The organism is Streptomyces sp. SDT5-1 (assembly GCF_052245995.1).
Lineage (GTDB): Bacteria > Actinomycetota > Actinomycetes > Streptomycetales > Streptomycetaceae > Streptomyces.
Map to the genome: position 1 here is coordinate 6,416,799 of NZ_CM125963.1, position 113,075 is coordinate 6,529,873.

At 72.5% G+C, this 113,075-nt stretch carries 95 protein-coding genes and 1 pseudogene (2 of these 96 cut by a window edge); 54 read left to right on the forward strand and 42 right to left on the reverse strand.

The genetic code is table 11. The features are described from left to right. Together ACTWJ8_RS29460 and ACTWJ8_RS29465 are read left to right on the forward strand one after the other, a co-directional pair. On the forward strand, window positions 1–177 hold the 3' end of the coding sequence (locus ACTWJ8_RS29460; RefSeq protein ID WP_443260714.1) for a cupin domain-containing protein. The gene continues 756 nt to the left of window position 1, outside the view; the window shows 177 of its 933 coding nt (coding positions 757–933); its start codon lies beyond the left edge, outside the window; the stop codon is at window positions 175–177. Beyond that, window positions 174–875, forward strand: coding sequence for a helix-turn-helix domain-containing protein (locus ACTWJ8_RS29465; RefSeq protein ID WP_443260715.1), 702 nt, complete (start codon window positions 174–176; stop codon window positions 873–875). The genes ACTWJ8_RS29460 and ACTWJ8_RS29465 overlap by 4 nt, the downstream gene beginning before the upstream one ends. Here the strand turns inward: ACTWJ8_RS29465 and ACTWJ8_RS29470 are convergent. After that, window positions 868–1,245 (reverse strand): VOC family protein, encoded by a 378-nt coding sequence (locus tag ACTWJ8_RS29470; RefSeq protein WP_443260716.1) that lies wholly within the window; start codon window positions 1,243–1,245, stop codon window positions 868–870. The two genes, ACTWJ8_RS29465 and ACTWJ8_RS29470, sit on opposite strands and share 8 nt — an antisense overlap. 98 nt (window positions 1,246–1,343) lie before the next feature. Between ACTWJ8_RS29470 and ACTWJ8_RS29475 the strand changes: the two genes are divergently transcribed. Continuing rightward, on the forward strand, window positions 1,344–2,000 hold the full coding sequence (locus ACTWJ8_RS29475) for a DUF4389 domain-containing protein (protein ID WP_356378796.1): 657 nt from the start codon (window positions 1,344–1,346) through the stop codon (window positions 1,998–2,000). Here the strand turns inward: ACTWJ8_RS29475 and mmuM are convergent. Both mmuM and ACTWJ8_RS29485 read right to left on the reverse strand, forming a co-directional pair. Next, window positions 1,997–2,896, reverse strand: a complete 900-nt coding sequence (gene mmuM / locus ACTWJ8_RS29480; RefSeq protein WP_443260717.1) for a homocysteine S-methyltransferase — start codon at window positions 2,894–2,896, stop codon at window positions 1,997–1,999. The two genes, ACTWJ8_RS29475 and mmuM, sit on opposite strands and share 4 nt — an antisense overlap. A 39-nt stretch (window positions 2,897–2,935) precedes the next feature. Then, a complete protein-coding gene (locus ACTWJ8_RS29485) occupies window positions 2,936–3,889 on the reverse strand; it encodes an NADP-dependent oxidoreductase (RefSeq protein WP_443260718.1) in 954 nt (317 codons plus the stop codon). A gap of 70 nt (window positions 3,890–3,959) precedes the next feature. Here ACTWJ8_RS29485 and ACTWJ8_RS29490 point away from each other — a divergent pair, with 70 nt between their 5' ends. Further along, on the forward strand, window positions 3,960–4,964 hold the full coding sequence (locus tag ACTWJ8_RS29490) for a GlxA family transcriptional regulator (protein WP_356378804.1): 1,005 nt from the start codon (window positions 3,960–3,962) through the stop codon (window positions 4,962–4,964). Between the two features lie 8 nt (window positions 4,965–4,972). Here ACTWJ8_RS29490 and ACTWJ8_RS29495 read toward each other — a convergent pair whose 3' ends face one another. The 4 genes from ACTWJ8_RS29495 to ACTWJ8_RS29510 form a co-directional block, all read right to left on the reverse strand. Beyond that, on the reverse strand, window positions 4,973–7,018 hold the full coding sequence (locus tag ACTWJ8_RS29495; RefSeq protein WP_443260719.1) for an NAD(+) synthase: 2,046 nt from the start codon (window positions 7,016–7,018) through the stop codon (window positions 4,973–4,975). Next, window positions 7,015–9,873 (reverse strand): glycoside hydrolase family 2 TIM barrel-domain containing protein, encoded by a 2,859-nt coding sequence (locus tag ACTWJ8_RS29500; RefSeq protein WP_443260720.1) that lies wholly within the window; start codon window positions 9,871–9,873, stop codon window positions 7,015–7,017. The genes ACTWJ8_RS29495 and ACTWJ8_RS29500 overlap by 4 nt, the downstream gene beginning before the upstream one ends. 15 nt (window positions 9,874–9,888) lie before the next feature. Then, window positions 9,889–11,094 carry an ROK family transcriptional regulator gene (locus ACTWJ8_RS29505; protein WP_356378813.1) on the reverse strand — a complete coding sequence of 402 codons (1,206 nt, stop codon included), beginning with the start codon at window positions 11,092–11,094 and terminating at the stop codon, window positions 9,889–9,891. Between the two features lie 68 nt (window positions 11,095–11,162). After that, window positions 11,163–12,449 (reverse strand): FAD-binding protein, encoded by a 1,287-nt coding sequence (locus tag ACTWJ8_RS29510; protein ID WP_443260721.1) that lies wholly within the window; start codon window positions 12,447–12,449, stop codon window positions 11,163–11,165. Window positions 12,450–12,506: 57 nt separating this feature from the next. On the opposite strand from ACTWJ8_RS29510, the gene ACTWJ8_RS29515 reads away from it, so the two are divergent. Both ACTWJ8_RS29515 and ACTWJ8_RS29520 read left to right on the forward strand, forming a co-directional pair. Continuing rightward, window positions 12,507–13,187: a pyridoxamine 5'-phosphate oxidase family protein gene (locus ACTWJ8_RS29515; RefSeq protein WP_443260722.1), complete on the forward strand. Its 681-nt coding sequence runs from the start codon at window positions 12,507–12,509 to the stop codon at window positions 13,185–13,187. A 65-nt stretch (window positions 13,188–13,252) separates the two neighbouring features. Beyond that, window positions 13,253–14,575: a radical SAM protein gene (locus tag ACTWJ8_RS29520; RefSeq protein ID WP_443260723.1), complete on the forward strand. Its 1,323-nt coding sequence runs from the start codon at window positions 13,253–13,255 to the stop codon at window positions 14,573–14,575. A gap of 1 nt (window position 14,576) precedes the next feature. Here ACTWJ8_RS29520 and ACTWJ8_RS29525 read toward each other — a convergent pair whose 3' ends face one another. Then, window positions 14,577–15,602 (reverse strand): asparaginase, encoded by a 1,026-nt coding sequence (locus ACTWJ8_RS29525; RefSeq protein WP_443260724.1) that lies wholly within the window; start codon window positions 15,600–15,602, stop codon window positions 14,577–14,579. A 143-nt stretch (window positions 15,603–15,745) separates the two neighbouring features. Here ACTWJ8_RS29525 and ACTWJ8_RS29530 point away from each other — a divergent pair, with 143 nt between their 5' ends. Further along, a complete protein-coding gene (locus ACTWJ8_RS29530; protein WP_356378826.1) occupies window positions 15,746–16,195 on the forward strand; it encodes an Lrp/AsnC family transcriptional regulator in 450 nt (149 codons plus the stop codon). A gap of 22 nt (window positions 16,196–16,217) precedes the next feature. On the opposite strand, the gene ACTWJ8_RS29535 is transcribed toward ACTWJ8_RS29530, so the two are convergent. Both ACTWJ8_RS29535 and ACTWJ8_RS29540 read right to left on the reverse strand, forming a co-directional pair. After that, window positions 16,218–17,384: an alanine--tRNA ligase-related protein gene (locus ACTWJ8_RS29535; protein ID WP_443260725.1), complete on the reverse strand. Its 1,167-nt coding sequence runs from the start codon at window positions 17,382–17,384 to the stop codon at window positions 16,218–16,220. Between the two features lie 252 nt (window positions 17,385–17,636). Continuing rightward, entirely contained in the window at window positions 17,637–18,218 is a 582-nt protein-coding gene (locus tag ACTWJ8_RS29540) for a DUF6069 family protein (RefSeq protein WP_443260726.1), read from the reverse strand. Between the two features lie 231 nt (window positions 18,219–18,449). Between ACTWJ8_RS29540 and ACTWJ8_RS29545 the strand changes: the two genes are divergently transcribed. Together ACTWJ8_RS29545 and ACTWJ8_RS29550 are read left to right on the forward strand one after the other, a co-directional pair. Continuing rightward, the gene (locus ACTWJ8_RS29545) at window positions 18,450–19,739 is read left to right on the forward strand and encodes a hypothetical protein (RefSeq protein ID WP_443260727.1); all 1,290 of its coding nucleotides are present in this window, start codon (window positions 18,450–18,452) and stop codon (window positions 19,737–19,739) included. 29 nt (window positions 19,740–19,768) lie between these two features. Then, a complete protein-coding gene (locus ACTWJ8_RS29550) occupies window positions 19,769–20,755 on the forward strand; it encodes a DUF389 domain-containing protein (RefSeq protein ID WP_443260728.1) in 987 nt (328 codons plus the stop codon). Between the two features lie 315 nt (window positions 20,756–21,070). Here the strand turns inward: ACTWJ8_RS29550 and ACTWJ8_RS29555 are convergent, their stop codons facing one another. Next, the gene (locus ACTWJ8_RS29555; protein ID WP_443260729.1) at window positions 21,071–22,690 is read right to left on the reverse strand and encodes an acyl-CoA dehydrogenase family protein; all 1,620 of its coding nucleotides are present in this window, start codon (window positions 22,688–22,690) and stop codon (window positions 21,071–21,073) included. A gap of 47 nt (window positions 22,691–22,737) precedes the next feature. After that, a complete protein-coding gene (locus tag ACTWJ8_RS29560; RefSeq protein WP_356378844.1) occupies window positions 22,738–23,349 on the reverse strand; it encodes a TetR/AcrR family transcriptional regulator in 612 nt (203 codons plus the stop codon). A 74-nt stretch (window positions 23,350–23,423) separates the two neighbouring features. Between ACTWJ8_RS29560 and ACTWJ8_RS29565 the strand changes: the two genes are divergently transcribed. From ACTWJ8_RS29565 to ACTWJ8_RS29585, 5 genes are all read left to right on the forward strand, one after another. Then, window positions 23,424–24,947, forward strand: a complete 1,524-nt coding sequence (locus ACTWJ8_RS29565; protein WP_443260730.1) for a class I adenylate-forming enzyme family protein — start codon at window positions 23,424–23,426, stop codon at window positions 24,945–24,947. Between the two features lie 24 nt (window positions 24,948–24,971). Further along, window positions 24,972–25,574 carry a TetR/AcrR family transcriptional regulator gene (locus ACTWJ8_RS29570; RefSeq protein WP_443260731.1) on the forward strand — a complete coding sequence of 201 codons (603 nt, stop codon included), beginning with the start codon at window positions 24,972–24,974 and terminating at the stop codon, window positions 25,572–25,574. Between the two features lie 120 nt (window positions 25,575–25,694). After that, window positions 25,695–26,630: a TauD/TfdA dioxygenase family protein gene (locus ACTWJ8_RS29575; RefSeq protein WP_356378852.1), complete on the forward strand. Its 936-nt coding sequence runs from the start codon at window positions 25,695–25,697 to the stop codon at window positions 26,628–26,630. Continuing rightward, the gene (locus ACTWJ8_RS29580) at window positions 26,627–27,913 is read left to right on the forward strand and encodes an MFS transporter (RefSeq protein ID WP_443260732.1); all 1,287 of its coding nucleotides are present in this window, start codon (window positions 26,627–26,629) and stop codon (window positions 27,911–27,913) included. The genes ACTWJ8_RS29575 and ACTWJ8_RS29580 overlap by 4 nt, the downstream gene beginning before the upstream one ends. A gap of 183 nt (window positions 27,914–28,096) precedes the next feature. Continuing rightward, on the forward strand, window positions 28,097–29,812 hold the full coding sequence (locus ACTWJ8_RS29585) for an aldehyde dehydrogenase family protein (protein WP_443260733.1): 1,716 nt from the start codon (window positions 28,097–28,099) through the stop codon (window positions 29,810–29,812). Window positions 29,813–29,894: 82 nt separating this feature from the next. On the opposite strand, the gene ACTWJ8_RS29590 is transcribed toward ACTWJ8_RS29585, so the two are convergent. From ACTWJ8_RS29590 to ACTWJ8_RS29600, 3 genes are all read right to left on the reverse strand, one after another. Next, the gene (locus tag ACTWJ8_RS29590) at window positions 29,895–30,200 is read right to left on the reverse strand and encodes an SHOCT domain-containing protein (RefSeq protein WP_443260734.1); all 306 of its coding nucleotides are present in this window, start codon (window positions 30,198–30,200) and stop codon (window positions 29,895–29,897) included. A 31-nt stretch (window positions 30,201–30,231) separates the two neighbouring features. Beyond that, window positions 30,232–30,672, reverse strand: coding sequence for a DUF6325 family protein (locus ACTWJ8_RS29595; protein WP_443260735.1), 441 nt, complete (start codon window positions 30,670–30,672; stop codon window positions 30,232–30,234). Window positions 30,673–30,785: 113 nt separating this feature from the next. Further along, entirely contained in the window at window positions 30,786–32,705 is a 1,920-nt protein-coding gene (locus ACTWJ8_RS29600) for an NAD-binding protein (protein WP_356379687.1), read from the reverse strand. Between the two features lie 373 nt (window positions 32,706–33,078). Between ACTWJ8_RS29600 and rsgA the strand changes: the two genes are divergently transcribed. The 3 genes from rsgA (at window position 33,079) to ACTWJ8_RS29615 (ending at window position 36,353) form a co-directional block, all read left to right on the forward strand. Further along, on the forward strand, window positions 33,079–34,179 hold the full coding sequence (gene rsgA, locus ACTWJ8_RS29605) for a ribosome small subunit-dependent GTPase A (protein WP_356378865.1): 1,101 nt from the start codon (window positions 33,079–33,081) through the stop codon (window positions 34,177–34,179). Between the two features lie 270 nt (window positions 34,180–34,449). Beyond that, window positions 34,450–35,835 carry a DNA-3-methyladenine glycosylase 2 family protein gene (locus ACTWJ8_RS29610; RefSeq protein ID WP_443260736.1) on the forward strand — a complete coding sequence of 462 codons (1,386 nt, stop codon included), beginning with the start codon at window positions 34,450–34,452 and terminating at the stop codon, window positions 35,833–35,835. Beyond that, the gene (locus ACTWJ8_RS29615) at window positions 35,832–36,353 is read left to right on the forward strand and encodes a methylated-DNA--[protein]-cysteine S-methyltransferase (protein WP_443260737.1); all 522 of its coding nucleotides are present in this window, start codon (window positions 35,832–35,834) and stop codon (window positions 36,351–36,353) included. The genes ACTWJ8_RS29610 and ACTWJ8_RS29615 overlap by 4 nt, the downstream gene beginning before the upstream one ends. Before the next feature lie 32 nt (window positions 36,354–36,385). Here ACTWJ8_RS29615 and ACTWJ8_RS29620 read toward each other — a convergent pair whose 3' ends face one another. The 4 genes from ACTWJ8_RS29620 to ACTWJ8_RS29635 form a co-directional block, all read right to left on the reverse strand. After that, the gene (locus tag ACTWJ8_RS29620) at window positions 36,386–37,051 is read right to left on the reverse strand and encodes a 4'-phosphopantetheinyl transferase family protein (protein WP_443260738.1); all 666 of its coding nucleotides are present in this window, start codon (window positions 37,049–37,051) and stop codon (window positions 36,386–36,388) included. Window positions 37,052–37,060: 9 nt separating this feature from the next. Beyond that, on the reverse strand, window positions 37,061–37,720 hold the full coding sequence (locus tag ACTWJ8_RS29625; RefSeq protein WP_443260739.1) for a DedA family protein: 660 nt from the start codon (window positions 37,718–37,720) through the stop codon (window positions 37,061–37,063). Between the two features lie 80 nt (window positions 37,721–37,800). Next, the gene (locus ACTWJ8_RS29630; RefSeq protein ID WP_356378876.1) at window positions 37,801–38,283 is read right to left on the reverse strand and encodes a DUF456 domain-containing protein; all 483 of its coding nucleotides are present in this window, start codon (window positions 38,281–38,283) and stop codon (window positions 37,801–37,803) included. A gap of 79 nt (window positions 38,284–38,362) precedes the next feature. Then, window positions 38,363–39,343 (reverse strand): helix-turn-helix transcriptional regulator, encoded by a 981-nt coding sequence (locus ACTWJ8_RS29635; RefSeq protein WP_356378879.1) that lies wholly within the window; start codon window positions 39,341–39,343, stop codon window positions 38,363–38,365. Between the two features lie 192 nt (window positions 39,344–39,535). Here ACTWJ8_RS29635 and ACTWJ8_RS29640 point away from each other — a divergent pair, with 192 nt between their 5' ends. The 3 genes from ACTWJ8_RS29640 (at window position 39,536) to ACTWJ8_RS29650 (ending at window position 47,123) form a co-directional block, all read left to right on the forward strand. Further along, window positions 39,536–43,288 carry a S8 family peptidase gene (locus tag ACTWJ8_RS29640; RefSeq protein WP_443260740.1) on the forward strand — a complete coding sequence of 1,251 codons (3,753 nt, stop codon included), beginning with the start codon at window positions 39,536–39,538 and terminating at the stop codon, window positions 43,286–43,288. Between the two features lie 419 nt (window positions 43,289–43,707). After that, window positions 43,708–45,288 carry a protein phosphatase 2C domain-containing protein gene (locus ACTWJ8_RS29645; protein ID WP_443265020.1) on the forward strand — a complete coding sequence of 527 codons (1,581 nt, stop codon included), beginning with the start codon at window positions 43,708–43,710 and terminating at the stop codon, window positions 45,286–45,288. Between the two features lie 89 nt (window positions 45,289–45,377). After that, entirely contained in the window at window positions 45,378–47,123 is a 1,746-nt protein-coding gene (locus ACTWJ8_RS29650) for a pyruvate dehydrogenase (protein ID WP_443260741.1), read from the forward strand. Here the strand turns inward: ACTWJ8_RS29650 and ACTWJ8_RS29655 are convergent, their stop codons facing one another. Then, a complete protein-coding gene (locus ACTWJ8_RS29655; protein WP_443260742.1) occupies window positions 47,124–50,186 on the reverse strand; it encodes an alpha-mannosidase in 3,063 nt (1,020 codons plus the stop codon). Window positions 50,187–50,470: 284 nt separating this feature from the next. Here ACTWJ8_RS29655 and ACTWJ8_RS29660 point away from each other — a divergent pair, with 284 nt between their 5' ends. Continuing rightward, complete coding sequence (locus ACTWJ8_RS29660; protein ID WP_356378893.1) at window positions 50,471–50,926, forward strand: ATP-binding protein; 456 nt, start codon at window positions 50,471–50,473, stop codon at window positions 50,924–50,926. Window positions 50,927–50,956: 30 nt separating this feature from the next. Here the strand turns inward: ACTWJ8_RS29660 and ACTWJ8_RS29665 are convergent, their stop codons facing one another. Both ACTWJ8_RS29665 and ACTWJ8_RS29670 read right to left on the reverse strand, forming a co-directional pair. Next, complete coding sequence (locus ACTWJ8_RS29665; RefSeq protein ID WP_356378896.1) at window positions 50,957–52,045, reverse strand: DUF2637 domain-containing protein; 1,089 nt, start codon at window positions 52,043–52,045, stop codon at window positions 50,957–50,959. Window positions 52,046–52,233: 188 nt separating this feature from the next. Beyond that, window positions 52,234–53,088, reverse strand: coding sequence for a (2Fe-2S)-binding protein (locus ACTWJ8_RS29670; protein WP_356378899.1), 855 nt, complete (start codon window positions 53,086–53,088; stop codon window positions 52,234–52,236). A gap of 137 nt (window positions 53,089–53,225) precedes the next feature. Here ACTWJ8_RS29670 and ACTWJ8_RS29675 point away from each other — a divergent pair, with 137 nt between their 5' ends. Continuing rightward, window positions 53,226–53,999, forward strand: a complete 774-nt coding sequence (locus ACTWJ8_RS29675) for a GntR family transcriptional regulator (protein ID WP_356378902.1) — start codon at window positions 53,226–53,228, stop codon at window positions 53,997–53,999. Between the two features lie 328 nt (window positions 54,000–54,327). Here the strand turns inward: ACTWJ8_RS29675 and ACTWJ8_RS29680 are convergent, their stop codons facing one another. Next, window positions 54,328–55,089 carry a hypothetical protein gene (locus ACTWJ8_RS29680; protein WP_443260743.1) on the reverse strand — a complete coding sequence of 254 codons (762 nt, stop codon included), beginning with the start codon at window positions 55,087–55,089 and terminating at the stop codon, window positions 54,328–54,330. A gap of 188 nt (window positions 55,090–55,277) precedes the next feature. Then, on the reverse strand, window positions 55,278–56,972 hold the full coding sequence (locus ACTWJ8_RS29685; RefSeq protein WP_443265022.1) for a PucR family transcriptional regulator: 1,695 nt from the start codon (window positions 56,970–56,972) through the stop codon (window positions 55,278–55,280). A gap of 393 nt (window positions 56,973–57,365) precedes the next feature. Here ACTWJ8_RS29685 and ACTWJ8_RS29690 point away from each other — a divergent pair, with 393 nt between their 5' ends. From ACTWJ8_RS29690 to ACTWJ8_RS29715, 6 genes are all read left to right on the forward strand, one after another. Beyond that, on the forward strand, window positions 57,366–58,256 hold the full coding sequence (locus ACTWJ8_RS29690; RefSeq protein WP_443260744.1) for an FAD binding domain-containing protein: 891 nt from the start codon (window positions 57,366–57,368) through the stop codon (window positions 58,254–58,256). Continuing rightward, window positions 58,256–58,846: a (2Fe-2S)-binding protein gene (locus tag ACTWJ8_RS29695; protein ID WP_356378909.1), complete on the forward strand. Its 591-nt coding sequence runs from the start codon at window positions 58,256–58,258 to the stop codon at window positions 58,844–58,846. The genes ACTWJ8_RS29690 and ACTWJ8_RS29695 overlap by 1 nt, the downstream gene beginning before the upstream one ends. Before the next feature lie 5 nt (window positions 58,847–58,851). Then, window positions 58,852–61,242, forward strand: coding sequence for a xanthine dehydrogenase family protein molybdopterin-binding subunit (locus ACTWJ8_RS29700; protein ID WP_443260745.1), 2,391 nt, complete (start codon window positions 58,852–58,854; stop codon window positions 61,240–61,242). Window positions 61,243–61,392: 150 nt separating this feature from the next. Further along, window positions 61,393–62,844, forward strand: a complete 1,452-nt coding sequence (locus ACTWJ8_RS29705; RefSeq protein ID WP_356378915.1) for an NCS2 family permease — start codon at window positions 61,393–61,395, stop codon at window positions 62,842–62,844. Between the two features lie 35 nt (window positions 62,845–62,879). Next, window positions 62,880–64,034, forward strand: a complete 1,155-nt coding sequence (locus tag ACTWJ8_RS29710; protein WP_443260746.1) for an XdhC family protein — start codon at window positions 62,880–62,882, stop codon at window positions 64,032–64,034. A gap of 445 nt (window positions 64,035–64,479) precedes the next feature. Then, window positions 64,480–65,673 (forward strand): glycoside hydrolase family 6 protein, encoded by a 1,194-nt coding sequence (locus ACTWJ8_RS29715; protein ID WP_443260747.1) that lies wholly within the window; start codon window positions 64,480–64,482, stop codon window positions 65,671–65,673. On the opposite strand, the gene ACTWJ8_RS29720 is transcribed toward ACTWJ8_RS29715, so the two are convergent. Beyond that, on the reverse strand, window positions 65,656–66,126 hold the full coding sequence (locus tag ACTWJ8_RS29720) for an SRPBCC family protein (RefSeq protein ID WP_356378924.1): 471 nt from the start codon (window positions 66,124–66,126) through the stop codon (window positions 65,656–65,658). The genes ACTWJ8_RS29715 and ACTWJ8_RS29720 overlap by 18 nt on opposite strands. Window positions 66,127–66,317: 191 nt before the next feature. Here ACTWJ8_RS29720 and ACTWJ8_RS29725 point away from each other — a divergent pair, with 191 nt between their 5' ends. From ACTWJ8_RS29725 to ACTWJ8_RS29735, 3 genes are all read left to right on the forward strand, one after another. After that, complete coding sequence (locus ACTWJ8_RS29725) at window positions 66,318–67,919, forward strand: hypothetical protein (protein WP_443260748.1); 1,602 nt, start codon at window positions 66,318–66,320, stop codon at window positions 67,917–67,919. 179 nt (window positions 67,920–68,098) lie between these two features. Beyond that, window positions 68,099–68,650, forward strand: coding sequence for a MarR family winged helix-turn-helix transcriptional regulator (locus ACTWJ8_RS29730; RefSeq protein WP_443260749.1), 552 nt, complete (start codon window positions 68,099–68,101; stop codon window positions 68,648–68,650). Then, window positions 68,647–71,187 carry an MFS transporter gene (locus ACTWJ8_RS29735; RefSeq protein WP_443260750.1) on the forward strand — a complete coding sequence of 847 codons (2,541 nt, stop codon included), beginning with the start codon at window positions 68,647–68,649 and terminating at the stop codon, window positions 71,185–71,187. Before ACTWJ8_RS29730 ends, ACTWJ8_RS29735 begins: the two co-directional genes overlap by 4 nt. 81 nt (window positions 71,188–71,268) lie before the next feature. On the opposite strand, the gene gcl is transcribed toward ACTWJ8_RS29735, so the two are convergent. Continuing rightward, a complete protein-coding gene (gene gcl, locus ACTWJ8_RS29740) occupies window positions 71,269–73,056 on the reverse strand; it encodes a glyoxylate carboligase (protein WP_443260751.1) in 1,788 nt (595 codons plus the stop codon). Between the two features lie 232 nt (window positions 73,057–73,288). Between gcl and ACTWJ8_RS29745 the strand changes: the two genes are divergently transcribed. Next, entirely contained in the window at window positions 73,289–73,981 is a 693-nt protein-coding gene (locus tag ACTWJ8_RS29745; RefSeq protein WP_443260752.1) for a hypothetical protein, read from the forward strand. A 59-nt stretch (window positions 73,982–74,040) separates the two neighbouring features. After that, window positions 74,041–74,544: a GNAT family N-acetyltransferase gene (locus tag ACTWJ8_RS29750; protein WP_443260753.1), complete on the forward strand. Its 504-nt coding sequence runs from the start codon at window positions 74,041–74,043 to the stop codon at window positions 74,542–74,544. A gap of 23 nt (window positions 74,545–74,567) precedes the next feature. On the opposite strand, the gene ACTWJ8_RS29755 is transcribed toward ACTWJ8_RS29750, so the two are convergent. After that, on the reverse strand, window positions 74,568–76,181 hold the full coding sequence (locus ACTWJ8_RS29755) for an AMP-binding protein (protein WP_443265024.1): 1,614 nt from the start codon (window positions 76,179–76,181) through the stop codon (window positions 74,568–74,570). Between the two features lie 5 nt (window positions 76,182–76,186). Further along, the gene (locus ACTWJ8_RS29760; protein WP_443260754.1) at window positions 76,187–77,872 is read right to left on the reverse strand and encodes an AMP-binding protein; all 1,686 of its coding nucleotides are present in this window, start codon (window positions 77,870–77,872) and stop codon (window positions 76,187–76,189) included. A gap of 175 nt (window positions 77,873–78,047) precedes the next feature. On the opposite strand from ACTWJ8_RS29760, the gene ACTWJ8_RS29765 reads away from it, so the two are divergent. Together ACTWJ8_RS29765 and ACTWJ8_RS29770 are read left to right on the forward strand one after the other, a co-directional pair. Further along, window positions 78,048–78,869, forward strand: coding sequence for a response regulator transcription factor (locus ACTWJ8_RS29765; RefSeq protein WP_443265026.1), 822 nt, complete (start codon window positions 78,048–78,050; stop codon window positions 78,867–78,869). Window positions 78,870–78,991: 122 nt separating this feature from the next. After that, window positions 78,992–79,629, forward strand: a pseudogene (locus tag ACTWJ8_RS29770) (LysE family translocator). Window positions 79,630–79,641: 12 nt separating this feature from the next. On the opposite strand, the gene ACTWJ8_RS29775 reads toward ACTWJ8_RS29770, so the two are convergent. Continuing rightward, on the reverse strand, window positions 79,642–80,745 hold the full coding sequence (locus ACTWJ8_RS29775) for a winged helix DNA-binding domain-containing protein (RefSeq protein WP_443260755.1): 1,104 nt from the start codon (window positions 80,743–80,745) through the stop codon (window positions 79,642–79,644). 154 nt (window positions 80,746–80,899) lie between these two features. Here ACTWJ8_RS29775 and ACTWJ8_RS29780 point away from each other — a divergent pair, with 154 nt between their 5' ends. Further along, complete coding sequence (locus ACTWJ8_RS29780; RefSeq protein ID WP_443260756.1) at window positions 80,900–82,063, forward strand: magnesium and cobalt transport protein CorA; 1,164 nt, start codon at window positions 80,900–80,902, stop codon at window positions 82,061–82,063. 379 nt (window positions 82,064–82,442) lie between these two features. Here ACTWJ8_RS29780 and ACTWJ8_RS29785 read toward each other — a convergent pair whose 3' ends face one another. The 3 genes from ACTWJ8_RS29785 to ACTWJ8_RS29795 form a co-directional block, all read right to left on the reverse strand. Further along, window positions 82,443–83,900, reverse strand: a complete 1,458-nt coding sequence (locus tag ACTWJ8_RS29785) for a catalase (RefSeq protein ID WP_443260757.1) — start codon at window positions 83,898–83,900, stop codon at window positions 82,443–82,445. A gap of 206 nt (window positions 83,901–84,106) precedes the next feature. Beyond that, window positions 84,107–85,003, reverse strand: a complete 897-nt coding sequence (locus ACTWJ8_RS29790; RefSeq protein ID WP_356378978.1) for a 2-hydroxy-3-oxopropionate reductase — start codon at window positions 85,001–85,003, stop codon at window positions 84,107–84,109. Window positions 85,004–85,066: 63 nt separating this feature from the next. Continuing rightward, complete coding sequence (locus ACTWJ8_RS29795) at window positions 85,067–85,903, reverse strand: TIM barrel protein (RefSeq protein WP_356378980.1); 837 nt, start codon at window positions 85,901–85,903, stop codon at window positions 85,067–85,069. Between the two features lie 170 nt (window positions 85,904–86,073). On the opposite strand from ACTWJ8_RS29795, the gene ACTWJ8_RS29800 reads away from it, so the two are divergent. The 8 genes from ACTWJ8_RS29800 to ACTWJ8_RS29835 all read left to right on the forward strand — a co-directional run bounded on the left by ACTWJ8_RS29800 (window position 86,074) and on the right by ACTWJ8_RS29835 (window position 93,377). Then, complete coding sequence (locus ACTWJ8_RS29800; RefSeq protein ID WP_443260758.1) at window positions 86,074–86,340, forward strand: hypothetical protein; 267 nt, start codon at window positions 86,074–86,076, stop codon at window positions 86,338–86,340. Beyond that, window positions 86,337–86,702 carry a helix-turn-helix domain-containing protein gene (locus tag ACTWJ8_RS29805; RefSeq protein ID WP_443260759.1) on the forward strand — a complete coding sequence of 122 codons (366 nt, stop codon included), beginning with the start codon at window positions 86,337–86,339 and terminating at the stop codon, window positions 86,700–86,702. The genes ACTWJ8_RS29800 and ACTWJ8_RS29805 overlap by 4 nt, the downstream gene beginning before the upstream one ends. Before the next feature lie 100 nt (window positions 86,703–86,802). Continuing rightward, a complete protein-coding gene (gene uraD, locus ACTWJ8_RS29810) occupies window positions 86,803–87,378 on the forward strand; it encodes a 2-oxo-4-hydroxy-4-carboxy-5-ureidoimidazoline decarboxylase (RefSeq protein WP_443265028.1) in 576 nt (191 codons plus the stop codon). A 16-nt stretch (window positions 87,379–87,394) separates the two neighbouring features. Further along, the gene (uraH, locus tag ACTWJ8_RS29815; RefSeq protein ID WP_443260760.1) at window positions 87,395–87,793 is read left to right on the forward strand and encodes a hydroxyisourate hydrolase; all 399 of its coding nucleotides are present in this window, start codon (window positions 87,395–87,397) and stop codon (window positions 87,791–87,793) included. 5 nt (window positions 87,794–87,798) lie between these two features. Continuing rightward, window positions 87,799–88,734, forward strand: coding sequence for a factor-independent urate hydroxylase (gene pucL, locus ACTWJ8_RS29820; protein WP_356378991.1), 936 nt, complete (start codon window positions 87,799–87,801; stop codon window positions 88,732–88,734). Window positions 88,735–88,815: 81 nt separating this feature from the next. Continuing rightward, on the forward strand, window positions 88,816–90,237 hold the full coding sequence (locus tag ACTWJ8_RS29825) for a nucleobase:cation symporter-2 family protein (protein WP_356378993.1): 1,422 nt from the start codon (window positions 88,816–88,818) through the stop codon (window positions 90,235–90,237). Window positions 90,238–90,280: 43 nt separating this feature from the next. After that, the gene (locus ACTWJ8_RS29830) at window positions 90,281–91,666 is read left to right on the forward strand and encodes an 8-oxoguanine deaminase (RefSeq protein WP_356378996.1); all 1,386 of its coding nucleotides are present in this window, start codon (window positions 90,281–90,283) and stop codon (window positions 91,664–91,666) included. 358 nt (window positions 91,667–92,024) lie between these two features. Then, window positions 92,025–93,377 carry a nucleobase:cation symporter-2 family protein gene (locus ACTWJ8_RS29835; RefSeq protein WP_356379704.1) on the forward strand — a complete coding sequence of 451 codons (1,353 nt, stop codon included), beginning with the start codon at window positions 92,025–92,027 and terminating at the stop codon, window positions 93,375–93,377. A gap of 80 nt (window positions 93,378–93,457) precedes the next feature. Here ACTWJ8_RS29835 and ACTWJ8_RS29840 read toward each other — a convergent pair whose 3' ends face one another. After that, window positions 93,458–94,408: a hypothetical protein gene (locus ACTWJ8_RS29840; protein WP_443260761.1), complete on the reverse strand. Its 951-nt coding sequence runs from the start codon at window positions 94,406–94,408 to the stop codon at window positions 93,458–93,460. 195 nt (window positions 94,409–94,603) lie between these two features. Here ACTWJ8_RS29840 and ACTWJ8_RS29845 point away from each other — a divergent pair, with 195 nt between their 5' ends. Then, on the forward strand, window positions 94,604–95,251 hold the full coding sequence (locus ACTWJ8_RS29845) for a TMEM175 family protein (RefSeq protein ID WP_356379002.1): 648 nt from the start codon (window positions 94,604–94,606) through the stop codon (window positions 95,249–95,251). Here the strand turns inward: ACTWJ8_RS29845 and ACTWJ8_RS29850 are convergent. The 4 genes from ACTWJ8_RS29850 to ACTWJ8_RS29865 form a co-directional block, all read right to left on the reverse strand. Then, a complete protein-coding gene (locus ACTWJ8_RS29850; RefSeq protein ID WP_443260762.1) occupies window positions 95,230–95,724 on the reverse strand; it encodes a GNAT family N-acetyltransferase in 495 nt (164 codons plus the stop codon). The two genes, ACTWJ8_RS29845 and ACTWJ8_RS29850, sit on opposite strands and share 22 nt — an antisense overlap. Window positions 95,725–95,737: 13 nt before the next feature. Continuing rightward, window positions 95,738–96,160: an acyl-CoA thioesterase gene (locus tag ACTWJ8_RS29855; RefSeq protein WP_356379007.1), complete on the reverse strand. Its 423-nt coding sequence runs from the start codon at window positions 96,158–96,160 to the stop codon at window positions 95,738–95,740. An 82-nt stretch (window positions 96,161–96,242) separates the two neighbouring features. Beyond that, entirely contained in the window at window positions 96,243–96,872 is a 630-nt protein-coding gene (locus ACTWJ8_RS29860) for a hypothetical protein (RefSeq protein ID WP_356379010.1), read from the reverse strand. A 98-nt stretch (window positions 96,873–96,970) separates the two neighbouring features. Beyond that, window positions 96,971–97,564 carry a histidine phosphatase family protein gene (locus ACTWJ8_RS29865; RefSeq protein WP_356379013.1) on the reverse strand — a complete coding sequence of 198 codons (594 nt, stop codon included), beginning with the start codon at window positions 97,562–97,564 and terminating at the stop codon, window positions 96,971–96,973. 198 nt (window positions 97,565–97,762) lie between these two features. Here ACTWJ8_RS29865 and ACTWJ8_RS29870 point away from each other — a divergent pair, with 198 nt between their 5' ends. Together ACTWJ8_RS29870 and ACTWJ8_RS29875 are read left to right on the forward strand one after the other, a co-directional pair. Beyond that, on the forward strand, window positions 97,763–100,651 hold the full coding sequence (locus ACTWJ8_RS29870) for a DEAD/DEAH box helicase (protein ID WP_443260763.1): 2,889 nt from the start codon (window positions 97,763–97,765) through the stop codon (window positions 100,649–100,651). Continuing rightward, window positions 100,648–101,961 (forward strand): SWIM zinc finger family protein, encoded by a 1,314-nt coding sequence (locus tag ACTWJ8_RS29875; protein ID WP_443260764.1) that lies wholly within the window; start codon window positions 100,648–100,650, stop codon window positions 101,959–101,961. Before ACTWJ8_RS29870 ends, ACTWJ8_RS29875 begins: the two co-directional genes overlap by 4 nt. 225 nt (window positions 101,962–102,186) lie before the next feature. Here ACTWJ8_RS29875 and ACTWJ8_RS29880 read toward each other — a convergent pair whose 3' ends face one another. Genes ACTWJ8_RS29880 through ACTWJ8_RS29890 form a run of 3 tightly spaced genes read right to left on the reverse strand, consistent with a single transcriptional unit; the run spans window position 102,187 to window position 104,490 of the window. After that, the gene (locus ACTWJ8_RS29880) at window positions 102,187–102,645 is read right to left on the reverse strand and encodes a hypothetical protein (protein WP_356379022.1); all 459 of its coding nucleotides are present in this window, start codon (window positions 102,643–102,645) and stop codon (window positions 102,187–102,189) included. After that, on the reverse strand, window positions 102,642–103,280 hold the full coding sequence (locus ACTWJ8_RS29885) for a peptidase (protein ID WP_356379025.1): 639 nt from the start codon (window positions 103,278–103,280) through the stop codon (window positions 102,642–102,644). Before ACTWJ8_RS29885 ends, ACTWJ8_RS29880 begins: the two co-directional genes overlap by 4 nt. 1 nt (window position 103,281) lies before the next feature. Then, window positions 103,282–104,490 carry a pyridoxal phosphate-dependent aminotransferase gene (locus ACTWJ8_RS29890; RefSeq protein ID WP_356379028.1) on the reverse strand — a complete coding sequence of 403 codons (1,209 nt, stop codon included), beginning with the start codon at window positions 104,488–104,490 and terminating at the stop codon, window positions 103,282–103,284. A 91-nt stretch (window positions 104,491–104,581) separates the two neighbouring features. On the opposite strand from ACTWJ8_RS29890, the gene ACTWJ8_RS29895 reads away from it, so the two are divergent. The 7 genes from ACTWJ8_RS29895 to ACTWJ8_RS29925 all read left to right on the forward strand — a co-directional run bounded on the left by ACTWJ8_RS29895 (window position 104,582) and on the right by ACTWJ8_RS29925 (window position 110,889). Next, the gene (locus ACTWJ8_RS29895) at window positions 104,582–105,241 is read left to right on the forward strand and encodes a winged helix-turn-helix transcriptional regulator (RefSeq protein ID WP_443260765.1); all 660 of its coding nucleotides are present in this window, start codon (window positions 104,582–104,584) and stop codon (window positions 105,239–105,241) included. A 257-nt stretch (window positions 105,242–105,498) separates the two neighbouring features. Next, entirely contained in the window at window positions 105,499–106,281 is a 783-nt protein-coding gene (locus tag ACTWJ8_RS29900; RefSeq protein ID WP_443260766.1) for an MHYT domain-containing protein, read from the forward strand. Window positions 106,282–106,355: 74 nt separating this feature from the next. Next, the gene (locus ACTWJ8_RS29905; RefSeq protein WP_443260767.1) at window positions 106,356–108,536 is read left to right on the forward strand and encodes a sensor histidine kinase; all 2,181 of its coding nucleotides are present in this window, start codon (window positions 106,356–106,358) and stop codon (window positions 108,534–108,536) included. Beyond that, window positions 108,533–108,976 carry a roadblock/LC7 domain-containing protein gene (locus ACTWJ8_RS29910; RefSeq protein WP_443260768.1) on the forward strand — a complete coding sequence of 148 codons (444 nt, stop codon included), beginning with the start codon at window positions 108,533–108,535 and terminating at the stop codon, window positions 108,974–108,976. The genes ACTWJ8_RS29905 and ACTWJ8_RS29910 overlap by 4 nt, the downstream gene beginning before the upstream one ends. Continuing rightward, entirely contained in the window at window positions 108,973–109,392 is a 420-nt protein-coding gene (locus ACTWJ8_RS29915) for a DUF742 domain-containing protein (RefSeq protein WP_356379042.1), read from the forward strand. Before ACTWJ8_RS29910 ends, ACTWJ8_RS29915 begins: the two co-directional genes overlap by 4 nt. Continuing rightward, window positions 109,373–109,951: a GTP-binding protein gene (locus ACTWJ8_RS29920; protein ID WP_443260769.1), complete on the forward strand. Its 579-nt coding sequence runs from the start codon at window positions 109,373–109,375 to the stop codon at window positions 109,949–109,951. The genes ACTWJ8_RS29915 and ACTWJ8_RS29920 overlap by 20 nt, the downstream gene beginning before the upstream one ends. A 20-nt stretch (window positions 109,952–109,971) precedes the next feature. Beyond that, entirely contained in the window at window positions 109,972–110,889 is a 918-nt protein-coding gene (locus ACTWJ8_RS29925; protein WP_443260770.1) for a HipA family kinase, read from the forward strand. A gap of 68 nt (window positions 110,890–110,957) precedes the next feature. On the opposite strand, the gene aceB is transcribed toward ACTWJ8_RS29925, so the two are convergent. Both aceB and ACTWJ8_RS29935 read right to left on the reverse strand, forming a co-directional pair. Beyond that, window positions 110,958–112,580: a malate synthase A gene (gene aceB, locus ACTWJ8_RS29930; protein WP_443260771.1), complete on the reverse strand. Its 1,623-nt coding sequence runs from the start codon at window positions 112,578–112,580 to the stop codon at window positions 110,958–110,960. A gap of 229 nt (window positions 112,581–112,809) precedes the next feature. Then, window positions 112,810–113,075: the end of a nucleotidyltransferase family protein gene (locus ACTWJ8_RS29935; RefSeq protein WP_356379052.1), read on the reverse strand. It continues 337 nt past the right edge of the window; only the last 266 of its 603 coding nucleotides appear in the window; the start codon falls outside the window, past its right edge; the stop codon is at window positions 112,810–112,812.

The window sequence follows — 113,075 nt, forward strand, 5'->3', positions numbered from 1 at the left end:
GAGCCCCCGATGACGTATCTGACCGGCTGGCGGCTCGCGCTCGCCGCCGATCTGCTGCGCGAGGGGGAGGCCACGGTCGCGGCGATCGCCCGGCGCGTCGGCTACGGCAGCGCGTTCGCCCTGTCCACCGCGTTCAAGCGGGAGTACGGGGTGAGCCCGCAGGAGTACCGGAAATGAGCGGCGCGTACGAGGAACGGGCGGCGCGGGTACCCGGGGCGACGGTGTGGACCAGGACCGTCGCGGACGCCACCGACGCGGCGGCACTTGTGCTGCCCGACGGCTGCATGGACCTGATCTGGAGCGAGGGCCGGCTGTTCGTCGCGGGCCCCGACACCCGGGCCCATCCCGGCGGCGCGGGCGAGGACCGCCGGTACGCGGGCATCCGCTTCGCCCCGGGCACCGCGCCCGGCTACCTCGGCGTCCCCGCGCACGAACTGCGGGACACCCGCGCCGAGCTGGCCGACCTGTGGTCGGGCGCCGAGGCGCGGCGGCTGACCGAGCGGATCGACGCCGCGGCGGACCCGGCCGCCGCTCTGGAGGCCCTGGCCGCGCGACTCGCGGGCGCCGCGGGCCCGCCCGACCCGCTGCTCGGCCACGTGGCGCGGGCGCTCGGCGCGGGCCGCACCGTCACCGAGGTCGCCGCCGAGACCGGGCTCGGCGCCCGCACCCTGCACCGCCGCTCGCTCGCCGCGTTCGGCTACGGCCCCAAGACCCTCGCCCGCGTGCTGCGTCTGCAACGCGCCCTGGCGCTGGCCCGCGCCGCCGTCCCGTTCGCGGAGGCCGCGGCCCGCGCCGGATACACCGACCAGGCCCATCTGGCGCGCGACGTCAGGGACCTGACCGGCAGCACGCTCGGCCGGCTGCTGCTCAGGTGAGGGGCGCGAACAGGTCCACCTGATTGCCGTCCGGGTCGAGCACCACGGCGTACCGCTGCCCCCACGGTGCGTCCCACGGCTTCGCCTCGCCATGGTGCCCGGCCCCCGTCAGGTCCTCGTACGTCGCGTCGACCCCCGCGGCGTCCCCGCAGTGGAAGGCGAGCCCGATCCGGCCGCGCCCGCGCTCGCCCGCTTCCGGTACCGGATCGAACATCAAGCGGATGCCGCCCGCCAACTCCGCTTCCACGTGGGGGAGTTGCTCGGCGCCGTCCGGGAAGGTGAGGCCGAGGCGGCGGTAGAAGGCGAGCGTCGCGGTCAGATCGCTGGTGGCGACGCCGATGGCGTCCATGTGGATACGGATCTCGTTCATGCGGCCCACCGTAGGCAGCGCCACCGTGACCGGTCTTGTACGAAACGGACACCGCCCGTCTCCTTGTGCGCGGGCCGAAATCGCCGTACACGACGGACATGACCGAAACCGAGACGCTATTGGCGGCCGCGGAGCCCGCGAGCCCGGTCACGCTGGAAGCCGACTACGACCCGGCGCCGTCACGCTGGCTGTGGCTCGTCAAGTGGCTCCTCGCGCTGCCGCACTTCCTCGTGCTGGCCCTGCTGTTCGTCGGCTTCGCCGTCGGCACCGTGATCGCCTGGTTCGCGATCCTCATCACCGCGCGCTACCCGCGCGCCCTCTTCGACTTCAACCTCGGTGTGCTGCGCTGGAGTTGGCGCGTCACCTACTACTCGTACGGAACGCTCGGCACCGACCGCTACCCGCCCTTCACGCTCGGCCCGGCGCCCGACTACCCGGCCCGCCTCGACGTCGCCCGCCCCGAACGGCTCTCGCGCGGGCTCGTCCTCGTCAAGGGCTGGCTGCTCGTGCTGCCCCAACTGCTCCTCGTGTCCCTGCTCGTGGGCGGCTCCAGCACGGCGGGCGGCGTCGTCGGACTCCTCACCTTCTACGCCGCCGTGGCCCTGCTCTTCACGGGCGGCTACCCGCGCGGCATGTACGACCTCAACATCGGCCTGCACCGCTGGGCGGCGCGCGTGACCGCGTACGCGGCGCTGATGACCGACACGTACCCGCCGTTCCGCCTCGACCAGGGCGAACGCGAACCGCTCGGCTAGCGCTCCAGCGCCGTCGCGATGCCGGCCACCGCGCCGGGGCCCACCCGGCAGCAGCCGCCGACGAGGCGGGCGCCCGCGTCGCGCCAGCCGGTCACCTGCTCCGGTGCGAACGTGGAGCGGCCCGCCCAGGCCCGCGCGCCCGCGTCCCACTCCTCGCCGCTGTTCGGATAGACGACCACCGGCTTGCCCGTGACGCGGGCCGCGATCCGCACCGCGGGCTCGACGTCGGCGGGAGCGCAGCAGTTGACGCCGACCGCCACGACCTCGTCGGCCTCGGAGGCCACCGCGAACGCCTCCTCCAGCGGCTGCCCGGCCCGGGTGGACGCCCCGTCCACGCTGTACGAGAGCCAGGCGGGGACGCCGAGCCCGCGCACCGCCCGCACCAGGGCCCGCGCCTCGTCCGCGTCCGGCACGGTCTCCAGGGCGAACGCGTCGGGCGCCGCACCCGCGAGCACCTCCAGGCGCGGCCGGTGGAACGCGTACAGCTCCGCCTCGCCCAGCCCGTACCTGCCCCGGTACTCGGACCCGTCGGCGAGCATCGCCCCGTACGGTCCTACGGAGGCCGCCACCCACAGCGGCCGGTCGAAGCCACCGGCCGCCCGGCGCGCCAACTCGACGCTGGAGGCGATGAGTTCACCGGCCTCCTCGCGCCCGATGCCGCGCCGCGCGAAGCCCTCGAACGTGGCCTGGTAGCTCGCCGTGATCGCGACGTCGGCGCCCGCCGCGTAGTACGCGCGGTGCGCCGCGACGATCGCCTCCGGCTCCTCCGCGAGCAGCCGCGCCGACCACAGCTCGTCGCTCAGGTCGTGCCCGGCGGCCTCCAGCTGGTTGGAGAGGCCGCCGTCGAGCACGAGCACCCCGTCGGCGAGGGCGCGGAGGAAGGAGTCGCTGGTCATGACGTCGACGCTAACCGACCGGCGGCCCCGGCGTGCGGCCTACCGCACCGTCAGCACGAGCTTGCCCTGCACCCGCCCCGTGTCGCCCTCCGCGTGCGCCTTCGCGGCCTCGGCCAGCGGATACGTACCGGACACGTGCACCTTCAGCTTCCCGGAGCCGACGAGGTCCAGGATCGCGCGCATCCCCGCCTGGTCGTGCTCGACGAGCATCTCGGTGGCCCGCACGCCCAGCTCGGCGGCGCGCGCGGCGGTGTCGGCGAAGTCCCCCGGCAGCAGCGACACCAGGATGCCGCCCGGCTTCAGCACCTCCAGGGCGCGCAGCCGGTCCTGGCCGCCGAGCGTGTCGAGGACGACGTCGATGTCCCCGGTCTCGGCCACGACGTCGGCGGTCCGGTAGTCGATCACCTCGTCGGCGCCGAGGCCCCGCACGAAGTCGTGCTTGGCGGCCGACGCCGTCCCGATCACGTACGCGCCGCGCGCCTTCGCGATCTGCACCGCCACGTGCCCCACGCCGCCGGCCGCGGCCTGCACGAGCACCCGCTGCCCCGGCCGGACGTCGGCGATGTCGACGAGCGCCTGCCAGGCCGTGAGACCGACCAGCGGCAGCGCGCCCGCCTCCACATGCCCGAGCTCCGCGGGCTTGGGCACGAACGCGCGGGCGGGCCCGGCCACGTACTCGGCGTGCGAACCGGCCCCGTACGGGTACGGCAGCATGCCCAACACCTCGTCGCCCGGCTTGAACAGGGCGACGCCGAGACCGACCGCCTCGACGACGCCCGACACGTCCCAGCCGAGCACGAACGGCGGCTCACCGAGGAAGAGGCCCATGGAGCGGTGCTTGTAGTCCGTGGGGTTGAGGCCCGCCGCGTGCACGGCGACCACGATCTGCCCGATGCCGGGCTTCGGCCGCGGCGCCTCGACCTCGCGCAGCACGTCGGGGCCGCCGAGGGTGTCCTGGTTGATGGTCTTCATGGTGGTGGTGTCGTCACTCATGTGATCAAGCCTGCGGCACCGCTCCCGCCGCGGCAATGGCAAGATGGCCATCCGGCGATAGGATCGTGCCATGACGTCCCTCGGCCCCATGAGTCCCGCGAGCGCCGCCCCGGCAGGCCCGCCGCACCGCGTCGTCGTGCTCGCGCTCGACGGCGTCTACCCCTTCGAGCTCGGCATCCCCAAGCGCGTCTTCGGCTCGGCCGGCGGCGTCTACGAGGTCCTGACCTGCGCCGCGACGGAGCAGCGCACGGTCCGCACGGACGCCGACTTCACCATCACCGTCGCGCACGGACCCGAGGCCCTGGAGCGCGCCGACACCGTGATCGTCCCGCCGTACGACATGTCCCGCGTCGGCGAGCCGCTGCCCGAGGCCGAGCGGGCCGCGCTCGCCCGCATCAGGCCCGGCGCCCGCATCGTCTCCATCTGCACCGGCGCCTTCACGCTCGCCGCCGCCGGGATGCTCGACGGGCGGCGCGCCACCACGCACTGGGCGCTCGCCGACCGCTTCCGCCGGATGTTCCCGCACGTCGCCCTCGACCCGGACGTGCTGTTCGTCGAGGACGGGCCCGTGCTGACCTCGGCGGGCGCCGCATCCGGCGTCGACGCCTGCCTGCACGTGGTGCGCTCCGACCACGGCGCCGCGCTCGCCAACTGGGTCGCCAAGTGCTGCGTCGTCCCGCCGTGGCGCGAGGGCGGCCAGGCCCAGTACATCGAGCAGCCGGTGCCCGAGGAGGGCGACAGCGGCACCGCGCCGGCCCGCGCCTGGGCCCTGGAGCACCTCGACCGGCCGCTCGCCCTGCGCGAATGGGCCGCGCACGCCCGGATGAGCCCGCGCACCTTCGCCCGCCGCTTCCAGGAGGAGACCGGTACGAGCCCGGGGCGCTGGCTGATCCGCCAGCGCGTGCACCGGGCCCGCCACCTCCTGGAGTCCACCGACCTGTCGGTCGACCGGATCGCGGCGGAGGTCGGCTTCGCCACCGGAACGTCGCTGCGCCAGCACCTGCACGCCACGATCGGCGTCACCCCGCAGGCGTACCGCCGCACGTTCCGCGCGAACCCGGTGCCGACCTCCTGATCGGCGGGTCAGGCGTCCGCGGGCCACTCCCAGCGCTCCAGGTCCCGCAGCCACACCCGCGCGTTGCTGTCGGAGGGCGCGCGCCAGTCGCCGCGCGGCGAGAGCGAGCCGCCGGCCGACACCTTCGGCCCGTTCGGCATCGCGGACCGCTTGAACTGGGCGAACTGGAAGAAGCGGCGGCAGAAGTACTCCAGCCAGTGCCTGATCTCCGCCAGCGTGTACGCCGTGCGCTCCGACTCCGGGAAGCCGGGCGGCCACGCGCCCGCGTCCACGTCCCGCCAGGCGTGCCAGGCCAGGAACGCGATCTTCGAGGGCCGGAAACCGCGCCGCAGCACGTGGTACAGCGTGAAGTCGTGCAGCGCGTACGGGCCGATCTTGTCCTCGGTCGACTGCAGCTCCTCGCCGGGCACCAGCTCGGGGCTGATCTCCGTGTCGAGGATCGCCGTGAGGATCCGCCCCGCGTCGTCGCCGAACTGGTCGCTGCTCACGACCCAGCGGATCAGGTGCTGGATCAGTGTCTTCGGCACGCCGCCGTTGACGTTGTAGTGGCTCATCTGGTCGCCGACGCCGTACGTGCACCAGCCGAGCGCCAGCTCGGACAGGTCGCCGGTGCCGAGCACGATGCCGCCGCGCTGGTTGGCGAGCCGGAACAGGTAGTCGGTGCGCAGTCCCGCCTGGACGTTCTCGAAGGTGACGTCGTAGACCGGCTCGCCCTGGCCGAACGGGTGGCCCATCTCCTTGAGCATCAGCTCGGCGGTGCCGGTGATGTCGAGCTCGGCCGCCGTGACACCGAGGGCGTTCATCAGCGCGTGCGCGTTGGACTTGGTGTGGTCGCCGGTCGCGAAGCCCGGCATCGTGAACGCCAGGATGTCGGTGCGGGGCCGGTCCATCCGGTCCATCGCGCGGGCCGCGACGATCAGCGCGTGCGTGGAGTCGAGGCCGCCGGAGACACCGATGACGACCTTCGGGTTCCCGATCGCGCCGAGCCGCTGCACAAGGCCCGACACCTGGATGTTGTACGCCTCGTAGCAGTCCTGGGCGAGCCGCTCCGCGTCCGCCGGGACGAACGGGAAGCGCTCCACGCGCCGCTTGAGCCCGAGGTCGCTGCTGGTGGGCGGGTCGAGGCGGAACTCGACGCGCCGGAAGTCGCCGGTGCGGGCGGCGTGCGTGCGCCGGTTGTCGTCGAACGTGCCCATCCGCTGGCGCTCCTGGCGCAGCAGGTCGAGGTCGATGTCGGCGACGGCGTGCTGGTCGCCGAGCGGGAAGCGCTCCGTCTCGGCGAGCAGGTTCCCGTTCTCGTAGATCATCGTCTGGCCGTCCCACGAGAGATCCGTGGTGGACTCTCCCGCACCGGCCGCCGCGTACACGTACGCCGCGAGGCAGCGCGCCGACGCCGAGCGGCACAGCAGCTTGCGGTCCTCGGCGCGGCCCACGGTGATGGGGCTGCCGGACAGGTTGAGGAGGACGGTCGCGCCCGCGAGTGCGGCCTCCGCGCTCGGCGGCACCGGCACCCACATGTCCTCGCACACCTCGGCGTGCACGACGAGCCCCGGCACGTCCTCGGCGGCGAACAGCAGGTCCGTGCCGAAGGGGACGTCGGCGCCGCCGATCCGGATCGTGCCGCCGCGCTCGTCGTCGCCCGCCGCGATCTGCCGCTTCTCGTAGAACTCGCGGTACGTCGGCAGGTACGACTTGGGTGCCACGCCGAGGATCCGGCCGCGGTGCACCACGACCGCGCAGTTGTAGATGCGGTTGCGGTGCCGCAGCGGCGCGCCGACCACGAGCACCGGCAGCAGGTCGGCGGAGCCCGCGACGATGTCGGCGACCGCCTCCTCCACGTCGTCGAGGACCGGGTCCTGGAGGAGCAGGTCCTCGATGGAGTAGCCGCACAGGCCCATTTCGGGGAAGAGCGCGACGGCGACTCCGTCCTCGGCGCAGCGGCGGCCCTGGCGCAGGACGGCCTCCGCGTTGGTGCGCGGGTCGGCGATGGCGGCGTGGCCGGTGCACGCGGCGACCCGCGCGAAACCGTGACTGTAGATCGACCGGAAGTTCACCCGCCCATGATGTCAACCGGGCCGGGGGCGTGCGCGGCGGGGCCCGTGCGCGCGAAGACGAACGTGAACTCCGCGGGCTCCGGCGTCAGGCGGTACCGCGGGAGCACGCCGGGGCCGCAGGACTGGGAGCCGATGCCCTGCTGGGCGTGGTCGAGGTGGAGCCACAGCGTGCCGCCCGGCATCAGGTCCGTGCGGTGCCGGGCCGCGTCGAGCTCCTCCGTCGTCCAGCGCCGCGCGGTGAGGGAGTACACGGGCTCGCCCTCGACGCGCAGCCCGCCGAGCTCGGCCCAGCGGACGTCGGCCCGCGCCCCGTTCTCCTGCGGCCGTACGTACGGGGTGTGCAGGGCCGCCACGTCCGTCTCCCACAGGCCGAGCCGCGCCGCCTCGCGCGTGTCCGGGTACGCCTCGCCCGGCCCCGCGCCGAACCAGCGCACACCCACGTCCCCGACGGGCAGCCCGAGCAGGACGCCGAGCCGGGGCAGCGGCAGCCGCCAGTCGCCCTCCGGCACGACGGACACCGTGAGCCGCAGTCGCCGCTCGTCGGCCGTCCACCGGTAGTCGGCGCGCAGCCCGATGTCACGGGCGGCCGGAGCCACCCGCGTCCGCACGGTCAGCGCGTCGTCGCTCCGCTCGACGCCGTCCACGCGGTGCCGCATGCGGTGCAGGCCGAACTCCCGCCAGCGCGGGCCGAGCCGCTCGTCGGGCTGCCAGCTCGCGCCGTCGTCGTTGTCCGTGGGCGCGCGCCACACGTCGAGCCGGGGCGCGGCGGCGAGCTCCAGACCGCCGATGGCGCGCAGGGCGCCGGTGCGGGCGTCGAAGGTGCCGGGGCCGAGCGTGAGCACACCGTCGGCGACGGCGGGGCGGGCGCCGACCGGTGTGTCCCGGGCGGCCGTCGCGGCGGCCGGGGCGCTCTGGCCCCACGCCACCTCGTGCCCGGCTTCCATGGCGCGGACGGTCCAGTAGCCGTCGCGGCGCCCCGGATCGGGGAGCTTCACGTCGGCGGACCCGCCGGGCGTGAGCGGCGGAACGGTCAGCGTGCCGCGCTCGACGGCCTCGCCCTCCACCTCGTACGTCCAGTCGAAGGCGAGGTGGGACAGATCGCGGAAGTCGTAGCGGTTGGTGACACGGGCCGCGCCCGAGCCGCCGTCGACGGCGATCCGCACGGGCTCGATCACCTTCTTGAACTCGACGAGCCCCGGCGACGGCGTCCGGTCGGGGAACAGCAGCCCGTCGCAGACGAAGTTCCCGTCGTGCAGCTCCTCGCCGAAGTCGCCGCCGTACGCGTACCCGTACCGCTCGTCGGCGATGCCGTGGTCGATCCACTCCCAGACGAACGCGCCCTGGAGCCGGTCGTACGTCTCGAACAGCCGCTGGTAGTCGGCGAGTCCACCGGGCCCGTTGCCCATGGCGTGCGCGTACTCGCACTGGATGAACGGAAGACCGCGCCGCCGCTCGGGGCCGCCGTCGAGGCCGCGCCCGATCCGCTCGACCTCGGCGTGGTCGGCGTACATCCGCGAATAGACGTCGGTGTCACGGCAGTTGATGTCGCCCTCGTAGTGCACGAGGCGCTCGGGGTCGCGGGCGTGGATCCACTCGGCCATGGCGGTGAGGCCGCGCCCGGTGCCCGCCTCGTTGCCGAGCGACCACAGCACGACGGACGGGTGGTTCTTGTCGCGCTCGACCATGCGGGCGGCGCGGTCGAGCAGCGCGGGCGTCCAGCGCTCGTCGTCGACCGGGTTGTCGCGCCAGCCCTGTTCGCAGAAGCCGTGGGTCTCCAGGTCGCACTCGTCGATCACCCACAGCCCGTACGCGTCGCAGAGGGCGAGGAAGGCGGGGTGCGGCGGGTAGTGGGAGGTGCGGACGGCGTTGATGTTGTGGGCCTTCATCAGCTCGACGTCGCGGCGCATGGTGTCGAGGTCGAGAGCGCGGCCGCGCTCGGGGTGCCACTCGTGCCGGTTGACGCCCTTGAACAGGATCGGCGTCCCGTTGACCTTGATCAGCCCGTCGGCGAGCTCCACGGTCCTGAACCCGATGCGCAGCGGCACCCGCTCACCGGCCGTCGCCAGCTCCCCGTCGTACAGGCGCGGCGTCTCGGCGGTCCACGGCTCGACGGCGACGGTCACGGACTCCCCGGTGGCCACGTCCACGCCCAGTTCGGGCACGGTGACCCGCCCGGCCACGTCGCTGTCGACGCGGAGTGTGCCGAGGCCGCTGGTGTGGTCGTACGAGGCGTGCGTGAAGAAGTCACCGACGCCGCCCACCGGCCGGTGCAGCAGGGTGACGTCGCGGAAGATGCCGGGCAGCCACCACTGGTCCTGGTCCTCCAGGTACGAGCCCGCGGACCACTGGTGCACGCGCACGGCCAGCACGTTCCCCGTGGGCGCCAGGAGGTGGCCGACCTCGAACTCGTGGGGCAGCCGGCTCCCCTTGAACTCGCCGAGCTCGGTCCCGTTCAGCCACACCCTGGCGCAGGACTCGACCCCGTCGAAGCGGACCACGGCGGAGCCGTCGCCCGGCCAGTCGCCGGGCAGATCGAAGACGCGCAGGTGATCGCCGGTCGGGTTCTCGTCGGGGACGTGGGGCGGGTCGACGGGGAAGGGGTAGAGCACGTTCGTGTAGGCGGGCGCGCCGTGCCCCTGCAGCACCCAGTGCCCGGGAACGGCCACCTCGCCCCAGCCGCCGGAGTCGTACGCCGGGTCGGCGAAGGTGTCGTCGTGCGCGTCGGCCCGCTCGGCCGACCGGAACCGCCAACTGCCGTTGAGCGACAGGGACTTCGCGGAGGATTCGGCGTACCAGGCGCGGGGCGGGAGCGCGCCGTGGCCGGGGGAGGGGTCGGACACGTAGGCGAGGGACATGGGCCTCCTTGGTGATCAGGTCCTGCGGAGGGCGGGTGGGCAGGAACCCACGAAGCCTTCGAGCGCGAACGTCGCCGCGCCGAGGCTCACGGGGTCCGTCGGAACGGGCGAAAGTACGATCTCGGTCGCGGCGAACGAGCCGGCGAGCGCGTGCCGCCCCACGGCCGCCCGCACCTCGTCGAGCAGGGGCCCGCCCAGCGCCCCCGCCACCCAACTGCTGAGCACGACCACCTCAGGGTTGAGCAGATTGACCAAGTCGGCGACGGCCGGCCCGAGGTACCGCGCGGTCTCCCGCACGACGTCGAGCGCCTCCGCCGAGCCCTCGGAGGCCGCCCGCCCGATCGCCGCGATCGTGGCGGTCTGGTCGTCGGGACTGAGCAGCGCCGACCCGGGATGCAGCTCCCGCAGGCTCCGCATGATGCCCGGCGCCCCGACGTACGCCTCGACGCACCCCCGGTCACCGCAATGGCACGGCCGCCCGTCGAGCACGAGCGTGGTGTGGCCCCACTCGCCGGCGCCGTTGGTGACACCCCGGTGCAGCGCCCCGCCGAGCGCGAGCCCCGCGCCGACGCCGGTGCCGAGGTTGACGACGACCGCGTCGTCCCGCCCGCGCGCCGCGCCGAACCACAGCTCGGCGACGGTGGAGGCGCGCAGCGGATTGTCCACGTACAGCGGTACGTCGAGGTGTGCGGCGAGAAGTGCGCGCAGCGGCACCGCCTGCCGCCACCCCCAGTTCGGTGCGTAGACGCTGATGCCGCCCTCGCGGTCGACGAGCCCCGGCATGCAGACCCCGGCGCCGAGCACGGGCCCGCCGGTGTTCGTGTCGAGCACCGCGCGGACGGCGTCGGCGATCACGGCGGCGACGTGCTCGGGCGCGTGCGCGCCGGGCCGCAGCTCGCGGTCGGCGCGGGCGACGGACCGCAGGTTCAGGTCGAACAGCTCGGCGTGCACATACGTCTCCGCGACGTCCACGCCGACGAGCGCGCCGCGCCCCGCGTCGACGGAGACGAGGCCGCGGGGCCGCCCGCCCGCCGAGTCCACGAAGCCGCCCGTGACCAGGATCCCGAGGTCGAGCAGTTCCCCGACGAGCGTGGCGACGGTCGCCGAGCTGAGCCCTGTCGCGGCGGCGAGCTCCTGCCGGGAGACGGCGGGCCCGGCGAGGCAGTGGCGCAGCACCTCGTACCGGTTGGCCGTCCGGATGTCGCGGGACGTGCGCTTCATGCCGTCAGGCTAGGAGCGGTCCGAGGACTTCGACAAGGGGTTGGAGAAAGGGCTTTCAAAAGGGTCCGTCAGGCCCCGCGCGCCAGCGTCTCCCGCACGAACGCGTTGCTGAACTTCCCCTCCGGGTCGAGCCGTTCGGCCAGCGCCACGAAGTCCGCCGCGTGCGGATACCGCTCGGCGATCCGCGCCGGAGGCGTCGTGAAGACCTTGCCCCAGTGCGGCCTCGGCGCGAACTCCCGCAGCCGGTCCTCGACCAGCGAGACGACCGGGAGCACACGGGCGGTGTCCGCCACCCACGTGAAGTGGAAGGCGACCGTGTCCCGCCCGTACGCCGGGCTCAGCCACTGCGTGTCGGCGGCGACCGTGCGCACCTCGCAGACCTGGACCACAGGGGCGAGGCGGTCCCGCACCGCGTCGAGGGCGGCGAGCGCGGCCACGGCGTGCTCGCGCGGCAGCAGATACTCCGACTGGAGCTCGTCACCGCTGCTCGGCGTGAACCCGGCCCGGAAGTGCGGCAGCCGCTCGTGCCAGGGGCCCGGCGCCCCGAACTGCTCCGTGCAGTGCACGGCGTCCATGCCCGGCACCGGATGCCGCGCCTCCTCGGCGGGCTCGGCCCACGGGAACCGCACCGGCTCCGGCACCCGCTGCTTCACCCACACCTGGTCGAAGCGCGGCCCGCCCCACCCGGTGAACAGGCTCACGCTGTACGCCGCCGACGACACGGCGTCGAAGTCGAGCCCCTCGAAGGGCAGTTCACGGAACACGTGCTGCGCCACGTCGAAGGAGGGCTCCGCGTCGAGCGTCAGCGACAGCACGACACCGAGCGCGCCGAGCGACACCACGGCCCCCTCGAAACCGGCGTCGCCGCGCGCGAGCGTGACCAGCTCCCCGTCCCCGGTCAGCAGCTCCACGGCCCGCACGGACTCCGCGAGCGAGCGGTTCCCGTTGCCCGAGCCGTGCGTGCCCGTGGCCACCGAACCGGCCACGGAGATGTGCGGAAGCGACGCCATGTTCGGCAGCGCGAGACCGTGCGCGTGCAGCTCCGCCGCCAGCTCGGCGTAGCGGACGCCGCCGCCGACCCGGACGGTGCGCGCCGCGGTGTCGACGTCGATCCGGTGCGGCAGGTCCACGAGCGAGACGAGCGCGCCGCCCCGCTCGGCGTCCACGTCGGCGATCCGGTTGAACGAGTGGCCGCTGCCGAGCACCCGTATGTGCCCGCTCTCGGCGACGACCGCCCGCAGTGCGTCGAGACCGGCCGGCCGGTGCAGCCGGTCGGCGGAGAAGGTGATGTTGCGAGCCCAGTTGGTGATGGCAGCCACGGCAGGCCCTTTCTTAGGGATCGGATCGCCGAGCATTTGACCACGGCCACCTGGTGAACTCCGCCCGGCCCCACGGGAGTACCGTGCCTGCGCATGACGTACACCGACCTGCCCCGCACCCTGCCGCGGACCGAGCGGACCACGCACCGTCGACTGCGCGAGCAGGGCAGCACCGACCGCGCCGACCTGGAGGCGATCCTGGACGCCGGTTTCGTGTGCCACCTCGGCGTGGTCGTCGACGGCGCCCCCGTCGTCGTACCGACCGTGTACGGGCGCGACGAGCGGTGGCTGTACGTGCACGGGTCCGTCGCGAGCCGCAGCCTGGCCGCCGACCCGGACGCGGCGATCTGCGTCACGGTGACCCACGTCGACGGACTCGTTCTCGCCCGCTCCGTCTTCGAGCACGGGGTGAACTACCGCAGCGCCATGGTGCACGGCGTGCCGCGCCGGATCACCGACGAGGACGAGAAGTACGAGGGTCTGCGCCGCCTCACCGAGCACGCGACGCCGGGCCAGTGGACGTACGCGCGCCGTCCCAACCGCAAGGAGCTGGCCGCGACCACCCTCCTCGCGCTCTCCCTGGAGGAGGCCTCCGTCAAGATCCGCTCCGGCGCGCCCGACGACGGCGATTCGCCCGACGCCGCCCTCGGCCTGTGGGCCGGCACCCTTTCGCTGAGCGCCCGCTGGGGCGCCCCCACCGCCGATCCGCTGCTGCCCACGGGCATCACCGCGCCCGCCCACATCGTCGCCCGAGCGGGGACCCGGCAAGGCTGACCAGCGGCCAAGGCGTACCGTGAGGAGTCGAACCGTAGAACAGCAGAAGGTCGAGGAGTAACGGGATGCAGAGCCGCACGGCGCTGGTAGAGGACCTGATGGAGCGCTTCCCGCACGTTCCGAAGGAAGCGGTCTTCAAGGAGGACCTGCTGCGCGGCGGCGTGGCCTTCGACGCGTCCGCGCTCAGCGACAACGAGGACGGCGAGGTCAAGCCGAAGTCGTACTTCATCTTCTCCTTCGACCACGGCACGCTCCCCGAGCTGGGCGAGGCCGCGCTGCGCCGCCCGCCCGAGGAGATCGTCCTCACGGGCGGCCCCTACGAGCTGCGCCGCACGGTCGTCTCGGTCCGCGTGAACCCGAACTCGCCGTACCGCGTCGCGGCCAACGAGGACGGCATGCTCGGCCTCTACCTCGACGGCAAGCGGATCTCCGACGTGGGCGTGCCGCCGATGCCGGAGTACTACCGGCACAAGCTCTCCAACGGGAAGTCGGTCATGGAGGTGGCCCCGACGATCCAGTGGGGCTACCTGATCTACCTGACGGCGTTCCGCGTCTGCCAGTACTTCGGCGCCAAGGAGGAGTGCCAGTACTGCGACATCAACCACAACTGGCGCCAGCACAAGGCGGCGGGCCGCCCGTACACGGGCGTGAAGGACGTCGACGAGGTGCTCGAGGCCCTCGACATCATCAACCAGTACGACACCGCGAAGGCCTCCACCGCGTACACCCTCACCGGCGGCGCCATCACGTCGAAGGTCCAGGGCCTCGACGAGGCGGACTTCTACGGCCGGTACGCCAAGGCCATCGAGGAGCACTTCCCGGGCCGCTGGATCGGCAAGGTCGTCGCCCAGGCGCTGCCCAAGGACGACGTGCAGCGCTTCAAGGACTACGGCGTCCAGATCTACCACCCGAACTTCGAGGTGTGGGACGAGTACCTGTTCAAGATGTACTGCCCCGGCAAGGAGCGCTACGTCGGCCGCGACGAGTGGCACAAGCGGATCCTGGAGTCGCGCGACGTCTTCGGCGCGCGCAACGTGATCCCGAACTTCGTGGCGGGCGTCGAGATGGCCGAGCCGTTCGGCTTCAAGACGGTCGACGAGGCCATCGCCTCCACCACCGAGGGCCTGAACTTCTTCATGTCGAACGGCATCACGCCGCGCTTCACCACGTGGTGCCCCGAGCCGACGACGCCGCTCGGCAAGGAGAACCCGAACGGCGCGCCGCTGGAGTACCACATCCGGCTGCTCGACGCGTACCGCAACGCCATGGACGAGCACGGGCTCTCGTCCCCGCCCGGATACGGTCCGGCGGGCGCGGGCCGGGCCGTGTTCTCCGTCAGCTCGTTCATGGACAGCCTCGCGCCCAACGAAGAGGCCGTGGAGTTCTGAGCTAGGCGGCTTGCTGCTCGGCCGGCTCCTCGTGGTCGCCGGGCAGCGGGGCCGGCGCGTCGATGAGCCGGCGCAGCAGGTCGGGCCGCTCGGCGGGGGAGACGTCCGCGAGCAGCGCGGCGAGGACCGCGATCCGGGTCTGGCCCGCGCGCAGCGTGCCGCTGAGCACGGCGCCCGCCGCGACCAGGTCCACGGCGCCGCCGCCCGTGTAGATCTCGGCGAGCGGGCCCGCGGGAACGCGCGTGGAAACGGCGACGAGGATCCCGCGGCGTACGGCTTCCGACACCGCGTCGACCAGCTCCGGCGTCGCGTTCCCGGCGCCCGTGGCGACCAGTACGATGCCGCGCGCGCCCGCGGCGACGGCGGCCTCGAAGAGCGTGGCGTCGGCGTCGCTGTGGTGCATGACGATGTCGACGCGGGGTGTCTCCGTGCCGGCCGGCTGCGGCAGCGGGGCCGGGCGGGCCGGCTTGTGGCGCAGGTCGACGCGGCCGAAGCCGAGGCGGCCGAGCGGTCCCGCGGACGGGTCGGAGAAGGCGTCGGCCGCAAGCGTCTGGGTCTTCACGGTGCCGCGCGCGGCGTGCACCTTGCCGTCGAAGGCGATGAGCACTCCGGCGTCCCGCACGTGCGCGGCGACCTGGAGCGCGTCGTACATGTTCCCCGGGCCGTCGCCCTCGGTCGCGCCGAGCGGTTTCTGGGCGCCGGTGAAGACGACCGGACGCGGGTCGTCGTGGTGCAGGTCGAGCAGGAACGCGGACTCCTCCAGGGTGTCCGTGCCGTGCGTGACCACGATGCCGTCGACGGCCGGGTCGGCGAGCACCTCGCGCACGGTGCGCAGCAGCGTCAGCTGAAGCTCCGTCGTCATCCGGGAGCTGTTCACGTTGAACAGGTCGACGACGTCCACCTCGACACCCTCCGGCAGCGCGGCCGTCGCCAGGACGGTGTCCCCGCCCGCGTCGGCGGCGTAACCGGTGCCCTGCCAGCGGCTGGCGATCGTGCCGCCGGTGCTGATGAGGGTGATGCGTGCCATGTGACCTGCCTCGCCAAGAGTCGGCGCTCCCGCGCGCATGGGGGAGCGTATGTTCGATCTACAGCAAGGATAAATCCTGATCTGCGCAATCGGATTGCGAATCCTGGCCCATGATCGGCGAAACCGTGGTGCATGATTGCGCCATGGACCGGATCGACCTGCATATCTTGCGCGAGCTCCAGGCGGACGGCCGCCTGAGCAACCAGGACCTCGCCGCCCGCGTGGGCCTCAGCCCGTCCCCGTGCATGCGCCGCGTGCGCCAGCTGGAGAAGGACGGCGTCATCCAGGGCTACCGGGCGATCGTCGACCCGGAGGCCGTCGGCCGCGGCTTCGAGGTCCTGGTCTCCATCGAGGTGCGCCGCGACCGCGCGTCCGTCGAGGCCTTCGAGCACGCCCTCCAGGACATCCCCGACGTCATCGAGGCGTACCGGCTGTTCGGCAGCCCCGGCTGCCTGCTGCGCATCGCGGTCGCCGACCTCGCCGCGTACGAGCGGCTGTGGATCGAGGAGCTGACCGCGCTCGACGGGGTCACCGAGGTGAACTCGCAGATCATCATGAAGCGCGTCAAGGAGCCGAAGGGGCTGCCGGTGTAGCCCGACAGCCCCCACCGGCGGGCTACCGCTCCCGCAGGCTCAGCACCAGCTCGCGCGGCAGCCCGTGCGTGTCGTGCAGATAGTGCAGGTCCTCCTCGCTCAGCGAGCCCTGGAACCGCGGCCGTGACAGCAGCTTCCTGCCGCGCTCCAGCAGTCGGTCGAAGCTCAGCTCCTCGTCGAGCAGCACCTGACGGACGTACGACGGGTCGACGTCCTGGCGGAAGTGGTCGAGCGTGTGCCGGAGCAGCTCGACCGGCAGATCGCCGAGCGTACGGGTCGGGTCCTCGCGGCGCAGGAGCGTGAGCACCCGTCGCAGCAGGCGGCGCAGCACGTACCCGCGCCCGGTGTTCGAGGGCCGCACGCCGTCGCCGATCACCACGACGGACGAGCGCAGATGGTCGCTCACCACTCGGAACGTCGGCTCGTCCAGCGGCCACAGGCCAGGCAGCAGCCGCCGCCACGGATCGAAGACGTCGCACTCGAACACCGACCGTTTGCCCTGGAGCAGCGACGACAGTCGCTCCACGCCGAGGCCCGTGTCGACATTGCGCTGGGGGAGCGGCACCAATGAGCCGTCGTCGAGCCGCCGGTAACGCATCGTCACGTGATTCCACACCTCCACCCAGCGCTCGTCCTTCGTCGGGCACGACTCCGGCGGGGTGTCGCCTGTCCACAGGAAGATCTCCGAGTCGGGGCCGCACGGGCCGGTCGGCCCGTTGTCCCACCAGTTGTCCTCGACGGTCTCCTCGACCGGCACCCCGCGCCGCTCCCACACCTCCCGCGAACCGGTGTCGGGGCCCACCTGCCCGTCGCCGCCGAACACGGTTCCGTGCAGCAGTCCGGGGTCGACGCCGAAGCCGTCGGTGAGCAGCTCGTACCCCCACTCCAGGCTCCGCGGCCCCTCGTAGTCGCCGAGCGACCACGTGCCGAGCATCTCGAACACCGTCAGATGCGTCGGATCGCCGACCTCCTCCAGGTCCGTGGTCCGCAGACAGCGCTGTACGTTGACGAGCCGCCGGCCCAGCGGATGCGGGCGGCCCTCCAGGTACGGGGTGAGCGGGTGCATGCCCGACGTGGTGAACAGGACCGGGTCGCCGGGCGGCGGCAGTAGCGTCGAACCGGTGATCGGGCGGTGGCCGCGGTCCTCGTAGAACTCGGTGAACGTACGGATGACGTCCTCGGTGCGCATCGGTGTCTCCTTCGCGTGGCTTCGCGTGGTGGATCGGGAGGCACCGGAAGCGGCCGGACGGAAGGCGGAGTCACGACGTTGTCGGGACACGAAGAACCGGCGGCCGTTTCCGGTCGCCGGTGGAAAGGGTGACTACGTCAGGCGGCGGCAACCGGCGAGCTGGTCGCTCGCGCGGCTGCGGTGCTGAAACTGCGGCCCATGACGTTCATACGTCGACGATAACGCGGCCCTTCCGCAGCGGGCCAGTGAATTTCAGTAGCGGCGCACCGCGCCCCGCGCCACCGAGGACAGCAGGGAGCCGATGGCGATGCCGATGACGAGATACACGCCCGCCGTGCCCAGCTTCGCCTGCCACGTCAGGCCCGTCGTGAACGGCAGCAGCACCATCACCGCCGTCGCGAGCCCGACGATCCACGCGAAGAACCGCTCGGGCCGGGGCGTCGCCACGATCAGCAGGTTGAGCAGCGCCGTCGCGACGAGCGCCGCCACCGCCGAGCCGGCCGCGAGCGTGCCCGTCGTCGCGTTGCCCATCAGGCCCGCGCCCTCGGGGGCGAACACCGGGACGCCCAGCACGCCGCGGACGAGGAGCAGCGCCACCACCGCGGTGAGCGCGGCGATCACGGCGGTCATCAGGCCGCCCGCCCACAGCTTTCCCGCGTCGAGCCGGGGGCCGGGCCGCTGTTCGTAGGAACGCTGCTCGTACGCGTTCGGGTCGTAGGAATTCTCGTAGGACTGCTGACCGTAAGGCTGCTCGTAGGACGGGTCGTAGGACTGCTGCCCATAGGACTGCCGGCCATAGGGCTGACGGCCGTAGGGCGAGTTCTGTTGTTCCACGATGAGGCTTTCCGATCGGGGTTTCCGGGGCGGCCTGCCAGGCCCTTTGCTGTCGGTGCAGTATCACCCGCCTTTTCCGGTCCCGCATTTCGGCCGAATTCACCGGAGCGGAAAGGGAATTCGTCGCCCGTGGTCACCCGTACGGCCGCGCCCGTGTCGCCCGACGGGGTTCCGCCGGTTCCCCTTGCTTTCACCACACGGCGCGCGCGGCGTGCCGAGAAGGAGGCGAAGGTGGCCCACGAATCGGTGCCGGCGGGACCCGACGAGGGGGCCGAACTCGCGCGGCTGCGGGAGCGGGTGGCCGAGCTGGAGGCCACGGGCGGGCGGCGAAGGCACCGGGGGAGATCCTTCCTCGCGGTCGTGCTCATCGTGATCGGCTGCGTCCTCGCGCCGCTCGGCATCGTCGCGTCCTGGGCGGCCGACGAGGTCGGCGACACCGACCGCTACGTCGCCACCGTCGGGCCGCTCGCCTCCGACCCCGACGTCCAGGACGCCGTCGCGAACCGGGCCACCGACGCGATCATGCGGCGGATCGACCTGCAATCCCTTCTCGCCGACGTCCCCGTCGACGACCGGCCGCTCGTGCAGCGGTCGCTGGGCAGGCTGGGTGACTCCCTCGAAGGCGCCGTCCGCAGCTTCGTCCGGGACAAGGCGCAGGCGTTCGTCTCCTCCGACGCCTTCGAGAACGTCTGGAAGCAGGCCAACCGCAAGGCCCACGGCGCCCTCGACAAGGCGCTCACCGGCAGCGGCGGCGGCGCCCTCGAGGTCGAGGGCGGCACGGTGACCCTCGACCTCGGGCCCGTCGTCGACCAGGTCAAGCAGCGGCTCGTCGACTCCGGGCTCGGCGTCGCCGCGAAGATCCCCGAGACGCACACCGAGTTCACGCTCGTCACGAACGAGAACATCGGCAAGGCCAGGACGTACGTGCGGCTGCTCCAGGTGATGGGCAACTGGCTGCCGGTGCTCGCGCTCGTCCTCGTCGCCGCCGGTGTGCTGATCTCCGTACGCCGCCGCAGGGCGCTCGTCGCGGCGGCGCTCGCGGTCGCCGTCTCCTGCGGAGTGCTCGGCATCGGCCTTCGGGTCTTCCGCGTGCTCTACCTCGACCGGCTGCCCGAGGGCGTATCGCCGGACGCGGCGGCCGCCGTCTACGACACGATGACGCACTTCCTCTTCACGATGGTCCGCATGGTGGTCGCGCTCGGGGTGGTGATCGCACTCGCGGCATGGCTGACCGGCCACGGGAAACGGGCGGCCCTGGTACGCGGCCTGTGGACCTCCGGGATCGACGCGACCCGCCGCACCGCGGACCGCGCAGGCTTCCGCACGGGTCCTGTGGGCCCCTTCGTGCGCACCCACCGCCGCTGGATCGTAGGAATCCTGGTCGTCGCCGCACTCATCGCCTACGTCCTGTGGCCGCACCCCACCGGCTGGGTGGTCGTCGCCATCACCCTGTGCCTCCTCTTCCTCCTGGCCGTGGTGGACTTCCTGTCGGAGCCGACCGACCGGAGTGCGGCGCCGTGAACACGGCGGACGCGGCGACGGTCCGCCGCATGACGGACACCCTCTTCATCGAACGCCCGCTGAAGAGCCCCAGCTCGACCCGGTTCTGGGGGCTGCTCGTGCTGGCGGCGGTGATCGCGGGCGCGGGAGTGGTGGGCGACTCCACGGCCACGGTCATCGGGGCGATGATCGTCGCGCCGCTGATGACGCCGATCCTCGGCAGCGCGCTCGCGCTGGTCCTCGCGGACCGGGCGCAGGTCGTCCGCTGCGTGCTGCTCGTGCTCGGCGGGGCGCTCGCGGTCGTGGCGATCGGGATGCTGCTCGGGTGGGTCGCGGCGCCGCCGGACGCCTTCGCGTCGAACTCGCAGGTGTCGTCCCGGATCAGCCCGCGCCTCATCGACCTGCTCGCGGCGCTGGCGACGGGGACGGTCGGGGCGTTCGCGCTGGTCCGCGCGGACATCTCGGACACGCTGCCGGGGGTGGCGATCGCGATCTCGCTGGTGCCGCCGCTGGCCGTGACGGGCCTGCTGATCACGGTCGGCCGCTACCACGACGCGTTCGAGTCCGGCCTCCTGTTCGCCACGAACGTCGCGGCGATCGTGGCGACCGGAACGGTCGTCTTCCTCGTCTACGGGGTGCGGGGCGCGGCGCGGGAATCCGGGCGGTACGTGGGGGAGTTCCACGGCCGTACGTTGGTGGCGGTGGGCGGGGTGCTGGTGCTGATCGCGGTGCCGCTGACCACCGGGACGGTGTCCGTGTGGCGGGACCGGGTGCTGGCGGCGGACGCGCGGCCGGTGGCGGAGGAGTGGGCGGCGGGCCGCAAGTGGGAGATCGCGTCGGTGGAGGCGCGGCAGGGCGTGGTGGTGATCGGCGTCCTCGGCCTCCCACCCCAACCGGCCCCCACGGCCCTCCGCGCGGCCCTCGACACCCACGGCATGTCCTCGGCGGACCTGGAACTCCACCTGGTCGGCGGCCGCACCCACTGGTGCGCCGCGGGCGAACCAACGTGCACGGTCCGGGGCTCAACCCGCGAGTGACGCCCTCCCGGGGAGCCGGGGGCGCCCCCGCCGCGGTGCCCAGCCTGCCCCGCTCTGGTACCCCGGAGCTACGCCACGATGCCCGCCCACCTCCCACCCACCCGCCCCCTCCGGGGCCTTCGGCCCCCGTGGGCGAGACACACGGGTGCGGCCCTCGGCTCCCCGCACGGAACCCGCTGCGCGGAGCGCCACCAAGGCCACCGCCCGCCACGCGCGGCGTTGTGGCCCGCGGCTCCGAGTGCGGAAAGCCGCTGGCGCTGAGCGGCACCGGCGGTGACGGCCGCCTCGTGGCCACTCGTCGACCGGCCGCTACGGCTACGCCGGCAGCCGCTCCAGGATTCCCTCGAAGTCCACCCCCACCGGCAGCGTGCCGAAGGCGAGGCCGTGGGAGGGGGTGAGGCGGGTGGTGCAGAAGGCGTCGGAGACGGCGGGTGGGGCGTGGCGGACGAGGAGGGAGGCCTGGAGGATCAGGGCGGCGCGTTCGATGAGGTGGCGGGCGCGGAGTTCGGCGTCGTCGGGGGAGGCCAGGTCGCGTTGCAGCGCGCGCCACGCCGTGTCCAGGCGGGAGTCCGCGCCGGATGCCGCCTCGACCTCGGCCCGGAACGCCTCGAGCGACTCCGGTTCGCGGGCCAGCGCGCGCAGCATGTCGAGCGCGTTGATGTTTCCTGAGCCCTCCCAGATGCCGTTCAGGGGCGCCTCGCGGTAGAGGCGCGGCATGCCGGACGCCTCGTCGTAGCCGTTGCCGCCGAGGCATTCGAGGGCCTCCGCCACCGCCGTCGGCTGCCGCTTGCACACCCAGTACTTGCCGACCGCCGTCGCGAGCCGCAGGAAGGCACGCTCGCCGCGGTCCGCCGCTCCCGCGAGCCGCAGGCCGAGCGTCGTCGCCGCCTCCGACTCGAGCGCCAGGTCCGCGAGGACGTTCCGCATCAGCGGCTGGTCGATGAGCTTCGCGCCGAAGACGGAGCGGTGGCGCGTGTGATGCGCCGCCTGGGCGAGGGACTCGCGGACGTGGGCCGCGGAGCCGAGGACGCAGTCGAGGCGCGTCATCGTCACCATGTCGATGATCGTGCGCACCCCCTTGCCCTCGTCGCCGACGAGCCACGCCACCGTGTCGTCGAACTCCGGCTCGCTGGACGCGTTCGAGCGGTTGCCGAGCTTGTCCTTGAGGCGCTGGATGCGGAAGGTGTTGCGGCTGCCGTCGGGCAGCACACGCGGGACCAGGAAGCACGAGAGGCCCCCGGGTGCCTGGGCCAGGACCAGGAACACGTCGTTCATCGGCGCCGACGTGAACCACTTGTGGCCGCGCAACCGCCACGACCCGTCCGCCTGCTCCACCGCCACGGTGGTGTTCGCGCGGACGTCCGTCCCGCCCTGCTTCTCCGTCATGCCCATCCCGGCGAGCAGCCCGCGCTTCCCCAACGGCGCCCGCAGCCCCGGGTCGTACTCGGTGCTGGTCAGCAACGGCTCGTAGGCCTTGGCGAGTTCGGGCGCGCGGCGCAGCGCGGGCACCACCGCGTACGTCATGGAGACCGGGCACATGTGGCCCTGCTCCAGCATCGTGGCGAGCATGAACGTGCCCGCGCGGGCGACGTGGGCACCGGGGCGCTCGTCCGCCCACGCGGAACCGGCCGCGCCCGCGGCGACCGTCGCGCGCATCAGGGAGTGGTACGAGGGGTGGAAGTCCACCTCGTCGATCCGGTTGCCGTACCGGTCGTGGGTGCGCAGCTCGGGCTCGTACCGGTTGGCCTGGTCGGCCCAGAGGCGGGCCTCCTCGCTTCCGACGTAGCGGCCGAAACGGTGCAGCTCGTCGATGTGCCACTCGGCGCCCTCCCGGCGGACGCCCTCCAGGAGCACCGGGTCGTCGGCCGCGTCGTGCCCGGTCAACGGCGGGGCCTGGTTGGTCACTTCATGCGTCACCGAGGGGTTCGAGTGCATGGGGCGGCTCCTTCAATGAGTCCGGTCGAACAACCGTTGAGTGCGGGTCACGCCGTCGGTGGCGCGCCCGCGCAGCGCAGTGCCATGGCGGTCAGTTCGGCGATCAACTCGCCGCCCGCCGCCTCGTCGTGAGCCGCCAGCGGGTCCGCGAGCACCTCGCCGATCGCGCCGGTGAGCGCGGCGGCGGTGATCTCGCCGTTCTGCCGCGGCAGCAGGCCCGCCGCCATGCCCTCGTGCACGACCTCGGCGAACAGCGTGTGGTAGCGGCGCCGGTAGTCGATGCGCTCGGCGCCCACCTTGGGGTCGGCGGGCGCGACGAGCAGCGCGTGGGCGAGGCCGCGGTTCTCCAGGGCGCGCCGGGCGAACACCTCGACGCCGCGCCGCAGGCGGAGCACGGGGTCGCCGTCTCCGTGCAGCACCTCCCCGATCACCGTCACCTCCCGGGCCGCCGCGCGCCGGAACACCTCGACCGCAAGCGCGGCCTTCGACGGAAAGTGCTGGTAGACGGAGCCGGCCGCGATCCCGGCTGCGTCGGCGACCGCCGTCACGGACGCCTGCGCCCAGCCGACCTCGGCGACGACGGAGGTGGCGCAGGCGACGAGGTGCTCGCGGGCTGCTTCGAGCCGGCGAATTTCGGCGGGGGTCTTGCGGTAGGCCATGCAAGCAGTGAACCATCATTCAGACTTTCCCGCCATGGTCGGTTTCCCACCGGCCAGGCCGTCAGGAGAACGTGATGCACCTCAGTGCCCTGCTGGACAGCGCCGTCCGCTCGGGCGGCACGAAGGAAGCCGTCGTCCACCGCGAACAGCGCTGGACCTACCGGGAGTTCGGCGCCGCCACCCGCCGCGCCGCCACCGTGCTGCACGACGCGGGCGTGCGGGCGGGCGACCGGCTCGCCGTGATGACGTACAACACGCCGGCCTTCCTCTTCGCCGCGTTCGGCGCCTGGCACCTGGGCGCGACCCTGGTGCCGGTCAACCACAAGCTCCAGACCGACGAGGTGGCCCGCCAGCTGGCGCACTGCGGGGCGCGCGTCGCGCTCGTCGACGCGGAGATCGGCGGGCGCGCCACCGCGGCCGACCCCGGCGTGCGCTGGCTGATCAGCCATCCCGACACCCCGGCGGAGGCGCTTCCCGCCGACTCCTTCGAGGCCCTCCTCGCCACCGTCGCCCCCTGGACCGGCGAGGCGGAAGGCCGCCCCGACACCGACGTCGCCGAGATCCTCTACACGTCCGGCACCTCGGGCACCCCCAAGGGCTGCGTCCACTCCCACCGCACGGCCGCGCTCACGGCCGCGTACTCCGCCGCGACGATGTCGATGCGCGCCGACGACCGCTTCCTGATCTGCATGCCGATCTGGCACGCGGCGCCCCTCAACAACATGACGCTCGGCACCCTCTTCGCGGGCGGCACGGTCGTGCTCCAGCGCGAGTACGAGCCCCGGGGCATGCTCGAGATCATCCAGCGCGAGCGCGTCACCGCTCTCTTCGGAGCGCCCATCGCCCTCATCGCCCCGACGCAGGCCGTCCCGGACTTCGCCGACTACGACGTGTCGTCCGTCCGCGCCTGGCTCTACGGCGCGGGCCCGCTCGACGCCGACACCGTGCGCCGCCTGATGAAGGCGTACGGCACCGAGAACTTCCAGCAGGTGTACGGGATGAGCGAGACCGGGCCCGCGGGCGCCTCGCTGCTCCCGGCCGAGCACGCCGACAAGGCGGGCGCGATCGGGCGCGGCGGCATGCCGGGCGTCGACCTGCGCGTCGTACGTCCCGACGGGAGCGACGCCGAGGCGGGCGAGAGCGGCGAGATCTGGCTGCGCACCGACACCCGGATGCTCGGCTACCTGGGCGACGAGGCCGCGACCGCCGAGGTGTTCGCGGGGGACTGGTACCGCAGCGGCGACCTCGGCCGGGTCGACGAGGACGGCTATGTCACGCTCGTCGACCGGATGAAGGACGTGATCATCACCGGCGGCGAGAACGTCGCCTCGCAGGAGGTCGAGGGCGCGTTGCGGGGCCACCCGGACGTGCTCGACGTCGCCGTCGTCGGCCGCCCGCACCCGCAGTGGGGCGAGACGGTGGTGGCGTACGTCGTGCCGCGCGAGGGCGCGGGGCTCGATCTCGCCGGGATGCGCGGATGGCTGGAGGAGCGGATCGCCCGGTACAAGGTGCCGCGCGAGCTGATCCTGCGCGACGCCCTGCCGCGCACGCCCTCGGGCAAGATCACCAAGCATGTGCTGCGGGCCGAACTGGCCTGAGGTGCCCCGCTGTAGGGTCTCGGCATGGCCGATGAGCAGGTACAGCAGGCGCGCAGGGGCCCCGGGCGGCCGCGTCAGGAGCACGTGACCCGGGCCGTCCTCGAGGCCGTCGTGGAGCTGGTGGCCGAGGAGGGCATGGGCGCGCTGACCATGGACGCCGTCGCGGCCCGCGCGGGCGTCAGCAAACCGGCCATGTACCGGCGCTGGCCGACCAAGCAGGACCTGATCATCGCCGCCGCCGAGTCCCGCGTCGGGGCGCTGACGGTGTCCGACATGGGGGACTTCAGGGCGGAGCTGCGCGCGGTCCTCATGGAGCGCGTGCGCGCCTACCGGCAGCCGGGCGTGGGCCGGCTGCTCGCGGGGGTGATCGCGGCGGCGGCAGAGGCGGGCGCAGGGCGCGAGGCGTTCCAGGCGTACGTGACGCGGGTGACCAGCGAGACGCGGCATCTGCTGGAGCGCGGCATCGCGCGCGGCGACGTGCGCCCCGACGTGCCGATCGTCGACGTCACGACCCTCATCGCCTCGTCGCTCGTGTTCCGGCTCGTCGCGGAGCAGCGGGTGCCGGAGAAGGAGCTGGTCGACTCGGTGGTGGACCTGATCGGCAGGGCGGTCGAGACCCGGGCCTGAGCGTCGGGCGGGCCCGCGTCGGGCCTCTCGAAATCCATGGCGTCAGAACCCTTGCCCCGCTGCGATCCAATATCGATACTGCCGGTTACGTAATAGCGTTCGCTGTTGGGAGGACCACCCATGCACGACGTCGCGACGGCCCCCGTCGAGAACCCCACGCCCGTACTGGACAAGCCCCTGATGCGCTACGGGCGGCGCACCCTCGACCGGCTCGCGCCGGGCGCGGAGCAGGTGGACTACCAGCTCTTCGAGGTCGACCCGCTCACCCCGCACTTCGGCGCCGTGCTCGGCGGCGTCGACCTCACGAAGCCGATCACCGACGAGCTCGCCGACGAACTCCGCGCGGCCCTCCTCGAATGGAAGGTGATCTTCTTCCGCGGCCAGACCGGCTTCACCCCCGAGAACCACCTGGCTCTCTCGGCCGTGTGGGGCGAGCCCGAGCCCAACCCGTTCTTCCCGAAGACCGGCACCGCGGGCCTGTCCCGGCTCGCCAAGGACGCCAAGGCCGCGGGCAACAAGAACATCTGGCACAGCGACCACTCGTTCATGGTCAACCCCTCGCTCGGCGCCGTGCTGCGCGCCGTCGAGGTGCCCGCCGCGGGCGGCGACACCATGTGGTGCGACATGGGCGCCGCCTACGACAACCTGCCCGACGACCTCAAGGAGCGGATCGAGAACCTCGTAGCGGTCCACGACTGGGAGGCCAGCTGGGGCGCGCTCATGAACGACGAGCAGAAGGCCGCCTTCCGCGCGAACTGGCCGCAGGTCGAGCACCCCGTCGTCGTCCGCCACCCGCGCACCGGCCGGAAGACCCTGTACGTGAACGAGCCGTTCACCCGGTACATCAAGGGCCTGTCCGAGGCGGAGAACCGCGAACTCCTCGACATCCTCGTGCTCCAGGCGCGCATCCCCGAGTTCCAGATCCGCTTCCACTGGGAGCCGGACTCCATCGCGATCTGGGACAACATCGCCGTCCAGCACTACGCGGTGAACGACTACTTCCCGGCCAAGCGCGTCATGGAGCGCATCGCCATCGCAGGGGTCCCGCTCTCGTGACCACCGCACCCGCCGTGCGCGGCACGGACGTCGGCCGGGACCCGCGGGGGAGCCGCCGCGCCTGGACGGTGACCGCGCTCCTCGTGGTCTTCATGATGGTCAACTTCGCGGACAAGTCCGTGCTCGGTCTCGCCGCCGACGAGATCCGCGCCGATCTGCACCTGAGCGCCACCGAGTTCGGGCTCGCCAACAGTGCGTTCTTCCTGCTGTTCTCCGTCGCCGCGATCGTGGTGGGGATGGCGGCGGACCGGGTGTCGCCGAAGCTGCTGCTCCTGGTGATGGCGGTGCTCTGGTCCGTGGCGCAGGTGCCCGCGGCCGTCGGCGGCGGACTCGCGGTCCTCATCGGCTCGCGGATCTTCCTCGGCGCCGCCGAGGGGCCGGCCTTCCCGGTCGCCCAACAGGCCACGCTCGCCTGGTTCCCGAACGACAGGCGGAACCTGCCGGGCGCCCTCATCACCATCGGCATCACGCTCGGCGTGATCGTCTCCTCGCCCGGCCTGTCCTGGGTGATCCAGCACCACGGCTGGCGCTCCGCGCTGTGGGTGCTCGCCGCGATCGGCGTCGTCTGGGCCCTGCTGTGGGCCGCGTTCGGCGCCGACAGCCCGCGGGCCCGCGCCGCGACGGGCCTCAAAGCGGACGACGGCGCGCCCCCGGCCCCGTACCGGAGGATCTTCGCCAGCCGTACGTGGATCGGCAGCACCCTCGCGTACTTCATGAGCTACTGGTCCGTCGCGCTGATGCTGGTGTGGATGCCGTCCTACCTGCGCAACGCGCTGGACTACTCGGCGGCCACCGCCGGGAGACTGGTCGTCCTGCCCTGGGCCGTCGGCGCCGTCGTGCTGCTCGGGCAGGCCGCGCTCACCGGCCGGCTCATGCGGCGCGGCGTCGGCAGCCGCAGGGCGCGCGGCCGGGTCGGCGGGTTCATGCTCGCGATCGGCGCCGTGTGCTGCCTGCTGGCGCCGTTCGTCGACTCCGTGCCCGCGCAGACCGTGCTCGTCTCCCTCGGCTTCGGCTTCAGCGGCTCCTACGCGACGGTGGCCGCGACCACCGTCGCCGAACTCGCCCCGGCGTCCCGGAGCGGCGGCGCCCTCGGGCTCATGAACGCGCTCGTCACCGTGTCGGGGCTGCTCGCGCCCGCCGTCGTCGGCGCACTCGTCGACGCCCAGGGCGACGCGGGCTACCAGCACGCCGTGCTCGTCACCGGGGCGCTCGTCGCGGTCGGCGCCGTGCTTGCCTTCGTCCTCATCGACCCCGAGCGCGACCGCGCCCGGTTGACCTCCTGACCGCCCGTCACTCAGGCTTGCCTTCGTCCTCATCGACCCCGAGCGCGACCGCGCCCGGTTGACCTCCTGACCGCCCGTCACTCAGCCTGCCCTTACCGGGGGTTACCCCGGATGGCATGATCGGGCGGCACACACCGCTGCACCATCCCCCCCCATCTCACCCGCGTTTCCAAGGAGTTGACCGTGAGCGCCGCAGCAGCACTCGACACCGCACCGATGGACCAGGCCGTCCACGACCTGCGCGAGCACGCGTCGTCCTGGACCGCGACCCCGCTCGCCGAGCGCATCGCCCTCCTGGAGCGGACGCTGCCGCGGATCGCCGATGGCGCCGCCGCGATGGTCGCCGACGCCGCGGCGGCCAAGGGCTACCCCGAGACCTCCGAGTGGGCCGCCGAGGACTGGATCACCGCGCCGTGGGCCCTCGCCCAGCCGATCCAGGCGTATCTGCACGTGCTGCGCCGCATCGCCGCGGGCAAGGAACCGGTCGCCCCCGGTTCGGTGCGCGAGCGCGACGGCCGCACCGTCGTCGACGTCTTCCCCATGCTCGCCTCCGACCGGCTGCTGCTCAACGGGTTCAGCGCCCAGGTGTGGACACTGCCCGGCACCACCCGCGAGCAGGTCCTGGCCCGCGCGGCGGGGGAGTACCGGGGACGCCCCGGCGAGCCGACCGTCGCGCTCGTCCTCGGCGCCGGAAACGTCGCCGCGATCACCCCGCTCGACATCCTCCAGAAGCTGTACGCGGAGGGCCAGGTCGTCCTCGCCAAGATGAACCCGGTCAACGCGTACCTGCGGCCCCACTTCGAGAAGGTCTTCGCCGAGTACGTCGACCGGGGCTGGGTCCGCTTCGTCGACGGCGGCGCCGCCGAGGGCGCCTACCTCACCCAGCACGAGGACATCGACACCATCCACGTCACCGGCAGCGAGCGCACCCACGACGCGATCGTGTGGGGCACCGACGAGAAGGCCGAGCAGCGCCGCGCGGCCGACACACCGCTCAACGACAAGCCGTTCACCAGCGAACTCGGCGGCGTCAGCCCCTGCATCGTGACGCCGGGACCGTGGAGCGACGCCGACTTCCGCTTCCAGGCCGAGCACATCGTGACCAGCAAGCTCAACAACTCCGGCCACAACTGCATCGCCACGCAGGTCCTCGTCGTGCCCCGCGAATGGGACGGCACCGAGAAGCTGCTCACCGAGATCCGGCGCGTGCTGCGCGAACTGCCGCCGCGGCCCGACTACTACCCGGGCGCCGCCGACCGCGTCGCCAAGGTGACCGACGCGCACCCCGCCGCCGAGCGACTCGGCATCGACGACTCCTGCCGCGTCCTCGTACCCGAGATCGAGGGCATGGACGACGTCCTGCTCACGGACGAGGTGTTCGCGAGCGCGCTCGGCGTGATCCGGCTGCCGGGCGCCGACGCGGCCCGCTTCCTGGCGGCGGCCACCGAGTTCGCCAACGACAAGCTGCCCGGCACCCTCGGCGCCACGCTGCTCGTGCATCCGAAGACCGAGCGCGCGCACGCCGCGGCGGTCAAGGACGCGATCGCCGCGCTGCGCTACGGCACGCTCGGCGTCAACGTCTGGTCGGCCTTCGGCTTCCTGCTCGGCTACACGCCGTGGGGCGCGTTCCCCGGCAACACCCGGCAGGACATCGGCAGCGGCGTCGGGTTCGTGCACAACGCGTTCATGCTGGAGGACATCGAGAAGACGGTGGTCCGCGCCCCGTTCGCGCCGTCCCCGCGCGGACTGTTCACGGGCTCCCCCTCGCTCTCCCCGCGTCCCCCGTTCTACGTGACGAACCGGACCGGCCTCACCACGATGAAGCGCCTCACGGCCTACACGACGGCCCCCTCTGCGGCGAAGCTCCCGGCCATCTTCGCGTCGGCCCTGCGCGGCTGACCCCACCACTCCGGCCGGTTCGTCGCGTGGGGGCGACGGGCCGGCCGGTGCCGTTCGGTTCGGGCATGGAGTGCAGGCGTTCTCAGCCGTTGAGGACGCGCGCCTTCTCGCGGGCGAACTCCTCGTCCGTGAGCAGCCCCTGCGCCTTCAGCTCGGCGAGCCCCTGGAGCTGGGCGACGCGGTCCGTGCCACCGCCCGCAGGGGGCGCCTGCGGGGCGGGCGCGGGCATCGGCGCCTGGTAGGGCGCCTCCGCCGCCATCTGGCGCTGCATGTCCCGCTCCGACATCCGCCGGTTCACCCCGCGCGACACCGCCGTGTGGGTGGCGGAGATCGCCGCGGTGCGGGCGATGGTGCCGAGGAGTCCGGGCCGTCCGAATCGTTGCGGCATGCTGACCGTCCCTTCGTGTGTGCCGTTGCCTTCAGGCCGTGGCGAGCGCCTCGATGGCCTCGTCGACGGTCTCCCGCGGGATCCGCTCGAGCATCAGCACCTGGCCGTTCGAGTCACGGACCGCCGCGCCGAACCGCGCGGCCCACGTGTTCTCCCAGGCCAGCACGAGCGCGGACGACTCGGGCGCCAGGCTGTCGGAGACCGACTTCAGGTCCTCGTCGCTGAGCAGGTCGAAGCGCACGTCGGCGACCTGCTGGAACAGCTCGGTCACCTCCGGGTCGCCGAGCTCGACGACGTCCACCGAGCCGTCCGCCGCCTTGCGGATGAAGCACAGGTCGAGGACGCGCACGGTGCCGTCCCTCTGGAGCTCCCGCAGCGCGGGCGCGATCTCGCCGTTGAACCGGTTGCCGTCGAAGGCGAGCACGGCGACGTCCACCGGACCGACGGTGTCGGCGTTGAGGCCACTGGACACGGGCGAGCCCCTTCCCTGGGTTCCGTATCAGCAAAGTGAATGAATGGCACAAAGCGGATGAAACGGATACTAGGGGGAGGTCGTCGGCGCAGCGACCGCTGGGAGGACAGGCCCTAGGGGCGGAGCACGTGCGTCGAGTACGTGGGCTGCGCGTCGAGCAATTCGGCCATGCCCTGCCGGGTGGCGGCGAGGACGACCCGGTCCGTGGGCCGCAGCACGTAGTCCGGCTGCATCTCCCACGTCAGGCCCGGCTGCCGCTCCCGCTCGTCCTCCTCCGGGTCGGCCGCCGCCTCCGCGCGCCGCACCTCCGGCAGCGTCGAGTCGACCGCGAGGACCCGCCAGCGCCCCGCCCGGAACGAGCCCGCGACCGTCCGCCCCTCCAGGTGCGGATGCCCCGCGACGTCCAGCTCCGCGAAGAGCAGCACCCGGCGCTCGACCGGGATCGCGCCCAGGATCTGCCGGCCCATCATCGCCCCGGCGAAGGCCGGCGCAGACAGGCTCGTGACGCTGCGGCTGCGGGTCAGCGCGAGCGGATGGGCGGCGCGCAGCGTGCGGTACACGGCGGTGGCGAACGCGTCGTCGTACAGGCGCAGGCTCACCTGGAGGTCGGGCTTGACCGAGCGGGCGTACAGCGCGGCCTCCAGATTCGTGGTGTCGAGGCTGGTCAGGGCGAGGAACGCGTGCGACCTGTGCACCTTGGCGGCCTCCAGCACCCCCTCGTCCCGTACGTCGCCGATCACCGTCGGCACCCGGAGCCTGCGGGCCAGCGGCACGCCACGGGCCTCCGGGTTCTCCTCCACGCACACCACCGGCACACCCATCTCGTGCAGCCGCGCGAGGACCCGGGTGCCGATCTTGCCGAGGCCGAGCAGCACGATGTGCCCCGACAGGCCGCGCGGCGGGCGGCGCAGCGCCGACGCCGAGCGGAACGTGCCGAGCGCCTCAAGAGCTGCCGCCATCAGGACGGGCAGCAGCAACAACCCGACGAAACCGGTGAGGAGCTGGATGATCTGCCGCGCCGCGGGCTCGCCGATCGCCGGCTCGTCGATGGCGAACAGGTCGAGCATCGTCAGATACCCGGCCCGCAGCGGACGCGACTCGGTCGTCGCCCATGTCGCGAGCGCCAGACCGAGCACGCACACCGCGAGCGTGGCGAGCGTCCAGCGCACCTGCCGGGAGAACAGGGAGCCGAGCGGCAGCGTGCGCGCGGCGAGGCGGCGCCGGGGCAGCGCCGGCTCCGACGGCGTCACGTTGTCGAGGACCACGCTGCCCCGGCCGACGGCCGCGCGGACGTCCGCGTCGTCCGGCAGCAGCAGCGGCTCCTCCTGCCCCGAGGTGTCCGAACCCTCCGTGTCCGACGGGTCGTTGTTCGACGACGAGAGGATCGCGAGCGTGCACAGACCGGGGTCCGCGGACCGGTCGCGGCCGCGCGGCCGGCGCTCCACCGCGCGCAGCAGCAGCCCGTCGGTCTGCACGACCTTGCTGGTGCCCGCCACGGCCGTCGCGGCGAGCGCGGGCGCCGCGGTGTCGGCGTCGGACAGGATGGTCGTGGAACTGTCGAGGCCCTCAGCGGCGAGCCCCGGCTGCGCCAACGCGGCCGCCTGGTCCAGGAGTTGGGCCAGGTGTTGGCCGAGCTTGCGGTCGAAGAGCCGGATGACGAGGCGCAGGCGCGGGTTGAGGCGACGGGCCGCGAGCGCGGCACGGATGTTGGTCTCGTCGTCGTCATGGACGAGGGCGAGCGCGTCCGCCCGTGCCACGCCCGCCTCCGTCAACGTCTCCTCGTTGAGCACCGCCGCCTCCAGGACGCGCGGCGCCTGCCCGGCGAGCGAGTCGTCGTCGGACGGCGCGAACCTGCCCATCGCGGCCTGCACCCGGCCGAGCAGCGCGGCGGCCCGCATCCGGCCGCCGCCCTCCCGCGCGGGCTCGTCCGCGGTGCGCGTCGCCGGTACGACGATGGTGACCTGGGCGCGGTACAGCTCGCGCAGTTCGGTGCCGAGCCGCTCGGCCAGGGCGTCGTCGCCGCAGACGACCATGTGCCGCGGCAGGGGCGTCTGTTGGGGCTCCGCGGACCGGTCGGGGCGGGGTGGCTGCTGGGGCTCGTGAGGCTGGTGGGGAAGTGACACCGTGTCATGGTGCGTGTTCGATGTGTGTGGCGTCCACCTGCTCCGGCGGGCGGTGAGTGAAAAACCGGTGGCGGAGCGATGAGGGCGGTGGCTATCGTCGTCGACGCAGGTGACCGCGAAGGATTGTGATCGAGGAGGTGTCGACCGATGGCTGTCGTTGAGATGGGCGCTGCCCGCATCCGGAAGTTCATCACGTCCACCTCCGTGGCCACCGGCTGACGCCACTTCCGCCGTCCTTCACCGCCGGGGCCACCCTTCGAAGGGTCACCCCTTGTCTTCTCCGTTGTCTTCTTCTTTCGCCGGTTCCGCCACTTCGCTTCTTCCCTACGGGTGGGACGAAGGCTGGGCCGCCGAGTTCGCCCCGTACGCCGAGCGCGGGCTCGTGCCGGGGCGCGTGCTGCGCGTCGACCGCGGGCAGTGCGACCTCGTCACCCCGTACGGGGTGGTGCGCGCCGACACCGAGTACGTCGTGCCGCGCGACCCCATGAAGGTCATCTGCACCGGGGACTGGGCCGCCGTCGACGCGGACGGCGCCGATCCCCGCTACGTACAGGCGTATCTGCCGCGCCGCACGGCGTTCGTGCGGTCCACGTCGTCCAAGCGGTCCGAGGGGCAGATCCTCGCCGCGAACGTCGACCACGCGATCATCGCCGTGTCGCTCGCGGTCGAGCTCGACCTCGGGCGGATCGAACGGTTCCTGGCGCTCGCGTGGGAATCCGGGGCGCAGCCGCTCGTCGTCCTCACCAAGGCCGACCTCGTGCCGGATCCGGTCGGCCTGTCCTACCTCGTGTCCGACGTCGAGACGACGGCGCCGGGCGTGCAGGTGCTGCCCGTCAGCGCGCTCGACGGGAGCGGTACGGAGGTGCTGCGGGCGGTCGTCGCCGGCGGGACGTCCGTGCTGCTCGGGCAGTCGGGCGCGGGGAAGTCGACGCTGGCCAACGCGTTGCTGGGGGACGACGTTATGGGCGTCAACGCCGTCCGTGACGTCGACGGCAAGGGGCGGCACACCACGACGACCCGGAACCTGTTCGCCCTGCCGGGCGGGGGCGTGCTCATCGATACGCCGGGGCTGCGGGGGGTCGGCCTGTACGACGCCGAGGGCGGGGTCGGGCAGGTGTTCGCGGAGATCGCGGAGCTGGCGGGGGAGTGCCGGTTCCACGACTGCGCGCACACCGTGGAGCCGGGGTGTGCGGTGCTCGCGGCGGTCGACGACGGGACGTTGCAGGTGCGGCGGCTCGAGAGCTACCGGAAGCTGCTGCGGGAGAACGAGCGGCTCGCGGCGCGGACGGATGCGAGGCTGCGGGCGGATCTGCGCAAGGTGTGGAAGCAGCGGGGGGCGGAGGGCCGTGCCGCCCTCCGCGCCAAGCGGGACGGCCTCCGCTAGGCCCTCCGGGCGGGACCGGATTCACCTGTCTGCACCGGGAGTGCGGGCCCTGCGGTCCTACGCCGCGGGGCTCTGCCCCGGACCCCGCTGCTCAATCGCCGCAGGGGCTTGAATTGCCTGCCTGCGCCGGCCCTCGGGCCCGTTGCCGCCGCCCAAGATCCCACCCACCCGCCCCCTCCGGTGCCGCGCAACAGGTGCTGTGGCCTCCCGGAGTGTGACGTCCGAATTCCGCTAGGGACCGGGCGCGGCCCGAGGGACACTGGGGGCGTGATGAGCGATGAAGAGACGCGGTACGAGGCCGTGCGGAGCCGGGACGCCCGGTTCGACGGGGAGTTCTTCTTCGCCGTCGAGACGACCGGGATCTACTGCCGGCCGAGCTGCCCCGCGGTCACCCCGAAGCGGCACAACGTCCGGTACTACCCCACTGCGGCGGCAGCCCAGGGCTCCGGCTTCCGCGCCTGCCGCCGCTGCCGCCCCGACGCCGCCCCCGGCTCGGCCGAGTGGAACGTCCGCGCGGACGTCGTGGGCCGCGCCATGCGCCTCATCGGCGACGGCATCGTCGACCGCGAGGGCGTCGGCGGCCTCGCCACCCGCCTCGGCTACAGCGCCCGCCAGGTCCAGCGCCAGCTCACCGCCGAACTGGGCGCGGGCCCCGTCGCCCTCGCCCGCGCCCAGCGCGCCCACACGGCGCGCGTCCTCCTCCAGACCACCCCGCTCCCGATCACGGAGATCGCCTTCGCGTCCGGTTTCGCGAGCGTGCGCCAGTTCAACGACACGATCCGCGAGGTCTACGCCCGCACCCCTTCGCAACTGCGCGCCGACGCCCCCGACCGCCGCCGGGCCGCCGCCCCCGCCACCGGCATACCGCTCCGCCTCGCCCACCGCGGCGCCTACCGGGCCGACGCCGTCTTCGACCTGCTGGAGCGGGAGGCGCTCGGCGGGGTGGAGGAAGTGATCGCGGGCCCGGCCGGCGCCCGGACCTTCCGGCGCGCCCTGCGGCTGCCGTACGGCACGGGCGTCGTCGACGTCGACGAGGCGGGCCACGAGCAGCCCGGTACGCAGGCCGAGCATCGCGGCGGCTGGCTCGACGCACGGCTCCACCTCACCGACCCCCGCGACCTCACCACCGCCGTAGGCCGCCTGCGCCGCCTGTTCGACCTGGACGCCGACCCGTACGCGATCGACGAGCGCCTCTCCCTCGACCCGCGGCTCGCCCCGCTGGTCGCCGCCCGGCCCGGTCTGCGCTCGCCGGGCGCCGCCGACCCCGACGAACTCGCCCTGCGCCTCGTCGCCGGGCCCGACGAGTCCGTCCGCCTCGTCGAGCGGTACGGCAAGCGGCTCGACGCGCCCAGCGGCACCGTCGACCGCCTGTTCCCCGCCCCGGCCGAACTGGCCGACGAACCCGGCACCCTCGGCGCGCTCGCCCGCGCCCTGCACACCGGCGCCCTCCGCCTCGACCCGGGCGCCGACCGCGACCACTCCGAAGCGGCGCTGCGCGCGCTGCCCGGCATGGATCCCCGTACCGCCGCCCTGATCCGCCTGCGCGCCCTGGGTGACCCGGACGTCGGCGTGCCCGGCGAACCCCCGACCGACGACGCGTGGCGCCCCTGGCGCTCGTACGCCCGTCAACACCTCATCGTAGAAGGACAGTTGTGAACATCAGCGCTGCCGGATCCGAAGCCCTCACCGATCCCCTCACCCACTACGCCGTCCTGGACAGTCCCGTCGGGGAGTTGCTCGTCGCGGGAGACGCGGGCGGGCGGATCACCTCCGTCTCCGTACCCGGGCAGAAGGGCGGCCGGGTCGTCGGGGACGGGTGGGTGCGGGATCCCGGGCGGTTCACCGAGGCCGCGCGGCAGTTCGCCGCCTACTTCGCCGGTGAACTCAAGGAGTTCGAGCTGGAGTTGAAGCCGGAGGGCACCGAGTTCCGGCGGCGCGTCTGGGACGCGCTCGACGACGTGCCGTACGGGGCCACCGTCACGTACGGGGAGATCGCCGCCCGGATCGGGGCCTCGCGGGCCGCCGTGCGGGCCGTCGGCGGCGCGATCGGCGCGAACCCGCTGCTCATCGTGCGGCCCTGCCACCGCGTGATCGGCGCCGACGGCTCCCTCACCGGCTACGCGGGCGGCCTGGAGCGCAAGGTGGAGCTGCTGACCCTCGAGGGCGCGCTCTGAGACCGGCCCGCCCGAGACGCCGGGACGTCGGCCTACGTGCCCGGCCCGAGCGCGACCGCCGCCGCGTAACCCTCGGGCACCGGCACGTCGTGCAGCGACCAGCCGTCCGGGGTGCCGGAGGACTCGGAGCGTACGCCGACGTAGTCGCGGTCCGTGCCGCGGGCGAGGCCCGTGCCGATGCCCTTCAGGTACGCCTCCTTGCGGACCCACGCGCGGGCCACCGCGAGCCGTCGCTCCCGCGCGTCGTCGAGTTCCGCGAGCTCGGCGCGCTCCCGCGGGTGCAGGGCCGCCGCGAGCTGCTCCGCGACCTCCGCCGACGGCAGCTCCTCCACGTCGGCGCCGACCGGCGCGGGCGCCAGCGCCACCAGGGCGAGGTCGCCGCTGTGCGAGAGCGAGAAGTGCGGGCCCGCCGCGTCCGCGAGCGCCGGGCGGCCGTGCGGGCCTCCGCAGCCGGGGCAGGGCAGCCGCGTGAACCGTACGTCGCCGGGGGCGCGGCCGAGCCGCTCGCCGAGGATGCCGCGCAGCGCCACGTGCGCGGCGACGTACCGCACCCGGTGCCGGTCGAAGTGGAAGGAGGCCGCTCGCCGTGTCTCGTCCGCGTCGAGTGTTCTCCGTTCGTTCGCGGGCGTGTCCCGTGTCGTGTCGATCAGCCACAGACGCATCGGGCCCGCGGCGGGCAGCTCCCTGACCCCGTTCACGCCTTCCCCTCAGCCGTTCCTGGACGCCGACTTCCGGCGGCCCCGCCAGCGCACCACCACGTACGCGACGAGCGCGGTCACCGCGACGCCGAGGACCACCTTGGACAGCACGCCGACGTAGCGTTCCACGAGGTCCCAGCGGTCGCCCAGCCAGTATCCGGCGAGGATCAGCGCCGCGTTCCACACCAGTGAACCGGCCGCCGTCAGGGCGAGGAACACCGGGAGCCGCATCCGCTCCACGCCCGCGGGGACCGAGATCAGGCTGCGGAAGATCGGCACCATCCGGCCGAGCAGCACCGCCTTCGTCCCGTGCCGCCCGAACCACGCCTCCGTGCGCTCCAGGTCCGCCACCTTCACCAGCGGAACCCGCTCCCACAGCGCGTACATCCGCTCCCGCCCGATCGCGCGGCCGACCCAGTACAGGACCGCCGCGCCCACCACCGAGCCGAGCGTCGTCCACACCAGGGCCGAGACCAGGGTGATCGAGCCGAGGCCCGCGGCGAAGCCGGTCAGCGGCAGCACGACCTCGCTGGGCAGCGGCGGGAACAGGTTCTCCAGCGCGATCAGGAGTCCGGCGCCGGGGCCGCCGAGCGCCCCGATGAGGTCGGCGGCCCACCCGGCCAGGCCGCCGGTGGGCTCGGCCGTGGCGGCCTGGGTCAGGGAATGCATACGAGGCGTGTCTCCAGCGTGGACGGTTCCCCGAATGGTAATGGTTCGGCAAAGTTCGCCGCTCAGCCGCCTCGGTGGCCTCAGCCCCAGATCACCGCGCCCAGCCAGGCCCCGACGATGAGCAGGCACGCGAACAGCTCCACCAGTACGTTCGAACCGCCCGCCCGCATCGCCGTCCGCGTCGACGCGAGCGCGTCCCCGTGACCGCCGAGCCGCAGCCGCTCCGACACGTAGATCCCCGCCATGAACCCCGGGATCGCCCCGATCACCGGCAGCACGCAGAACCCGACCACCGCGCCCGCGCCCGCCCAGATCTCCAGGCGCCGCGTCGCGCCCGCCTGCCGCAGCCGGCGCGGCGGCAGCTGCCAGCGCAGCACCTGGGAGGCGAGGAGCACGACGGTGGCGCCGACGAGGACACCCCACGCGAGGCCGTTCGGCTCCCGCAGCGCCCACACGGCGACGGCGGCCCACACGAGCCACGACCCGGGCACGCCCGGCACCAGCACCCCGCACAGGCCGAGCGCCAGCACGGCGCCGACCAGCAGGAGTTCCCACGCTCCCATGGGGACAGGGTCCCCCAGCCGCGACGAAAGCGCAGGTCATCGGAGTCCCAATGAGGTCACGGCGGGCTCGCCCGCGGGGTCAGCGCGCCACCCAGCCCCGCTCGTAGGCGTGCCAGCCGAGCTGGAGCCGCGTCGTCACGCCCGCCAGCTCCATCAGCCGCTTCACCCGCCGCTGCACCGTCCTGAGCCCCAGATCGAGCTGCTTGGCCACGCTCGCGTCGGTGAGCCCGGCGAGCAGCAGCGACAGGATCTCCAGGTCGAGCCCGTCCGGCGCCTCCGCCGCGACCTCCTCCACCTCGCCGCCCGCCCCGAGCCGCAGCGGCAGCGCCTGCCGCCACACCGCCTCGAACAGCCCGCTCAGCGTCTCCAGGAGGCCGCTCGCGTGCACCACGAGCGCCGCGGGCTCGGCGGCCTGCCGGGTCAGCGGCACCATCGCGAGCGCCCCGTCGGCGATCACCAGCTTCGTCGGGACCCGGTCCACGACCCGCACCTGCTCGTCCCTGCCGATCGCCGCCGTCAGCTCGCCGAGCCCCGCGGGCGTGGACAGCACCTCGCGCTCGATGACGACGCGGTAGCCGACGCCCCGCCTGACGGCCTGCTCCTCCGCGTCGTTCTCCGTCGCGGGCACCGCGATCGGCGTGCCGGTGACCAGCGCGCACACCTCTTCGGCCGCCCCGAGCTGGATCTGCAGAAACCGCTGCGCCGCTGCCGCCGCCCCGGTCACCACCTCGACCAGATCGTGCGCGGCCGGCTCGGTGGCCTGCGCCCGGAACTCCGCCGCGAGCCGGGCCGCCGCCAGCTCCGCCTCGTCCAGCTCGTGCCGCCGCTGGGTGAGCAGCGCGCCGAGCGCGACCCCGGGCGGCGCCGCCACCCAGCGGCCGGGGCGCGCCGACGACTGGGCGGCCAGCCCGTGCTGCTCCAGGCGGCGCAGCGCGTGCTCCGTCTCGTGCTCGGCGCGGGTCAGTCGCCGTGCCAGGTCGGGGACGTCCGCCGCGCCCACCGCGACGAGCGCGCGGTACGCCGCCTCGTGCCCCTCGTCCAGACCTATCGCGTGCAGCATGCGGCGATCCCCTCCCCGGTGAACCGTTCCAACACCCCCCCGTGGCGGGAAACAGCCACGGCACATTCCCGCCGCTCCCATCTTCCCCGCACCGGCCGCCACTCTGCCAATGTGGCGCCACCGCAGCATCAACACCCGCCGGGAATACGGCCTTTGGCCCGTATTCACCTGCGCTTCTACCTGGGGAGATCGATGCGCCCGATATCGCGTGCGGCCCTGGGCACGGCGACCGCCGTCGCCCTGGCCATCACCGCGGCCGTCCCGTCCGGGGCCGCGCAGGGGAGGGCCCCGGACGCCGGCAGGCCGCTCGTCGGCGGTGCCACGGCGGCCGAGGGGTCCGCGGCCACGGTCACGCTCGTCACCGGCGACCGCGTCGTCGTCACCACCGACGCGAAGGGCCGCGCCACCGCCACCGCGCTGCCCGCCGCCGACGGCAGCACCCCGCTGGTGCAGACCCGGCAGGTGGGCAAGGACCTGTACGTGTATCCGGACGGCGCGGCGAAGGCCCTCGCCGAAGGCCGCGTCGACGACGAACTCTTCAACGTCACCGGGCTCGTCCGGCAGGGCTACGACGACCAGCACAGCGCGACACTGCCGCTCATCGCCACGTACGACAAGAGCGTCGACGTCACCCGCGCCGCGCCCGCCACTCCGCGCGGCGCGAAGCGCGGCCCCGTCCTCGAACCCGTCGACGGCGTCGCGCTGAAGGCGGACAAGAAGCGGGCCGCGAACTTCTGGGCGGACGTGTCGAGCCCCCGCTCCCGCGCGGCGGGCGATCTCGAGAAGCTGTGGCTCGACGCCAAGGTGACCTCGCAGCTCGCCGAGTCGACGCGACAGGTGCACGCCGACCGGGCGTGGGCCGCGGGCTACGACGGCAAGGGCACCAAGGTCGCCGTCCTCGACACCGGCGCCGACGCCGAACACCCCGATCTCCAAGGCAGGATCGCCGAGTCGAAGAACTTCACCGACTCCGACAGCACCGACGACCGCACGGGCCACGGCACGCACACCTCGTCCACCGTCGGCGGCTCCGGAGCGGCGAGCGGCGGCAAGGAGAAGGGCGTCGCGCCCGGCACCACCCTGCTCAACGGCAAGGTCCTCGACGACTCGGGCTCCGGCGCCACGTCGTGGATCATCGCCGGCATGCAGTGGGCCGTCGACCAGAAGGCCGACGTGGTGTCCATGTCGCTCGGCAACCCGTCCGAGCTCGACTGCTCCGACCCCATGGCGCAGGCCACGCAGGAACTCGCCCGCTCCTCCAAGGACACCCTGTTCGTCGTCGCCGCCGGAAACTCCGGGCCCGCCCTCAACACGGTCTCCTCGCCCGGCTGCGTGCCCGAGGTGCTCACCGTCGGCGCCGTCGACAGCGACGACGAGACCGCGAGCTTCTCCAGCCGCAGCCCGGTGCGGCGCACGCACACGCTCAAGCCCGAGATCGCCGCGCCCGGCGTCGCAATCAAGGCGGCAGCGGCGGGTGGCCGCGGCGTGTACGCGTACCAGTCCATGAGCGGTACGTCGATGGCGACGCCGCACGTCGCGGGCGCCGCCGCCCTCGTCAAGCAGCGCCACCCCGACTGGGACGCCGCGCGGATCAAGCAGGCCCTCGTCGCGTCCGCCGACGCCGGCATCCCCGGCGACGTCCGCGAGACCGGCGGCGGACGGCTCGACGCGAAGGCCGCCGTCGACCAGACCGTCCTCGGCGCCGACGCCGTGCAGGGCGGCACCTTCGACTGGCCGCAGGACCGCGGCGACCGCGCCACCGTGCAGGTCCCGTACACCAACACCACCGGCAAGCCGGTGCGGCTGAGCCTCGCCGTCGACGGCGTCACCGGCAACGACGGCTCCGCCGTCAGGTCCGCCGTCGCCCGGCTCGGGGAGCGTACGGTCACGGTCCCGGCGGGCGGCACCGCCCGGGTCCCGCTGCACGTCGACCCGACGGCGTCGCTCAAGAAGGCCCAGTACGGCGACGTCACCGGGCGGATCCTCGCCACGGGGCCCGGCGGCACGCACCTCAGCACCCCGTTCTCCCTGTACGTGCAGCCGGAGACGGTCACCCTGCGGGTCAAGGTCGTCGACCGGAACGGCGATCCGGCCGCCGGGGGTTCCTCGCTCGACCTCGTCGGCACCGACGACGCGTCCGGCGAGCGGCGCGTCAACGACGGCGCCACCGACCAGACGTACCGGGTCAGGCCCGGCGCGTACGCCCTCACCGCGTTCGTCGCTTCACCGGAGACCGAGGGCACGCAGGTCGACTCGGCGACGTTCATGGGCCGTCCGCAGTTCGATGTCACCAAGGACACCACGGTCGTCCTCGACGCCCGCCGGGCGCACCGGCTGAGCGTCAGGACGGAGCGCGAGACCGAGATCCGCGGCGCGACGCTCGGGTTCGCCCGGACCTTCGGCGAGGACAACTGGCTGCACGCGGCGAGCGTCCAGGGCTCGCGCACCCTGCGCGGCTACTACGCCGACGTGCGGGGCTCGGTCCGCGACGGGGACTTCGAGTTCGACAGCTTCTGGCGCGCGGCGGCCCCGCAGATCAGCGCGTTCGGCGTGGTCGGCGGCCCCGCGCTGCACCCGGTGACCGGCTCCACGAACTCCGCGAACCTCGACGGCACGGGCTCGTCCGGGATCGTGTCGGCGGGCGCGGGAACGGCCGACGAACTGGCTGCGGCCAAGGGGAAGTTGGCGCTGGTGAAGCTGCCCGACGGCGGCTCCGCGAGCACGGTCGCGCAGGCCGCGGCGAAGGCGGGCGTCAAGGGGGTCGTGCTGTACCGGGAGGCCGCGGGCCGTTGGTATCCGGCGGTCGGCTTCGTCGGCGCGCCGCTCCCGATGCTCGCGCTGGAGACGGCGGAGGGCGAGGCGCTCGCCGCGCGGATCGCGGCGGGGCCCACGACGCTCCACTGGAAGGCGACGGCCAGGAGCCCGTACGTCTACACGCTGGCGTTCCCCGAGAAGGGGCAGATCCGGGGCGAGCGCACGTACAAGGTGGCGGACCGGGACCTCGCCGCCAACAAGGCGACGTACAAGGCGATGGGCGCCGCCACCGACTACATCGACCTGCTGTCGGTGACCCGCCCCAACGGACTGACCACGTCCTTCGGCGACCTCGCGCTCGTCGCGGCGCCGTCCACCCGCACGGAGCTGTACTCGCCGGGCAGCACCGGCTACGGCCATCAGGTGTCCAGCAGCTTCCCCTGGGGCGAGTTCATGATTGACCCCGTGCGCACGTACGAGAAGGGGGAGCGGCGGACCGAGGAATGGTACGGCGGGGCGATGGCGCCGACCGCGCCGCTCGACGACACCGGGAAGCAGGCGCTCGCCGCGGAACGCCAGGGGAATCTGATCGGGGTCGCGCCCGGGTTCTGGGGCGACGGTGAACACCTTGGCGTACAGGGCTCGTTCGGCGACATCGGCAGTGTCGAACTGAAGCGGAACGGGGAGTCGCTCGGCTCCAGCGGCTGGCCGTACGGCGTCTTCACGGTGCCGGCGGCGGACGCGGCGTACGAACTCACCCTCCGGACCATGAAGCTGAACGGCAGCAAGATCTGGCTGCGGTCGCCGGAGACGTCGACGACGTGGTCGTTCCGCTCGCACGAGGAGAAGGAGACGTACTCCCAGGGCATCCCCCTCCTGTTCCCGCGGATGACGCTGCCGGAGGACGACACGAAGACCCTCCCGGCAGGCCCAGGCCAGACGATCACCCTGACCGCGACGGGCCACGCGGGCTACGAGCCCGGCGCCCTCACGAAGGCCGCGCTCTCCTACTCGTACGACGGCGGGGACACCTGGACGGAGGCGAAGACCTCTCGGCGGAACGGGCGCTGGACGGCGACGGTCGACCACACCGACGCGTCCGGCGAGCCGGTCACCCTCAAGGTCCACCTCACCGACGCGAAGGGCAACGCGGTCACGCAGACGGTGGTCAGGGCGTACGACGTGCGTTAGTTCGGACGCTCACCCGATCCGGTCCGCCGGGCGGCCCTCCCGTGGGGGGTGGGGCCGTCCGGCGGGCCCATTCAGGTGGGGTTTTCCCGATGCCCCGTTTTCGTACGGCCCGTGCCGTGGACAATAAGGGCATGAGCCAGCAGGGGGAGAGGCGCACCGGTCCTTCGTCCCAAGAGGACGACTGGTGGGGGAAGTTGTACGACGACGAGTCCGCGTCCAAGGACACGGGCCCCACCCCCACCCCGGACACACTGGACGACCGCTTCACATCGGCGGACGAGGCAACGGGTGGGCCGGCCCGCCCCTCGGAGACGCCGCCGCCCCCTCACCCCGACGCCGTGCCGCGTGCGGGGGAGGCGCCTGGCCAGGAAGGGGCGCCCTCCGCGCCGGAGCCGCCTCGCCCTGAGGCCGCGCCACGCGTGGGGCGGCCCCCAGTCCCGGAATCCGCGCCACGCGTGGAGAAGCCGCCTGGCCCGGAGGCGGCATCCCCTGAGTCGGGGCCAGGCCGCCCCGAAGTCGGCCCGCTTCGGGGGGAGGCGGCCGGTCCGGAAGCCGGGTCGTCCCCGCTGGGGCCGCCTCGGCCGGAAAGCGCGCCACTCTTGGGCGAGACACCGGAACCGCCGCGGCCCGAAGCCGCGCCCCCTGCGTCGCAGCCACCCCGCCCCGAAGTCGCGCCCTCTGCGTCGGAGCCACCCGGCCCCGAAGCCGCTCCCTCCGCTCAGGAACCATCGCGGCCCGAAGCCGCGCCTTCCCCCTCGGAGCCACCTTGGGCCGAAGGCGCGCCGGAGGCGCCTGGGGCGCAGGTTGCGTCCCCTCCGGCGGGCCCTCCTCGGCCTGGGGCCGTGCCGCCCGTGGGTGACGCGGCGGACGGCGTCGCGCCCTTCGCGTCCGAGCCGGTGGCGTTTCTGCGGGAGCGGGACTCCGCGCCGCTGCCGCCCCGCCCCGAAGTCCCGCCCGCCGCGCCGGCGGGATCGCGGCCTGAGCCGGCCCAGCTCCCAGGGCCCCCGCCCCCACCGGAGGTCTCCGCCCCCGTCGTCGTCCCCTACGTAGGGGACGGGCCGCCCACCTATGACGCGGAGCCGACCGCGTTGCCGCAGGCGGACCCCGAGGGGCTGGGGGAGCTGGTGGCGGACACCGTGCTCGACGGGGCCCGGTGCGGGGCGTCGACGTTGCGGGCCGTGTCCGTGCGGGGGGATTCCGCCAGGTACCGGGGCGAGCCCCGCAGGGACAGTCTGCTCACGGCGCGGTTCGGGAGCGGGGCGAGTGCGCTGATCCTCGTCGCCATGGCGACCGGCGCCCGCGCCACGCCCGGCGCGCACCGGGCCGCCGCCGAGGTCTGCGAATGGATCGGGCGGGCCGTGGGGCTCAGCCACACGCGGCTCGCCGAGGACGTGCGGGCGGGCCGCCGGGGCGACCTGAAGTCCGGGCTGCACCGCCTCACCGACCGCAGCCTCGGAAAGCTCCGGGCCGGCGCCACCGAGCAGGGCCTCGACCCGGACGAGTACGCGGCGACGCTGCGCTGCCTGCTGCTGCCCGCCGACCCGGCCTGCCGCACCCGCGTGTTCTTCGGCGTCGGCGGAGGCGGCCTGTTCCGGCTGCGGGACGGCGAGTGGCGCGACATAGAGCCGAGCGTCCCGGAGCAGCGCGGCGCGCCCGTCGTCGGCTTCGGCTCCTCGCCGCCCGCCGAGACCCCGGACGGCGACCGGCTGACCATGGACCTGAACATCACCACGCCCCCGAGCCCGTACGAACCCGCACCCCCACCACCCCGCGACGCCTTCCGCTTCCGCGCCTCGGTCGCCCGACCGGGGGACACCCTGCTGCTCTGCTCACCGGGCCTCGCCGACCCGCTGCGCGGCGAACCCGACCTCGCCCGCCACCTGGCGAACAGGTGGGCCGACACCGAGCCTCCGGGCCTCGCCGCGTTCCTCGCGGACGCCCAGGTCCGCGTGAAGGGGTACGCCGACGACAGGACCGCCGCCGCCGTTTGGGAGGCGTGAGCGCGCCCCGTATGAATTCATGGAACCCGTAGGCATGGGACAGAAGCAGGAGCAACACCGGCACCGGGTTCCGAAAGGGCGCGTGAGTCATGGCCAAGCAGAACGTCGCCGAGCAGTTCGTCGACATCCTCGTCCGCGCGGGCGTGGAGCGCATGTACGGAGTCGTGGGCGACAGCCTCAACCCGGTCGTGGACGCGATCCGGCGCAACGACGCGATCGACTGGATCCACGTCAGGCACGAGGAGACCGCCGCCTTCGCCGCGGGCGCCGAGGCCCAGATCACCGGCAAGCTGACGGCGTGCGCCGGCTCCTGCGGACCCGGCAACCTGCACCTCATCAACGGCCTCTACGACGCCCACCGCTCGATGGCCCCCGTCCTCGCCCTCGCCTCGCACATCCCCTCCAGCGAGATCGGCCTCGGCTTCTTCCAGGAGACCCACCCGGACCGGCTCTTCTCGGAGTGCTCGCACTACAGCGAGATGATCTCCAGCCCGAAGCAGATGCCGCGCGTTCTCCAGACCGCCATCCAGAACGCCGTCGGCCAGTCCGGCGTCAGCGTCGTGACGCTCCCCGGCGACGTCGCCGACGAGCCCGCCCCCGAGAAGTCCACCGAGACCGCGATCGTCACGTCACGGCCCAGCATCCGCCCCGGCGACGCCGAGATCGAGAAGCTGGTCGAGCTGATCGACGAGGCCGGCAAGGTCACCCTGTTCTGCGGCAGCGGCACCGCCGGCGCGCACGCCGAGGTCATGGAGTTCGCCGAGAAGATCAAGTCCCCGGTCGGCCACGCGCTGCGCGGCAAGGAGTGGATCCAGTACGACAACCCCTTCGACGTCGGCATGAGCGGGCTCCTCGGCTACGGCGCCGCGTACGAGGCCACCCACGAGTGCGATCTGCTGATCCTGCTCGGCACCGACTTCCCGTACAACGCGTTCCTGCCGCAGAAGGACGTCAAGATCGTCCAGGTCGACGTGCGCCCCGAGCACCTCGGCCGCCGCTCCAAGCTGGACCTGGCGGTCTGGGGCGACGTGCGCGAGACGCTGCGCTGCCTCACCCCGCGCGTGAAGCCGAAGTCGAACCGCAAGTTCCTCGACCGGATGCTGAAGAAGCACGCCGACGCGCTCGAGGGCGTCGTGAAGGCGTACACGCGCAAGGTCGAGAAGCACACCCCGATCCACCCCGAGTACGTCGCGTCCGTCCTCGACGACCTCGCCGCCGAGGACGCCGTGTTCACCGTCGACACCGGCATGTGCAATGTCTGGGCGGCCCGCTACATCTCGCCGAACGGCCGCCGCCGCGTCATCGGCTCGTTCTCGCACGGCTCGATGGCGAACGCGCTGCCGATGGCGATCGGCGCCCAGTTCACCGACCGGAACCGTCAGGTGATCTCCATGTCGGGCGACGGCGGCTTCTCGATGCTGATGGGCGACTTCCTCACCCTCGTCCAGTACGACCTGCCGGTGAAGGTGGTCCTCTTCAACAACTCCTCTCTGGGAATGGTCGAGTTGGAGATGCTGGTGGCCGGTCTTCCGTCGTACGGGACCACCAACAAGAACCCCGACTTCGCCTCCATCGCCCGCGCCGCCGGTGCCTACGGCGTCCGCGTCGAGAAGCCGAAGCAGCTCGCGGGCGCGCTCAAAGAGGCCTTCAAGCACAAGGGCCCCGCGCTCGTCGACGTGGTCACCGACCCGAACGCGCTGTCCATCCCGCCGAAGATCAGCGCCGAGATGGTCACCGGCTTCGCGCTGTCCGCCTCCAAGATCGTCCTCGACGGCGGGGTGGGCCGCATGGTCCAGATGGCCCGCTCCAACCTCCGCAACATGCCCCGTCCCTGATCACACCGGCCGCAGCCGCAGCGTCAGGATCTGGAACGGCCGCAGCGACAGCGCGAGACCCGTGTCGGAGGTCTCGGCGGGCCGCAGCGGCCGCTCCAGGAGGTCTGTCTCGTCGGCGCCCGCCACCGGGAACGACGCCGTGAGCGTGGCCTCCGCGCGCCCGCCCCGCGACTCGTAGAGACGCACGACGACATCGCCGCTCCGGTCCTCGGCGAGCTTCACGGACTCCACCGTCACCGCCGGGTCGTCGACCGCGATCAGCGGCGGGACGGCGGGCGCGGGCGCGATCCGCAGCGGCAGGTTCAGGGCGAGCCCCTCCGCCACCGCGTCGCCCGTCGTGGCGCCCGGCAGCAGCGCGTACGTGAAGCGGTGAGTGCCGAGGTCGGTCTCGGGGTCGGGGGAGTGCGGGGCCCTGAGCAGCGTGAGCCGGACGGTCGTGCCGAGCCCGTCCTCGTGCGCGGCGCGCGTCACGTCGTGCCCGTACGTGGAGTCGTTGAGCAGCGCGAGCCCGTAGCCCTCCTCCGCGACCCGCAGCCAGCGGTGCGCGCAGATCTCGTAACGGGCAGCGTCCCAGCCGGTGTTGACGTGCGTCGGCCGGTTGACGTGCCCGAACTGGATCTCGGCGGACGACCGCTCCGCGTGCACGTCCAGCGGGAACGCCGCCTTCAGCACCTTCTCCGACTCCTGCCAGTCGACGTCCGTGACGACGTCGAGGCGCCTGCTGTCCGCCGCGAGCCGGTACTCCTGCGTGATCCGGGACTTCCCGAAGGAACGGGTGACGCGCACCGACACCCGCAGCGGCCCCTCCTCGACCAGCTCCACCGACTCGGCGGCGGTGAGGTCGGTGCGGGTGTGCCGGTAGTGGGCGTCGAGGTCCCACGCGTCGTACTGGGTGGGGTGGTCGGGGTGCAGCTGGAGGAGGTTGCCGCGGGCGCCGGGGGCCAGGGCCTCACGGCCGCCGTTGTTCAGGTCCCGTACGGACGTGAGGAGGCCGTCGCCGTCGATGGTGACGGTGAGGTGTTCGTTGGCGAGGACGATCGAGCCGGTCTCCCGCGTCGCCGCCGCGTGCGCGCCCGGCCCGTGCGCCCTGCCCGCGTCCTCGGTGAGCGAGCGGATGCCGAGCCCGTCGACGCGCACGTGCACCAACTGCCCCTCGTTCGCGACGACTTCGCTGCGCGGGTACGGGGAGGAGTTCAGGGCCGAGGGGGCGGAGCCGCCCAGCCGGTGCACGGCGTCGGACGTGATGTCGTCCAGCTCCGCGAGCACCTGCGCGTAGGTCTCGCGGGCCTCCCGGTGGACCCAGGCGATGGACGAGCCCGGCAGGATGTCGTGGAACTGGTGCAGCAGCACCGTCTTCCAGATCCGGTCGAGCGCGTCGTACGGGTAGGTGTACGTCGGATCGTGCAGCGCGGCGGCAGTGCACCACAACTCGGCCTCGCGCAGCGCGTGTTCGGAGCGCCGGTTGCCCTGCTTCGTCTTGGCCTGCGTGGTGTACGTGGCGCGGTGCATCTCCAGGTACAGCTCACCGGACCACACGGGGGCCTTGGCGCCGTACTCCTCGTGCGCCGCCTCGAAGAACGCCGCCGGTTTCTCGATGTCGACGCGCGGCGAGCCCTCCAGGGAGCGCAGGCGGCGCGCCTTCTCCAGCATCTCGCGGGTCGGCCCGCCCCCGCCGTCGCCCCAGCCGAACGGGACGAGGGAGCGGGAGGCGTCGCCCTTCTCCGCGAAGTTCCGCTCGGCACGGGCGAGTTCGGCCGCGTGGAACTGCGCGTTGTACGTGTCCACCGGCGGGAAGTGGGTGAAGACACGGGTGCCGTCGATGCCCTCCCACCAGAACGTGTGGTGCGGCATCTTGTTCGTCTGGTTCCAGCTCAGCTTCTGCGTCAGGAACCACTTGGCGCCCGCCAACTTCGCGAGCTGCGGGAACGCCGCCGTGTACCCGAAGGAGTCCGGCAGCCAGATCTCCTCCGTCTCCACGCCCAGCTCGTCCCGGAAGAACCGCTTGCCGTGCACGAGCTGGCGGGCCAGGGCCTCGCCGCCCGGCATGTTGGCGTCGGACTCCACCCACATCGAGCCGACCGGCGCCCAATTGCCGTCCGCCACCGCCTTCTTGATGCGCTCCCAGATGTGTGGCTGGTGCTCCTTCACCCACGCGTACTGCTGCGCCTGCGAGCACGCGAACACCAGCTCCGGATAGTCCCGGGCGAGCGCCGTGACGTTCGCGAAGGTCCGCGACGCCTTGCGGACCGTCTCGCGCAGCGGCCACAGCCACGCCGAGTCGATGTGCGCGTGCCCGGCCGCCGAGACGCGGTGCGCGCTCGCGTGCGCGGGCCGCGCCAGGACGTCGGCCAGCTCGGCGCGCGCCGCCGCGGCCGTGCCGGACACGTCGTGCAGGTCGAGGGCGTCCAGCATCCGCTCCAGGGCGCGCAGGATGTCGTGCCGCCTGGCCCGGTCCGCGTCCAGCTCGTGCATCAGCTCCGAGAGCACCTCGACGTCGAGCACGAGGTGCCAGACCTCCTCGTCGAGTACGGCCAAGTCGGCAGAGCGGAATCGGTAGTTGGGGCGATCTCCTGCGGTCAGTACGTCACCGACGTACGTCGGCTCGAAGTCCCGCAGCACCGTCGGATTGGCCGCCGCCTCCAGGAGCAGGCTCACCGGTTCGCCGCCGGCCGCGCGCGCCGCGATCGTCAGATGCCGGTTGCGCGGATGGATGCCCTTCAGGGGAACGCCCGACGCGTCGTAGAGCAGGCCCTCCGTCTGGAAGCCGGGGCCCTGGCCGGAGAAGCCGGGGTCGACGACCGCCTCGACGTGTCGCCCCGCCCACTCCTCGGGCACCCGCCCCTCGAGCCGGAACCAGCTCGTCGACCACGGCTTTCCCCACGCGGTGCCTGTCTCGAACGGCTCGTACGTGCCCTCGAGGGCCTCGGCCACCGGGACCGGTTCGCCCGGCGCGTGCCAGACGCTCATGCTCAGCGGGACCCGCGCCCCGTACTGCGCGGGCCGCACGAACTGGTGCATCGCCCGTTCGAGGCGGCCTTCCACGAGGTGTCGGTCGTCGTGCACGGCGGCTCCTCCAGTGCTCCTGCGGTGCTGTTCGGTGCCTGTACGTGTGCCCGGCCCGGGCGTCGTCCCCACGCTTCCTTCCCCGACCGGGCGGCGGACACCCGGCAAATGGTGGACCAATCAACAAGCGTGCCGATCAGGCAGCGGGGCATTCATCCCCGTGTACGCGTTCGAAGAGCAGGCCGAGCACAGCAGTCCAGCCGGAAGGCAACGGGATCGGCGTGTGGGCGGGGGCCATGAAGCGGCAGTCACGAGGGGGCGCTCGAGTGGGCGACACGGGCTCAATGACGTACGAGAAGGGGGTTGCCGCGGCGCGGGCGGATCCGCTGACCGGGCCACCGCGGCAGCTCAAGCGCAAACTGGGCAGGGCGGACCTGCGGGCCGTCCCCGAGACGCGGCGCGCGCTGCGCGATCTGCTGCGTCACTGGGGGAGGCCGGGAAGAGCGGACGTGGCCGAGCTGCTCACCAGCGAACTGGTGACGAACGCGCTGGTGCACACCGACTGCGAGGCGGAACTCACGGCGACCGTGGGGCCCGAGGGGCTGAGAGTGGAGGTCAGGGACTTCGTCTCCCGCAGGCCCGAGCCACGCGTACCGCACGCCGACGGCGGTGCGCACGGCACGAGCGGGCGCGGCCTGATCCTGGTGCAGTCGCTCGCCGACGACTGGGGTGTCGCACCGCTCGGTCCCGGCGCCACGGGCAAGGTGGTCTGGTTCGAACTGGACGGCGGCGCCGGGTGAGGCCACGGCGCCGCCGTACCACGGACGGGCTCAACCGAGCTGCTGCTCAAGGTCCTTGAGCTTCTGCTCCAGAGAGTCGAGCCGGGGCAGCGCCTGCGTGTCGTCCTCCGCCGTCAGATCGACGGTGACGGGCGCCTTGTGGTCACGTGACTTCCGGAGGCCCTTGACCGCCTGGAGCGAGGGCCGGGTGCGCACCGGAAGCTGCTCAGGGGCCGGTGTTCCCTGCGGCAGTTCCGAGGGCTGCGCCGCGCCCGATATGGCGGACTCCGGCCCGGCCTGCCCGGTGGCGCCGGACTCCACCTGCCGGGGCTCGCGGACACCGAAGCCGCGGCTGAGCGCCTTCAGCTGGGCGCGCTCCAGTTTCTGGTGCTCGCGCTGGCGCATCCGGTTCTCGGCCTTCTCCCGCTTGTCCTCGCGCACCTCGTCCACGGCCTCGTCGAGGGTGCGCACGTTCTCCAGGAGCATCAACGACCAGGCGTTGTACGTCTCCAGGGGAGCACGCAGCCACCGCACGATCCGGATCTGCGGCAACGGCCTCGGCACCAGGCCCTGTTCGCGCAGCGCCGCGCGGCGCGTCTGCTTCAGGGCGCGGTCGAAGAGGACGGCGGCCGAGAGGGACATCCCCGCGAAGAAGTGCGGGGCGCCCGCGTGGCCGAGCCCCCGCGGCGCGTGCACCCAGTTGAACCAGGCGGCGGCGCCGGCGAACGTCCACACGAGTATCCGGGAGCCGAGCGCGGCGTCGCCGTGGCTGGCCTCGCGCACCGCGAGCACCGAGCAGAACATCGCGGCGCCGTCGAGCCCGAAGGGGACCAGGTACTCCCAGCCCCCCGACAGGTTCAGGTTCTGCTGGCCGAAGCCGACCAGGCCGTGGAAGGAGAGGGCGGCGGCGACGGCCGCGCAGCAGAACAGCAGCACGTACGAGGCGGTGCCGTAGACGGCCTCCTTGCGCCTGCGGCGCTCCTCGCTGCGTTCCCACGACTCGTCGGAGAACATGCCCGTGTCCTTCTTGGCGCCCCCGGCGCGCCTGCCGCGCGCGAGCACTGCGACCGCCGCCAGCATGCCCAGGAGCAGCACGGCGCCCGGAAGCAGCCAGTCCAGCGATATGTCGGTCAGTCTCATCTGGGGTCCCTTGCATCGCGTTAGGGCGTTTCGGGCGCCATATTGGCCCAGCCGCCCGAGCCCGCAGGGGGGTTTCGGGGCAAGAGAACGCCATTGGTGTGCAAGGGGGCGCGTAAAGCGGCCGTACGCTCGAACTCCCGCCGTAAAAACGGCAGTTGAGTTCGAATTACGTCACTCGTAAGGGTGGTTCAGGCGGCGGCGGTTGCGGTGAGCCGCTCGATGCGGTCCGCGTCGCAGGTGCGCGGGCAGGTCACGCAGGTGTCCTCCGGGCGCAGCGTGTAGAACATGCAGCAGCTCGCGCGGTCGCGCGTCGGCAGCGCCTGCCCCTCCGGGCCCGTCAGCTCGCGGAACGCGGCCTTCCCGACATACGGCTTCGTGGCGCCGGGCAGCAGCGTCTCCAGGTCGGTCATCGCGCGCCGCTCCTCGCCCAGGAGATGGCCCACGTACCAGAGGCTCTCGACGATCTCGTCCGTCGCCATGCCCCACAGGGCGCGCGGCCCGCGCCGCATCCGCGGGCCGAAACCGGCGAGCACCGGCTGGAGGTGCTCGGCGACGGCCGCGCGCACCTCGGCGCGCAGCGCCTCCTCGTCGGGGACGACGCGGGCGCCGGGCCGTCCGGCCGCCGGGTCGTCGGGCAGGCACGCGAACTCGGTCACGTGCACGGCGAGCCGGCCGAGCGTGCGCTGGTAGGCGACGTCGGACACGGGGAAGCGGGGTACGCGGCGGTGCAGGAACCAGGGGATCGTGACGAGCAGGCAGGCGGGCCACGCGTAGCGGTGCAGGCCGAAGCTCGCGATCACGTCGGGGCGGGCCGGGGTGCCGTAGTCCTTGAGGACCTGTGCGTTGTCCCACGCCAGGAAGGCGTCGAGCGCGGCGCCGCCCTCGGCGAGCTGCTCGGTGCGCACCCAGCCCGCGCCCTCGGGCAGCGCATCGCCCGCGGGCACCTCGATGACGCGCAGGCCCGGGAACACCTCGGAGAGGCGGGCGTACGCGGCCGAGACCGCGCTGGCGGGCGCGCCGAGCGCCGACGTGGTGAGGGGCATGCGGGGGCCACCGATTCACGATCGTTTACAGGTAAGCCTTACCTTACCCGAACGGGGCGGGGTTTGAACTGTCGGCCCGGCCCTCTATCGTTCGTCGTTGAGCTTCGGACAAACGGCAAGGAACGGCGGCGAAGGGGATGACCGGGGTGGAGCGGACGAGACCACGCGCGGCACGCGACTCCGCCATTGGAGTGCCGGAGCAGCGGTCGACGTCGGCGTGGGCGCCGCGGGCGGCCGCGCCGCCGGCGTCCGTCCCCGGTCAGAGCCGTGGCGAGCACACCCACAGCGAGCCGCCCGCGCCGCGGGTCGCGCCGCGCGGGGGCGTCGAGCGGACGTCGGTGCGCGGGCAGGTGCTCGACGCGCTGCGGGCCGCGCTCGTCTCCGGCGATCTCAGGCCCGGCGAGGTGTACTCGGGGCCGGCGCTCGGGGAGCGGTTCGGGGTGTCCGCGACGCCGGTGCGCGAGGCGATGCAGCAGCTGGCGCGGGAGGGGGCGGTCGAGGTCGTGCCCAACCGGGGGTTCCGGGTGACCAGGCGCTCCGACCGGGAGCTCGCGGAGCTGGCCGAGGTGCGGGTGCTCGTCGAGGTGCCGGTGGTGACGCGGCTCGCCCGTACGGTGGCGCCCGCGCGGTGGGCCGAGCTGCGGCCGCTGGCCCGGGCCACGGTGGTGGCCGCCGGGGCGGGGGACCGGGCGGGGTACGCCGAGGCGGACCGGGCGTTCCACCGGGCGCTGCTCGCCTTCGCGGGGAACGATCAGGTGGTCCGGGTCGCGGACGAGCTGCAGCGGCAGGTGGGGTGGGCGATGTGCGACATGGCGGTGGATGCGGTGCAGCACGGGGTGTTGCTTGACGCGTTGGAGGCGGGTGACGTGTCCGCGGCGGACACCGTGCTCCGCACCCACCTCTCCCCGTAACGCCGCCCGTCCCTACGCCACGGGGCGCTGCCCTTCAATCGCCGGCGGGGACTGTCATGCCGCACCGTCGTTACGCCTTGGGGCTCCGCCCCAAACCCCGCTGCTCAATCGCCGCAGGGGCTCAATCTGCCCACCCGCCCCCGCAGGTCGTCCGTGCCTACGCCTCGGGGCTCTGCCCCGGCCCCCGCTGCTCAATCGCCGCAGGGGCTCGAATTACCTGCCCCTACCGCCCCCACCGGGCCCCCGTCGCCTGGCCCCTCGACTCCGCCGCCCAATTTCCCACCCACCCGCCCCCTCCGGGTCCGCGCAGCCGGAGTGGGGCCCCCGGTCACGCCGCCGCCGGCAGGACCCCCGCCAACCACGTCGGGACCCCGTCCAAGAGGCGGAACAAGCGGAGCGCCTCCGCGCGGAGGCGGGCCTTCGTGTCCGGTTCGGGTTCGGCTTCCGCCAGGGAGACGAGGGCGGGGGCCGTGCCCACCAAGTAGCCGAGGTCTTCGCGGATGCGGAGGGATTCCGTGAAACCGTGTCGCGCCTCCTTCAGCTCGCCCTCCCGGAGGGCCAGCCCCGCAAGGTGACGCCACGTGAAGGAAAGGAGGAGCGCGTCACCGTGGGCCGTGGCCTCCGCATGCGCCCTGCGGTACGCCGCCCGCGCCGCCTGCGGCGAATCCGCCAGGTTCTCCGACATCAGCCCCCGACGGAAGTCGAGCAGCGCCCGCCCGGGCGAGCCGGGAGCGATCAGCGCCGCCGCCCGGCCGAACGCCGAGCGCGCCTCGTCCGAGCGGTCGCGGGTCTTCAACAGGGTCGCCTCGTAGGCGAGTTGGCCGCGCTCGCACGCCGCCGCCCCCCGCTCCTCGTCCGTGTGCGCCAGCGCCTCCGCCGCCCGCAGCGCGTCCTCCGCCTCCGCCCAGCCCTGCTCGGTGTAGAGGCACCGCTCCACGAGCAGCGCGGCCCGCTGCAACGCCGCCCCCGCGTCCGTCGCCGCGTGATGGTCGAGGAGTGCTGCCGCGTCGGCCCAGCAGCCGCGCGAGCGCAGCCGCCATACCGCGGTCTGGAGTGGATCGTCCGCTGTGTTCGTTCCGGTACCAGACATGGCGGTATGCGCCACATTGCCCTCCCGAGCACGCCATCGAGCCGAGTTTGCCGTGGGGCATCTCAGCACGGATCAACGTGCCCGGCCAAGGGGGTGGGTGAAAGATTTCACAAACGTATGGCCTTCCCAACCGCTCCCAAGATCGCTAAAGGGGGCGGCAGGGACGGACGAGGGCGCGTGAGGTCCTGTCAGCTCATGCGCAGCGCGAGGAAGAAGTCCAACTTGTCCTCCAGGCGCGACAGATCACGACCCGTCAGCTGCTCGATGCGGCCCACGCGGTACCGCAACGTATTCACGTGCAGGTGCAGCCGGGACGCGCAGCGGGTCCACGATCCGTCGCAGTCGAGGAACGCCTCCAGCGTCGCGATCAGCTCGGCCCGGTGCTTGTGGTCGTAGTCGCGCAGCGGGTCGAGGAGCCGGGCCGTGAACGCGCGGCGCACGTCGTCCGGGACGAAGGGGAGGAGCAGGACGTGGGACGCCAGCTCCTGGTGTCCTGCCGCGCAGACCGTGCCCGTACGGGCCGCCGCCACGCGCCGCGCGTGCCGCGCCTCCTCCAGGGCGCCGCGCAGCCCCTCCGCCGAGTGCACGGCCGCGCTCACGCCGATCGTCAGGCGCCCGTCGTCGGCGAGCCCGGCGGCGAGGGGCTCGCGCACGGCCGTCAGGAGCGTGTCGGCGAGCAGGCCCTGCTCCGAGCCGTCGTGCTCCGCGGAGACCGCGGGCAGCGGGACGAGCGCGATCGCCTCGTCTCCGGTGTGCGCGACGGCGATCCGGTCGGACGGCTCGGCCGACTCGGCGCGCGCCCCGGTCTCCGGGCCGATCAGGATCTCCTCCAGCAGCGACTGGGCCACGGCCCCGCCCTCGGCCTTGCCGCCCTCCCACTCGACGCGCGCCACGACGACCTGCCAGTGCGGCGCCGCCCCGAGCCCAGGAAGCAGTACGGGCGCCGCGACGCGCAGCCGCGCCGCGATCTCCGCGGGGGCCGCGCCCGCCTGCACCAGCTCCAGGACCTCCTGCGCGAGCCGCCGCCGCACCGTGCGCGCCGCGTCCCGCCGCTCCCGCTCCACCGAGATCAGCTGCGTGACGCCCTGGAGCAGGTCGAGCCGCTCCTCCGGCCAGTCGCCCGCGTCCGCCTCGACGGCGAGCAGCCAGTCCGCGAGCACGCTCGCCCGCGGTTCGGCGGGCACGGTGGCGGCGGGCCCGTCCTTCGGCGCGGATCCGATCGGGAACAGCGAGTACGTGCTGCCGTCCACCGTCACCCGGTGCGGGCTGCGCCGCCCCGTGCGCAGCGCCGCCAGATGCTCGGCCGCGAGCCGCGTACGGACCTCGGCGGGCAGCTCGGGCCCGGCCGCCGCCGACCCGGCGATGGCCCGACCGGTCGGCGAGAGCACCCAGGCCCGCAGGTCGAGGTCGCTGCCGAGCAGGTCGAGGACGACGTCAGGACCGCCGCCCGCGGGCCCCGACGTCATGAGCCGCCGGTGCCGGTCCACGACCGCCGCCAGGTCCCCGGCGCGCTCGCCCGACACCTGTCGTACGACGTGCTCGGTGATGGTCGCGAAGGCCACGGACTCGCTCACCGCGAAGAGCGGCAGCCGGTGCCGCTCGCAGGCGTCGACGAGGTCCTGGGGGACGGTGCCGAGCTCGGCCTCGCCGGCCGCGAGTGCGGTGGCCCCGGCCCCGGCGACATGGCGCACGAACGGCTCGGAGTCGGCGGCGTCGCGGCGCCAGGCGAGCCCGGTCAGGACCAGCTCGCCGCCCGACATGTAGCGGCTCGGGTCGCGCAGGTCCGTCGTCATCACGCCGCGCACCGTGCGGTCGAGCTCGTCCTCGCCGCCGAGGAGCCTGAGGCCCAGCGCGTCCGTGTCCAGCAATGCGCGCAGCCGCATGTCGTCGTCGCCGCCGATCTGTCTCGAAGTCGTACCTGAAGGGAGCCCCACGGACCTGCGTCCTGGGTTTCCTGGGGAAAACGGTGAGGTTACTGATGTCGCCCGTTCATACGAATCTACAAGACACCCCGGCGGGCCAGCCAATGCGTTCATGTTTTCCGTGACTGACACTGCCGGAGCACAGGCGATGTACTGGGCTCACTCCGCGTGAACAGCACATGAACGAGCCCCCGTGATCCTCCCACCCGTCTCCCACCACCGCCCTTGCACGGAGCGCGGCGCGCACACCCCTCTTCTTGGCTCGAACGCATCGCATCGACCCCGCACGACACGACGCACGAACCACGCACGATCCCTGCCCGATCCACGAACCTCACGGAGAAGAGAGCCGTCATGGACTTCCTTCGCCCCGGCAGCTGGGAGGAGGCGCTCGCCGCGAAGGCCGAGCACCCCACAGCCGTGCCGATCGCAGGCGGCACCGATGTCATGGTCGAGATCAACTTCGACCACCGCCGCCCCGAGTACCTGCTCGACCTCAACCGCATCGGTGAGCTGAGCGAGTGGGAGGCGAGCGGGGACACCATCCGGCTCGGCGCCTCCGTCCCGTACAGCAAGATCATGGAGGACCTGCGCGGCGACCTGCCCGGTCTCGCGCTCGCCTCGCACACCGTCGCGTCGCCGCAGATCCGCAACCGCGGCGGCGTCGGCGGCAACCTCGGCACCGCGTCCCCGGCCGGCGACGCCCACCCGGCGCTGCTCGCCTCGGGCGCCGAGGTCGAGGTCGAGTCCGTGCGCGGCTCGCGGCGCATCCCGATCGACGAGTTCTACACGGGGGTCAAGCGCAACGCCCTCGCCGAGGACGAGCTGATCCGCGCCGTGCACCTGCCCAAGGCCACGGGCCCGCAGCAGTTCTCCAAGGTCGGCACGCGCAACGCGATGGTGATCGCGGTCTGCGCCTTCGGCCTCGCCCTGCACCCCGAGACCCGCACCGTGCGCACCGGCATCGGCTCGGCCGCGCCCACGCCGATCAGGGCCAGGGAGGCCGAGGAGTTCCTCAACTCCGCCCTGGAAGAAGGCGGGTTCTGGGACAACGGCAAGATCATCACCCCGTCGGTCGCCAAGCAGTTCGCCGCGCTCTGCTCCGGCGCCTGCAACCCGATCGACGACGTGCGGGGCACCGCCTCGTACCGCCGTCACGCGGTCGGCGTCATGGCGCGCCGCACGCTGACCTGGGCCTGGGAGTCGTACCGCGGCTCGGGCGTTCGCACGGAGGGAGTCGCGTAATGCGCGTCAATTTCACGGTCAACGGCCGCAAGCAGGAAGCCGACGACGTCTGGGAGGGCGAGTCCCTTCTGTACGTGCTGCGCGAGCGCATGGGGCTTCCGGGTTCGAAGAACGCGTGCGAGCAGGGCGAGTGCGGATCGTGCACCGTCCGGCTCGACGGTGTCCCGGTGTGTTCTTGCCTCGTCGCCGCCGGACAGGTCGAGGGCCGCGAGGTCGTCACCGTCGAGGGCCTCGCCGACCATGCCAAGGCCCGCTCCTGCGGGTCCCACGGCGGCGGTACGTCGATCCAGGAGGCGCAGGGCTGGTCCGCGAAGGGCACCGACTCGCAGACCGGCGAGGGCGGCGAACTCGCCCCGATCCAGCAGGCGTTCATCGACGCGGGCGCCGTCCAGTGCGGTTTCTGCACGCCCGGCCTCCTGGTCGCCGCCGACGAGATGCTGGAGCAGAACCCGAACCCGTCCGACGCGGACATCCGCGAGGCGCTGTCCGGGAACCTCTGCCGCTGCACCGGCTACGAGAAGATCATGGACGCGGTCCGGCTCGCCGCCGCGCGGCAGTCGCAGGCTGTTCCTTCGACGGGAAGTGCGTGAGCAACATGGGTACGACAGGAATCCCCGGCAAGGTCACCCAGGGGTCGCAGACCAAGGGCGGCATCGGCGAGTCCACGCTTCGCCCCGACGGCACCCTCAAGGTCACCGGCGAGTTCGCCTACTCGTCCGACATGTGGCACGAGGACATGTTGTGGGGCCACATTCTCCGCTCCACCGTCGCGCACGCCGAGATCGTCTCCATCGACACGGCCGAGGCCCTCGCGACGCCCGGCGTCTACGCGGTCCTCACGTACGACGACCTGCCGGCCGCGATGAAGAACTACGGCCTGGAGATCCAGGACACCCCGGTCCTCGCGCACGGCAAGGTCCGCCACCACGGCGAGCCCGTCGCCTGCATCGCGGCCGACCACCCCGAGACCGCGCGGCGCGCCGCCGCCAAGATCAAGGTGGAGTACCGCGAGCTGCCCGTCATCACCGACGAGGCCTCCGCGACCGCCCCTGACGCCGTGCTCGTGCACGAGAACCGCGACGACCACCACATCGGCCACGTCCCGCACCCGAACATCGTGCACCGGCAGCCGATCGTCCGCGGAAACGCCGAAGAGGCCGCGAAGAAGGCCGACTTCGTCGTCAAGGGCGAGTACACGTTCGGCATGCAGGACCAGGCCTTCCTCGGCCCCGAGTCCGGCCTCGCCGTACCCGCCGAGGACGGCGGCGTCGACCTCTACATCGCCACCCAGTGGCTGCACTCCGACCTCAAGCAGATCGCGCCCGTGCTCGGACTGCCCGAGGACAAGGTGCGGATGACGCTCTCCGGCGTCGGCGGCGCGTTCGGCGGCCGCGAGGACCTGTCGATGCAGATCCACGCGTGCCTGCTCGCGCTGCGCACCGGCAAGCCCGTGAAGATCGTCTACAACCGCTTCGAGTCCTTCTTCGGACACGTCCACCGCCACCCCGCGAAGCTCTACTACGAGCACGGGGCGACCAAGGACGGCAAGCTCACGCACATGAAGTGCCGCATCGTCCTCGACGGCGGCGCCTACGCGTCCGCCTCCCCGGCCGTCGTCGGCAACGCGTCGTCGCTCGCGGTCGGCCCGTACGTCCTCGACGACGTCGACATCGAGGCCGTCGCGCTCTACACCAACAACCCGCCCTGCGGCGCCATGCGCGGCTTCGGCGCGGTCCAGGCGTGCTTCGCGTACGAGGCGCAGATGGACAAGCTCGCCGACGAGGTGGGCATGGACCGGGTGGAGTTCCGGCAGCTCAACGCCATGGAGCAGGGCACGATCATGCCGACGGGCCAGCCCGTCGACTCGCCCGCCCCGGTCGCCGAACTGCTGCGCCGCGTCAAGGCGATGCCGCTGCCGCCCGAGCGCCAGTGGGAGTCCAGCGAGGGCGCCGATGTGCGCCAGCTGCCCGGCGGCCTCTCCAACACCTCGCACGGCGAGGGCGTCGTCCGCGGCATCGGCTACGCCGTCGGCATCAAGAACGTCGGCTTCAGCGAAGGCTTCGACGACTACTCGACCGCCCGCGTCCGCATGGAGGTTGTCGGCGGCGAGCCCGTGGCCACCGTGCACACCGCGATGGCCGAGGTCGGCCAGGGCGGCGTCACCGTGCACGCGCAGATCGCCCGCACGGAGCTGGGCGTCACCCAGGTCACCATCCACCCCGCCGACACGCAGGTCGGCTCCGCCGGCTCGACGTCCGCGTCCCGCCAGACCTACGTCACCGGCGGCGCCGTCAAGAACGCCTGCGAGCTGGTCCGCGAGAAGGTCCTGGAGATCGGCCGCCGCAAGCTCGGCACGTACCACCCGGCATGGGCGACGGCGGAGTTGCTCCTCGAGGGCGGCAAGGTCGTCACCGACGGCGGCGAGGTCCTCGCCGATCTCGTCGACGTCCTGGAGGGCGAGTCCGTCGAGGTCGAGGAGGAGTGGCGGCACCGCCCCACCGAGGCCTTCGACCTGGTCACCGGGCAGGGCAACGGCCACGTCCAGTACTCGTTCGCCGCGCACCGCGCCGTCGTCGAGGTCGACACAGAACTCGGCCTCGTCAAGGTCGTCGAACTGGCCTGCGCCCAGGACGTCGGCAAGGCGCTCAACCCGCTGTCCGTGGTCGGCCAGATCCAGGGCGGCACCACGCAGGGCCTCGGCGTCGCCGTGATGGAGGAGATCGTCGTCGACCCGAAGACGGCGAAGGTCAAGAACCCCTCCTTCACCGACTACCTGATCCCCACCATCCTCGACACGCCGACCATCCCGGTCGACGTGCTCGAACTCGCCGACGACCACGCCCCGTACGGGCTGCGCGGCATCGGCGAGGCCCCGACCCTGTCGTCGACCCCGGCCGTCCTCGCGGCGATCCGGAACGCGACCGGGCTGCAGCTCGACCGGACCCCGGTCCGGCCCGAGCACCTGACGGGCACGGCCTCGGCCTAGTCCCGCCTCCCCGCTGGGTGGCGGCGACCGCCGCCACCCAGTCGTACCTCTGCGTCTCGGGCCGTCCCCCGGGTCGTGCAGCCATCCCAAAACCCGTACGCCGCCAGGCAGTTCACGGGTGCCCCTATGAACCTTGGGAAACGAGGCACCATGACCCAGCAGTCCGTGGAGCCGAAGACCACCGCCGACGACGCGGGCGCGGGCTCGCGCCAGCCGGCCGGACGGTCTTGGCTCGACCGTTACTTCCACATATCCGACAGAGGATCGACGTTCGCGCGCGAGGTGCGCGGCGGCATCACCACCTTCATGGCGATGTGTTACATCCTCCTGCTCAACCCGCTGCTCCTCGGCGGCCCCGACGCGGCGGGCGACAAGCTCAGCCACGCCGGACTCATCACCGCGACCGCGCTCGCCGCCGCCGTGTGCACCCTGCTCATGGGCTTCCTCGGCAAGGTCCCGCTGGCGCTCGCCGCGGGCCTCTCCGTCTCCGGCGTGCTCGCCACCCAGGTGGCGCCCAACATGACGTGGCCGCAGGCCATGGGCATGTGCGTGATGTACGGCGTGGTGATCGTGCTGCTGGTCGTCACCGGCCTGCGCGAGATCATCATGAACGCCATCCCGCTCGCCCTGAAGCACGGCATCACCATCGGCATCGGCATGTTCATCGCCCTGATCGGCCTGGTCAACGCCGGGTTCGTCGGAAAGGGCGCCCCGGTCACGCTCGGCACGGGCGGACAGCTCAAGGGCTGGCCCGTCCTGCTCTTCGCGGTGACCCTGCTCCTGATCTTCATGCTCCAGGCCCGGAACATCCCCGGCGCGATCCTCATCGGCATCGTCGTCGGCACGATTCTCGCCGTCATCGTGAACGCGGTGTTCGACCTCAGCCCGAAGGTGTGGGGCGGCAGCCCGCCCGAGCTGACCGGCAGCGCGGTCTCCATGCCCGACTTCTCGCTCTTCGGCCATGTCGAGTTCGGTGGCTGGGACTCCATCGGCGGGATGACCGTCGGCATGATCGTCTTCACCCTGGTCCTCGCCGGCTTCTTCGACGCGATGGCCACCATCATCGGCGTCGGCACCGAGGCCAAGCTCGCCGACGACAAGGGCCGCATGCCCGGACTGTCGAAGGCGCTGTTCATCGACGGCGCGGGCGGCGCGATCGGCGGTGTGGCGGGCGCGTCCGGCCAGACCGTCTTCATCGAGTCCGCGACGGGCGTCGGCGAGGGAGCGCGCACGGGCCTGTCGTCCGTGGTCACCGGCTTCCTCTTCGCCCTCGGCCTGTTCTTCACGCCGCTCGCCCAGATCGTGCCGGGGCAGGTGGCCGCCGCCGCCCTCGTCGTCATCGGCGCGATGATGATGCAGAACGCCCGGCACGTGGACTGGTCCGACCGGTCCGTGGCGGTGCCGGTGTTCCTGACCGTGGCGCTGATGCCGTTCACGTACTCGATCACCGCGGGCGTCGGCGCGGGCGTCATCGCGTACACGGCGATCAAGGCCGCGCAGGGGAAGTTCCGCGAGATCGGCGCCTTCATGTGGGTGCTGACGCTGGTCTTCCTCGTGTACTTCGGCCTGCACCCGATCGAGAGCTGGCTGGGCGTCAAGTAGCCCTTGTTCCCCCCTCTGCGTAAGGAGACCGAGACATGCTGGACATCGCCGAGGAACTGCACCGGTGGGTCGAGCAGGGACGCGACTTCGCCGTGGCCACCGTGGTGGCCGTCGGCGGCAGCGCGCCCCGGCAGCCGGGCGCGGCGCTCGCCGTCGACAGCGAGGGCACCGCGATCGGCTCGGTCTCCGGCGGATGCGTGGAGGGGGCGGTGTACGAGCTGTGCCGGCAGGCGCTCGAGGACGGGGAGTCGGTCCTCGAGCGGTTCGGGTACAGCGACGACGACGCGTTCGCCGTGGGGCTCACGTGCGGGGGCGTCATCGACATCCTCGTCACGCCGGTACGCGCGTCCGACACGGCCGTACGCGGAGTGCTCGGGCAGGCGCTCGGCGCCGCCGCCACGGGGGAGGCGGCGGCGCTCGCGCGCATCGTGTCGGGTCCGTCGGAACTGATGGGGCGGGCGGTGCTCGTGCGTCCCGACGGGTCGTACGAGGGTGGGTTCGGGGGACACCCCGAGCTGGACAGGACCGTGGCGGGGGAGGCGGCGGCGTTCCTCGACGCGGGCCGTACGGGCACGCTGGAGATCGGCGAACAGGGCTCACGCTGCGGCACGCCGCTCACGCTTCTGGTCGAGTCCTCGGTTCCGGCCCCCCGGATGATCGTCTTCGGCGCCATCGACTTCGCGTCGGCGCTGGTGCGGATGGGGAAGTTCCTCGGGTACCGGGTGACGGTGTGCGACGCGCGACCGGTGTTCGCGACGGCGGCGCGGTTCCCCGAGGCGGACGAGGTGGTGGTCGCGTGGCCGCACGAGTACCTGGAGCGGGAGTCGGACGACGTCGACGGGCGCACGGTGCTGTGCGTGCTGACGCACGACGCCAAGTTCGACGTGCCGCTGCTCAAGCTGGCGCTGCGGTTGCCGGTGGCGTACGTGGGGGCGATGGGCTCGCGCCGCACCCACCTGGACCGCAACGAACGCCTCCGCGAGGTCGGCGTCACCGACCTCGAACTGGCCCGCCTGCGCTCCCCGATCGGCCTCGACCTCGGCGCACGCACCCCGGAGGAGGTGGCGGTCTCCATCGCGTCCGAGGTCGTCGCCGCCCGCCGCGGCGGCACGGGCGCGTCCCTGACGGGCGCCCACACCCCGATCCACCACGAGGCGCCCCCGGCGCGGCGGATGGATTCGGTGGCGTGACGTCGGCGGCGCCCCGTTCCATCGCGGCTTCCCCGCCCATCTCCCGCCCACCCGCCCCCTCCGGGGGCGTCGGCCCCCGTGGGCGACGCCCCGTTGGCCACCGCCTCCGTGCTCGCCACGCGGCGCCGGAGCGCCGGTCACCGGGGCTGCGCCTTGCGGTCTGCCTGTCGTGCTCGACGGGAACGAGCTGAGCTGGGACTTCTGACGTTTCCCGTGGGGCGCCCGCGGTGGGCCGACGGCCCTGCCGAGCCCGCTTGCCGCCCCCGGCCCCACGTGACTCTCCGCCATTCAACCTCCTTTCGGCTCCCACCACTTGACCGCCACCCCCACCCCCGCCCACCCTGTGGGAGCGCTCCCGTAGAACGCACGGACACCGCGGGAGCGCTCCGTAAGGGTCGGCGCGGCGTGCCGCGTCGGCCGGCCGACCGGAACCCCAGGAGTCACCGTGCGAAGACCCCTCAGACGGCGCGCCGCATCCGCCGCGATCGCCGCCCTCGCCCTCTCCGGCCTCCTCCTCGGCACCGCGCAACCCGCCGCCGCGGACGCGGACCACGGGCGGGGCCCCGCGCTCTACACCCCCGACCCCAACCCCGACGCCCTCCGCCAGATCGCCGGACTCGCCAAACAGGGCCAGTACCGCGACGCCGCCCGGATCACCGCGATGATCGCCACCCCGCAGGCCGTGTGGTTCGGCGACCAGAGTCCCGCCGAGGTCGAGAAGCTCGCGCGCGACGTCGTCAAGGACGCCGACCGCCGCGACGCCCTCCCCGTGTTCGCGCTCTACAACATCCCGGGCCGCGACTGCTCCAACTACTCCGCGGGCGGCGCCGCGAACACCGCCGAGTACCAGGCCTGGATCGACGCCGTCGCCCGCGGCATCGGCACCCGCGACGCCCTGGTCGTCCTCGAACCGGACGCCCTCGCCCTGCTCCCCGCCGACTGCGGCCAGGACGACGCCCAGGGCACGAAGACCGCGGCCCGCTACACGGAGGTCAACTACGCCGTCGACCACCTCGAACCACTGCCCGGCACCCGCGTCTACCTCGACACCGGCCACCCCGGCTGGCACAGCGTCAACGCCATCGTGCCGCGCCTGATCAAGGGCGGCGTCACGCACGCCTCCGGCTTCTACACCAACGCCTCGAACTACCTCACCGACGACGCCAACTCCTGGTACGGGAAGCTGATCTCCTCCTGCGTCGCCTATGTGCGGAACGAAGACGGCGACGTCGCCGACTGCCCGAACCAGTGGACTCCGCGCGCCGACGCCCAGGCCTGGATCGACGCGAACGTGCACGTCCCCGCCTCCCGCATGCCGCACTTCGTCACCGACTCCAGCCGCAACGGTCGCGGCCCCTGGACCCCGCCCGCGGGCAAGTACTCCGACCCCCAGGACTGGTGCAACCCGCCCGACCGCGGACTCGGCGCCCGCCCCACGCTGCGCACCGGCGACCCCTTGCAGGACGCCCGCCTGTGGATCAAGACGCCGGGGGAATCCGACGGCCTGTGCCTGCGCGGCACGGCGGGACCCGAGGACCCGGAGCGCGGCACGGTCGACCCGAAGGCCGGCGACTGGTTCCCGCAGCAGGCGCTCGAACTGGCGCGGTACGCGAACCCGCCGCTATTCCCCACCGATTGACGAGGCGTCAGCCCCGTCGATGTCGTCGGTGTCGCCCAGCAACCCCGTCACCGCCCGCCCGAACACCCATCGCCCCGCCGCCGCGACCACCCGGTCCGCGGCGCGGGGCACTCCGCGTACGTGCAGCTCCTCGCGCCATTCCACGCGCGAGCCGCCCTCGCCGAGCGCCCGCACCTCGAACTCCGCCCAGCCCGTCACGACCCGGCCCCGCTTCTCCATCCGGCAGCGGCGCGGCGGCTGCCAGGCGACGACCTCCATCGGATCGTCGAAGCCGCACCGGCCCACACCGGTGCGCGCCACGAACACCGTGCCCGCCGCGTCCGGCGGCGGCGTCGTCACCGTGACACGGGTGAGCGGCACGGAGTCCCCGTGCCGCTCCCAGTCGGTCAGCCGCCGCCACGCCTCGGCGGCGCGCAGCGGCGTGTCACGGACGATGCGGATCTGGGCCGTCATGTCGTGATGGTATGCACACGTTTGAGCGGGGTGCCGAGGCCCAGGTCCGGGCGGCGTGTCGCGGGGGCGTCAAGAGTTCGGAACGTAAAGGGAGTTGACGGAAAGAGCAGGACAGAAGACCGATTGACAGGCGGGGCGCCGCCCCCGATCGTTTCCCTCGGGGTGTGACACCTGACGGTTGGGGGACCGCGATGAGGTGGCAGGGGGGCGCGTCGTCCGACGGCGCGGGGGACCAGGAGAGCGGCGGCTTCGGCCCGCCACCCAGCATGTACGTGCCGCCCATGCCGACGCGCCCGCCCGCGGGACCCGCGGACCCCGCCCGCGCCCTCGCCGCCGGACTGCTCAACCTCAGCGGACTCGGCCTCGGCTACGTCCTCCTGCGCCGCCGCCTGCTCGCCCTGCTCTGCGTCCTCGCGACCGCCGCGCTGCTCACCCTCGCGCTGCCCGCCGACCCGGACGGCGTGCCCGCCTGGGCGCTGATCGGCTACGCCGCGCTGCTGCTCGCCGCCGCCGTCGACGGAGCCCGCCGCGGCCTGCGCACTCCGCCGGCCGCCGTCCAGGTCAGGCCGGTCGTGGCGCTCGTGCTCGGGATCGCACTGCTCGCCGTGCCCGCCGGGGGAGCCGTCGCGTACGGCGGGCTGCGCGACGACGCCGTCGAGGACATGCTGCTCGACCGGCTCGACCGCGCCGACGCCCTCGTCCGCAAGGCCTCCGCCCACGACTTCCCCGAGGCCCGCGCCGACTACCGCGCCGCCCTCGACCGGTACCGCGACCTCACCGAGCACCACCCGGACTCCCGCGCCGCGCACCGCGTGCACGACAGCCTCGCCGCCTACTACAAGGTGGTCTCCGCGCCGTACGCCGACGGCGAGCACTGCGCCGCCGTCGCGCCCCTCGAACATCTGCGGGAGGTCCCGCACACCATCGACCGCTCCGTCCTCGGCTCCCTCGCGGCCTGGCCCGACGAGCCCCTCGCCCGCTCGCTCCTCACGTGCGGCACGGAGAAGCTCGGTTCGTCCGAGTCCGACGGCAGGGGCGGCGAACTGGGCCGTCTCCTGCGTACGTTCCCGAAATCCGCGCAGGCCGGTGAGGTGGAGCCCGCCGTGCGCGCGGCCGTCGCCCGGCGCGCGGGCCGGCTGAAGGGCGGCGACCCGTGCGCCGCCACCCGGGCCCTGCGCCGCATCGGCGACACCGCGAAACAGCTGCCCGCCCCCGCGCCCGCCCATCTGCGCGGCAAGGTCGCGGCGGCCGTGCGGGACGGGGCGTACGCCTGCGGCCTCGACCAGTTCGAGGACGGCCGGTTCGCCGCCGCCCGCACCTCGCTGACCTCGTTCGCGAGCACGTACAAGGACGACGACCGGCGGGAGCGCGCGCGGCAGGTCGCCATCGCCGCCGAGATCGCGGAGCTGCGGCCCGCCGCGGGACACCGGCTGCCGCCGAAGGGCACGCCCGGCGGTCCCCGCATGGAGATGGTGATCAGCAACGACGGGCCCGACCCCGTCGAGATCCTCTACACCGGTCCGGTCACCGGCAGGATCACCGTCCCGGCCTGCGGGTCCTGCGACACGTACCCCTCGGAGTCGGCGGGCCGCGCCAAGGCGTGCAAGGCGAGCGGCACGGCGTACCCGAAGCGGACGCTGCGGCTGCCCTCGGGCACGTACCACTTCCTGCACAAACCGGGCGGCAGGAGCGCGACGGCGAGCGGGCGCGCGGCGGGCGGCCGGATCCAGGCCGGGTACTCGTACACCCAGTGCAGCTATGTCGTCAGGAGCGATCTCGGCACGGATCTTTAGCAGCGCCGAAGTAGCTCGCGGGACCCTCTTGACCCCTGCTTGACCCCCCTTTGACCTGCACAAAGACCCTCGCGGCCGGTGCGCGGAGCACTCAGGAAAAGGGGCTACACTCGCTTGCTCGATACAAGCAAGTGACTGGGCGACGTGACCGGACGGGTCACCGAGCAAGGAGGCGGGACATGGACAAGGGGACGGTCCATGACCGTGCGGAGACGGACATCCCGGAGACGGGAAGCGCGAACACTGAGGAGGCCGCGGCCGGACTCGGAAACCAGCTGGTGCGGTTCTCGAGGCTGCTGACTGCCTACCGGCAGAAGGCCAGGCTGGAGAGCCGGGCCGGCGAACGGGTCCTGCTCGCCAAGCTGGTGCGCGACGGCGAACGCCGCGCCACCGACCTGGCGGCGGCGACCTTCCTCGACCTGTCGACGGTCAGCCGACAGGTTCGGGCGATGGTCGACAGGGGACTCGTCGAGCGCCGACCCGACCCGGAGGACCGCAGGGGCGCGCTGCTGCGCGCCACCGACGCGGGCCGGGACGTGTTCGAGGAGTACCGGCGCCAGCGCGACGCGGGATTCGCGAAGCTGCTGGAGCCGTGGTCCGCCGAGGACAGGTACCAGCTGATCCGGCTGCTCTCCCGCCTCAATGACGACCTGGAAGAGTTTGAATACGCGCGTCACGAGCCCGGCCACGTGCCCGGGCCCGGTGGCGAGCAGGGAGCAACGCAAGAATGACTGAGGCCGTGTCCGCGTCCCGCGGAGACACCGCTACCCGAGCCATATCCACCCCACAAGAGACCCCCACCTCCGGCGGCCTGAGCCACCGGCAGATTCTCACCATCCTCAGCGGTCTGATGCTGGGGATGTTCCTGGCCGCTCTCGACCAGACCATCGTCTCCACCTCGATCCGCACCATCGCGGACGACCTCGACGGACTCAGCCAGCAGGCCTGGGCGACGACGGCGTACCTGATCACGTCGACGATCGCGACGCCGCTCTACGGCAAGCTGTCCGACCTGCACGGCCGCAAGCCGTACTTCCTCGCCGCGATCACGATCTTCATCGTGGGCTCGGCGCTGTGCACCTTCTCGACGTCGATGCCGGAGCTGGCCGCGTTCCGCGCGGTGCAGGGCATCGGCGCCGGCGGTCTGATGTCGCTGGCGCTCGCGATCATCGGCGACATCGTGCCGCCGCGCGAACGGGCCCGCTACCAGGGCTACATGCTCGCCACCTTCGCCACGTCCAGCGTCGCGGGACCGCTCATCGGCGGCGCCCTCGCCGGGCAGGACAGCATCCTCGGCGTCACCGGCTGGCGCTGGGTGTTCCTGGTGAACGTGCCGGTCGCGATCGTCGCGCTGTTCGTCGTCGCGAAGGTGCTCAACATCCCGCACGTCCGCCGCGACCGGAAGATCGACTGGTGGGGCGCGTTCACCATCGCGCTCGGCGTCGTGCCGCTGCTGCTCGTCGCCGAGCAGGGCCGCGAGTGGGGCTGGGGCTCCGCGGGCTCGATCGTCTGCTACGCCGTCGGTGCCGTCGGCATCGTCTCGTGGATCTTCGTGGAGCGGGCTGTCGGAGACGACGCGCTCATCCCGATGCGGCTGTTCCGCAACGCCATCTTCAGCAAGACCAGCTTCCTGTCCGTGCTGATCGGCGCGGGCATGTTCGGCGGCATGCTGATGATCCCGCAGTACCTCCAGATCGTGAAGGGCGCGAGCCCGACCCGGTCCGGGCTCGAGATGCTGCCGCTGATGGCCGGCATGATGATCGCGTCCATCATCTCCGGCCAGATCACCGGGAAGACCGGCCGCTACAAGATCTTCCCGACCCTGGGCACCCTCCTGATGGTGGCGGCGCTGCTGCTCTTCCACTTCAAGGTCCAGTGGGACACCCCGCTGTGGGAGACCATGCTCTACATGGCGGTCTTCGGCCTCGGCCTCGGCTGCTGCATGCAGACGCTGGTGCTCGCGGTGCAGAACGCGGTGCCGCCGCAGGACATGGGCGTGGCGACGGCGTCGTCCACGTTCTTCCGGCAGATGGGCGCCACCGCCGGTACGGCGATCTTCCTGTCGGTGCTCTTCTCGAACGTCGGCGACAAGATCTCGGACGCCTTCAAGTCGGCGGCCAGGACGCACGACTTCCAGGCCGCGCTGCACGACCCGTCGGTCGTCTCCGACCCCGCGAACAAGCCGGTCCTCGACATGCTCAAGGGCTCCGGCGGGGGCGGCGGCGACGTGCTGAGCGACTCCTCGTTCATCCAGCACCTGGACCCGCGGCTCGCGGAGCCGTTCAAGCAGGGCTTCGCCGACGCCATGCACCTGGTGTTCCTGATCGCGGCGGGCGTCATCGTCCTCGCGTTCCTGATGGTGCTGTGGACGAAGGAGGTTCCGCTGCGCAAGATGTCGGGCCTCCAGGCGCGCGAGGCGGCGGAGAAGGGGGAGACGGCCTCCGAGTCGGCCTCCGAGGAACCGGCGGCCGCCCCGGCAGCCGCAGTGGAGGGCACCCCGGACACCTCGGACGCCACCTCCGGCATCAGGGGTTACGTCCGCGACCGCGAGGGCTCCCCGCTGGTCGGCGCCGTGGTCACGCTGATCGACCTGCGGGGCGCCCAGCTCGGCCGTACGACGGCGGCGGCCGACGGCGCGTACCTGCTCGGGGCGCCCGCCGGCGGGACGTACGTCCTGATCGGTTCGGCCGGTTCCCGGCAGCCGCAGGCCACGACGCTGACGGTCGGCGAGGGCTTCCTCGACTTCGACCTGATGCTGGCCGGGTCCGCCGGCCTCACCGGCACCGTCGTCGAGGCGGCGGGCGAACTCCCGGTGCCGGGCGCCCTGGTGATCGTCACCGACGTGCGCGGCGAGGTCGTCGCGTCCGGCGCGGCCGACGCCACGGGCTCCTTCGCGTTCGGCGACCTGGCCCCCGGCGGCTACACCCTCGCCGTCAGCGCGGAGGGCCACCGGCCCACGGCGCTCCCGGTCGAGGTGGCCTCCGGCACGCCCAACCGCTGCGAGGTCCGGCTGGTGCCCGGCGCCCGCGTCCACGGCGTGGTGCGCGGCGCGTCCGGCGACCCGCTGGACGACGCCCGCGTCACGCTGCTCGACGCGGCGGGCAACACGGTCGGCACGACGGTCACGGGCGTCGACGGCGCCTACGCCTTCGACGACCTGGACGCCGGCGAGTACACGGTCGTCGCCAGCGGCTACGCCCCGCAGGCCCTCCCGCTGAGCCTCGACGGGAAGGGCCGCGATGATGCGGACGTGGAACTGAGCCACTGACGCGCCGACCACGCGCACGCCGAACGGCCGTGGCCCCGACACCTCGGTGTCGGGGCCACGGCCCGTTTCGAGCGGGGGCTGTCAGACCTTGAGCGGACGGATCGCCGTCGGCGCGTGGCCCGGCTCCGTCGCCAGCTCCTCGAACTCCTTCACCGCGCTGATGTCGGCGGTCGGGCTCATGGAGATGTTCGTGATGCGCTCCAGGATCGCCTCGACGACGACCGGCACCCGGTGCTCCTGCGCGAGCTTCTTCGCCTGCTCGAAGGCGGTGCCCAGCTCGTTCGGGTCCGTCACGCGGATCGCCTTGCAGCCCAGGCCCTCGGCGACCTTGACGTGGTCGACGCCGTAGACGCCCAGCTCGGGGCTGTTCTGGTTCTCGAACTCCAGGTTGACCTGGAAGTTGATGTCCAGGCCGATCTGCGCCTGGCGGATCAGGCCCAGGTACGCGTTGTTCACGAGGACGTGGACGTACGGGATGCGGTGCTGGGCGCCGACCGCCAGCTCCTCGATCATGAACTGGAAGTCGTAGTCGCCGGAGAGGGCGACGACCTGCGTGTCCGGGTCGGCCTTGGAGACGCCGAGCGCGGCCGGGATCGTCCAGCCGAGCGGGCCCGCCTGGCCGCAGTTGATCCAGTGCCGCGGCTTGTAGACGTGCAGCATCTGGGCGCCGGCGATCTGCGAGAGGCCGATCGTCGTGACGTACCGGGTGTCCTTGCCGAACGCCTTGTTCATCTCCTCGTAGACGCGCTGCGGCTTCATGGGGATGTCGTCGAAGTGCGTGCGGCGCAGGAGGGTCTCCTTGCGCTCCAGGTGCGAGGCGACCCAGGCGGAGCGGTCCGGCAGCTCGCCCGCGGCCTTCAGCTCCTTGGCGACCTCGACGAACAGCTCCAGGGCCGACCTGGCGTCGGAGGTGATCCCGTAGTCCGGCGCGAAGATCTTGCCGATCTGCGTCGGCTCGATGTCGACGTGCACGAACTTCCGCTCGCCCTTGTAGACGTCGAGCTTGTAACCGGTGTGGCGGTTGGCCCAGCGGTTGCCGATGCCGAGGACGAAGTCCGACTCCAGGAACGTGGCGTTGCCGTACCGGTGGCCGGTCTGCTGGCCGACCATGCCCGCGTTCAGGTCGTGGTCGTCGGGGATGGTGCCCCAGCCCATCAGCGTGGGCACGACCGGCGTGTTGGTGATCTCGGCGAACTCGACGAGCAGGTCGCTCGCGTCGGCGTTGATGATGCCGCCGCCCGCGATGATCAGCGGCCGCTCGGACTCGACGAGGAGCTTGATCGCCTTCTCGATCTGCGCGCGGGTCGCGGCCGGCTTGTAGACCGGCAGCGGCTCGTACGTCTCCGGGTCGAACTCGATCTCCGTCTGCTGGACGTCGATCGGCAGGTCGATGAGGACGGGGCCGGGACGGCCGGAGCGCATCAGGTGGAAGGCCTGCTGGAAGATGCCCGGGACCTGCGCTGCCTCCAGGACGGTCACCGCCATCTTCGCGACCGGCTTGGCGATCGAGGCGATGTCGACGGCCTGGAAGTCCTCCTTGTGCAGGAGGTGGCTCGGGGCCTGGCCCGTGATGCACAGGATCGGGATCGAGTCGCCCGTGGCGGAGTACAGGCCGGTGATCATGTCGGTCCCGGCGGGCCCCGAAGTGCCGATGCAGACACCGATGTTCCCCGGGTTGGCCCGGGTGTAGCCCTCGGCCATGTGCGAGGCGCCCTCGACGTGGCGGGCGAGCGTGTGGTCGATGCCACCGCTCTCCTTGAGCTCCTTGTAGAAGGGGTTGATGGCGGCACCGGGCACGCCGAACGCGTTCGTGACGCCCTCGCGCTTGAGGATCTCAACGGCCGCGCGGGCGGCGGTCATTCGAGCCATGAGTGCTCCCGACTCCTGCTGTGACTGTGTACGGCTTCGGCTGTCGGATTCGCGCTCCCGTCGCGCCCCGCGGCGAGCTCTGAATTCCGTCACCTGGTCTCCACTGTTTCCGTAATGTGGAAACCAGGTTCTGCTATATGGAAGCAATGTAGAGGGGCGCTTTGCAGGCCGTCAAGGTGGATGATGAGACTGACGTCGATCCGTTTCCGGCCGGGAGCGAGGGGGAGTTGCCGTGGCCGAGCCCGCCCGCCTGCGCTGCCCCACCTGCCGGCGCGAGCATCTGTACGCGCCCCAGGCCCTGCCCTGCGCCTGCGGAGCGCCCGTCGCGCCGCCGATGGTGCGCGGCGCCGCCCCCGTCCCCGTGTCCGAGCGCACCTGGGACGACGACTGGGTGACCCTGCGCTGCCCCATGTGCGGCCGGCACGACCGCTGGCCCCGGCCCGAGCTGGGCTGCGCCTGCGGCTCGGTGCTGCGCGTCCCGGTCCACGACGACCAGGCGCCCGCGCCCGCCCACATCCCGCTGCCGCGCACGGCCGCGCCGCCGCGACCCGCCTTCCAACCCGTCGCCATCCGCACTGCGCGCGACGCCGTCACGGCCGTCGCCCTGTACCTGCGCTGGCTCGGCCACGACGACGTGCGCCAGGCCGACCAGCGGCCGCCCTCCGGCATCGGGCTCGCCGCGCGCGGGGTCGTCGCCCAGGTCGAGCCCTCGGTGCGGCCCGCGACGCTGCGCGACGTGGAGTGCCTGTGGCTGCGGTCCATGGCGGAGTCCGCGACCTGCGCCTACTTCTCGCTGGCCGGATACGTCGACGAGGCCCGCACCCGGGCCGACGCGCTCGGCGTCCCGCTGTTCGTGCTCGACCTGGCCGGGGTGCCGCAGCCGGTGAACGGGCCCGCGGACGAGCTGATCGCGGGCGGGGCGTAGCGGGCTCTGCGGCGCGAAATGCGGGTGAGCGGGGTGCGCGGCCCCGACATACTGGACGGGTGATCATTCGCAGCGCCGAACCCGCCGACTTCCCGCGCCTCCAGGCGATCGAGACGGCCGCGGGCGAGATCTTCCGGACGGTCGGCATGGCCGCGATCGCCGACGACGCGCCGCCCACGCCCGCCGAGCTCGACCGGTTCCGCCGGTCCGGGCACGCCTGGGTGGCCGAGGACGCCGGGACCGTCGTCGCCTACCTCGTCGCCGAGCCCGTCGACGGCGCCCTGCACGTCGAGCAGGTCACCGTGCACCCCGACGCCGCCCGCCGCGGCGTGGGTCAGGCCCTGCTCGCGTACGCCGCCGACTGCGCGCGCGACCAGGGCCTGACCGGCCTCACCCTGACCACCTTCACCGACGTGCCGTGGAACGCCCCGTACTACGAGCGCCTCGGCTTCCGCCGGCTCACCGAAGCCGAGGTCACGCCCGGACTCCGCGCGATCCGCGCGGCGGAGGCCGAGCACGGCCTGGACCGATGGCCGAGGGTGTGCATGCGGAGGGAGCCGTAGGCCCCCTTCTTCAGTTTCCCGTTCTACAACTCCCCGTACCCCTCGCGGAGTTCCACCTTTCGGACCTTCCCGCTCACCGTCATCGGGAACCGCTCCAGAATCCGCAGCCGGCTCGGGACCTTGTAGTGCGCGAGCCGGTCGCGGCAGAACTCCCGCACCTCGTCGAGGGTCAGCGTGTCCGCGGGGTCCCGCAGGATCACGCAGGCCAGCACCTCCTCGCCGTACTTCTCGTGCGGGACGCCCACGACCTGCACGTCGGCGATCTTCGGGTGGCCGTAGAGGAACTCCTCGATCTCGCGCGGGGAGATGTTCTCGCCGCCGCGGATGATCATGTCCTTGATGCGGCCGACGATCTGCGCGTAGCCGTCCTCGCGGATCATCGCCAGGTCGCCCGTGTGCATCCACCGGCCCGCGTCGATGACCTCGGCGGTCTTCTCCGGCTCGTCCCAGTAGCCGAGCATCACGCTGTACCCGCGCGTGCACAGCTCGCCCGACTCGCCGCGCGGCAGCGTGACCCCGGTGACCGGGTCGATCACCTTGACCTCGATGTGCGGCAGGACGCGGCCGACGGTGCCGGTGCGGCGCTCCAGGTCGTCGTCGCGGCGGGTCTGCAGCGACACCGGCGACGTCTCGGTCATGCCGTAGCAGATGGAGACCTCGGCCATGTGCATCTCGGCGACGACCCGCTTCATCACCTCGACCGGGCACGGCGAGCCCGCCATGATCCCCGTGCGCAGGGTGCTCAGGTCGTACGAGGCGAAGTCCGGCAGGTTCAGCTCGGCGATGAACATCGTCGGCACGCCGTACAGGGACGTGCAGCGCTCCTGCTGGACGGCGCGCAGCGTGGCGGCCGGCTCGAAGGACGGCCCCGGGATCACGATGCAGGCGCCGTGCGAGGTGGCGCCGAGATTGCCCATCACCATGCCGAAGCAGTGGTAGAAGGGTACGGGCAGGCACACCCGGTCCCGCTCGGTGTAGCCGACCGTCTCGCCCACCCAGAACCCGTTGTTGAGGATGTTGTGGTGGGAGAGCGTGGCCCCCTTCGGGAAGCCCGTCGTGCCCGAGGTGTACTGGATGTTCACCGGGTCGTCGCACGACAACTCGGCCTCTCGTTCAGCCAGTTGCCCGGCGTCGACACCGATCGCCGCCGCCACGAGGGCGTCCCAGCTGTCCGTGCCGATGAACACCTTCTCGCGCAACAGCGGGCACTCGGCAGCCACTTGGCGGACGAGCTCGCGATAGTCGGTGCCCTTGTGCTCGGTCGACGAGATCAGCAGCGAGACACCGGACTGCTTGAGCACGAACGCCAACTCGTGCGCCCGGTACGCCGGGTTGATGTTCACCATGATCGCGCCGATCCGCGCGGTCGCGTACTGCACCAGCACCCACTCGGCGCAGTTCACCGCCCAGATGCCCACGCGGTCGCCCTTGGCGACACCGCGCGCGAGCAGCCCGCGCGCCAGCTCGTCGACGTCCGCGCCGAACTCCGCGTACGTCCAGCGGCGCCCGCTCTCCACGTCGACCAGCGCCTCGCGGTCCGGCCACGCCTCCACGGTGCGTCGCAGATTGCCGCCGATGGTGTCGCCGAGCAGCGGCACCTCGCTGGTCCCGTGCGTGTACGACAACTCCCCGGAGATGACGCTCACTTGAAGTCCTCCTCGCGGTACTCGGCGGTCGAACCCTTGGCGGTGGCCTCGCGCAGCTCGATGCGGCGGATCTTGCCCGAGACCGTCTTGGGCAGCTCGGCGAACTCGATGCGGCGCACCCGCTTGTACGGGGCGAGGGTCGCGCGGGAGTGCTCGAACAGCAGCTTCGCCGCGTCGGGGCCCGGCTCGTAGCCCTCCGCCAGCACCACGTACGCCTTCGGGACGGCGAGCCGCAGCTCGTCGGGGGCGGGCACGACGGCCGCCTCCGCGACCGCCTCGTGCTCGAGGAGCGCGCTCTCCAGCTCGAACGGGCTGATCTTGTAGTCGCTCGCCTTGAACACGTCGTCGGCGCGGCCCACGTACGTCAGATAGCCGTCCGCGTCCCGCGAGCCGATGTCGCCGGTGCGGTAGTAGCCGCCCGCCATCGCCTCCGCCGTGCGCTCGGGGTCGCCGTGGTAGCCGACCATCAGGCCGACGGGCCGGGCGGACAGGTCCAGGCTGATCTCGCCCTCGTCGGCGCCGGGCGCGCCGGTCACCGGGTCGAGCAGCTCGACCTTGAAGCCGGGGCTCGGACGTCCCATGGAGCCGGACTTGAGGCGCTGCCCCGGGCTGTTCGACACCTGCACCGACGTCTCGGTCTGCCCGAAGCCGTCGCGGATGGTGATGCCCCAGGCCCGCTCGACCTGCTCGATGACCTCCGGGTTCAGCGGCTCACCCGCGGCGACGACCTCGCGCGGCGGCGTGCGCAGCTGGGTGAGGTCGGCCTGGATGAGCATCCGCCACACGGTGGGCGGCGCGCAGAACGACGTGACGCCCGCCCGGTCCATCGTGGCCATCAGGCGGCCCGCGTCGAAGCGCGTGTAGTTGTAGAGGAAGACGGTCGCCTCGGCGTTCCACGGCGCGAAGAAGTTCGACCAGGCGTGCTTGGCCCATCCGGGCGACGAGATGTTCAGGTGCACGTCACCGGGGCGCAGGCCGATCCAGTACATCGTCGCGAGATGCCCGATCGGGTACGAGACGTGGGTGTGCTCGACGAGCTTGGGGCGCGCGGTCGTGCCGGAGGTGAAGTACAGCAGCAGCGGGTCCTCCGCGCGGGTCTCGCCGTCGGCCTCGAAGGTGTCGGTGGCGCCCGCCGACTCCTCGTAGCCGAGCCAGCCCTCTTCGGGGGCGTCCGAGCCGACCACGATGCGGGTGTAGTCGCCGGGCACCTCGGAGAACTTCGCGATGTCCTCGGGGCGCACGACGACGTGCCGCGCCCTGCCGCGCTCCACGCGGTCGGTCAGATCGGCCGAACCGAGCAGCGGCGTCGCGGGGAGGACGACGGCCCGCAGCTTCATCGCGGCGAGCATCACCTCCCACAGCTCCACCTGGTTGCCGAGCATGAGCAGCACCCGGTCGCCCGCGCCGACGCCGTGGCCGCGCAGCCAGTTCGCCACCTGGTTGGAGCGGCGGCGCAGGGTGTCGAAGGAGTAGCGGGCCTCGGAGTCGTCCTCCTCGACGATGTGCAGCGCGACCTTGTCGTTGCCTTCGGCGATGACGTCGAACCAGTCGAGGGCCCAGTTGAAACGCTCGGGCCGGGGCCAGGAGAAGCCCTCGTACGCCGACTCGTAGTCCCGCGCGTGCTGCAACAGGAAGTCTCGGGCTGTGCGGAACTGCTCCGTGGGTCCGTTCGCCGTCGTCATGTGCGCTCCGTTTGAGTCCTTGGGTGGCCCGGGATCCACCTCGTGTCCCGCACCGTCGCGGGCCGTGTCTGCCATCGTGTAGTGAGTGACGCAGGTCTCACCACCCCCATACGGGGGTGAACAGTGCGCGGCGAGGTGATGGACGGTGAGCGCAGGAACCGCCGAGGCGGTCGAGATGCGCGCGGCCCTGGTGCGGCTGCGCCGGGGCACGGGCCTTCCGGTGGCGTTCGGCGGGCTGACCGCCGGGCCCGGGCAGGCGGCGGGGCAGGTACGGATCGCCGAGATCAGCGGCGCGTCGACGGGCGCGCTGCACGGGCTCGGCATCACCGCGGGCAACGGCCTGGGCGGCAAGGCCCTCACGCTCGCCAGGGCGTGCGCCGTCACCGACTACCACGGCTCCCGGCACATCAGCCACGAGTACGACGCCGCGGTCGCGGCCGAGGGCCTGCACTCGGTCCTCGCGGTGCCCGTCGTCGTACGGCGCCGGGTGCGGGGCGTCCTGTACGGGGCGCTGCGCACGGCCCGACCGCTCGGCGACCGGGCGCTCGACGCGGCGATGGCGGCGGCGCGGGACGTGGAGCAGGCGCTCGTGGTGCGCGACGAGGTGCAGTCCTTGCTGTCCGTGACGCGGGCCCCCGCGGGCGAGGACGGCGGGGCGTGGGAGGAGGTCAGGGAGGCGCACGGAGCGCTGCGGGCCCTGGCGCCGAAGCTCGCCGATCCGGCGCTGCGGGACGAACTGCTCGCGGTGTGCGGGCGTCTTGCGGCGGCGTCCGACCCGGTGCGGGCACCGGAGGAGGCGCCGGTGACGCTGGCGCCGCGGGAGGTGGACGTGCTGGCGTGCGTGGCGGCGGGCGCGACGAACGCGGCGGCGGGGGAGCGGCTCGGGCTGCGGCCGGAGACGGTGAAGGGGTATCTGCGCTCGGCGATGCGGAAGTTGGGGACGCACACGCGCGGCGAGGCGGTGGTGGCGGCGCGGCGGGCGGGGATACTGCCGTAGGGCCGTCGGCCGCCGACGGTCGGCGGCGATTGTCAGTGGCGTGGGCTTCAATGGTTCGCGTGGGGTGAGGTCGCGAGGGAGCGGGACGGAGCAGGACCGGGCGGAAAAGGGGGCGGATCGGCATGGTGTCGATGGAGCGGTGTCTGGCGTTCGCGGCGATGTCGCTGCTGGTGATCGTGATTCCGGGACCGAGCGTGCTGTTCGTGATCGGGCGGGCGCTCGCGCACGGACGGCGGTGGCGACGGCGCTCGGGAACGTCGTCGGCTCGTACCTGCTGGTCGTGGCGGTGGCCCTCGGGATAGGCGCGCTGGTCGAGCGGTCGGCCGCGCTGTTCCTCGCGGTGAAGCTGGCCGGCGCGGCGTATCTCGTGTACCTCGGCGTGCAGGCGTTCCGGCACCGGCGGGACATGAAGGCGTCCGACATACGCGGCCCGGCGGGACCGCCGCGCGGCGATCTGCGCACGGTGGCGGACGGCGTGCTCGTGGGGGTCACGAACCCGAAGGGCATCGTCTTCTTCGCCGCGGTGCTGCCGCAGTTCGTGAACCACGAGGCGGGTCACGTCCCGGCGCAGATGCTGCTGCTCGGCCTGATCCCGATCTCCATAGGCCTGGTCACGGACACGCTGTGGGGGCTCACGGCGTCGGCGGCGCGCACCTGGTTCGCGCGCTCGGACCGGCGCCTGTCGATGATCGGCGGGACGGGCGGGTTCGCGCTGATAGGCCTCGGCGTGACGGTGGCGGCGACGGGCCGCGCGGACTGAACGCCCCGGCGCCTACGTGCGGACGGTGCCGAATTCCACGGAGAGCGGCCCCGGCGCCTCCAGGACGGCGGCGGTGCGCTCCGCCTCGGCGACGAGCTCGTCGCGCTGGGGGCGGGTGAGCTTCCGGAAGGGCTCGAGGGTGAGCACGCTGCCCGCGTCCCCGTTCTCCTTCAAGGTCCACAGGCCGGCGAGGAATCCGTCGACGAGGAACGTCAAGTAGGCGGTGTTCACCTGCCAGTTGCGGCCCCGGTCGGCCTCGTGGATCACGCGGGTGCGGTCGGCGTGGGACAGGAGGAGGTTGTCGAACTCGGCGAGCAGGCGCGGCGGGGCGGGCGTGTCCGGGTCGGGGCGTGGCGCGTCGGGCAGGTCGAACAGCTCGACGCCGTGCTCGTCGCGGAAGGTGACCAGACGGGGCCGCAGCCGCTCGAAGGCCTCCTTGGTGCGGGTGATGCCCGCCCACTGCTGGAAGTCCTTCACGGAGGCGGGGCCGAAGGCACCGAGATAGCGCAGGATCGTGTCGTCGGGGTCGGGCGCCGGCTCGGTGGGCCGGTCGAACCACTGCTCGGCCGTGGTCAGGCGCACGCCGCCGCTGCGCCGCCACAGCCCGCGCGGCGTGACCTGGACGAGCGGGAGACGGCCTCGGGCGGCGATGGTGAGGGCCTGCGGATCGGCGTCCGGCCAGTGCTTCAGGAGCAGTTCGCGGATCTCCTTCGGGGTGCGCGGCTCCTCCTCGACGTAGCGGCGGGTCAGATCGGTGAGGCGGTCGAGGTCGACGCCGACGAGGCCCTTGCGGAACATTCGCAGCTCGCGGTCGCGGGCGGCCTGCACGAGGGGGCGCAGCGTCATGCAGTCGTCGGCGGTGTGCAGATGGATGGTCGAGCGCATGGTGACGAGCCGGGCCACCCGGCGCTCCTCCAGGGCGGCGGAGAGCGCGGCGGGCGTGAAGTCGGCGAGGCGGGCGGCGAGCGCGAGATACGGCGGCCGCACCTCCTGGGCCTGGAGCCCGAGCAGCCGGTGGACGGCGTCCTCGGGGGCCAGCGGGGCGCGGTCGAGCAGGAGTTGGCGCTCCAGGGTGGCGCGGCCCAGGGCGCGGGCGGTCAGCTGCTGCGTCGTCATGAGGGGAAGGTAACGGGTATGTAGGACAGCGGCCGTCCGCGATGCGCTGCACCACGCCGTCATCTTCGCTGGTTACCCTGCCCGGGGACCCGAGAGAACACCCCGCACGCGAACACGCGAGCACTCAGGCACTCAAGTACGGAGGGAGGCGGCGATGCCACGACGGCAGGGACGGTCCGGCCGCGACAACGAGCGCGGTGGGCCGCGCCGCTACACGTGGCGCCGCGCGACCACCCCGGCGTCGCCGCCCGCCGCACCGGAGCGCACGACCGCGGACGAGCCTGCGCCGCAGGACCAGGGCAGCGTCGTCAACGCGGCGCTGTACCGGGACGGCGTGCGGGTCGCGACGCCGGAGACGCTCACGGACACGTACCGGCAGCTGCGCGAGCGGCCGCGGACGATGGCGTGGATCGGTCTCGCCCGGCCCTCCGACTCGGAACTGAAGTCGCTGGCCGCCGAGTTCGACCTGCACGGCCTCGCGGTCGAGGACGCCCTGGAGGCGCACCAGCGGCCGAAGCTGGAGCGGTACGGCGAGACCCTCTTCGTGGTGCTGCGCGCGGCCCGCTATCTGGACGCGTCCGAGGAGGTCGACTTCGGCGAGCTGCACGTCTTCGTGGGCCCCGACTTCGTCATCACGGTCCGGCACGGGGCGGCCCCCGACCTGTCGGCGGTCCGCAGCCGCATGGAGGCGACCCCCGACCTGCTGCGCCTGGGCCCGGAGGCGGTGCTTTACGCGATCCTGGACGCGGTCGTCGACGGGTACGCGCCGGTCGTGGCGGGCGTCCAGAACGATGTGGACGAGATCGAGACCGAGGTGTTCTCGGGCGCGCCCGAGGTCTCGCGGCGCATCTACGAACTCTCCCGCGAGATGGTCGAGTTCCAGCGCGCGACCCGCCCCCTGGTCGGCATGCTGCACGCCCTGATGGCGGGCTTCGCGAAGTACGGCACGGACGAGGAGTTGCAGCGCTATCTGCGGGACGTGGCCGACCACGTCACGCACACCAGTGAGCGCGTCGACTCGTTCCGGCAGGCGCTCACCGACATCCTCACGGTGAACGCGACGCTGGTGACGCAGCAGCAGAACGCGGAGATGCGGGCGCTCGCCGAGGCGGGCTTCGAGCAGAACGAGGAGATCAAGAAGATCTCGTCATGGGCGGCGATCCTGTTCGCTCCGACGCTGGTCGGCACGATCTACGGCATGAACTTCTCGCACATGCCGGAGCTGAGCTGGCACTTCGGCTACCCGTTCGCGATCGCCCTGATGGGGGTCGTCTGCGTGAGCCTGTACGTCATCTTCAAGCGCAAGGACTGGCTCTGACGCGTGGGCCGCTTGCGAGCGGACGCCGAAGAGCCCCGGACACGGACCGTCGTGTTCGGGGCTCTGGTTCGGGAGTTGTTGCCGCCCGACGGCGCGCGACTGGCGAAACATGCATGCGCGCCACCGGACGGAGTCCATGGGGTGGCTGGGACCGCGGCGGCTGTCGTACGACGGTTCCCCGCCCGCCCTCCCTCAGGTCGAAAGGGGAGCGGAGGAACCTTCACCACCGCACTGGCTCGTACGCTGCACAAGCCGCCGCGGTCCTCGTCCGCCCGCTACCGCCGGCCACGACCACCCCTCATCCGGGCCGTGGCAGACGGTGCGGGTCAGTGCGTACGGGGGCGGACCTCCCGCCGCCCCGCGTACGCAGTCAGGGGGCTCAGTCCTCGCGCAGGGCGCGGACCGCCTCCTCCACGCGCTTGCCGTAGTCGGCGTCGGCGGCGTGGAAGTGGGCCAGGTTCTTCTCGACGATGTCGTCGCGGGAGACCTGCGAGAGGCCGCCGGCGATGTTGGCGACCAGACGCTGCTTCTCGTCCTCGGACATCAGGCGGTACAGCTCGCCCGCCTGGAAGAAGTCGTCGTCCTTGGTGTGGGCCGGGGCCTCGTGGGTGCCCGTGTAGCCGTTGATCGCCAGCGGCGCGGCCAGCGGGCGGCCGGTCTCGACGGGGCCGTCGAAGGAGTTCGGCTCGTAGTTCTTGCGGGCGCGGCCGTAGGCGTTGGTCGCCATGAGGCCGTCGCGGCCGTAGTTGTCCGCGGTCGTGGCCTTGGGGGCGTTGACCGGGAGCTGGGTGTGGTTGACGCCCAGGCGGTAGCGGTGCGCGTCCGCGTAGGCGAACAGACGGCCCTGCAGCATCTTGTCGGGGGAGGGACCGATGCCCGGAACGAAGTTGTTCGGGGAGAACGCGGCCTGCTCGACCTCGGCGAAGACGTTGTCGGGGTTGCGGTCCAGGACCAGGCGGCCCACGCGCTGCAGCGGGTAGTCCTTGTGCGGCCACACCTTGGTGAGGTCGAACGGGTTGAAGCGGTAGTCGGCCGCCTCGGCCGCCGGCATCAGCTGGACGTAGAGCGTCCAGGACGGGTTCACGCCGCGCTCGATGGCCTGGAGCAGGTCGGTCTGGTGCGAGTTCGGGTCCTTGCCCGCGATCTCGGCGGCCTGCTCGGAGGAGAGCGAGCGGATGCCCTGGTTCGTCTTGAAGTGGTACTTGACGAAGAAGGCCTCGCCCTTGTCGTTCGTCCACTGGTAGGTGTGCGAACCGTAGCCGTTCATGTGGCGGTAGGAGGCCGGGATGCCGCGGTCGCCCATCAGCCAGGTGACCTGGTGGGTGGCCTCGGGGGCGTGCGCCCAGAAGTCCCAGACGTTCTCCGGCTCCTGCTTGCCCGTGAACGGGTCGCGCTTCTGGGAGTGGATGAAGTCGGGGAACTTCAGCGGGTCCTTGATGAAGAAGACCGGGGTGTTGTTGCCGACGAGGTCGTAGTTGCCCTCTTCGGTGTAGAACTTCACCGCGAAGCCGCGGGGGTCACGGACGGCGTCCGCGCCACCGAGGTTGTCGGCGACGGTCGAGAAGCGCAGGAAGACCTCGGTGCGCTTGCCGACGGTGTTCAGGAAGTCGGCGTACGTGTAGTCGGTGACGTCGTCCGTCACCTCGAAGTAGCCGTACGCGCCGGAGCCGCGGGCGTGCACCACGCGCTCCGGGATGCGCTCGCGGTTGAAGCGGGCGAGCTTCTCCAGGAGGTGCTGGTCCTGGAGCAGGATCGGGCCGCCGACGCCTGCGGTGGCGGAGTTCTGGTTGTCGGCGACTGGCGCGCCGGACTCGGTGGTGAGCACACGCTTCGGCATTTGTTCGAGGCGACCTTCCGTGCAGTGGCTGCTGACGATCGAGCTGTCGATGTGAGGGAGCGTAAGGACCCCTGAACTGCTACGTCAACAGTTTGTTGAAGTTATGGCGGTGCGAGATCGGGTTCCGGACCGCGGCGGCGCCTGGGCGCGACAGGACAGGTGTCAGCGCCGCCGCGGCCCGGAAGTCTGAGGTGGTGCCGAGGGCCTTACTTGGGCTGGTCGCCCGAGAGGCGCTCGACCGAGCGCAGCAGCGCCGAGTGGTCGAGGCCGCCGTCGCCCTGGGCGCGCAGCGAGGCCACCAGCTGGGCGACCGTGGCGCCGACGGGCAGCGCGGCGCCGACGTTGCGGGCGGCGTCGGTGACGATGCCCATGTCCTTGTGGTGCAGGTCGATGCGGAAGCCCGGCTTGAAGTCGCGGTTGAGGAAGTTGTCCTTCTTCCGCGTCAGGACGGTCGAGCCGGCCAGACCGCCGTTGAGGACGTCGAGCGCGGCCTTCAGGTCCACGCCGGACTTCTCCAGGAAGACCACGGCCTCGGCGCACGCCTGGATGTTGACGGCGACGATCAGCTGGTTGGCGGCCTTCACGGTCTGGCCCGAGCCGTGCGGACCGCACAGCACGATGGTCTTGCCGAGGGCGTCGAGCAGCGGCTTGGCCTCGTCGAACTCGGCCTGCTCACCGCCGACCATGATGGACAGGACGGCCTCGATGGCGCCGGCCTCGCCACCGGAGACGGGGGCGTCCAGGACGCGGATGCCCTTGTCCTTGGCGGCCTTCGCGAGGTCGATCGAGGTCTGCGGGGTGATCGACGACATGTCGATGAGCAGGGCGCCCGACTTCGCGTTCTCGAGGATGCCGTCGGGGCCGTACGCGATGGCCTCGACCTGCGGGGAGGCCGGAACCATCGTCACGACGACGTCGGCGTCCTTGACGGCCTCGGCGATCGACTTCGCGGCGGTGCCGCCGGCGGCCGCGAGGCGGTCCAGCTTGTCCTGCTCCAGGGTGAAGCCCGTGACGTCGTAACCGGCCTTGATCAGGTTCTCCGACATGGGCGAGCCCATGATGCCGAGACCGATCCACGCGACCTTGGGGAGGTTGTTGCTCATGAGGGTGACTCCAAATGCCTTGATACGTCGATGAGTTGGCGTCGGCCGAAGGCCGTCGCGGGCTCAGGCCGCGCGGTGCTCGCGGGGCAGCCAGTCGAAGGCCTCGGCGCTCGGGGCGTCGCCCGGCTTGTACTCCAGGCCCACGTAGCCCTCGTAGCCTGCCTTCTTGAGCTGGTCGAGCAGCTCCTCCAGCGGCAGCGAGCCGGTGCCGGGGGCGCCGCGGCCCGGGTTGTCGGCGATCTGCACGTGCGCCGTCTTGTCGGTGTACGAGCTGATGACCGCCTGCAGGTCCTCCCCGTTCATGGACAGGTGGTACAGGTCCATCAGGAACTTGGCGTTGCCGAGGCCGGTCGCCGCGTTCACCTTGTCCACGATCTCGATCGCCTTGGGGGCGCTCACGATCGGGCACTTCGGGGACTCGGGCGCGTTCAGCGCCTCGATGAGCAGCACCGCGCCGACCCGGTCGGCCGCGCGGGCCGCCAACACCAGGTTCTCCAGGGCGAGTTCGTCCTGCTCCTGCTCGGAGGCGCCGTCGACCCGGTTGCCGTACAGCGCGTTCAGCGCCGTGCAGCCGAGGGACTGCGCGAAGTCGGCCGCGACGTCGATGTTCGCGCGGAACTTCTCGCTCTCCTCGCCGGGGATCGACAGGGCGCCCCGGTCCGGGCCCGGCAGCTGCCCCGCGTAGAAGTTCAGGCCGGTGAGCTGTACTCCCGCGTCCTTGATCGCGGAGCGCAGGGCGTCGAGCTCGGACTGCTCGGGGGTGGGGGCGTCGACCCAGGGCCACCACAGCTCCACCGCGGTGAAGCCCGCCGCGGCGGCGGCCGCGGGGCGCTCCAGGAGCGGGAGCTCCGTGAAGAGGATCGACAGGTTGACGTTGAAGCGCTGGTCTGCGAATCCCATCGGGGTCGGCGCTCCCTTCTGGTTCGTGTTCCGCATCGCGGTGTTCCGTATTGCGGAAGTTCGTTTCTACTTGATGGAAGATTGCCTGCAAGGGTTCGTGGCTGTCAAGAGGGGACGTCGAAATTGGCGGCGGCTCCCGGCGGCGGCCGCGCGCGCGTTAGGTTGAGTGCGTGCGATTGAGAGTGGAGTTCACGACGGAGCCGTTCGACCTGGAGGAGGCGCCCGAGCACGCGCTCGCGGCCCGCCGGGTGATCGAGGCCGCCGACCTCGACGAGGTCGACGTGGGGCCGTTCGGCAATACGGCGGAGGGTGGCGCGGACGAGGTCCTCACTGCCGTCGACCGCCTGCTGCGCAGCGGCCTCGCGAGCGGCGCCACGCGGATCTCGCTGCAGGTCAACGTGGTGGCGGACGCCACGGGGAAGGGGGACGACGCGTGAGCGACACCGGGGACGCCTTCATCACCGCGGTCAAGCCGCTGGTCGACGCGATGGGCGGGGAGATGCTGCCGCCGGACGGCGCGGGCCCCGACGACGTCGTACTGGCCTGGCAGGGGGCCGACGTCGTGGCCGTGCGCCTGCCCCAGCTGGCGGACTCGCTCGACCACATCCTGGCGGCCCTGGAGCGCACCAGGGGGATGCCGCTGTCGGAGCTCGACCGCAAGCAGAAGCAGGAGGTCGTACGCCTTCTGGAGGCACGCGGAGCGTTCTCTGTACGTCACGGTGTGGAGACGGTGGCCGGCGCCCTCGGCGTCTCCCGCTTTACCGTCTACAACTATCTCAACCGGGACAAGACCCCCTGACCTGGGATGATGCCGAGCCCGCCGCCCGTCTCCTCACCGCCGTCCGATATCCGGACGGCGGTTTTTTGTAACTCCGAGTTTTCAACAAAGTGTTGACGTGATGTTTCCGGGGGCGTTAGCTATCTGCAGCCCGTCCAGCACAAGGCCACGGAGGCATCCCGTGACTTCAGGTTCGTCAGCTACTCATCGGGGCCTCTCCCGGTTCAACGCCTCGGACGAGAGCGCGGCCCAGGCCGAGCTCCATGAGGTGTGTGCTTCATCGGCGTGGGGGAGCAAGATTCTCGCCCAGCGCCCCTTCGCTTCCGCAGAGTCCCTCTTCACGGCCAGTGACGCCGCCATGGCGGAGCTGACCGCTGACGACCTCGCCGAGGCGATGGCGGGGCACCCGCCGATCGGCCGCCCGAAGCCCGGCGACCCGACGTCCTCGCGCGAGCAGCGCGGCATGGCGGGGGCCTCCGAGGAACTCAAGAAGGAGATGCTCGAGCTCAACCTGGCCTACCAGGACAAGTTCGGCCATGTCTTCCTCATCTGCGCCACCGGAGCCACGGCGGAGCGGATGCTCGATGCGATCAGGACCCGGATCGAGAACAGCCCCGAGCAGGAGCGGGAGATCGTCCGCACCGAACTGGGCAAGATCAACCGGATCCGCCTGACCCGCATCGTCGAAGCAGCATAAGAACAAGGAAAGCCTGATGAGCACCGAGACCACGGCATCGGTGTCCACGCACATCCTGGACACCAGCATCGGACGCCCCGCCGAGGGCGTCGCCATCTCCCTTGCGGCACGCGCCGGTTCGAACGCCGAGTGGCAGGCGCTCGGCGGCAGTGCCACCGACGCGGACGGGCGCTGCAAGGACCTGCCGGCGCTGCCGGAGGGCACCACCCACGTACGCCTCGACTTCGAGACCGAGGGGTACTTCGACAAGAAGCAAGCCGATGCGCAGCAGGACGCCCCCGCGAATCGGGACAGCGACACGACCGGAGCGTTCTTCCCGGAGGTGGCGATCACGTTCGCCGTCAAGCCGGGCGAGCACTACCACGTGCCGCTGCTGCTCAACCCGTTCGGCTACTCCGTTTACCGAGGGAGCTAGCAGACATGCCCACGATCCTGGGTTCCAACCAGTACGGCAAGGCCGAGAACCGAGTCGTAAAGATCACGCGGGACGGCGACACCCACCACATCAAGGACCTCAACGTCTCGGTCGCGCTCAGCGGTGACCTCGACGACGTCCACCTCACCGGGTCGAACGCCAACTGCCTGCCGACGGACACGACGAAGAACACCTGCTTCGCGTTCGCCAAGGAACACGGCATCGAGTCCGCCGAGCAGTACGGCATCGAGCTCGCCCGGCACTTCGTCGACAGCCAGCCGTCCATCCACCGGGCGCGCATCCGCATCGAGGAGTACGCCTGGGAGCGCATCGCCGGCTCCGACGCGGGCTCCAAGTTCATCGGCGCCGACGAGGTCAAGCACTCCTTCGTCCGCAAGGGCCAGGAGACCCGTCTCGTCCAGATCACGTACGACGGCGAGAAGTTCGAAGTCCTGTCCGGGCTCAAGGACCTGACCGTGATGAACACCACGAACTCCGAGTTCTGGGGTTACATCAAGGACAAGTACACGACGCTCCAGGAGGACTACGACCGCATCCTCGCCACGTCCCTGTCGACGTGGTGGCGGCACAGCTGGACCGGTGTCGACGGCGAGCGCACGCCCAACTGGAACAAGTCCTACGAGCAGGCCAAGAAGCACATCCTCCAGGCCTTCGTCGAGACGTACTCGCTCTCGCTGCAGCAGACCCTCTTCCAGATGGGTTCGCGCGTCATCAACAACCGCAGCGAGATCGACGAGATCCGCTTCTCCGCCCCGAACAAGCACCACTTCCGCCAGGACCTCTCGGCCTTCGGCCTGGAGAACGAGGCGAAGGACGGCGCGGTGTACTGGGCGGCCGACCGCCCCTACGGCCTGATCGAGGCCACCATCCTGCGGGACGGCGCCGACCAGCGCATCCCGGTCGACATGACCAACCTCTGACGCCCAGGGCGTAGTTGACGCGGCAGCGTGCCCCCGTCCACCGCAGTCGGCGGGGGCGCGCCTGCACCCGGAGGGAACATAATGGCAGTGCCAGCAAAAGGGCCGGCTGAAGCCGAAGGCCCGTGTTCCACCCCATCGGACAGCACCACGAGCGCCGCCGCGCAGGTGCATCCGGTGGACGAGAAGCTCCACCCGTCGCGGCTCGTCCCCGCCGCACTCCAGCACATCGCCGCCATGTACGCCGGCGTCGTCACCCCGCCGCTCATCATCGGCCAGGCCGTCCGCCTCGACACCGCGGGACAGACCCGGCTGATCGCCGCCTCGCTGCTCATCGCGGGCGTGGCCACCCTCCTCCAGACGCTCGGCGTCAAGGGCTTCGTCGGCAACCGGCTGCCCTTCGTCAACGCCGCGTCCTCCGCGGGCATCGCACCCATGCTCGCCATCGCGGAGACCAACGCCAAAGGCGACCAACTCCCCGCCATCTACGGGGCGGTCATGGTGGCCGGCGTCTTCTGCCTCGCCATCGGCCCGTTCTTCGGCCGACTGCTTCGCTTCTTCCCGCCGCTCGTCACCGGCGTCGTCATCACCCTGATCGGTGTGACGCTGATGCCCGTACCGGTCGGCTGGGCCCAGGGCGGCGACAAGACCGCCGCCGACTACGGCGACATGCGCTACCTCGCCCTCGCCGCGTTCACGCTCGTCGTCATCCTGCTCATCCAGCGCTTCGGCAAGGGCTTCGTCAAGCAGGTCGCCCTGCTCTTCGGCCTGCTGATCGGCACGCTCGCCGCGATCCCGTTCGGCATGGCGGACTTCAGCTCCCTCAAGTCCGCGCCGGTCGCCGCGCTCCCGACGCCGTTCGCCTTCGGCGCCCCCGAGTTCCAGCCCGCCGCGATCATCTCGCTCTGCCTCGTCATGCTCGTGCTGATGACCGAGTCCAGCGCCGGAATGCTCGCCATCGGCGAGATCTGCGAACGGGACTGCAACGGGAAGACCATCACCCGGGGCCTGCGCACCGACGGCATCGCCACCTTCATCGGGCCGATCTTCGGCGGCTTCCCGACCTCCGCCTTCGCGCAGAACGTCGGCGTCGTGTCCCTCACCAAGGTGCGCAGCCGCTACGTCGTCGCCGTCGCGGGCGGCACCCTCCTCGTCCTCGGCATCTTCCCGGTGCTCGGCGCGATCGTCTCCCTGGTCCCCATGCCGGTCCTGGGCGGCGCGGGCATCGTGCTGTTCGGCTCGATCGCCGTCAGCGGCATCCGTACGCTCTCCGAAGCGGGCCTCGACGACAGCTCCAACATCATCCTGGTGGCCGTCTCGCTCGGCGCGGGCATCATCCCGCTCGCCGCCCCCAGCTTCTACGCCGACTTCCCGGCCTGGGCGCAGACCGTGCTCGGCTCCGGAATCAGCGCGGGCGCCCTCGTCGCCGTCACGCTGAACCTTTTCTTCCACCATCTCGGCACCCGCAGCAGCGCCGGCGCTGCCGCGGCACTCAAATCTTCCTAGGGTCATGCCGTGCCCAAACGCCACCACGACTGAAGGAAGCACCATGGCACCTTCTTCGGCAGACCGCATTGTCATCGAGAACGTCGCGATCGCGACGGTCGACGCCCACGACACCGAGCACGCCTCGGGCCACATCGTCGTGGCGGGCAACAGGATCGAGTCCATCGGCGCGGGCCCCGCGCCCGCGGGCCTCGAGAACGTCGTCCGCCGGATCGACGGCACGGGACACCTGGCCACACCCGGCCTGGTCAACACGCACCACCACTTCTACCAGTGGATCACCCGCGGCCTGGCCACGGACCACAACCTGTTCAACTGGCTGGTGGCGCTGTACCCGACCTGGGCGCGCATCGACGAGCAGATGACATACGCGGCGGCGCAGGGCTCCCTCGCGATGATGGCCCGCGGCGGTGTCACCACCGCCATGGACCACCACTACGTGTTCCCGCAGGGCTCCGGCGACCTCTCCGGATCGATCATCCGGGCCGCCTCCGAGATGGGCGTGCGCTTCACCCTGGCGCGCGGCTCCATGGACCGCAGCGAGAAGGACGGCGGACTGCCGCCCGACTTCGCCGTCGAGACCCTCGACGGCGCGCTCGCCGCGACCGAGGAGACCGTCAAGAAGCACCACGACGACTCCTTCGACGCGATGACGCAGGTGGCCGTGGCCCCCTGCTCGCCGTTCTCCGTCTCCACCGAACTCCTCAAGCAGGGCGCCGAGTTGGCGCGCCGGCTCGGCGTCAGGCTGCACACCCACGGCAGCGAGACCGTCGAGGAGGAGAAGTTCTGCCACGAGCTGTTCGGCATGGGCCCGACCGACTACTTCGAGTCGACGGGCTGGCTCGGCGAGGACGTGTGGATGGCGCACAGCGTCCACATGAACGACTCCGACATCGCCGCGTTCGGCCGTACGAAGACGGGCGTCGCGCACTGCCCGTCCTCCAACGCCCGGCTCGCCGCCGGCATCGCCCGCGTGCCCGACATGCTCGCGGCCGGCGTACCGGTCGGCCTCGGCGTCGACGGCACCGCCTCCAACGAGTCGGGCGAACTCCACACCGAACTGCGCAACGCCCTCCTCATCAACCGCCTCGGCGCGCACCGCGAGGCGGCCCTGAACGCCCGTCAGGCGCTGCGCCTGGGGACGTACGGAGGCGCGCAGGTGCTCGGCCGGGCCACCCAGATCGGGTCGCTCGAAGCCGGCAAGCTGGCCGACCTGGTGCTGTGGAAGATGGACACCCTCGCCCACGCATCGATCGCCGACCCGGTGACCGCGCTCGTCTTCGGCGCGGCCGCACCGGTCACCCTCTCCCTCGTGAACGGCAAGCCGGTGGTCGAGGACGGCCGCCTGCTGCACGTCGACGAGGACGCCGTCGCCCGCTCCACGCGGGCGGAGGCGCAGCGCCTCGCGCGGATCACCGCCGAGAGCTGACCGCTTGAGACTCCGGCCAGGGGGGACGGCCCCTGGCCGGGGACTCGATCGAGCTGCCGAGCGGGCTGCTCGACCGAGTGCCGCCCCGGAACGTGGCCCAAAGCCTCACGTTCCCGGGGCGGCCAGTAATACCTGGGCGCACAACAACTGAACAGCAACACAGCACCACCAGCACGACCTTGCACCTTGCACCACCTCCCAGAAGCGAAAAGCGCCGGCGGCCTGCCGGGGCTGGAAAACAACCGGAGGAGCCGCAGTGGCGACGAAGCCCAGGTTCACCAAGCAAGGCACGACCCCCGCCGACGAGTCCGCGGGGCATACCAAACATCCGGTCGACGAGAAGTTGCCACCGCTGAAGATGGCGACGACGGGCCTCCAGCACGTGGCCGCGATGTACGCGGGCGTGGTCGCGCCCCCGCTCATCGTCGGCGCCGCGATCGGCCTGAGCCCGAAGGACCTCACGTTCCTCACCGGCGCCTGTCTGTTCACGGCGGGTCTCGCGACGTTCCTCCAGACGCTCGGCATCTGGAAGATCGGCGCCCGGCTCCCGTTCGTGAACGGCGTGACCTTCGCGGGCGTCGCCCCGATGCTCGCCGTCGTCGGCACGACGAAGGACAAGGACGACGCGCTGCCGATCATCTTCGGAGCGGTGATCGTCGCGGGTGTCCTCGGCTTCATAGCCGCGCCGTTCTTCTCGAAACTCGTCCGGTTCTTCCCGCCGGTCGTCACTGGCACGGTCATCACGCTCATCGGTGTCTCGCTGATGCCGGTCGCGTTCGGCTGGGCGCAGGGACCCGACGCCAAGGCGGCGGACTACGGCTCGATGAAGAACCTGGCGCTCGCCGCCGTCACCCTCGTGATCGTGCTGGTCATCCGGCGCTTCACGACGGGCTTCGTCAAGCAGATCGCGGTGCTGCTCGGCCTGATCATCGGCACGGTGATCGCCATCCCGTTCGGCGCCACGGACTTCTCGCCGGTCGGCGACGCGGACCTGGTCGGCTTCCCGACCCCGTTCCACTTCGGCGCCCCGCAGTTCGCGGGCGCGGCCATCGTCTCGCTGTGCGTCGTGATGGTCGTCTCGATGACCGAGTCCACCGCCGACATGCTCGCCCTCGGTGAGATCGTCGACCGCCCGGCCGACGAGAAGACCATCGCGGCGGGGCTGCGCGCCGACACCCTCGGCTCCGCCATCAGCCCGCTGTTCAACGGCTTCATGTGCAGCGCCTTCGCCCAGAACATCGGCCTCGTCGCGATGACGAAGATCCGCAGCCGGTACGTGGTGGCGACCGGCGGTGGCTTCCTCGTCCTGATGGGCCTGTGCCCGATGGCGGCCTCGCTCATCGCCGTCGTGCCGCGCCCGGTGCTCGGCGGCGCCGGCGTCGTGCTGTTCGGCTCGGTCGCGGCCAGCGGCATCCAGACCCTGGTCAAGGCGAACATGGACAAGGACAACAACGTCCTCATCGTCGCCGTCTCGCTCGCCGTGGGCCTGATCCCGATCGCGGTGCCGGAGTTCTACCACGCGTTCCCGGAGAACGCGAAGATCATCCTCGACTCCGGCATCTCCACGGGCTGTGTCGCGGCGGTCGTCCTCAACCTGCTGTTCAACCACATCGGCAAGGGGCGCGACGCCGACGACGTCACGTCGCCGATGGAGTCGGGCGGCGACATCGCGGAACAGCGCACGAGGCCGAAGAAGGCAGCGGCGCACTGACCCCCGGTGAGCAGGAGGGTGACGCGGCACCTTGACGCCGCGTCACCCTCCTTCTTCATGTGCCTTCTTCATGCGCTACGTCAACGGGCGCACACCCGCGCCGACTTCACGTACCCGCCCAGGTTCTCGTCGTCGGTGCCGAGCAGCGCGAGGCCGTCCGCGCCCGGCAGGCACTCCAGCGCCTCGATCTTGCGTCCTTCGAACTTCTCCGGCGCGGTCCGCGGTGTCGTGATCCGCAGGTTCGCCCGGCTGCCCGACGCGTTCAGGGACACCCGACCCGCCTCGCTCACCGCCGAGGCGAACGGCCCGTCGTCGCCCGCGTCGGCGGCCGAACTCACCATGACCCGGCCCGACGCGGTGACGGAGATGTCGGAGACGTGCCGCACCTCGCCCTTCGGATAGCCGGCGCGGAACTCCGCCTGCCGTACGTCCCCGAACTCCACCTCCCCGTACTCGTTGACGGAGAACGGCGCCGCGAACACGGTCGCCGGGCGGTCCGCGCCCGCGCCCCGGTCCGCCCACACCGCGACCGTCCCGCCGTGCGCGGCCGTGCCGAGCGCGAAGCCCTCGAAGTTCGCGCCCTCGGGGATCGCGGGCAGCGGGCCCACGTCGAGCACGCGCGCGGTGTCGCCGTCGAGGTGCAGCCGGTACACCAGGCCGCGGCTCGCCAGGGCCACGAAGTCGCCGGGGGAGCCCGGCACCGCCTCGATCGCCTCCAGGTCCTTGGGCTCCATGCCGTCCCAGGCGAGCGGCTCGACCGTGGTGTCCTTCGGTGCGGCGGGATGGAACGCGACCCGGCTGAGCCGTCGCTCGCCGGGCTTCTTGTTGTCGTGCACGATCAGGGCGCGCAGGGAGCCGTCGGCCGCGGCGCCTCCGGTGAGCGCGAGACCGCTGACCCCGGACTTCGCGTCGCCGCCCACCTGCTGCCAGCCGCCCGCCGATGGCGCGGCGCGGGTGCCGGCACCGGCGGGCGCGGCGAGCGCGAGCGTGACGAGGGCGGCGGAGAGCAGGGACGTGCGGCGCAACTGCATGGGTGGGTGGCCTCTCTCGTGACGGATGGGGTTGACGCGCGTAGAACGCGGGCTGATCCGGACCGTAGCGATCTTCGCGGGAGGAGACAAGGGGGGTGTGGCGTTCCGCCCTGGCGGCGGGGCCGACGCGCGCACAATGCTCAAGTGCGTTCACGGGCGGGCGCGTTGGGCGCCCGCGCAGGGGGTGGGGGAGACATGGGCGATCCGCAAGGGCGATGGAGCGGCGACTCGGGACGCCTGGAGGCGTTCAGCGACGGCGTGTTCGCCATCGCGATCACGCTGCTGATCCTGGAGGTGAAGGTGCCGCACGTCGAGCACGGCGAGAGCCTGTGGCGCGCGCTCGGTGACCAGTGGCCCTCGTACGCGGGCTACGTCGTCAGCTTCCTGGTCATCGGCATCATCTGGGTCAACCACCACCAGGTGTTCAGCCATGTGGTGCGCGTGGACCGGCCGCTGATGTTCTTCAACCTGCTGTTGCTGATGATCGTCGCGGCCCTGCCGTGGCCGACGGCGATGCTCGCCGAGTACCTGCGCGAGGGCGACTCCGCCTCGCACGCGGCGGCCGCCGTCTACAGCCTCACCATGGTGGCGATGTCCTTCGCCTTCCAGGCCCTGTGGTGGCACCTGACCCGCAGCGGGCACCTCTTCCACGCGCGCGTCGACCCGGAGGGCGCCCGTGGCACCCGCGCCCGCTTCGCCCTGGGCTCGCTCGGCTACCCGGCGACCGTCGCCCTCGCTTTCGTCTCGGCGCCGCTGACCCTCGCCGCCCACGGCGCGCTCGCGCTGTACTACGGCTTCAACCAGATCCACGTACCGACACGTCAGCTGCCCGAAGGCACCTGATCCGTGAGGGACTTGGCGTAGAAGCGGCTGTCCTCGTACGCGCGGAACGGGCCGAAAGGGGACGTCGGGCGGTAGCCGCTCGACTCGTACAGGGCCATCGCCTCGGGCAGGTGCACGCCGGTCTCCAGGACCATCCGGGTGCGGTCCGCGTCCCGCGCGCTGTCCTCGAGCGCCGCCAGGATGCGGCGCGCCAGGCCCCGGCCGCGCGCCCGCTCCACGACGAACATCCGCTTCAGCTCGGCGTCGCCCTCGGCGTACCCCGCCCCCTCGTCGGCCTGCGCCCGCCAGCCGCCGCAGGCGACCGGGGCCCCGGCGTCGTAGGCGACGAGGAACAGGCCCTGCGGCGGGTCGAAGTGCGCCGGGTGCAGATCGGTGAAGTCGTCGTAGCCGAAGCGCTTGCGGTACTCGGCCTGCACCCGATCGCTGAGCGCGACCGCGTCGGGGTGCCCGTAGGAACGGATGCGGAACCGCATGGCGGGGGCGTGGTCAGAAGCCGAAGACGGACGGGGTCGCGGCCAGCTCCTTGAAGAGCTGCCCCGGGTTCTTCACCAGCTTGCGCTCCGTGAGGTCCATGACACCGCTGACCGCGGTCACCTCGGCCGCCACCGTGCCGTCCGCCTTGGTGATCGTCTGGTGGACGCGGAACACCTTGCCCTCGTCGAACGCGAAGGCGCAGCTCACGTCGACGACCTCGCCCGCGCGCAGCTCCCGCAGATAGCGGATGTTCGTCTCCAGGACGACCGGGCCGACGCCGCGGTCGAGCAGGGCCTTGTCGTCGAGGCCCGCGTGCCGCAGGAAGGACCAGCGGGCGTGCTCGGCGTACTGGAGGTAGACCGCCTGATTGAGGTGACCGTTGATGTCGATCTCGTACCCGCGCACCTCGACCGGCACGGAAAACTGCTCTGCCACGACGTTCCTCTCGCTGGGGGCGTTGTGCCGATCATGCCAACAGGCGGGTGGGGAAGGGCATTCCGTCCGACCGTGAGCTGCGTTACGCACGTCTGGGCGACGCCAGCAGATACCGGGACCCGCCCCGGGCGTCCGCGTGCTCGCCGACCTGCCAGCCCGCATCGCGCAGCGCCGCCGCGCACGCCGCGAGCCCGCCGGGCTCCGGGTGCCGTACGGCGACGGCCTCCGGCTGCGGCGTGTCCCGCACGCGGTACCCGGGGGCGGACTCGCCCGCGGGCGCGCACCCCGCCGCCTCCAGGGCGAGGGCGGCGGACGCCGCGAGCCGGCCCCGCTCCCAGGCGCACGGCCGGTCCGTCGCCCCGTCCGCGTTCGTCATCCGGCGTATCTCCAGCAGCCCCTGCCACGCCGTCCGCACCTCACGCGCCCGCGCCGGACCCGCGTCGCTGGATGGCTCGCCGCCGAGCCGGGCCGCGAACAGCCCGCCCGAGTCCGCCGGTTCGGGCCCGGCGGCGGGCGGCGCCTCCTCGGCGGCCTCCCGCACCCGATGCCCCGCCGGGGTCAGGAAGTGCTCGTGCGGGGGCCGCGGGTGCCGGAACGCCAGCTTCAGCACGACGAGCCGGTCGAGCTGGGCCGGGGTGCCCGAGATCCGGCCCGTCTCCGGATCGGCGGCCTCGATGATGCGGCGCTGCGCGGCAGTCGGCGGTCTCGTCACGGCGTGCCTCCCGTCCCCTCGTCCGGTCACTCACCCCTCCACCGACGATGGTGCACGACGGGTCTGACAATCGGCCGAGGACGTGGGAGCCCCGCAGGTCAGGGCCGTAGGTTCCAGCCGGAGATCACCGGTCGGCCGTGCTCGAACGTGAGGCGGCTGACCGTGCCCGTCGACAGCAGGAAGTGCGAGCCGCCCGACGGCGGCAGGCCGAGGCGCCGCGCCGTCAGGACCCGCAGGAAGTGGCTGTGCGAGACGAGCACGACGCTGCCCTCGTAGTTCGAGAGCGCCGCGTCCACCTTCGACAGCATCCGGTCGGCCCGCTCGCCCACCTGCTCCGGCGTCTCACCGGGATGCTCCGGAGGCCCCGGCGGCACGCCGTCGTCGAACAGGTACCAGTCGGGCCGGGTGCGCTGGATCTCCCGCGTGGTGACCCCCTCGTACGCGCCGTAGTCCCACTCGTGCAGGTCCGGGTCGACCGTGTAGTGCTTCAGTCCTGCGAGCTCGGCGGTCTCGCGGGTGCGCTGGAGCGGGCTCACGAAGACCGCCCCGATGTGGTAGCTGCCGACGAGGGGCGCGACGCGGCGCGCCTCCTCCCGGCCGTTCTCGGTGAGCGGGATGTCCGTGAGGCCGGTGTGCTGCCCGGTCAGGGCCCATTCGGTCTCGCCGTGCCGGACGAGGAGCAGATCACCCAAGGTTCGCGCCTGTTCGCTTGGAGGTGGGCAGTGGTACGGCCATTCTCCCCGGGCACCGCCGCGCGGGCCCGGTGGGCTGGGCGGACCGGCGCAAGGGCCGCGGGATCAAGGATTGTCAGACCCGGCCCGTAAGGTCGTAGGGGTCGTCGAGGGCCGAGCGAACGCCGAGTGAACAGAGGGAAGGGAGGTGGCGCGACCGTGCCGGAGCTTTCGGGCGTCCCGCTGGGCGCCGCCGCCGTCTTCCTGCCCGACCCGCTGCCCCGCGCGGGGCGGATCGCCTTCTGGTCCCCGGACGCGCCGGAGGACGGGGAAGCGCCCGGTCTGCCGGGCGCGGACGACGAGCTGACGGTCGTGCGGCCGCACGGATCGGGGGTGCGCAGCCGCAAGGTGCCCGCGCTCGTGGTGCCGGTCCTGGACGCGCTGCCCCAGCTGCTGCGGGCCCGCCGCACCCGGGGCGCCCACCCCGCTGCCGCCGCCTGGGGGGCCGCCGCCGCGCACGCCCTGCACCTCGTCGCGCGGGGCCGGCTGCTGCCAGGACTCACCGCGTCCGACCACGACGCGTGGCGCGCGGGGCCGCTCGACGAGGACGACGTGGCGCAGGTGCGGGCCATCGCGGCAGCGCTGCCGCCCGAAGGATTCGCGACACCCGTGCCCGGCAGCAGGCCGCTGCGGGTCCCGGAGCCCGAGGCCCTGGTGCGGGCCCTGCTGGACGCGGTGGCCGACGCGCTGCCGCGCACCCCCGCCGCCGCGCACGCCGCGGGCGCGCCGTTCGCCGCCGCTGCCGCCCAGCACATCCCGCGGGCCCGCCCCTGGGCGGTCGAGGCGGCGGCCGGGCTCGACGCGGGCGTCAAGGTGTCGCTCCGGCTCGACCTGTCGCAGTACGCGCTGTTCGACGGGGACGACGGCGCGGCCGAGGGGGAGGAGCCCGAGGAGGGCCCCGGGGCGCGGCGCGCGGGCGCCGCCATCGTCCAGGTGCACAGCCTCGCCGACCCCACGCGCGTGGTGGACGCCGCCGGGCTGTGGGCGGGCGAGGCCGGTGACCACTTCGGGCCGCGCGCCCGGATCGACGCCGTGCTCGCCGTGCGCCGCGCCGCGCTCGCCTGGCCGCCGCTCGGCCGCCTCCTGGAGCAGGACGTGCCGGACGTCCTCGCGCTCTCCGACAGCGAGCTGACGGACCTGCTCGGGCCCGGCGCAGCGCGCCTCGCCCAGGCGGGCGTCACCCTGCACTGGCCGCGCGACATCGCCCGCTCCCTCACCGCGACCGCCGTCGTGCGCGCGCAGGCGGCGCCCGGGTCCGCCACCGACGGGACGGCCTTCTTCGACAGCGAGGAGCTGCTGAAGTTCGACTGGCAGGTCGCGCTCGACGGGGACCCGCTGACCGAGCGCGAGATGGACCTGCTCGCCGAGTCGCACCGCGCGGTGGTGCGCCTGCGCGACCAGTGGGTGGTCGTCGACCCCGACCTCGTCCGCAAGGCCCGCAAGCGGGAGCTCGGCCTGCTCCAGCCCGTCGACGCGCTGGCCGTCGCCCTCACCGGGGAGGCGGAGGTCGACGGGGAGCGGGTCGCCGCCGTGCCCACGGGCCGGCTCGCCGAGCTGCGCGACCGGCTCACCCGCGGCATCGACACGGTCGAGCCGCCCGAAGGACTGCACGCGACCCTGCGCGACTACCAACTGCGGGGCCTCGCCTGGCTCGACCTCATGACCTCGCTCGGCCTCGGCGGCTGCCTCGCCGACGACATGGGCCTCGGCAAGACCGTCACGCTCATCGCCCTGCACCTGCGCCGCGCCCGCAGCGCCCCCACGCTCGTCGTCTGCCCCGCCTCGCTGCTCGGCAACTGGCAGCGGGAGATCGAGCGGTTCGCCCCCGGCGTCCCGGTGCGCCGCTTCCACGGCGCCGACCGCGCCCTCACCGGCGTCGAGGGCGGCTTCGTCCTCACCACGTACGGCACCCTGCGCACCCGCGCCGCCGAACTCGCGGGACACACCTGGGGCATGGTCGTGGCCGACGAGGCGCAGCACGTGAAGAACCCCAACTCCGCGACGGCCAAGGCGCTGCGCACCATCGCCGCCCCCGCGCGCGTGGCGCTCACCGGCACCCCCGTGGAGAACGACCTGTCGGAGCTGTGGGCGCTGCTCGACTGGACGACCCCCGGGCTGCTCGGCCCCCTCAAGGCGTTCCGCGCCCGGCACGCGCGCGTGGTCGAGGGCGAGGTCCCCCTCCAGGGCCAGGGCGGCACCAACCCGGAGGCGATCGAGCGGCTCGCCCGCCTGGTCCGCCCGTTCATCCTGCGGCGCAGGAAGTCCGACCCCGGCATCGTCCCCGAACTGCCCCCGAAGACCGAGTCCGACCACCCCGCACCGCTCACCCGCGAGCAGGTGACGCTGTACGAGGCGGTGGTGCGCGAGTCGATGGCACAGATCGAGGAGGCCGAGGGCATCGGCCGCCGCGGCCTCATCATGAAGCTGCTCACGTCCCTGAAGCAGATCTGCAACCACCCGGCGCAGTACCTCAAGGAGGCCGAGGGCGGCGGCTCCCGGCCGCGCCTCGCGGGCCGCTCCGGCAAGCTCGCGCTCCTCGACGAACTGGTGGACACGATCGTCGCCGAGGACGGCGCCGTCCTCGTCTTCACCCAGTACGTCTCCATGGCCAAGCTGCTCGCCACACATCTGACCACGCGCGGCATCCCGAGCCAGCTCCTGCACGGCGGCAGCACCATCGTCGAACGCGAGCGCATGGTCGACCGCTTCCAGTCCGGCGAGGTCCCCGTCTTCCTGCTCTCCCTGAAGGCGGCCGGCACGGGACTCAACCTCACGCGCGCGGGACACGTGATCCACTTCGACCGCTGGTGGAACCCCGCGGTCGAGGAGCAGGCCACGGACCGCGCGTACCGCATCGGGCAGACCCAGCCCGTGCAGGTGCACCGGCTCATCACCGAAGGCACGGTCGAGGACCGGATCGCCGAACTGCTCGCGGGCAAGCGGGCGTTGGCGGACGCGGTGCTCGGCTCAGGCGAGGCCGCGCTCACCGAGCTGACCGACCGCGAGCTCACCGACCTCGTCACGCTGCGCAGGGAGGCCGGCCGATGAGCCCGACGCGAAGGCCCCACCGCACGCACCGGCCGCACGTGCCGGGGCGCGCGGGCGCCGACGAGCAGGCGAGGGCCCGGCACCTCGACAACCGGCGCACGTTCCCGCCGCTGCCGCCGCGCGCCGAGCCGGGCGGCAGCTTCGCGCTGACGTGGTGGGGCAACGCGTGGGTGGACGCCCTGGAGGACACCGCCCTCGACCAGGGCCGCCTCACGCGCGGCCGCGCCTACGCGGACCGGGGGCACGTCGACGCGATCACCGTCACGCCGGGGCGCGTCGTCGCCTACGTGCACGGTTCGCGCCCCCGCCCGTACCGGGCCGAACTGCGGTTGCGGGAGCTGCCGGACGAGGCGTGGGAGAGGTTCCTCGACACGGCGGCGGGCCGCCCCGAGCACCTGGCGTCGCTCCTCGACAAGGACGTGCCGCACGCGCTGGCCGCGGCGGCGGATCTGCTGCCCGCCGTCGACGACCTCGTCGCCGAGTGCACCTGCCCGGACCGGGGCCACCCCTGCAAGCACGCGGCGGCGCTCTGCTACCAGACGGCGCGGCTCCTCGACGAGGACCCGTTCGTCCTGTTCCTGCTGCGCGGACGGGGCGAGCAGGAGCTGCTGCGGGCGCTGACGCGGCGCAGCTCCGTGCGCGAGGCGGAGGAGCGCTCCAGGGCGAAGGCGCCCGAGCTCGACTCGCGTCCGGCGAAGGACCTGTACGCCGGCGGCCGACTCCCGGCGCTGCCGCCCGAGTTCCCGCCGCCGGCGCACCCGGAGCGTCCGCCGTCCTACCCGCAGGCGGCGGACGCGCCCGACCCGCTCGCGCTCGATCTCCTCGCCACGGAGGCGGGCGTGCGGGCGCACGCGCTGCTCACCACCGGGGCCGATCCGATCGCCGCGCTCACGCCCTGGCAGGACGCGGTGCGGCTGGCCGCCGCGCATCCCGGTTCGGGGCTCACGGCGGCGACGCGGGCGCTGTACGGGTCGCTGTCGCGCGGGACGGGGCGTACGGCCACGGATCTGGCGCGGGCCGTCGCGGCCTGGCGGCAGGGCGGGCTGGAGGGCCTGTCGGTTCTGGAGGAGGAGTGGGATCCGCCCGCGGGCCCGTTCGACCGGGCCCGGCCCGCGCTCCTGGCCACGGACCACGCGGAGTTCCGGCCCCACCGGAACCGGCTGTCGACGCGGTCCGTCCAGCTCCGGCTCGGCCGGGACGGGCTCTGGTACGGGTACGAGTCCGATCCCGGGCGCGAGGACTGGTGGCCACGGGGCGCTCCCGCGCGGGATCCGGTGTCGGCGCTGGACTCCGTCCTGGCCGGCGAGTGACCGTTGCGCTGGTCCGTTCCCCCGGCCACGGGGCTCTGCCCCGGACCCCGCTGCTCAATCGCCGCAGGGGCTTTGATGGGCCGTCCGGTCCTGGCGGTGGTCCGTTCCTCCGGCCACGGGGCTCCGCCCCGGACCCCGCTGCTCAAGCGCCGCAGGGGCTTGGATTGCTCACCCGCGGCAGGGGCTTGGATTGCTCACCCGCCGCAGGGGCTTGAAAGGCCGGGGTCAGCGGACGCTCGGGGCCGCGGATTCCACGAAGCGGGTCAAGGCCTCCTTGCTGCGTTGGGAGCGGTGGTCGCGGTCCGCCTCGTCCGTGGCGTCGTGGAGGCAGTGGGTGAGTTCGAAGGCGTGCTCGGCGAGTTGGCGCAGGCGCGGGTCGTCGCAGACGAGTTGGAGGCGGACCAGGGCCTGGCGGGCCGCGATCCGGGCCTCGTAGGAGGCGAAGCGGGAGGCCTCGGCCTCGGACGTGCCGGGGCTCTCGTGGGCGCGGAACCAGCGGTCGTTCTGGCTGCGCCGGTAGTCGTGCACGGCGCCCGCGAACGCGCTGTAGCTGGAGATCCGTTCCTGCCGGAGCTGCTCGGCGCGGGCCAGTTCGGCGCTGCGCACCGCCGCGCGGTTCTGGAAGAAGTGCGTGACGACCGAGCCGAGCAGGGTGCCGAGTACGGCTATGAGGGCCGCCGTCATCGACCCGCCCCCGGCGTGAGGGACAGGGCGCGGCCGGCGTAGAAGTCGGCGAAGCGGGACACCGGAAGCTCCGCCGTGCGGGTGGCCGCGTCCGTGCCCGACGGGTTGTGGAAGTGGTAGCCGGAGCCGTCAGCGGTGCGGGCCGTGACGAGGACTAGGTGGCCGCCGCGGCCGGGGGCGGGCTCGTGCGGGCGGCGGATCGCGTAGTGCACGGAGGCGATCACCAGGCGGCCCGCGTCGAGGAGTTCGCCGATGCCGGTCACGTCCAGCGTGCGGTGCACCTCCGCGTCGACGCCGTGCACCTCCCGTACGTACTCCACCGCGGGAGCGTAGATCATGCCGTGGATCTCGCCCTCGGCGTCCACCCGGTACGCGCCGAACTTCAGCGCCCCGTCGCGCAGTTCGAAGAGCGTGGGCGCACCGGGGCCGAGCGCCATGCGCAGACACGTCGCCCCGCACAGGTGCCCGCACCAGCGCGCGTAGTCCTCCACCGTCGCCGCGCCCGACTGCCGCCACGCCGGGTCCCTGGCCCGGTCGAACCGGCCGGACACGATCGGCCCGACGAGGTCGGGGGACGCGAACTGGGTGTGGCTCGGGTGGCCACAGGTGGCGCAGGACGATGCGGAAGAGATCACGTCACTGACGGTATCCGCTCAGGAAGCGCCCGATCCGGCTGATCGCGGCATCGAGGTCGTCGGCGTGCGGCAGCGTGAGGATCCGGAAGTGGTCGGGGCGCGGCCAGTTGAAGCCGGTGCCCTGGACGACCTGGATCTTCTCGCGCAGCAGCAGGTCGAGGACGAACTTCTCGTCGTCGACGATCTTGTGCACGTCGGGGTCGATGCGCGGGAAGGCGTACAGCGCGCCCTTCGGCTTCACGCAGCTCACGCCGGGGATCTCGTTCAGCTTCTCCCACGCCATGTCGCGCTGTTCGAGCAGCCGCCCGCCGGGCGCGGTGAGTTCGCGGATCGACTGGCGGCCGCCGAGCGCGGCCTGGATGGCGTACTGCGCGGGAGCGTTCGGGCACAGCCGCATGGAGGCCAGCATGGTGAGACCCTCCAAATAGTTCCTGGCGTGCTGCCGCGGGCCCGTGACGACCAGCCAGCCGGAGCGGAACCCGGCCACGCGGTACGTCTTCGACAGGCCGGAGAACGTGAGGACGACGAGGTCGGGGGCGAGGGCGGCGGCGCTGTGGTGCACCGCGTCGTCGTAGAGGATCTGGTCGTAGATCTCGTCGGCGAACACCATCAGTCCGTGCCGGCGCGCGAGGTCGAGAATGCCCTCGACGATCTCCTTCGGATAGACCGCGCCCGTCGGGTTGTTCGGGTTGATGATGACGACCGCCTTGGTGCGGTCGGTGATCTTCGACTCCATGTCGGCGAGGTCCGGGTACCAGTCCGACTGCTCGTCGCAGAGGTAGTGGACGGCCCTGCCGCCGGAGAGCGTCGTCACCGCCGTCCACAGCGGGAAGTCGGGGGCGGGGATGAGGACTTCGTCGCCGTCCTCCAGGAGCGCCTGGACGGCCATGGAGACCAGCTCCGACACGCCGTTGCCGAGGAAGATGTCGTCCACGCCGACCTCGAGGCCGAGCGCCTGGTAGCGCTGGGCGACGGCGCGGCGCGCCGAGAGGATGCCGCGCGAGTCCGTGTAGCCGTGCGCCTGCGGGAGCATCCGGATCATGTCCTGGACGATCTCCTCCGGCGCCTCGAAGCCGAACAGCGCCGGGTTGCCGGTGTTCAGGCGCAGCACGCTGTGGCCCGCCTCCTCCAGGGCGTTGGCGTGTTCGATCACCGGGCCGCGGATCTCGTAGCAGACCTCGCTCAGTTTGCTCGACTGCCGGAACTCCATCTGTGCCCTCCAAGCGCGCCAGTGACTCGTGTTGCTTGGTTTTACCAAGTGGCTGCTTGGAAAGTCCAACAACTTGAATAGACTGCGCGCCATGCCACGCCGAAGCTACGACCAGTACTGCGCCGTCGCCCGCGCCCTCGACGCCGTCGGGGACCGCTGGACGCTCCTCGTCGCGCGCGAACTCCTCGCAGGGCCGCGCCGCTACACCGATCTGCACGCCGATCTCCCCGGCGTCAGCACGGACATGCTGGCCACCCGCCTCAAGGACATGGAGCGCGACGGCCTCGCCGAGCGCCGCAGGCTCCCGGCTCCCGCGTCGGCGTACGTGTACGAACTCACCGAGCGGGGCCGCGGACTGCTGCCCGTGCTGCGGGCGCTCGGTGAGTGGGGCGCGCCGGAGCTCGCCGAGCGGCGGCCCACCGACGCGGTGCGCGCGCACTGGCTGGCGCTGCCCCTGTCACGGCAGTTGGAGGAGCTGGGGGAGCGGGGCGCGGTGGAGTTCCGCGTCGACGAAGGGGTGTTCCACGTCCGGGTGGGCGACTCTGCGGGCGGATCGACGGGCGGGGAGCCGGTGTACGGAGACGGCGCGTACCCGGACGGCGAACCCGACGCGCGTCTCACGCTCGACGAAGAGGTGTGCGCGGAGGTGGCGCGCGGCGCGGTCGGTCTGGTCGAGGCGGTGCGCGGCGGTCGCGTCACGGTCGCGGGAGAGGGCGCTCTGGCGAAGGCGCTGCGCGCCGGCACCTCCTGAAACCTCTCCTCATAGGCGGTCCCGCGAGGAACGGCGGCAATGTCCGGAGCGTCCCGAGGCGCGGCGTGACAAGAGTCGCACCATGATCGACGGTCACAGGAAGCGTCACTTTGTGAAGACCCCATGAACTCGGGCTCTACCGGTCGGTAACCCCTCTCATTCAGGCCATTTACCGCTCCGAACCGGCCTTCTGATGCGTGTTAGCGTCCCGGTCGACCGGGGGCCGATGTGAAGAGTGAGAGGAACCCGCAGAGAACATGACGCACATGCACCACATGACAGGAGGCTGGATCACTCCGGTCCTGTCATACGTGATGGCGGTCGTGGGATCCGCGCTCGGACTGCGCTGCACCGCCCGCGCCCAGGCCGCCGGACCGAGATCGAAGCGGAACTGGCTGCTCACCGCGTCCGTCGCCATCGGCGCCGGCATCTGGACGATGCACTTCATCGCGATGCTCGGCTACGCCGTCGACGGCACCGCCATCCGCTACGACATCCCCCTCACGCTCCTGAGCCTGCTCGTCGCGGTCCTCGTGGTCGGCGCCGGCCTGTTCATCGCCGGCTACGGCAGGTCCCGCGCGCTCTCCGTGCTGCTCGGCGGGCTCGGCACCGGGCTCGGCGTCGCCGCGATGCACTACATCGGCATGTCGGCCGTGCGGCTCAACGGGAGCATCGGCTACGACCCGGTGCTCGTCGTCGCCTCCGTGGTGATCGCCGTCGTCGCCGCCTCCGCCGCGCTGTGGGCCGCGCTGTCCGTGCGCGGACCCGTCGTCGCGGCCGTCGCCGCCCTCGTCATGGGACTCGCGGTCAGCAGCATGCACTACACCGGCATGGCGGCGGCCCGCATCACCGTGCACCCCGGCGGCGCCCCGCTGTCCGGCGCCACCGCCACCGCGTTCATCCTGCCGCTGGCCGTCGTGCTCGGCTCGTTCCTCTTCCTGACCTGTGCCTTCGTGGCCCTCTCGCCGACCGCCGACGAGCGCGCGCAGAGCGAGGCCGCGGCCCGCCCCCTGCACGAGGTCGAACTGCCCGCCACCTAGGCGCGGTCCGCCCGCCGCGCCGGGCGCCCCACACCCCACTCCACCACCAGGCCCCGCCGAGGAGCTGTCCCGCCATGCCCGCGCGCTTTCCGCTGCCCGAACGGCTGCGCTCCAAATCGATCAGAGCCAAGGTCGTCACCCTGCTCACCGTCCCCGTCGTCTCCGTGATGGCGCTGTGGGGCCACGCCGCGGTGACCACGGCCTCCCAGATCTCCGACAAGGAGCAGCTGAAGGAGGTGAACTCGGCGCTCGTCGCGCCGGTCTCACGGTTCACCGTCGCCGTCCAGGACGAGCGCGCCGCCGCCATGACGTACCGCGCCGCCCCCGACGCCGCCGCGCGCGAGGACTTCACCGCGTCGACCGCCCGCACCGACAAGGCCGTTGACGCGCTGAAGGCCGGTCTGCGCTCCATCAGCACCGACCTCGCCGACCTCGACGCCGCGCTGCCCGACCGCATCCAGAAGCTGAAGTTCAGCGCCGACTCGCTGTCGGGCCCCCGCCAGAAGGCCGCGGCACGGGGCGCCACCGGCCCCATCGACGGCTACGACACCGCTGTCCAGCGCGCCCTCTCCGTCCGCGCGGGGCTCGCCGCCGCCGACGGCGACACCGCCCGTACGCTCCTCCAACTCGCCCGCGCCCGCGAGGCGTTGAGCCGCCAGGACGCCGTGTACGGCGCCGCGCAGGCCGACGGCGCCATGACCGCCGAGCAGTACCGCGGCTTCGTCGGCGACGTCGCCGTGCAGCGCGATCTCACCGAGGCGGCGCTGCCCGACCTGAAGGGCGGCGACGCGGACGCCTTCACCGCCGCGCTCGGCACCGAAGGCGCCAAGGACCTCGCCCACGTCCAGGACATGGTCCTCGCCGCTGGCGCCGCGCGGGCCACCGACGCCGTACCCGCGGGACGCTGGCACTCCGACGCGCGCGACACCCTCACCGCCCTCGACAAGGCCGAGTCCCGCGCCGTCGACGCGGCCGCGGACGCCGAACCGTACTCCCTCTCCGCCCTGGGCAGTTCCGGCATCGCCGTGCTCCTCGGCCTCGTCGGCGTCATCGTGTCGCTGCTGCTCTCCGTACGCATCGGGCGCGGGCTCGTCGCCGACCTCACGGGCCTGCGCAACGCCGCGCTCGACATGGCGGCGAACCGGCTGCCCGCCTCCATGCGCCGCATCCACAACGGCGAGGACGTCGACCTCGACAAGGAGGCGCCGCTCGACGAGGAACCGCACCGCGACGAGGTCGGACAGGTCGGCGCCGCCCTCGCCACCGTGCAGCGCGCGGCCCTGCGCGCCGTCGCCGACCGGGCCGCCGTCCTCACCGGCGTCTCCGGCGTGTACGTGTCGCTCGCCCGCCGCAGCCAGGTGCTGCTCCACCGCCAGCTCGACCTCCTCGACGCGATGGAGCGCCGCACGGAGGACCCCACCGACCTCGAGGACCTGTTCCGCATCGACCACCTGACGACCCGTATGCGGCGGCACGCCGAATCGCTGCTCATCCTCTCCGGCTCCGCGCCGGGACGCGCCTGGCGCAACCCGGTGCCGCTCATCGACGCCGTGCGCGCGGGCCTCGCCGAGACGCCCGACTACGACAGGGTGCAGCTCCAGGACATCCCCGACCTGCTGCTCGCCGGATCCGCCGTCGCCGACGTCGTCCACCTCGTCGCCGAACTCGCCGAGAACGCCTCCTCGTTCTCGCCGCCGCACACACCCGTCGTCGTCCGCGGCGAACACGTCGGCGCCGGCGCCTGCCTGGAGATCGAGGACCGCGGCCTCGGCATGAGCGACGAGGCGCTCGCCGACGCCAACGCGCGCATCAACGCGGCCGACATCGACCTCCTCGACTCCCGCAAACTGGGCCTCTTCGTGGTCAACCGGCTCGCGCAGCGACAGCACTTGGACGTCACGCTCCGCAGGTCGGTGTACGGCGGCGTGACCGCGGTCGTCTTCCTCCCCCAGAACCTCCTGGAGGCCCCGTCGGTGACGGTCGAACGACCCACGTCCCCGGGCCCCGCCCCCGACCCCACCCCTCCGGCGGAGCCCGAACTGCCCACCCGTAGCAAGACCACGGCCGGTTCGGACGGGCTGCCGAAACGCGTACGGCAGGCCAGCATCAGCCCCGAGCTGCGCGACACCACCCCCACGCCGAGCGAAGGCCCCGGCGCCCGTTCGCCGGAGGCCGCCCGCGCCACCATGACGTCCCTGAGCTCGGGCCGCCGCCGCGCCCGCGCCGCCCGCGAGGAAGACGGAGGACACCGATGACCCCGACGTACAACGTCACCGGACTCGCGGGCGGCGAGGCCGAACACCCCATGGGCATCGACTGGCTCCTCGACGAGCTCGCCGCCCGTGTCGCCGAGGTCCGCCACGTCGTGATGCTCTCCGGCGACGGCCTCTGCGTCGGCGCCTCCACCAGCCTCGGCCGCGACGAGTCCGAACGGTTCTGCGCGATCGCCTCCGGCTTCCACTCCCTCGCCAAGGGCGCCGGCCGGCACTTCGCCGCGGGCGGCGTCGTCCAGACGATGGTCGAGTTGGAGGGCGGCTTCCTGTTCGTGGTCGCCGCGGGGGAGGGCTCCTGCCTCGCCGTGTTCACCGACGGCCACGCCGACATCGGCCTCGTCGCGTACGAGATGGCGCTGCTCGTGGACCGCGTCCGCGAACACCTCGGCGTACCCACCCGCGCGGACGGCGATGCCCCGTGAACGACAGGGACGACGCCTGGTCCGACCGCTACGACGAGGACGCCGGGCCCCTGGTCAGGCTCTACGCCATGACCGCGGGCCGCGCCCGCACCGGCAACGGCGCGGAACGCATGGACCTCATGGCCATCGTCCGCCCCACCCGCACCAGGCCCGAAGGACCGCTCCCGCCCGAGCAGCGCGACCTCCTCGCGCTGTGCCTGCGCGGCCCGCGGCCCGTCGCCGACCTGGCGTCCGACTCCGGCCTGCCGCTGGGCGTGGTCCGCGTCCTGCTCGGCGACCTGGCCGCGAAGTCCCTCGTCACGGTCGTGCCGCCGGCCACCGCCGCGCCCGACCCCGGCACCGGCGAACCCACCGCCTACGCCCGCCCCGACGCCCACCTCCTCCGAGAAGTGATCAATGGCCTTCGCGCACTCTGACCCCACCGCCCGAGCCGATTTCACGGCCCTGAAGGTGCTGATCGCGGGCGGCTTCGGGGTCGGCAAGACCACCTTCGTGGAATCCGTCAGCGAGATCAGGCCGCTGCGCACCGAGGAGCACCTCACGGTCGCCTCGCGCGGCGTCGACCACCTCGACGGCGTCACCACCAAGTCGACGACGACCGTGGCGATGGACTTCGGCCGCATCACGCTGCGCGAGAACCTGGCGCTGTACCTGTTCGGCACGCCGGGCCAGGACCGGTTCTGGTTCCTGTGGGACGAGCTGGCCACCGGCTGCCTCGGCGCGGTCGTCCTCGCCGACACCCGGCGGCTCGCCGACTGCTTCCCCGCGGTCGACTACTTCGAGAGCCGCGGCATCCCCTTCGTCGTCGCCGTGAACTGCTTCGACGGCGTCCGGTCGCACTCCTCGGAGGCGGTCTCCCGAGCCCTGGACCTGGGCCCCGAGACCACGGTGCTGCTGTGCGACGCGCGGGACCGGGAGTCCGGCAAGGAGACGCTGATCTCGCTCCTCGAACAGGTGCTGCGCGGGGATGCCTGACCGGCCCGTATTAGCCTGACATGGTGCCCAGGCTCAGAGAGATCACCGCGACCCGTTACGTGAACCCGCTGCGCACCGGCGGCTCCGTCCCCGGCGTCGTGGAGGCCGACGACCTGGGCACGTACGTGCTGAAGTTCACCGGGTCGGCGCAGGGCGTGAAGGCGCTCGTGGCGGAGATCGTGGTGGGGGAGCTGGCGCGGGCGTTCGGACTGCGCTTCCCCGAGCTCGTCCTGGCCCACTTCGATCCGGCGCTCGGCGCGGCGGAGCCCCACCAGGAGGTCAAGGAGCTGCTCGAAGCCAGCCCCGGCCTCAACCTCGGCATGGACTTCCTGCCGGGCGCGGTCGACTTCACGCCCGATGTCGCGGAGACGTTTCCCGTGGACCCGCTGGAGGCGGGCCGCATCGTCTGGCTCGACGCGCTCACCGTCAACGTGGACCGCACGGTGCACAGTTCGAACCTCATGGTGTGGCCGACGCTCGGCGTGGCCCCGCCGAAGCTCTGGCTGATCGACCACGGCGCGGCCCTCGTCTTCCACCACCGCTGGGACGGCTCCGACCCCTCGAAGGCGTACGACTTCCGGCACCATGCGCTCGGCGGGTACGGCCCCGACACCCGCGGAGCCGACGCGGAACTCGCGCCGCGGGTGACGGAGGACCTGCTGCGCGACGTCCTCTCCCTCGTCCCCGACGAGTGGCTCACGGCGGACTTCCCGACCCCGGCCGAGGCCCGCGACGCCTACGTCACCTACCTCCTGGCCCGCGCCCGCACCTCCGCCTCCTGGCTCCCCACGGACTTCCCGTCCCGCGCGGAACTCGCCGAGGCGGACGCGAAGCGCGCGGCAGCGACGGAGCGGGGCCGCCCGGCCTGGCTGAAGCGCGTCCCCGACCTCCACGGAAAGCCCCCGGCGGAGCAGGACTGGTCCCGTCACGTGGGCTGACCCTCGTCGCTCGACGCGAAGGGGCCCGGCGCCACCCCGGCGCCGGGCCCCACTCGTACCGCGCTGCGTCAGACCAGCTGCTCGTACGCCGGAAGCGTCAGGAAGTCCGCGTAGTCCGCGTCCAGGGAGACCTGGAGGAGGAGGTCGTGGGCCTGCTGCCACTTGCCGGCGGCGAAGGCCTCCTCGCCGATCTCGGCCTTGATGTTCGCCAGCTCCTCGGCGGCGACCTTGCGGGCCAGCTCGGCGGTGACCGGCTCGCCGTTGTCGAGGACGACGCCCGCGTTGATCCACTGCCAGATCTGGGAGCGGGAGATCTCGGCGGTGGCCGCGTCCTCCATGAGGTTGAAGATCGCGACGGCGCCGAGGCCGCGCAGCCACGCCTCGATGTAGCGGATGCCGACCTGGACGGCGTTGACCAGGCCGTCGTAGGTGGGCTTCGCGTCGAGGGAGTCGATGGCGATCAGGTCGCCCGCGGCCACGGAGACGTCCTCGCGGAGGCGGTCCTTCTGGTTCGGCTTGTCGCCGAGGACCTTGTCGAAGGACTCCATGGCGATCGGCACCAGGTCGGGGTGGGCGACCCAGGAGCCGTCGAAGCCGTCGCCGGCCTCGCGGTCCTTGTCGTCGCGGACCTTCGCGAAGGCCACCTTGTTGACCTCGGCGTCCTTGCGGGACGGGATGAAGGCCGCCATGCCGCCGATGGCGTGCGCGCCGCGCTTGTGGCAGGTGCGGACGAGCAGCTCGGTGTAGGCGCGCATGAACGGGGCCGTCATCGTGACCGCGTTGCGGTCCGGGAGGACGAACTTGGCGCCGCCGTCGCGGAAGTTCTTCACGATCGAGAAGAGGTAGTCCCAACGGCCCGCGTTGAGGCCGGAGGCGTGGTCGCGCAGCTCGTAGAGGATCTCCTCCATCTCGTACGCGGCCGTGATCGTCTCGATGAGGACGGTGGCGCGGACGGTGCCCTGCGGGATGCCGACGTAGTCCTGCGCGAAGACGAAGATCTCGTTCCAGAGGCGGGCCTCCAGGTGCGACTCCGTCTTCGGGAGGTAGAAGTACGGGCCCTTGCCGAGCTCGATCAGCTTCTTCGCGTTGTGGAAGAAGTAGAGGCCGAAGTCGACGAGCGCGCCGGGGACGGCCTTGCCGTTCTCGTCCACGAGGTGGCGCTCGTCGAGGTGCCAGCCGCGCGGGCGCATGACGACCGTGGCGAGCTGGTCGGCGGGCTTCAGGGCGTACGACTTGCCGGTGCGCTCGTCCGTGAAGTCGATGGCGCCGTTGTACGCGTTGGTGAGGTTGAGCTGGCCGCCGATGACGTTCGCCCAGGTGGGGGCGGAGGCGTCCTCGAAGTCGGCGAGCCAGATCCTCGCGCCGGAGTTCAGCGCGTTGATCGTCATCTTGCGGTCGGTCGGTCCTGTGATCTCGACGCGGCGGTCGTTCAGGGCGGCCGGGGCCTCGGCGACCTTCCAGGTGTCGTCCGCGCGGATGGCGGCGGTCTCCGGGAGGAAGTCGAGCGTGGAGGTGCGGGCGATCTCGGCGCGGCGCTCGGCGCGGCGGGCGAGGAGCTCGTCACGCCGGGGCGTGAAAAGGCGGTGCAGCTCGGCCACGAAGGCGAGGGCCGCTTCGGTGAGCACCTCGTCCTGCCCGGGCAGGGGCTCGGCGTCGACGATGGCCAGCGGGGACGGCGCTGGTGCGGACATGTGGCTGTCACTTCCTTCAGCGAGCGAACGGCGCGTACGGCACTGGGTGCCTGGGCCGCCTGGGTATGGCTGCTGGCCCCGCTTCGGGGGACCGGCCCTTCTCAACAGTGGATATTAGTTTCCTCATTGTGGAAGTTCAATGGTTTGTTGACGTCGAGATTCTCAGAGTCGACAGAACGTGGCTCCCGGTGCCATCGCCCTCACCCCTCGTATCTGCCCAACACGCCCCCTAATCAAGGCGCTTGAGGTCCTCCTCCGTGTCGATGTCGTACGCCTCGGCGATGTCGCCGCACTCGATGAGCTTCATCACGTCGGCGTGCTCCCTCAGATAGGTACGGGCGCCGCGGTCCCCGGACGCGCTCGCCGCGATCCCGGCCCAGTGGTCACGGCCGAAGAGCACCGGATGCCCGCGCTCCTCGCCGTACGAGGCCGCCGCCAGCGAGGCGGGCGATTCGTAAGCGGCCCGCACCCGGGTCACCGCCGCCGCCCCGATCC

Bases quoted from the DNA above. Each gene is read 5' to 3' on its own strand.
- ACTWJ8_RS29465 (WP_443260715.1), top strand. From the start codon at position 174: ATGAGCGGCGCGTACGAGGAACGGGCGGCGCGGGTACCCGGGGCGACG.
- ACTWJ8_RS29470 (WP_443260716.1), bottom strand. From the start codon at position 1,245: ATGAACGAGATCCGTATCCACATGGACGCCATCGGCGTCGCCACCAGC.
- ACTWJ8_RS29475 (WP_356378796.1), top strand. From the start codon at position 1,344: ATGACCGAAACCGAGACGCTATTGGCGGCCGCGGAGCCCGCGAGCCCG.
- mmuM (WP_443260717.1), bottom strand. From the start codon at position 2,896: ATGACCAGCGACTCCTTCCTCCGCGCCCTCGCCGACGGGGTGCTCGTG.
- ACTWJ8_RS29485 (WP_443260718.1), bottom strand. From the start codon at position 3,889: ATGAGTGACGACACCACCACCATGAAGACCATCAACCAGGACACCCTC.
- ACTWJ8_RS29490 (WP_356378804.1), top strand. From the start codon at position 3,960: ATGACGTCCCTCGGCCCCATGAGTCCCGCGAGCGCCGCCCCGGCAGGC.
- ACTWJ8_RS29500 (WP_443260720.1), bottom strand. From the start codon at position 9,873: ATGTCCCTCGCCTACGTGTCCGACCCCTCCCCCGGCCACGGCGCGCTC.
- ACTWJ8_RS29505 (WP_356378813.1), bottom strand. From the start codon at position 11,094: ATGAAGCGCACGTCCCGCGACATCCGGACGGCCAACCGGTACGAGGTG.
- ACTWJ8_RS29510 (WP_443260721.1), bottom strand. From the start codon at position 12,449: ATGCTCGGCGATCCGATCCCTAAGAAAGGGCCTGCCGTGGCTGCCATC.
- ACTWJ8_RS29515 (WP_443260722.1), top strand. From the start codon at position 12,507: ATGACGTACACCGACCTGCCCCGCACCCTGCCGCGGACCGAGCGGACC.
- ACTWJ8_RS29520 (WP_443260723.1), top strand. From the start codon at position 13,253: ATGCAGAGCCGCACGGCGCTGGTAGAGGACCTGATGGAGCGCTTCCCG.
- ACTWJ8_RS29525 (WP_443260724.1), bottom strand. From the start codon at position 15,602: ATGGCACGCATCACCCTCATCAGCACCGGCGGCACGATCGCCAGCCGC.
- ACTWJ8_RS29530 (WP_356378826.1), top strand. From the start codon at position 15,746: ATGGACCGGATCGACCTGCATATCTTGCGCGAGCTCCAGGCGGACGGC.
- ACTWJ8_RS29535 (WP_443260725.1), bottom strand. From the start codon at position 17,384: ATGCGCACCGAGGACGTCATCCGTACGTTCACCGAGTTCTACGAGGAC.
- ACTWJ8_RS29550 (WP_443260728.1), top strand. From the start codon at position 19,769: ATGACGGACACCCTCTTCATCGAACGCCCGCTGAAGAGCCCCAGCTCG.
- ACTWJ8_RS29555 (WP_443260729.1), bottom strand. From the start codon at position 22,690: ATGCACTCGAACCCCTCGGTGACGCATGAAGTGACCAACCAGGCCCCG.
- ACTWJ8_RS29560 (WP_356378844.1), bottom strand. From the start codon at position 23,349: ATGGCCTACCGCAAGACCCCCGCCGAAATTCGCCGGCTCGAAGCAGCC.
- ACTWJ8_RS29565 (WP_443260730.1), top strand. From the start codon at position 23,424: ATGCACCTCAGTGCCCTGCTGGACAGCGCCGTCCGCTCGGGCGGCACG.
- ACTWJ8_RS29570 (WP_443260731.1), top strand. From the start codon at position 24,972: ATGGCCGATGAGCAGGTACAGCAGGCGCGCAGGGGCCCCGGGCGGCCG.
- ACTWJ8_RS29575 (WP_356378852.1), top strand. From the start codon at position 25,695: ATGCACGACGTCGCGACGGCCCCCGTCGAGAACCCCACGCCCGTACTG.
- ACTWJ8_RS29590 (WP_443260734.1), bottom strand. From the start codon at position 30,200: ATGCCGCAACGATTCGGACGGCCCGGACTCCTCGGCACCATCGCCCGC.
- ACTWJ8_RS29600 (WP_356379687.1), bottom strand. From the start codon at position 32,705: ATGGTCGTCTGCGGCGACGACGCCCTGGCCGAGCGGCTCGGCACCGAA.
- ACTWJ8_RS29610 (WP_443260736.1), top strand. From the start codon at position 34,450: ATGAGCGATGAAGAGACGCGGTACGAGGCCGTGCGGAGCCGGGACGCC.
- ACTWJ8_RS29625 (WP_443260739.1), bottom strand. From the start codon at position 37,720: ATGCATTCCCTGACCCAGGCCGCCACGGCCGAGCCCACCGGCGGCCTG.
- ACTWJ8_RS29630 (WP_356378876.1), bottom strand. From the start codon at position 38,283: ATGGGAGCGTGGGAACTCCTGCTGGTCGGCGCCGTGCTGGCGCTCGGC.
- ACTWJ8_RS29635 (WP_356378879.1), bottom strand. From the start codon at position 39,343: ATGCTGCACGCGATAGGTCTGGACGAGGGGCACGAGGCGGCGTACCGC.
- ACTWJ8_RS29640 (WP_443260740.1), top strand. From the start codon at position 39,536: ATGCGCCCGATATCGCGTGCGGCCCTGGGCACGGCGACCGCCGTCGCC.
- ACTWJ8_RS29650 (WP_443260741.1), top strand. From the start codon at position 45,378: ATGGCCAAGCAGAACGTCGCCGAGCAGTTCGTCGACATCCTCGTCCGC.
- ACTWJ8_RS29660 (WP_356378893.1), top strand. From the start codon at position 50,471: ATGACGTACGAGAAGGGGGTTGCCGCGGCGCGGGCGGATCCGCTGACC.
- ACTWJ8_RS29665 (WP_356378896.1), bottom strand. From the start codon at position 52,045: ATGAGACTGACCGACATATCGCTGGACTGGCTGCTTCCGGGCGCCGTG.
- ACTWJ8_RS29670 (WP_356378899.1), bottom strand. From the start codon at position 53,088: ATGCCCCTCACCACGTCGGCGCTCGGCGCGCCCGCCAGCGCGGTCTCG.
- ACTWJ8_RS29675 (WP_356378902.1), top strand. From the start codon at position 53,226: ATGACCGGGGTGGAGCGGACGAGACCACGCGCGGCACGCGACTCCGCC.
- ACTWJ8_RS29680 (WP_443260743.1), bottom strand. From the start codon at position 55,089: ATGTCTGGTACCGGAACGAACACAGCGGACGATCCACTCCAGACCGCG.
- ACTWJ8_RS29685 (WP_443265022.1), bottom strand. From the start codon at position 56,972: ATGCGGCTGCGCGCATTGCTGGACACGGACGCGCTGGGCCTCAGGCTC.
- ACTWJ8_RS29690 (WP_443260744.1), top strand. From the start codon at position 57,366: ATGGACTTCCTTCGCCCCGGCAGCTGGGAGGAGGCGCTCGCCGCGAAG.
- ACTWJ8_RS29695 (WP_356378909.1), top strand. From the start codon at position 58,256: ATGCGCGTCAATTTCACGGTCAACGGCCGCAAGCAGGAAGCCGACGAC.
- ACTWJ8_RS29700 (WP_443260745.1), top strand. From the start codon at position 58,852: ATGGGTACGACAGGAATCCCCGGCAAGGTCACCCAGGGGTCGCAGACC.
- ACTWJ8_RS29705 (WP_356378915.1), top strand. From the start codon at position 61,393: ATGACCCAGCAGTCCGTGGAGCCGAAGACCACCGCCGACGACGCGGGC.
- ACTWJ8_RS29710 (WP_443260746.1), top strand. From the start codon at position 62,880: ATGCTGGACATCGCCGAGGAACTGCACCGGTGGGTCGAGCAGGGACGC.
- ACTWJ8_RS29720 (WP_356378924.1), bottom strand. From the start codon at position 66,126: ATGACGGCCCAGATCCGCATCGTCCGTGACACGCCGCTGCGCGCCGCC.
- ACTWJ8_RS29725 (WP_443260748.1), top strand. From the start codon at position 66,318: ATGAGGTGGCAGGGGGGCGCGTCGTCCGACGGCGCGGGGGACCAGGAG.
- ACTWJ8_RS29730 (WP_443260749.1), top strand. From the start codon at position 68,099: ATGGACAAGGGGACGGTCCATGACCGTGCGGAGACGGACATCCCGGAG.
- ACTWJ8_RS29735 (WP_443260750.1), top strand. From the start codon at position 68,647: ATGACTGAGGCCGTGTCCGCGTCCCGCGGAGACACCGCTACCCGAGCC.
- gcl (WP_443260751.1), bottom strand. From the start codon at position 73,056: ATGGCTCGAATGACCGCCGCCCGCGCGGCCGTTGAGATCCTCAAGCGC.
- ACTWJ8_RS29760 (WP_443260754.1), bottom strand. From the start codon at position 77,872: ATGACGACGGCGAACGGACCCACGGAGCAGTTCCGCACAGCCCGAGAC.
- ACTWJ8_RS29765 (WP_443265026.1), top strand. From the start codon at position 78,048: ATGCGCGCGGCCCTGGTGCGGCTGCGCCGGGGCACGGGCCTTCCGGTG.
- ACTWJ8_RS29775 (WP_443260755.1), bottom strand. From the start codon at position 80,745: ATGACGACGCAGCAGCTGACCGCCCGCGCCCTGGGCCGCGCCACCCTG.
- ACTWJ8_RS29780 (WP_443260756.1), top strand. From the start codon at position 80,900: ATGCCACGACGGCAGGGACGGTCCGGCCGCGACAACGAGCGCGGTGGG.
- ACTWJ8_RS29785 (WP_443260757.1), bottom strand. From the start codon at position 83,900: ATGCCGAAGCGTGTGCTCACCACCGAGTCCGGCGCGCCAGTCGCCGAC.
- ACTWJ8_RS29790 (WP_356378978.1), bottom strand. From the start codon at position 85,003: ATGAGCAACAACCTCCCCAAGGTCGCGTGGATCGGTCTCGGCATCATG.
- ACTWJ8_RS29795 (WP_356378980.1), bottom strand. From the start codon at position 85,903: ATGGGATTCGCAGACCAGCGCTTCAACGTCAACCTGTCGATCCTCTTC.
- uraD (WP_443265028.1), top strand. From the start codon at position 86,803: ATGTTTCCGGGGGCGTTAGCTATCTGCAGCCCGTCCAGCACAAGGCCA.
- uraH (WP_443260760.1), top strand. From the start codon at position 87,395: ATGAGCACCGAGACCACGGCATCGGTGTCCACGCACATCCTGGACACC.
- pucL (WP_356378991.1), top strand. From the start codon at position 87,799: ATGCCCACGATCCTGGGTTCCAACCAGTACGGCAAGGCCGAGAACCGA.
- ACTWJ8_RS29825 (WP_356378993.1), top strand. From the start codon at position 88,816: ATGGCAGTGCCAGCAAAAGGGCCGGCTGAAGCCGAAGGCCCGTGTTCC.
- ACTWJ8_RS29830 (WP_356378996.1), top strand. From the start codon at position 90,281: ATGGCACCTTCTTCGGCAGACCGCATTGTCATCGAGAACGTCGCGATC.
- ACTWJ8_RS29835 (WP_356379704.1), top strand. From the start codon at position 92,025: ATGGCGACGACGGGCCTCCAGCACGTGGCCGCGATGTACGCGGGCGTG.
- ACTWJ8_RS29840 (WP_443260761.1), bottom strand. From the start codon at position 94,408: ATGCAGTTGCGCCGCACGTCCCTGCTCTCCGCCGCCCTCGTCACGCTC.
- ACTWJ8_RS29845 (WP_356379002.1), top strand. From the start codon at position 94,604: ATGGGCGATCCGCAAGGGCGATGGAGCGGCGACTCGGGACGCCTGGAG.
- ACTWJ8_RS29850 (WP_443260762.1), bottom strand. From the start codon at position 95,724: ATGCGGTTCCGCATCCGTTCCTACGGGCACCCCGACGCGGTCGCGCTC.
- ACTWJ8_RS29875 (WP_443260764.1), top strand. From the start codon at position 100,648: ATGAGCCCGACGCGAAGGCCCCACCGCACGCACCGGCCGCACGTGCCG.
- ACTWJ8_RS29880 (WP_356379022.1), bottom strand. From the start codon at position 102,645: ATGACGGCGGCCCTCATAGCCGTACTCGGCACCCTGCTCGGCTCGGTC.
- ACTWJ8_RS29890 (WP_356379028.1), bottom strand. From the start codon at position 104,490: ATGGAGTTCCGGCAGTCGAGCAAACTGAGCGAGGTCTGCTACGAGATC.
- ACTWJ8_RS29895 (WP_443260765.1), top strand. From the start codon at position 104,582: ATGCCACGCCGAAGCTACGACCAGTACTGCGCCGTCGCCCGCGCCCTC.
- ACTWJ8_RS29900 (WP_443260766.1), top strand. From the start codon at position 105,499: ATGACGCACATGCACCACATGACAGGAGGCTGGATCACTCCGGTCCTG.
- ACTWJ8_RS29905 (WP_443260767.1), top strand. From the start codon at position 106,356: ATGCCCGCGCGCTTTCCGCTGCCCGAACGGCTGCGCTCCAAATCGATC.
- ACTWJ8_RS29910 (WP_443260768.1), top strand. From the start codon at position 108,533: ATGACCCCGACGTACAACGTCACCGGACTCGCGGGCGGCGAGGCCGAA.
- ACTWJ8_RS29920 (WP_443260769.1), top strand. From the start codon at position 109,373: ATGGCCTTCGCGCACTCTGACCCCACCGCCCGAGCCGATTTCACGGCC.
- ACTWJ8_RS29925 (WP_443260770.1), top strand. From the start codon at position 109,972: ATGGTGCCCAGGCTCAGAGAGATCACCGCGACCCGTTACGTGAACCCG.
- aceB (WP_443260771.1), bottom strand. From the start codon at position 112,580: ATGTCCGCACCAGCGCCGTCCCCGCTGGCCATCGTCGACGCCGAGCCC.